The sequence below is a fragment of the Roseovarius tolerans genome (genome assembly GCF_028885395.1).
Lineage (GTDB): Bacteria > Pseudomonadota > Alphaproteobacteria > Rhodobacterales > Rhodobacteraceae > Roseovarius > Roseovarius tolerans.
In genome coordinates this window covers 1,684,712-1,797,864 of sequence record NZ_CP118494.1, presented here as the reverse complement: position 1 = coordinate 1,797,864, position 113,153 = coordinate 1,684,712, and the positions used below count along the sequence as shown (strand labels likewise).

The following is a 113,153-nucleotide window of genomic DNA, read 5'->3' as shown; positions in this document are numbered from 1 at the left end:
TCGTCACCATCAGCCTCAAGGCGCATGGGGCGACACCGGGCGACGCGTCTGCCGCGCAGATGCGCCTCGTGGCCGATCTGGCGGAACGCTACGGTCACAATGACATCCGCGCCAGTCACGCGCAGAACCTCGTGCTGCCGCACGTGGCGCTCGCCGATATTCCCGCCGTCCATGCCGCGCTGCGCGAGGCGGGGCTGGCCACCGGCAATATCGGGCTCGCCTCGGATATCATCGCCTGCCCCGGCATGGATTACTGCGCGCTCGCGACCGCCCGTTCGATCCCCGTGGCCCAAGGCATCGCCACCCGGCTGGACGAGCTCAAGATCGAGCATGACGTGGGCCATCTCCAGATCAAGATCTCGGGCTGCATCAATGCCTGCGGGCATCACCATGTGGGCCATATCGGCATTCTCGGCCTCGACCGCGCGGGGGTGGAAAACTACCAGATCACCCTCGGCGGCGATGCGTCGGAAAGCACGGCCATCGGCACCCGCACCGGGCCCGGTTTCGCCTATGACGAGATCGTGCCCGCCATCGAGCGTCTGATCTTCGCCTATCTCGACCTGCGCGAGGGGCCCGAGGAGACATTCCTTGAGGCGTACAACCGTCTCGGCCTCGCCCCGTTCAAATCCGCGCTCTACGATCACGAGGCCCGGGCCCATGCCGCAGAGTGATCTGTACGCCCGGGTGCGCGCGCTCAACGACCGCTATCGCCATCACTCGGCGATCTCGGTGCTGGAGCACGCGCTGCGCGACCCCCAGGCGGGCAAGCTGGCGCTGGTCTCCAGCTTCGGGGCCGAATCGGTTGTGCTCTTGCACATGGTCTCCGTCACGCAGGCCGCGACGCCGGTGATCTTCATCGACACCGAGATGCTCTTTGCCGAGACGCTGGTCTATCAGCAGGAACTGGCAGAGCGGCTCAACCTGCGCGATCTGCGCATCATTCGGCCCGACGCGCAGGAGCTTGCACGCACCGACGCAAAACAGACGTTACACCGACGCGATACCGACGCGTGCTGCGCCCTGCGCAAGACCCGGCCCCTGCAACGCGCTCTCAGCGGTTTTGACGGCTGGATCACCGGGCGCAAACGCTATCAAACAGGCACCCGCGCCACCCTTGACTTCTTCGAGATCGAGGACGGCACGGGTCGGATCAAGGTCAACCCGCTGGCCCATTGGGCCCGCGACGACATCCGGACCTACATGGAGGAAAACCGCCTGCCCCGGCATCCGCTGGTCAGCCGCGGTTATCCTTCGATCGGCTGCATGCCCTGCACAACGCCCGTGAAACCGGGCGAAGACCCAAGATCGGGCCGCTGGCGCGATCAGGACAAAACCGAATGTGGCATCCATTTTGTGAACGGCAAACTGGTGCGAAAAGGAGTTTCCGCATGACTGTCATCGTCACCGACACGGGCTTTGGCCCCGAGACCTGGACCACCCCCATCGTGCCTCTGGAAGAGGCCCGCAAGGGCGTGGGCATCACCCTGCCCTCCAGCGCCGACCCGCTAGAACTGGCCGGTCGCCTGCCAGACGTGCAGATGATCAAGGTCCATTTCCCCAACTTCGCCGATGGGCGCGGCTTTAGCATCGCCCGGAAGTTGCGCCTGATGGGCTACACCGGTCGGCTGCGCGCCTATGGCCACGTGATCGCCGATCAATACGCGATGGCGCGGCGCGCGGGCTTTGACGAGGTCGAGATTTCCGATGATCTGGCCGCCCGGCAGCCCGAGGATCAGTGGCTCTCCCGCGCCAACTGGCAGGCGCATGACTACCAATCACGGCTGCGCCACGTCGCTGCGGAATAACCCTTTCACCTGACCTGAATCAAAGATTAGAAGAGGATGTCGGTTTAAATGACCGGCAGTTGACACCATGAACGAGATGACCGCCGTGACCCAAGCGACCGCGAAAGCGCCCAAAACCCTCGCGATTCCCGATGCTCAGACCGTGACAGAGGTGAAACACTGGACCGACCGGCTGTTCTCGTTCCGCGTGACCCGGCCCGCCTCGCTGCGGTTTCGGTCGGGCGAATTCGTGATGATCGGCCTCATGCAGACGGACGAGAAAACCGGCCGCGAAAAGCCGCTCCTGCGCGCCTATTCCATCGCCTCGCCGTCCTGGGATGACGAATTGGAATTCTACTCGATCAAGGTCCAGGACGGCCCGCTGACCTCGCGGTTGCAGCATATCGAGGTGGGCGACGAGATCATCCTGCGCCCCAAGCCCGTTGGCACGCTGGTGCATGACGCGCTCCTGCCCGGCAAGCGGCTGTGGCTCTTTGCCACCGGCACCGGCTTTGCCCCCTTCGCGTCGCTGCTGCGCGACCCGCAGACCTATGAGGATTACGACGAGGTGATCGTGACCCATACCTGCCGTGAGGTGGGCGAATTGCAATACGGGGCCGAGTTGATCGACAGCATCCGCAAGGACGAGATGCTGGCGGAGTTGATCGGCGAAGACTTTGCTGACAAGCTGCGCTATTACCCGACGACCACCCGCGAGGAGAGCCCCAAGATGGGCCGTATCACCGACCTGATGCGCTCGGGCGAGGTGTTTTCGGACCTTGGCGTTGCCCCCCTCGCACCCGAAACCGACCGCGCCATGGTCTGCGGCAACCTTGCCTTCAATCTCGAGATCAAGGAGATGCTGGAGGATTACGGGCTGCGCGAAGGGGCCAATTCCGACCCCAAGGAATACGTGGTCGAAAAGGCGTTTCTCGACTGACGCCTACCACACATGCCCGTCACCCTCGGGCTCGACCCGAGGGTCTCCCGTAACCAGAGACATGCCGAAACAGCCACAAAAAAAGCCCGCGCAAGGTGTTCCTTGCGCGGGCTTTTCAATGATATTTGGACTGGCTCAGTAGCCAAGCGCCTGACGTGCCGCCTGAAGCGCGGATTGCAGAAGCTCCGGATTGTCCTGCGCCGCCCGGATGCCCTCGATCAGCAGGTTTTCCTGCATCGAGCCCAGATCGGACCCCTCGATCAGGCTGCGCACGCGCTCCATGTCGAAGCCGTCCACGGTCAGCGCCTCGGGGGCCTGCTCGGCACCGCCAGCAGCCGCATCGCCCGTCGTGGTCTCACCTGCGCCGGTAGCGGCCTCTTCGGTGGCCTCGGTTGCACCATCCGCAGCCCCCTCGACGGCAGATTCGGCTTCGTTCGCCGTCTCGGACGCCGCGTCCACCGCCTCTTGCGAAGCGGCTTCGGTTTCAGCAGCAGCGTCAGATGCGGCCTCTGTGGTGGCATCGACGGCCTCTTCGGCGCTGTCGGTCGCCGCCTCGGTCGCGTCGCCCGCGGCATCGGTTGCCTCATCAGCGGTCCCGGTGGTCGCGTCCACTGCCTCTTGTGCGGCCTCCTGAGCCGCTTCGCTCGCCTCGTTGGCCGTCTCTTCGGCAGCCTCGACAGCGCCCTCGACAGCATCGGATGCCTCGCTTGTCGCCTCGCTCGCGGCCTCTTCAACTGCCTCTGCCGCCTCTGTGGCGGTGTCCTGAGCCGCGTCGACCGCGTCACCCGCCGCATCCGCTGCCGCGTCGGCGGTCTCGCCCGCAGCCTCAGCCGCATCTTCCAGCGCTTCAGGCGCCTCGACGTCCTGCTGCGTGGCTCCGCTCACGTCGTTCACGACCTCATCGACAGACTTGCCGGTAAACAGCATGTAGCCGCCGCCCAGCACGATGACCGCAAGAACGATCCAAATCAGGTTTTTCATACCCATCTCCCAGAATAACAGACAGGCCCTCGCGTTAATCGCCACGGCCTTTTGTGACACTCCTTCCCAGATGCCGCGTGCAAAGAAAAGCCGCAAGGGGGAAATGGTGCTCGTTCGGCTCATATCAGCCGATTTTGCGGCTTGAAAGCCGCCGCACCGGCGTTTACCTTGCACCGTCAAATTCACCCGACAACGTTCAACAATCGAAGGATTGAAGCCATAGCCCGCAGACCCCATAACGCGCCGCCCACTCGTGACACCGGTCCCCGGATCAACGACCGCATCCGCGCCGACGAAATCCGCCTGATCGGAGCAGAAGGCGAGAACGTAGGCGTCGTCACCCCACGCAGGGCGCTAGAGATGGCAGAGGAGGTCGGGCTCGATCTGGTCGAAATCTCGCCAAGCGCCAATCCGCCGGTCTGCAAGATCATGGATTACGGCAAGTACAAGTACGAACAGCAAAAGCGCGAATCCGAAGCGCGCAAAAAGCAGAAGATCATCGAGGTGAAAGAGGTCAAATTTCGCCCCGGCACCGATACGCACGACTACGACGTCAAGATGCGTAACGTGCTGAAATTCCTCGAAGGCGGCGACAAGGTGAAGATCACCCTGCGCTTCCGTGGCCGCGAGATGGCGCACCAGGATCTGGGCCGCAATCTGCTCGAACGGATCGCCGAGGACGTCAAGGAGGTTGGCCGGGTCGAAAACATGCCCAAGATGGAAGGCCGCCAGATGATCATGATCATCGGACCGGGCGCGAAATAATCCGCCCCGGCACCGCAGCCCAACGCGACCCCCGGCCATCGGTCCGGGGGTTTCATTTTGCCCGCTTGCACCGCCCGGCTGATCGCGTAGGATCAGCGACCGTGAACTGATCGGAGCCGTCCATGTCGCAATTCGAATACAAGGTCCTGCCGGCCCCGACCCGTGGCCGCAAGGCTGCCGGGGTCAAGACCCCCGAAGCCCGCTTTGCCCTAGGGCTCGAAGACACGCTGAACGAGATGGCCCGCGATGGCTGGACCTATCTGCGCAGCGATATCCTGCCAAGCGAGGAACGTCAGGGCCTGACCTCGACGCACACCGTTTACCGCTCGGTGCTGGTCTTTCAGCGCGAGGTCAGCGTGCGCCGCGCCCCTGAACCGCCGGTGTCACAAGAGGCCGTGACCGCAGAGCCGCTCGCACAGAGCCTGTCCCCATTACCAGATCGCGATTGATCAAGGCAGGGCGCCGGCAGGTCCCGGGCACACATGGCATCCGTGACCGGCCCACACCGGTCGCCCGCGAAAAAGCGCCGCGCTCTCGGAAAATTTTGCGCTGCCCCCTTCAATTCGACGCGTTTTGGCATACACTCTGCGTCCTGACTCTCAAAGGTGTGCTCGATGTCCAAATCAGATCCTTTCGGTTTCGATATGTCGGTCTCTTCGGCCAAGAAGAAGAACCCGCGTGGTCGGCGTGGCATGTCGGGTGCATCCGAAACCTCGACCCGCGTCTGCGACCATGACGGCTGCAACGAACCCGGCAAGTATCGCGCACCCAAGGCGCCGGACGTGCTTGACGACTATTTCTGGTTCTGCCAGCAGCACGTGCGCGAATATAACCTCAAGTGGAACTTCTTCGACGGCACCACCGAGGCGGAACTGAATGCGCAGATGTCCAAGGACAAAGTTTGGGAGCGCGAAACCAAGCGCTTCAACGACCCCGAGGCGCGGGCTTGGGCACGGCTGGGCATCGAGGACCCGCATCAGGTGCTGGGCGGCAACGCCACGCAAAACCCCGGCAAGAGGAAGGGCGGCGGGCGCAAGCTGCCTCCCACAGAGCGGCGCGCCATCGAGATACTCGAGGCCGAGGACACCTGGACCAAGGCCGAACTGCGCAAGGCCTACAAGTCTCTGATCAAGGTGCTGCACCCCGACATCAACGGCGGCGACCGCAGCCAGGAAGAGCAGTTGCAACAGGTCGTCTGGGCCTGGGACCAGATCAAGGAAAGCCGCAATTTCAAGTAGCGGCACCGCCTGTGTGACCAGATCACAGACACCAGAGACACCAACGCGCATGATCAACAGGTCGCTGCGGGAATGACCCGTAGCCCTCATTCAAAAGGTGCTCTCATGCTCAAGAAAAACGTCGGCACGCTCGATCGCGCGCTGCGCATCATCCTCGGGCTTGGCCTGCTGGCCGGGTTCTTTCTCAACCGCGACGGGGCCTATAGCTGGCTCTACCTGATCGGCATCATTCCGCTGGTTACAGGCCTGATGTCGTCCTGCCCGCTCTATTCGATCTTCGGGCTCTCGACCTGCCCCCTAAAGAAACAGTAAACAATAGAGACGGAGTGCGCCATCACTGGTCAAACTCCAAAGTCGCGTCCCGGCGGGCCATCATTACTCACGGATTCATCCGGGGCTGGCCGGGGCGCGCGCATCATCTCATTCGACAAGATCGTGGCATTGTCCCGTCATCCTCGGGCTTGACCCGAGGATCTCCACGTTCGGCGGAGTCATCCGGTCACGCCGGACGATCACGGCAAGCGCCCCTCTATTCCGCCGCCACCTTGCGGGCGTTCAGCATGTCCTTGAGGTAACGCCCGGTATGGCTGCGCGGCTCATCCGCCACCGCCTCGGGTGTGCCCACGGCAACGATCTCGCCACCGCCGTCGCCGCCCTCGGGGCCGATGTCGATGATATGATCGGCGGTCTTGATGACGTCGAGATTATGCTCGATCACCACCACGGTATTCCCGGCCTCCACCAACTCGTGCAAGACTTCCAACAGCTTCTTCACATCCTCGAAATGCAGGCCCGTCGTCGGCTCGTCGAGGATGTAGAGCGTGCGCCCGGTCGAGCGTTTGGCGAGTTCCTTTGACAGCTTCACCCGCTGCGCCTCACCACCCGAAAGCGTCGTCGCCTGCTGGCCCACCTTGATATAGCCAAGGCCCACGCGCATCAGCGCATCCATCTTCTCGCGGATCGAGGGCACCGCCTTGAAGAACTCCTGCGCCTCTTCCACCGTCATATCCAGAACGTCCGCTATGCTCTTGCCCTTGAAGCGAATTTCAAGCGTCTCTCGGTTGTAACGCGCGCCCTTGCAGGTCTCGCATTCGACATAAACGTCGGGCAGGAAATGCATCTCGATCTTGATCACCCCATCGCCCTGGCACGCCTCGCAGCGCCCGCCCTTGACGTTGAAGCTGAATCGCCCCGGCTTGTAGCCGCGCGCCTTGGCCTCGGGCAGCCCGGCAAACCAGTCTCGGATAGGCGTGAAGGCCCCAGTATAGGTCGCCGGGTTACTGCGCGGCGTGCGCCCGATGGGGCGTTGGTCGATGTCGATCACCTTGTCGAGGTGTTCCAGCCCCTTGATCGTCTCGCAGGGCGCAGGCACCTGCCGCGCGCCGTTCAAACGCATCGAGGCGGTCTTGAACAGCGTCTCGATGGTGAGCGTCGACTTGCCCCCGCCCGACACGCCCGTCACGCAGACGAATTTGCCTAGCGGAAACTCGGCGGTGACGTCTTGCAAGTTGTTGCCCGTCGCCTTGACCACGGTCAGTTTCTTCTTGTTGCCCTTGCGCCGCTTGGGGGGCACGGCAATCTCGCGCGTGCCCGACAGGTACTGCCCGGTGATCGACGCGGGGTCGGCGGCGACATGATCGGGCGTGCCGTGGCTGACCACCTGACCGCCATGCACACCGGCCCCCGGGCCGATGTCAAAGACGTAATCGGCGGTGCGGATCGCCTCTTCGTCATGTTCGACCACGATCACCGTGTTGCCCTGATCGCGCAGGTTGCGCAGCGTCTGCAAGAGCCGCCCGTTATCACGCTGATGTAGCCCGATGGAGGGCTCGTCGAGCACGTAGAGCACACCCGTCAGGCCCGACCCGATCTGGCTTGCCAGCCGGATTCGCTGGCTCTCACCGCCAGACAGCGTGCCGGCGTTTCGGCTGAGCGTCAGGTAATCGAGGCCCACATTGTTGAGAAAGCCAAGCCGCTCGCGAATTTCCTTGAGGATGGCGCGGGCGATCTCGTTCTTCTGCTTGCCAAGATGCTCCGGCACCGTCTCGCACCAGTCATAGGCCTCGCGGATCGACATCTGCACCACCTGACCGACATGCACACCGGCAATGCGCACCGCCAAAGCTTCCTCGCGCAGCCGGTACCCACCGCAGGCGCCGCAGGGGCGGTTGTTCTGATAGCGTTCGAATTCCTCGCGAATCCAGTTCGAATCGGTCTCGCGATAGCGCCGCTCCATGTTCGGGATCACCCCCTCGAACACGCGGCTGACCTGATAGACGCGGCCCCCCTCGTCATAGCGAAACGGGATTTCCTCCTCGCCAGAGCCATAGAGAAACACCTGTTTCACATGGGCGGGCAGATCCTTCCAAGGGGTCGCCTTGTCGAACTCGTAATGCTTGGCGATGGCGTTGATGGTCTGGGTGAAATAGGGGCTCTTGCCCTTGCGCCAGGGTGCGATGGCCCCGTCGCCGATGCGCAACGCCTCGTCCGGCACGACCAGTTTTTCATCGAAGAACAACTCCATCCCCAGCCCGCCGCACTCCGGGCAGGCCCCGAAGGGCGCGTTGAACGAAAACAGCCGCGGCTCGATCTCGGGGATGGTGAAGCCACTGACCGGGCAGGCGAATTTCTCGGAAAACGTCATCCGCTCCGGCTCACCCTCACGCGGGGCGGTCTCCAGCACGGCGATACCATCGGCCAGATCGAGCGCGGTGCGCAGGCTGTCGGCCAATCGCGTCTCCAGCCCCTCTTTCACCACCAGCCGGTCGACCACAACATCGACATCGTGGCGGAATTTCTTGTCGAGCGTGGGCGGCTCGTCCAACTCGTAGAACTCGCCATCCACCTTGACCCGTTGAAAGCCGGATTTGCGCAGTTCCAGGAATTCCTTGCGATACTCTCCCTTGCGGTCGCGCACGATCGGGGCGAGCAGATAGGCGCGCATGCCCTCCTCCATCGCCATGACGCGATCCACCATGTCCTGAACCTGCTGCGCCTCGATGGGCAGGCCGGTCGCAGGCGAATAGGGCGTGCCAACGCGAGCAAACAGCAGCCGCATGTAATCGTAGATCTCGGTCACGGTGCCGACGGTCGAGCGCGGGTTCTTCGACGTCGTCTTCTGCTCAATGGAAATCGCAGGTGACAGCCCGCTGATGTGATCCACATCCGGCTTTTCCATCATGTCGAGGAACTGCCGCGCATAGGCGCTGAGCGATTCGACATAGCGCCGCTGCCCCTCGGCATAGATCGTATCAAACGCCAGCGACGACTTGCCCGAGCCGGAAAGCCCGGTGATCACAACCAGTTGGTCGCGCGGAATGTCCACGTCGATATTCTTGAGGTTATGCTCGCGCGCGCCGCGCACCTCGATATACTTCAGATCGGCCATTCTGACCCCCGGGATTTACACTTGCCACACATAGAAGAGACGCGGCCCGGGTCCAAGTCAATTTTGCGAACATTACAGGAACGCAGCCCGTGGCCGCCTATTTCTGCGCCAGGGCCCAGGTACAGATCGGGAATTGCGGATCGTTGGTCAGATCGTCGGTGTCGGGATCATGCGCCGGGGGCCAGTCGGCTTCGAGGTTGCGCGCGGCGGCGGCGCGGTTGCCCCATTGCCGCGCGGTGATCCGGTCCTCGTGAAACCCGGCCTCGATCAGCAGGTTCTTCAGCCCCCGCGCACTCCACCGTGAACAATCGACCGGGTCGCCGTGATATGGAATGTAGAACGGCACTGCCAGCCAGAACCAGCCATCGGGCCGCAGCATCTCGCGCACGTGGCGGATGGCGGCATAGGGCCGATCCAGATGTTCCCAGACCTGATTGGCAAGGATGATGTCGAATTGCAGCACCGCGCCGCCCTCGCCGGTATAGGGCCCGTTGCAGATGTCGTATTTCGGATAGCGAAAGCGCGTGTAACTGCGAAAACGGTAGCGATGGCCGTATTTACCGGAGATTTCCGCCGCGTCCATCTCTTCGACATCAAGCGCCCGCAGCCAACGGCGCGAGACCTGCTGCATCACGATCCGGTTGAGACTGGCCACGCGGGTTCCCCTGTTTACGCTTTTACTCTGCCCCGCAAAGACAAAGGGCGCAAGCCTCGGCCCGCGCCCCTGCCCTCATCGGAAACCCTGCTCCGCTCAGATATGGATCACGCGGTCATAGGCATCGAGCACGCTTTCATGCATCATCTCGCTCAGCGTCGGATGCGGGAAGACCGCCTGCATCAGGTCTTCTTCAGTGGTCTCCAACTGACGTCCCACCACGTAGCCCTGAATAAGCTCGGTCACCTCGGCCCCGATCATATGCGCGCCCAACAGCTCGCCGGTTTTTTCGTCAAACACCGTCTTGATCATGCCCTCGGCCTCGCCCATTGCGATGGCCTTGCCATTGCCGATAAAGGGGAAGCGACCGACCTTGACCTTGTGCCCCTTCTCCTTGGCCTGCGCCTCGGTCAGACCGACACTGGCGACCTGTGGCTGACAATAGGTGCAGCCCGCGATGCTGTCGGGATCGACCGCATGCGGATGCCCACCCGCGATCAGCTCCGCCACCATCACGCCTTCATGGCTGGCTTTGTGCGCCAGCCACGGCCCGTTGGTGGCATCCCCGATCACAAAAAGCCCCTCGACCCCGCTGCGGCAGAATTCATCTGTCACGACGAAAGATTTCTCGATCTTCGCGCCCAGCTTTTCCAGCCCCAGACCTTCGGTATTGGCGACGATGCCGACGGCGGAGATCACCGTGTCGAACTCGTGCTTCTCGACCTTGCCATCCACCTCGATATGCGCGGTCACCTTGTCCTTGGCGCGGTCCAGCTTCTTGACCATGGCCTTGACCTTGATCTTCATCTTCTGCTTCTCAAAGGATTTCTTGGCGAAGGCGGAAATCTCGGCATCCTCGACCGGCAGAATGCGGTCCATCACCTCGACCACGGTCGTATCGGCGCCAAGCGTGTTGTAGAAGCTGGCGAATTCGATGCCGATGGCACCCGAGCCGATGACAAGCAATTTCTTGGGCATATGCGGCGGCACCAGCGCGTGCTTGTAGGTCCAGACCCGTTCACCATCAGCCTCCAGCCCCGGCAATTCGCGTGCCCGCGCGCCAGTGGCAAGCACGATGTTTTTCGAGGTCAGCTCCTCGGTGCCCTTGTCGGTCTTGACGCTCACCTTGCCCTTGGCGGGCAGCGTCGCCTCGCCCATCACCACGGTGATCTTGTTTTTCTTCATCAGATGCGCCACGCCGCCGCTGAGTTGCTTGGCCACCCCGCGCGAGCGTTTGACGACCGCGTCAAGATCATAACCGATCCCCTCGGCGCTCAGCCCGAATTCCTTGGCGCGGTGCATCAGGTGAAACACCTCCGACGACCGCAGCATCGCCTTGGTGGGGATACAGCCCCAGTTGAGGCAGATGCCGCCCATATGCTCGCGCTCGACGATGGCCACCTTGAGGCCCAGTTGCGCGCCCCGGATCGCGGCGACATAGCCGCCCGGCCCTGCCCCGATCACGATCATGTCATAGCTGTTCGACGCCATATGGCCCTCCACTTGCAAATTTAGTTTGGTATTAAACTATTTTTGGAATGACCACAACGCGCCAAAGCCCGCCGGTTGCGCAAACACCCGGCAGACACCTGTTTTGTCTGGCTTAAAGATCGGCTTCAGGCTGCCGCCATGACCTGACGCAGCGTGGCCCCATATCCGCCTTCGGCCTCGAAGGCACGCTCCAGCGCGGTGGAGGGACGCGACAAAGCCTCGTTGCGATAGGGAAAGCGTCCGAATTGGCGGATCACTTCGCGATGCGCGCGCGCATGCGTCATGTTCTCGGGGCCGTGCTCCGGCATCCGCTCGCAGATCAGCCGCACGCAGCGTTCCTGATCACACAGGTTCTCGGAATGCATCAGAGGCAGGTAGAAGAACTGTCGCGCCGGTTCATCGATCTTGAGATCCCAGCCCCGGTTGATCGCCACCTTCGCCGCCGCAAGCGCCACCTTGTCGGTGGCAAAGGCCCGTGCCTCATTGCGGAACATGTTGCGCGGAAACTGATCGGTCAGGATGACATAGGCCAGCGTGCCGGTAGGATAGGTCAGCCAGAGGCTGTAAGCCCCCGCGCGGGCGTTTTCCCAACCACTTTGGAATCGCTTTCGCACGGTGTCGTCCAATGTATCGGACACCTTGTACCACCCTTGCGGACCCACCTCGTCCAACCAGAACCCAAGAACATCTTCGGGCGAAACCATAGGACTCTCCTCATTCCCCTATGACAATAAGATGACGTTAACGCGAGTTAACGGTATTTTCACAGTAAAATAATACTTCAAGAGGGACATAAACACCGGATTACCCCTGATTTTCGTCCTGCGCGCTCTCGATGGCGACTTCTTGCGCATATTCGACGGCCATTGGTGACGACTCCGGGGAAACCGGCTGGTAGCTATCGGTCTGCTGCATTGACGGTGCGGCGCGCTGCGTCATCCGGTAGATCGCATAGCCCACCAGCGCGAACATCAGGACCGCGATATAGAGAAAATAGCCCCCCGGCCCAATCACACCCATCATCCAGCCGACGATCAGCGGCCCGGCAATCGCGCCAAGCCCGTTGATAAAGACCATGCCGCCTGCCGCAGCCGCCATGTCGTCATGCTCCAGAAAATCGTTGGTATAGGCGATCAGCAGCGAATAGATCGGATTCGAGGTGCCCCCCACCAGCACTGCGGCCAAGATCAGAAACCAGTAGTTGTCGCCAAACATCATGCCGACAAGCGCGCCGCCCCCGGTGATCAGCGACACGCCCGCAATCAGCTTGCGGCGGTCCATCCGGTCCGACATCCAGCCAATCGGATACTGCGCCACCACCGCCGCCACGTAGAACGCAGCGACAAATGCCGAGATCTGCGGCACGCTCAGCCCCGCCTCGGCCCCGTAGACCGCCGCCATGCCGAATTGCGCCGCGAACACTCCCCCGGTGAGCAGCATGCCGACGCAGCCCAGTGGCGAAATTTTCATGATCTGCCGCAGCGACAGCGGCTTGGTCGTGCCAAAGGCGGGCGTCGGGCTGACCGACAGCAGGATCGGCGCGAAGGCAAGCGAGACGAGAACCGACGGGATCACGAAAAGCACATAGCCCGACGGGTCCGCCAGAACCATGATCGCCTGCGCCGAAACGATGCCGACCATCTGCACCATCATGTAGAGCGACAGCGCCTTGCCGCGCGTCGCATTGGTCGCCGAATTGTTGAGCCAGCTTTCCGCCGTGACATAGACGCCCGAGAAACAAAATCCGATCAGCACCCGGCCAATCGACCAGGCCCAGGGCTCCGTCACGGTCGGATAAAGGATCAGCACCGCCGAGATCATCGAGCCGAGCGCCGCGAAGACCCGCACATGTCCGACCCGGCGGATCATCTCGGGGGCCATGCGCGATCCGAACAGGAAGCCGACGAAATACGACGACATGACGACCGACATCTCGAAGGTCGAGAACCCTTCAAGCGCGCCGCGAATACCCAGAAGCGTGCCCTGCATGCCATTGCCGACTTGCAGCAGCATCATGCCCAAAAGCAGCGCCCAAGCCCCCGACAATACCTGAAACATCACGTCTCTCCGTCAACCCACCCCAGCCTCGCAAAGCCCGGACGCGCGCGTCTGCGTCAATCGCGACTCAATCTGTCGCGCTCGTATCTCGCCTGTCAGGGTTTGGTGCCGGTATCAACAGCGAAGCATCACCATAGGAAAAGAAGCGATAGCCCTGCGCCACGGCATGCGCGTAGATACGCCGGATTTCATCCGGCCCCATAAGCGCCGAAACCAGCATCATCAGCGTCGACTTGGGCAGGTGGAAATTGGTCATCAACGCATCGGTGACGCGGAACTCGAACCCCGGATAGATGAAGATATCGGTGTCGCCCTGCCACGGTACGATATCGCCAGTGGCGCGCGCCGCCGTCTCGATCAGGCGCAGGGCGGTTGTGCCGACCGGGATGATCCGCCCGCCCGCTGCCCGCGTTTCGGCGATCTCGGCAGCGGCCTGCGCGCTCACCTCGCCCCACTCGGCATGCATCTTGTGGCTGGTGACGTCCTCGACCTTCACCGGCAAAAAGGTGCCCGCCCCCACATGCAGCGTCACATGGGTGAAGGTCACCCCCCGGGCGCGCAGATCGTCCAGCACGACCTCGTCGAAATGCAGCGACGCCGTTGGCGCGGCCACTGCCCCCGCGTTGCGCGCCCAGACCGTCTGATAATCCTCGCGATCCTGTGCATCCGCCGGCCTCTTGGCGGCGATATAGGGCGGCAGCGGCATGGCGCCTGCGGCATCGAGCGCCGCGTCGAAATCATCGCCCGTTAGGTTGAAGCGCAGCCGCCCCTGCCCCTCGTCCTTGGCCACGAGCACCGCCGAGAGCGCATCGGAAAACACGATGTCCTCGCCCTCGCGCACCTTCCTGAGCGGCTTGATCAATGCAGACCATGTGCCGTCCGCGCCCGGCTCCAGCAGTGTCACCTCGATCTTCGCGGCACCTTCGCCCGGTGCGCCGTGGCGATGCCGCCTGCCGCTCAGCCGAGCCGGGATCACCTTGGTATCGTTAAGCACCAGCCGGTCCCCCGGCCGCAACCAGTGACCCAGATCGGTCACGCGGGCATCATGGATGACCTCCCCCTGCGCCACCAATAGCCGCGCCGACCGGCGCGGGCGCGCGGGCCGTGTAGCGATCAGCGTCTGCGGCAGGTCAAAGTCGAAATCTGTCAGTTTCATCGGTCATTTCTATCGTAGATCGGTGCTCGATTCTCGGACTCACCCTGTCCCGATTGCCGCGACGTGGCAGGAGGACCGCCGCCGTCGACCGTCGGCGCAGGCCTGCGGAACATCTCGCGCAGGAAACCCGGCGTCAGGGCAGAAAGAGGATTGACCCCGACATCCGGGTTCGCGGCGGGCCCTTTGAGCGTATAATTGAACCCGATAAGCCCCTCGCCGGGGCGGGTAAAGACCTCGCCGATGGCATTCAGCACATATACCGGCGAGATCACGCCCTGCATGTCCATCCGCTTGCTCGCAAGATTGTAGAACCCGTCCATCGAAATACCCACCGACGCCCCGACAGCGCTCCCCTCAAGCAGGGTCAGCCGCGTAGGCGTCAGGCGGAACCGCGCATCGACGCTCCCGAAATGCAGGCCCTGACCGGAGAACTGTTCCAACAGGCCAACGACGCTGATCGTGTTCAAGAGCGCCGCGAGCGCGGGGGCCTCTCTGACGCGCAATTGCTGGATCGCCAGAACGCCATCATAACTGCCAGGCTCGGGCGCGGGGGTCAGGATCAGTTCCATCGTACCCTCGCGTGCCTGCTTGAGCAGCCCCGCCGCCGCCAGCACCCGCCCGGCATCGTCGCTGCGAATGCGAAACGCGCTGCGCCCCTGCATCGGCACCACGTCGCCGGTGATCGGCGTTATTCCGTTGAGCTGCCCGGTAAAACTGCCCTTGGTGCCGCCTGCCGTGTTCAGATCCCCGCGAAACTGCGTCAGGGCCAGCGTGTCCGACACCTGCAACCGGTCGAGCCGGAGGGTGACCGGACCGCCGCCGCCCGCGCCACCACCTTCACCCATGAGCGAGGTCTGCCGCAGATCGACCTGACCGCCGGCCACCTCGATCCGCGGCACAGCCCCCGGCCCGCGCCCGATCAGCGACACCGGCGCATTCAGCCAATCGCCGATCTCGACGCTGGTGAAATTGGCCCGCTCCAACCCGCCTTGCGGATTGATCGTGACCGACCCCGTCGCGCGCAACCCTGCCGCAGAGACGCTCACCCCGTCGATCCCGGGCGGCTGACCGGGGCGGCCCAATTGCCCGGTCACATCCAGCCGCCCGGTGCCGCCCTGACTGAGCGACCAGCCAAGCTGCGGGATGCGCAGGCCAATTCCCGCAAGGTCCGAGGTCAGTGCGAATTGCCCCGGGTTGTCCTTGCCAAAGCCAATCTCGATCTCAGCCCACCCGGCCCCTGACAGGCTGCCGGGCGGCAATCCGATCTCGAACTCATCGACAAACCGTTCCGACAGTTCGATCTGCCCGCGCACCCGGCTCTCGCCGCCCGTGTTCGGGCCGAGCGCCATGCTCCAGTCCCCCGAAAGCGGCACGGCACCGATCCGCGCTTCCCCGCCGATCTGAATACGCTCGTTGCTGGCCTCGACCTCCAGCACACTCGCCGTCAGCACGCGCCCCTCGACCAGCGTCTCCGAGCGCACGTCGCGCAACACACCCTGCGCCTCGAAGGCGACTTCCTCGGGCGTCAGCTGATCCTTGAGCAGAAAGTTGAGATCGCCGTCCAATCGCGCGCGCCCATCGGCCAGCGAGACCGGCTGCCCCGCCTTCGTCAAAAAGCGGAACGGCGGCGCATCGAGCAGCGACAGCGCAGCGGTGATCGTGCTGTCGGTCTTCATATGCGCCTGTGCGGGACTTTGCTTGATGCGCAGGTCCGGGATCGAAAAGGTCGTGCCCGAGATGTCGATGCGCCCGCCCTGCGCCGCCGTGACATGGCCGCGCTCGGCATGCACCACAAAGCGGTTGTCATGGATCGAGGCATGGCCCTTGGCCCCCTCGATCGGCGGCACGTCGCGCACATATACCGCACTCAGATCCTCGAAATCGAAGCCAAGGAAAACCTCCGGCAGCGCCCCCGCCTCGGCGCGCAGCGCCAGTTGAATATCGCTCAGCGTGGCCTTGAGGATGTTCTCGACCATCCAGTCACGGGTCTTGGGCTTGACCGCCTCCGGCCACAGCGCCAGCAAACGCTCGGGCGTGATGGCGTCCATCGCCCCCTCCAGCGACAACGCCCAACCGTCGCTCTGGCCTCGCACCTCACCGCTCAGGCGCAAGGTTTTGCCCTGATCATTCAGGCGAAACGCCCCGAGGGACAGCACGAAAGGCTCCAGTTGCAGACGCAGATCCAGCGACGCGCCCTCGAAGGACACCGGCTCGGGATAGACCTCTGCCGGATCGGCCACGATCTCCCCGAACGCGATCTGCGCCTGCAATTCACGGGGCCAGCCATCCTCCATCCCCACCAGTCGCGCCGTGCCTTCGGCACGCGCGCGGCCCCAGCTGCTATCGACCGACAATTCGGTAAAGCGGATTTCCTGCGTCGCAGGATCATAGGTGAAATAGCTGCGCACGGCCTCGAACGGGATCGGCAAGGTTGCCGGATTTGGCTGAAGCACACCAGCCTCGATCTGCAACGTTGCATTGAGCGGGCCAAGCCGCCCGTCGCCATCGACCGCCGCCCGCAGCGCCCCCGAGATCGGCGCATCGAGTGCGGCAAGCCAGGCAAGCGCCGGCGACTGCCCGGCGATCTCGCCGGCCGGCATGTCCTCGAAGCGCACGCCGAAATCCGCCGCCGTGGCCCCGATCGCGGTGGTGTAGTTCACCTCGATCGAGGTGGCATATTCGCGCGCGCCCAGCACCGTCACGTTGCCGCGCAGCGTGACCTGATCGCCCTCGCGGCTCAGCCGCAATTCGCCGCCATCGGCGGACCACGCCCGGCCCGCGCGCGCATCCTCGTAGCGCAGGCTCAGGTTTTCCGCCAGGACCTCGCGCAGCGAGGCCAGCTGCGGCTGCGCCAGAACCGCGCCGATCTGTTCGGTGACAGACCCCTCCAGGGCATCACCTGTCCCCTCGACCGCGACCGACAACTCGCCCGAGGCGCGGCGGCGCAGCACCAGCCGCCCGCCATCCGCCCGCACGGTCGACGGACGCACCTGACCCTGCAACAGCGCGCCACGCGACAGCGACACCTCCAGCGCCGCCAGATCGGCCAGCCGCCGCCCGCTCTCGTCGTCAAAGGACACCTCTCGCAAGGCGATGCGCGGCACCATGTCCGGCCCAAGGCTCAGCCCAAGTTCCTCGAAAGTCAGCACATAACCGGTCAGGCCACGATTGATCCGGTCGCTCAGGTCGGCCCTGATCCAGCCCGGGGCCGTGACCCCCGCCGCCAGAACCGCAAGCAGCGCCAGCACCAGAACGAGGACCAGCACCGAACAGCCGAAACAGAACTGGCCAAGATGATGCAACAGCCCACGCCGCCCCTCGCGCCCGCGCACGGGGGTCTCCGCCGTGCCCGGCGTGTTGTCCTCTGGCCGTTCTGTTTCGCTCATAGTGTTCGGTCGGGCACCTTATCTGCGTCCCGTCTCTGCCTCATGTCTTTATTCTCGTCTGTTGCGGTCTAATATGGAACTCACAATTTTTCATCAAAGGGAAAGCTCATGTCCGACACCTCCGCCCCCGATTTCACCCTGCCGCGCGATGGCGGCGACAGCGTGACCCTCTCCGGCCTGCGCCCGCGCGCCGTGGTGCTGTTCTTCTATCCGCGCGATGATACCTCGGGCTGTACCAAGGAGGCGGTCGGCTTTTCCGGCCTTCAGGCCGAGTTCGAGGCCGCAGGTGCCGTCGTCATGGGTATTTCCAAGGACAGCGTTGCCAGCCACGACAAATTCCGCGACAAGCACGGGCTGACGGTGCCGCTCTTGTCGGATGCCGAAAGCGAGGTCTGCGAGGCGTTCGGCGTCTGGAAGGAAAAGAGCATGTATGGCAAGAAATTCATGGGCATCGATCGCTCGACCTTCCTGATCGACGGCGAGGGTCGCATCGCGCGCGAATGGCGCAAGGTGAAGGTGCCCGGTCATGCCGAAGAGGTGCTCCACGCGGTGCGCACATTGTGAGCGCCAAGACCCTTGCAGAGATGGCTGTCGAGGTGCTCAGCACCAAGGACGGCCGCACCAAGACCGCCCTGTCGCGCACGCACGCTGCCTCTTGGGCCGCGGCGCGCGGCGCGGCGGGCCGCGACATTCCCCTCGGCCATGCCGCCCCGCCACAGCGACCGGCGCGCCCCGACCGGCCGGAATTGCTTGATCCGAGCGACGTGCCGCGACGCCGCCCCGGCTCGGACAAGGGGCGCATCGCCATGTTGCACGCGGTGGCGCATATCGAGCTCAACGCCGTCGACCTGCACTGGGACATCATCGCGCGGTACACCGACACGCCGATGCCCATCGGATTCTATGATGACTGGGTCAAGTCGGCGGATGAGGAATCCAAGCACTTCAACCTGATCTGCGATTGCCTCGAAGAGATGGGCAGCCATTACGGTGCCCTGCCCGCCCATGCGGGCATGTGGCGCGCCGCCGAGGATACCGCCGGTGATCTGATGGGCCGCCTCGCCGTGGTGCCGATGGTGCTCGAGGCGCGCGGTCTCGACGTCACCCCCGGCATGATCGCCATCTTCGAGCGCGCGGGCGCCACCCGTGCGGTCGAGGCGATGCAGGTGATCTATGCCGAAGAAGTCCATCACGTCGCCTATGGCTCCAAGTGGTTCCATTTCCTCTGCGGTCGCCACGATCTCGATCCCAAGCCGGTGTTTCACGATCTCGTCCGGCGCTATTTCCACGGTGCGCTGAAGCCTCCCTTCAACGAGGAAAAGCGCGCCGAGGCCGGGATACCGCCCGACTTCTACTGGCCTTTGACCGAGAGCGCCACAACGCCTGGTTGAGACAAGCCGCCGAATATAGGCGATTTTCCGCCAACTTGGCAGGAAACGGCCCAGATGCCCCCCTGATTTGGTCAAATTTCTTGCCCAAGGTTTGCCCACTGGCTAAGCAGTGGCCCAAGGCGTCGCTTTCGAGCAACAAGAACGTCGCGAACCGGAAGGGCAATTAGGGACAGAGACCGCGTGAGAACACGACTGGGCATAAGACTTCATTCACTCCTGGAGCGCTACTTTCCCGAGAGACGGGTCTTTCTGCGTTCCGATACCGACACACGCTTCATCCGGCTTGGTCCCGCGACACAGCTGATTGCCTGCGGCGGCGCGGCGGCGATCGTCGCATGGGCGATCATCGCGACCTCGGTGCTGGTGATGGATTCGATCGGGGCGGGCAATTTCCGCGAGCAGGCCAAGCGCGAGTTGCAGACCTATGAAATGCGGCTCAACGCGCTTGCCGACGAACGGGACAAGCGCGCGCAAGAGGCGCTTGCCGCGCAGGAACGGTTCAGCTTCGCCCTCGAACAGATTTCCATCATGCAGTCCGAACTTCTCGCCTCCGAAACCCGGCGGCAGGAACTGGAAACCGGCATCGAGGTTATTCAGGCCACGCTGCGCCGCACCATGACCGAGCGCGAAGACGCACAGCAAGAAGCAGAGCGCCTGGCCAACGCGCTCGACGCTGGCGGGGCCGAAACCCCGGGCGAGAACGGCAACTCGGCTGGTGACAGCACGGTGAACTTCCTGTCCGCCGCCCTCGCCGACGCCGCCGAGGCGCGCGACCAGACCATCGCCGATGCGCAAGAGGCGCTCATCCGGGCCGACGAGATGGCCTATGAACTGCGGCTTTTGCAGGACCAGAACGACCAGATTTTCAGCCAGCTTGAAGACGCGATGGCGATCTCGGTCGAACCGCTCGACAAGATGTTCCGCGCCGCAGGGCTCAATACCGACCGGCTGCTCGACACGGTGCGCCGGGGCTATTCCGGCCAGGGCGGCCCGCTCATGCCCGCCTCGTTCTCGACGCGCGGCGAGACGCTGTCACCCGACGCCGAACGCGCCAACCGCATCCTGGGCCGCCTCGACCAGTTAAACCTCTACCGGCTCGCTGCCGAAAAGGCCCCCTTCGCCCTGCCCGTCAAGAGCGGTTTCCGCTTCACATCGGGCTACGGAATGCGGTGGGGACGCCTGCATGCCGGGACAGACTTCGCGGCACCGCACGGCACACCCATCTACGCCACGGCTGACGGTGTCGTCGGTCACGCGGGCTGGCAGTCGGGCTATGGTCGCCTCGTGAAGATCGACCACGCCTTCGGCATCGAGACCCGCTACGCCCATATGTCCCGAATCCGCGTGAAGCCCGGTCAAAGGGTCTCGCGCGGAGATAGAATTGGTGATATGGGCAACACAGGACGGTCCACCGGCACCCATCTGCACTACGAAGTCCGCGTGGACGGCAAGGCCGTCAACCCCATGACCTACATCAAGGCAGCGAAAAATGTTTTCTAAGAGCAAGATCAACGAACCCGCGCAAAAACCGGCCGAGAGCAAACCGGCCAGTTCCGAGAACCGTCTCGACAGCGCGCGCCCCGACAGCAACACCGGCGAGTTCAAGGCGCAGGCCCCCAAGGCCAAGCCGCCCGCTTCGGTTCTCTCGACCGACCTGCACATCACCGGCAATCTCAAGACCACCGGCGATATCCAGGTCGAAGGCACGATCGAGGGCGATATCCGCGCGCATTTGCTGACCATCGGCGAAGGCGCCACGATCAAGGGCGAGGTGATCGCCGATGACGTGGTGATCAATGGCCGCATCGTTGGCCGGGTGCGTGGTCTCAAGGTGCGACTCACCTCCACCGCCCGGGTCGAGGGTGACATCATCCACAAGACCATCGCGATCGAGAGCGGCGCACATTTCGAAGGTTCGGTGCAACGGCAGGACGATCCGCTGTCGGGCAACAAATCCGCCGCCAAACCGGCGCAGACCCAGGCACAGACCGCGGCGCCCGCCCAACAACCCGCCGCAAAACCTGCGGATGCCAAGCAGGGCTGACCCCGGTCACATCGTTTGCAAAAAGGCACCCTGCGGGGTGCCTTTTTTATTGTCTCACGCCTCCAGCTCGGCATCCCAGTAAAGGAAATCGAGCCAGCTTTCATGCAGGTGGTTGGGCGGAAACTTGCGCCCCATGTTGCGCAATTGCTCGGCCCCGGGCGGACGCGGCGGCTTGCGCAGGCTCATGTTGACCTGCCGCAGGCTGCGCGAGCCCTTGCGCAGGTTGCACGGGCTGCAGGCGGCCACGACATTCTCCCAGCTTGTCACACCACCACGGGCGCGCGGCACCACGTGATCAAAGGTCAGATCGCCCTTGGCCCCGCAATACTGACAGCGGAATTCATCCCTCAGAAATAAATTAAAGCGCGTGAAGGCCACGCGCTTTTGAGGTTTCACAAAGTCTCTGAGGACGATGACAGAGGGTATCCGTATCTCTGTACTCGGACTGCGCACCCAGTGGTCATATTCGGCCACGATGTCCACCCGGTCCGACCACGCCGCCTTGACCGCCTCCTGCCACGTCCAGAGCGATAGCGGATAGTAGGACAGCGGCCGGTAATCGGCGTTGAGCACCAGAGCCGGGAAATGCCGCAGCGCGGCAGGCTCTCTTACAAATTCGGTTCTGAAATCCCCGTCCATCGTCTGAACTGCCCTTCTTGCGGCCCACGCTCCCAAGCGGCAAGGCGGAATTCCCCTCACCTCTATGCCACTATATATCGTGTTCGGCGGCTGGCAAGCCTGCTATATCGCAGCATATCTAGATAGCGATATAGAAGGCAAACGTAACTTTGCCATGACAGGTTTCAAGCTGCCGCCTCGTCCTGCCCCGACGCCTGCCGCTGCCAGAGCGCGGCATAGCGGCCCTGCCGCGCCAGCAGGTCCGCATGCGTGCCCTCTTCGACGACAACCCCCTGATCCAGAACGACAATCCTGTCGGCCCCGGCGACCGTGGACAGGCGGTGCGCGATCATGATCACGGTGCGCCCCTCTGCTGCACGTGCGAGCGCCTCCTGAATCTCGCCTTCGGTCTGCGTATCGAGCGCGCTGGTCGCCTCATCAAGCAGAAGGATCGGCGGGTTTTTCAGCAGGGTGCGCGCGATGCCGACGCGCTGTTTCTCGCCCCCCGACAGCTTCAGCCCGCGCTCGCCCACCTGCGTCGCATAGCCTTCGGGCAGGCTCGCTATGAAGTCATGAATCTGCGCCGCACGCGCGGCCTCTTCGATCTCGTCCTGACTGACCCCGTCGCGCCCATAGGCGATATTATAGCCAATCGTGTCATTGAACAGAACGGTATCCTGCGGCACCACGCCAATGGTGGCGTGCAGGCTGTCCTGGGTCACGTCGCGCACATCCTGCCCGTCGATGCGCACCGCCCCCGCCTGCACATCGTAGAACCGAAAGAGCAGACGCCCGATGGTCGACTTTCCCGACCCGGAGGGACCGACCACCGCCAGTGTCTGCCCGGGCCCGACATCAAGCGACACACCCCTGAGGATCGGGCGCGCCGGATCATACCCGAACTCCACCGCATCGAATGTGATGGCCGCGCCTTTCACTTTCAGCGCATGGGCATCCGGTTTTTCGGCAACGTCGGGATTTTTCTCAAGCATCTCGAACATTTCGCCCATATCGACCAGGGCTTGCCTGATCTCGCGATAGACCGTGCCCAGAAAGTTCAGCGGCATGGTGATCTGGATCATGTAGGCGTTGACCATGACGAAATCGCCCACCGTCATGCTGCCGTCCTGAACGCCCATGGCCGCCATCACCATGACGATGATCAGCCCGCCGGTGATCAGCAAGGATTGCCCGAAGTTCAGAAAGGCCAGTGACTGCGCCGTCTGCAGCGCGGCGCGCTCATAGCCCGCCATCGCCGCGTCATAGCGATCCGCCTCGCGCGCCTCGGCTCCGAAATACTTGACCGTCTCGTAATTCAGCAGACTGTCGATCGCCTTTTGATTGGCGTCGGTGTCCTGATCGTTCATCTCGCGCCGCAGCCGCACACGCCACTCGGTCACCTTGAAGGTAAACGCCGTGTAGGCGGCGATGACAGCGGCCACCACGACCAGATACCAGATGTCGAACAGCGTCCAGAGGATGATCCCGACCAGCAACAGTTCCAGCACCAGCGGCGCGATCGAAAAGAGCAGAAATCGCAGCAGAAAGTCGACGCCCTTGACCCCGCGCTCGATGATCCGGCTCAGCCCGCCGGTCTTGCGCGTGATGTGGTACCGCATCGACATCGCATGGATATGCTGGAACGTCTGCAGGGCGAGCTCCCGCAACGCACGCTGCGCCACCCGTGCAAAGACCGCGTCGCGCAATTGCTGAAAACCCACATTCATCAGCCGCGCCAAGCCATATGCGACGGTCAGCCCGATAGCCCCCGCGCCCAGCATCCACGCCGCCTCCTGACCCTCGCCCGCGAGTGCGTCAACGGCCGCCTTGTAAAAGAAAGGCGTGCCGACCGAGACCAGCTTGGCCGCGACCAGCAGGATGAGCGCGATCACCACCCGCCGTTTGACCCAGGGCTGCCCCTCGGGCCACAGGTAGGGCGCGACGCGCCGGATGGTGATCCAGCCGCTGCTCGACGCCTCGGAGGATGTCACGCGGGATGTGCGCATGGGGATTGGGGCCTTTCATCGGATCGAGGGGCACAGATAGGTCTCTGGCCCTCCAATGACCAGCCCGCACTCATTCGGGCAGTTCGAACACCTGCCCCGGATAAATCAGATCGGGGTCACGAATACGGTCACGATTGGCCTCGAACACCCGCACATAGAGAATGCCCTCGCCATATGTCTCGCGCGAAATCGCCCACAGGGTCGAGCCGGGCTGCACCGTGACGACATCGAGACGCGGCGCATCGGGGGTGACGTCACGGGTGGCGAGAATGGCCTCATCTTCGCGTTTGAACGGGGTTTCGACGCGCGACGTGACCTCGCCCGCCGTGCTGACCTCGTCCACGCGCAGCGTGTAGACGCCCGTATCCACATCCGGCAGCGCGCTTTGCCACCCGCCATCCTCCTCGATTCGCGAGGTCGTAATCGGCTGGTTATCCAGGTAAATCCTGACAAACCCCTCACCACGGCCGCGCCCTGACAGCTGCACCTCTCCCGCCTCGGAATAGGTGATCGCATCAAGCGCGACCGACGACATGACCTCCGGCGTGCGCTCCTGCGGGGATTGCAGGACCCGCACACCGCTTTCATTGGACAGCAACACCGTGGGTTGCTGCGGCTCAGGCGGTGTCGTGATATCCGGCGCGGCTGCCCTTTGCTCCTCCGCGGCTACAACAGGCGCGTCTGCGGGTGCGGCATCGGGCGCGGCTATCGTCTCGACTTCCTCAACCGTGGCGGGCGGGGCGCCCTCAGACGCTGCGGCATCTGTCACGTCAGATACGGCGGCGTCGGTCACTTCGGACGCAGATATCTTGGGCTCAGGTCTCGGCGCGATCAGGATCTCGCCGGTCGATCGGACCTCCGTGCCATCCGTCGCAGAGCGCATGCGCAACGTCAGGACCCGAGGTTGCGAACTCCTCGGAACATCAAGAAACTGAACGAATTTTCCGGCCCCGTCCGGCGCCGCGATGCCGATGTCCTCGTCGTCGATCAGGATCGAGACATCCCAGCCGGGGGCGGCACGACCGGCGACCACCATCTGCCCGTCCGGCTCCAGCCGAAACGTGTCGATGGCCGGCGGTGCGGGCATGTCGGGCATATCGGGCGTGTCGGGCTCCGCCTGCGCCTCTTGGGTGGGTGGCGCGTTGATGGGTTCTGATGCTGGCTCCGCTTCGGCTGCGGGGTCGGTCGACTGTGTCACCTCCGCGCCCGGCGTATCGCCGCGATAGAGATAGATCCCCGCAGCGACCAGGGCCGCCACCGCCAGAGCAACGGCACCCGCAGCAGGCCCAGCCCCTAAACCGGCGAATTTCCTCATCTTTTTTCAACATCCCCTGCCGTGGCACCGCGCCCGGTTGTCGGAGCATAGCAACAAGGCTATCACGGGTCAAAGCAACCCGTTTCAGCCCGGAGTGATCCCATGTCAGAACGATCCGTCTGTGTCTTTTGCGGCGCACGTCCGGGCAAGCGCCCCACATATATGCAGGCCGCGACCGACACCGGCAAGATGCTGGCCGAGAACGGCTGGCGGTTGGTTTACGGCGCGGGGGATGTCGGCCTCATGGGCGCCACGGCGCGGGCCGCACAGCAGGCAGGCGGCAAGACCTTCGGCGTGATCCCCGCGCATCTCGTGCGTCTGGAGGTCGGCAAGCGCGACCTGACGCAATATGTCGTGACCGAAACCATGCATGAACGCAAAAAGGTGATGTTCATGAATTCCGACGCGATCATTGTCCTGCCCGGCGGCGCGGGATCGCTGGACGAGTTTTTCGAGGTCCTGACATGGCGTCAGCTCGGCCTGCATGAAAAGCCGATTTATTTATTGAATACAGAATCGTACTGGACGCCTCTCATGCAAATTCTGGATCACGTCATCGCCGAGGATTTCGCCGCAGACAGCCTCAGAGGCTTTGTGCAGCCTGTTGAATCCGTTCAGGATTTGAGGATCGCCCTGCGCGCCGCCCTGTCCTGACGCAGGCTTGCGGTCGTATAGATCGCGAGCGCGGTCCAGATCATCGCGAAGGCCACGGCGTGCCAGAAGCTGAACGCCTCCTGGAAAATCAGCGTTGCGACAAGGAATTGCAGCGTCGGGTTCAGATATTGCACCAGCCCGACGGTGGCCAGCGTGACGCGCTTGGTGGCATAGCTGAACATGATCAGCGGCGTGCCGGTGAGGATGCCGGAAAACATCAGGAGCAGGCTGTCACGCCAATTGACACCGAATGCCCCATGCCCATCGGAATGAAAATACCACAGCACCGTCAGCGCAATCGGTGAAAGCAGCAGCACCTCGGCCGTGACCGACACCACGGGACCGACCGAAAGCCCCTTTTTCACAAGACCATAGAGGCCGAAGCTCGTAGCGAGGATCAGCGCGATCCAGGGCGGAACGCCAAGGCCCCACGTCAGGGTCACAACCGCACAGAGCGCAAGCGCCACGGCGAAAAGCTGCGCCTTTCCAAGACGTTCACGAAAGGCAATCGCCCCCAGAAGCACCGCCACCAAGGGGAAGATGTAGTAGCCCAGTGAGGCCTCCATCGCGCGCCCGATCTGAATCGAGGTGATGAAAACGAACCAGTTGGTTGAGATCATCAACGCCGCGAAACCGATCAGAAGAATCGACTTTCGCCCCGCAAGCGCCTGACCCAGAACCGAAATTCGCCCCTGCATCAGCAGAACGAAGGCGAAGAACACGCAAGACCACAGCGTGCGATGCGCGAGGATTTCGATGGGCGGGATGTGATCCAGCAGCTTGTAGTAAATGCCCGACAGGCCCCAGACCGTGCAGGTTGCGACCATCGCGATAATCCCTTTGGTCGCCTCGCGCATGATACTGCCGCCCCGTGTTTCGCCCTGCCTCCGTGCTGCCGCAAGCAGACGGCAGGGGCAAGGCGAAAGCGCCGACCCGATGCAGTTTCCACGCACGTGTCATGCAACGGAACGGCGCGCCAAAGCCTCAGAGCTTGGGGTCAAGTTCCGCCTTCAGCATGGTCTCGACCTTGTCGAGTGGGTGGTGGGTGAGGTCCTTGGGAATCTCTGCCACCACCTTGGCCTGAACCTCCTTGTGCAGCGCCTGCCGCAGGTCACCCAAGACAGGCGGGGTGGCGACCAGAACGATCCGCTCAAACGCGCCGCGATGCGCGTACTTGTACAGAATGTCACCCAACTCATGCGCAAAGCGTTCTTTGGCCAGTTCATGCCAATCGGTGTCATCCATGGCCGAACTCTGCCCAACCCCGGTATCGCGCTTGCGCCCCGGACGATTGGCGGATTGATCGTAATCCGACGGGTTTTCCTGCTCGTCCTTGCGCACGACGTCAAGCGCGGGCGAGATCGCATCGACAGAATTGCGCAGGAACAGCGCCTTTTCCCCGTCCGCGATCAACACCCATGTACCATTGGTCAGAACCGCCATTACATCTTCTCCTTGTCACCGCTCTCGTCCTGATCCTGCGCCGTGCCACGCGTCGTCCCGGCTGATGTCTCGTCGTGGCGCTTCTTCTCATCGCGGGTGCCGACCTTGCGGGCAATCTCGCCCCCTGCGCGGCCCGCGACAGAGGGTGCCTTTCGCAAGTTCTCAGGTTTTTCGCCGAGGATTTCTTCGGTCTCCCGGCTGCCATCCTTTGATTTCACACGCTCAGCCATGGGGGCTCCTCCTTTATCATTGCTTCATCATAAAAACGTATGAAAAGCCCGCAGGTTCCGTCAGAAAATCACATCTGATCAAAGCCCTATCACGTCGCACCAAACAAAAAAAGGCCCGCCAGATGGCGGGCCTTCTGCGATCGGGTCAGGCCCAGGATCACATGCGCGATGCGACGTTTTCCCAGTTCACCAGATTGTCGAGGAAGTTCTGGAGATAGGCCGGACGCTTGTTGCGGAAGTCAATGTAGTAGGAATGCTCCCAAACGTCACAGCCCAGAAGCGCTGTCTGACCAAAGCAGAGCGGGTTCACGCCGTTCTCGGTCTTGGTCACTTTCAGCGCGCCATCGGTGTCCTTGACGAGCCACGCCCAGCCAGAGCCGAACTGACCGGCCCCTGCGGCGGCGAAATCTTCCTTGAACTTGTCGAGCGAGCCAAAGCTCTCGGTGATCGCCTTTTCAAGCTCGCCGGGCATGCCGGTGCCGCCGGGGGCCATCATCTCCCAGAACTGGTTGTGGTTCCAGTATTGCGAGGCGTTGTTGAAGATGCCCGACTGCGCGACGGCCTTGGGATCATAAGTGCCCTTGATGATCTCTTCGACCGATTTGCCGTCCCACTCGGTGCCGGCGACGGCCTTGTTGCCGTTATCGACATAGGCCTTGTGGTGGATGTCGTGGTGGTATTCCAGCGTCTCGCGGCTCATGCCGTGATCGGCGAGCGCATCATGCGAATACGGAAGGTCGGGAAGTTCGAAAGCCATGGGTATGCCCCCTGTTCGTTGGTGTTGAAATCCGATGCCCTTACATGGTGGGCGGATCAGGCAAAGGTCAACCCTGTTGGGGCAGAGTTTTTCCGTCGGGATTGGCGGCGCTCAGCCGTAAACCCCCACATCCCCCCCAGGAAGTGCTGCGGTTTTCAACAGGTTGAAGGCATAATCCGCCACCGAGCGGAAGCAGATCAGGTGGAACGTGCCCGCCTCATCCAGCCAGAACGCGGCGGGCACCTGCGCCATGCGGGTGCGTCGGAACATGCCGGGGGTAAAGGCGGCCTCCGACAGGTCCACCGGGCAGAGCTTGGCGAGGGTTTCGCGCGCGCCCGCGCCTGAGACGTGCAGGTAGGTGCGCGCGTCTGAGACGTTGACGGCGAGGAAATGCTGACCCTTGACCGCCTCTTCCAGAGTGGCAATCGTCTCGGCCACCCCGTCATAGGCGCAGATCAGCAAAAGCTCGTCCGGCGACATCCAGAGCACGGCAGTCCCCTGCCCGCTCAGCGCCTGACGCTGCGCGGGAATGTCGAGGCCGACGGCGTTTTGAACCGCCGCCTTCACCTCTTTCGACGACAGATCGCCACGCAGGGTGATCATGCCCGTCAGGCCCGCGTCCTCAATCGTGGCGAGCCCCTCGAAGCGGGCCCCGTTCAGGGGGGTAACGGCCTCAGACATTCTGCTTCTCCCCGTCCTTGTCGTAGAAAATGGGATCGACGATCTTCGCCTTGACGATGCCGCCGTCGACCTTGGGAAATTCCAGCACCTCGCCCATGCGGTCCAGCCCGTGATGCACAAGCCCCATGGCGATGCCACGCCCGAGCGTGGGCGAGTGGTAGGTGGAGGTCACGCGGCCCTGCGTATTGCGCTGACCGTTGGCGTTCGTGCCCGGGGCCGTCGCATAGGCCCCATCAGGCAGCACCTCACCCTCAAGCGTCTCCAGCCCCACCAGCTTCCAGCGGTTGGGATCGGCCATATGCTCACGCTCCTGCGCGCGTTTGCCAAGATAGTCGTCTTTCTTCTTGGAAATCGCCCAGTCCATGTTCAGGTCCTGCGGGATGACCGTGCCATCCGTCTCGTCCCCAATCATGATGAAACCCTTTTCGGCACGCATCACGTGCATCGCCTCGGTCCCGTAGGGCATGACGCCGTATTCCTCGCCCGCCTCCAGCAGCGCGTCCCAAAGGGCGCGACCATGGCTTGCGGGCACCGACAGCTCGAAGCTCAGCTCACCGGCAAAGGAGATGCGGAAGACGCGCGCGGGGATGCCCGCGACGGTGATCTCGGTCCAACCCATGAAGGTCAGCGCGTCGGCGCTGATATCGTCCCCGGTCAGCTTTTCGATCACCTTGCGAGAGTTCGGCCCCGCAACGCCCACCTGCGCATATTGCTCGGTGACGTTGGCGGTATAGACCTTCCAGTCCCACCATTCGCATTGCAGCCAGTCTTCCATATGGCCATGGATCGACTCGGCCCCGCCGGTGGTGGTGTGGACAAGGAACGTGTCCTCATCAAGCCGCGCGACCACACCGTCATCCATCAGAAAGCCGTTCTCGTTGCACATCAGGCCGTAGCGGCAGCGCCCCGGCTTCAGCGTGGACATCATGTTGGTATAGAGCATGTCCATGAAGCGGCCCGCATCCGCGCCCTTGACGATGATCTTGCCAAGGGTCGAGGCGTCGAGCAGCGCAAGGCTGGCCCGCGTCTGCTTGATTTCGCGATTGACGGCCTCGTGGCGACCCTCTTCGCCCTTCGGAAAGCAATAGGGGCGACGCCATTGGCCGACCGGCTCGAAATCCGCGCCATTGGCCTCGTGCCATGCATGCATCGGGGTCTTGCGGATCGGCTGAAAGATCTCGCCCTTGGCCTCGCCCGCGATCGACGACAGAGAAATCGGCGTATAGGGCGGGCGGAAGGTGGTGGTGCCGGTCTGCGGGATGGGCTGGTTGAGCGCATCCGACAGAATAGCCAACCCGTTGATATTGCTTAGCTTGCCCTGATCCGTGGCCATCCCGAGCGTGGTGTAACGCTTGGCATGCTCGACGCTCTCATAGCCTTCGCGCGCGGCGAGTTGCACGTCCGACACCTTCACGTCGTTCTGGTAATCGAGCCAGGATTTCATCCGCAGCTTTATCCCTGCCCCCTGCGGCATGAGCCAGACGGGCTGCATCGGAGCTTCCTCCGAAGTGCTGGCCTTGGGGGCCTTGCCCTTGGGTTTGCCTCCCATGGCCTTGGCCGCCACCTGCCCTGCCGCATGCGCATCGGACACGACACTGGCCAGATCGCCCGCGCCATTGGCGACCCCGGCGGGGATCACGAAACCCTCGCCCTTGGCGCCTTTCGGCGGTTGATCCGGATCGGGGCGGAAATGCGCGCTCGCCTCGTCCCAAATGAGCTTGCCACCGCAATGCGACCAGAGGTGCACAACCGGCGACCAGCCGCCCGACATGGCGACCGCATCGCATGCGATCTCTTCCAGCACCGCGCCTTCGCCCGCCTGCGCGCAGATGGCGACGCCGGTCACGCGCTTGCCGCCCTTGACCTTTGCGATGCCCTTGCCGTTTTCCACGCGGATGCCCAAGCGCCGCGCCTCTTCGGCCAAGGCACCGCCCCCCCGTTGGCGAGCGTCGAGGATGACGGGGATTTCCAGACCCAGTTTCTTGAGCGTGATGGCGGTGCGATACGCGTCGTCATTGTTGGTGACAACCACGGTGCGATCACCGATAGAGACACCGAAATCGACCGCATAATCGCGCACCGCCGAGGCGAGCATAACGCCGGGAATATCGTTGCCCGCAAAGCTCAAGGGGCGTTCGATGGCGCCAGTGGCGGTCACGATCTGCCCCGCGCGAATGCGCCAGAGACGGTGCCGGGGGGCGTCGCTGCCGGGCGTGTGATCGGCGACACGCTCATAGCCAAGCGCATAGCCGTGATCGTAGACCCCTGCCCCCATGCAGCGATTGCGCAGGGTGACGTTGGGCATGCCTTGCAGTTTAGCAATCGTGGCATCGACCCACTCCGCGACCGGCTGGCCGTCCACCTCTCCACCATCCACAGGCGACCGCCCGCCCCAATGGGCGGTCTGCTCGATCAGCATCACCTTTGATCCGGCCTCGGCGGCCGTCACAGCGGCTTGCAGACCAGCGACACCGCCGCCCACCACGAGCACATCGCAGAAGTAATAGAAATGCTCATACCGGTCCGGATCGCCGGGATTGGACGCCTTGCCCAGACCCGCCGACTGACGGATGAACGGCTCGTAGACATGTTTCCAGAACGGGCGCGGGTGGATGAACATCTTGTAGTAAAAGCCCGCAGGCAGGAAGCGCGACAGATGCGTGTTGACCGCGCCGATGTCGAAATCGAGGCTCGGCCAGTGGTTCTGGCTGATGCAGGTCAGCCCGTCGAAGAGTTCGGTCGTGGTGACGCGCTGGTTGGGCTCGAACCGGGTGCCTTCGCCCAAACCGACGAGCGCATTCGGCTCTTCCGCGCCCGAGGCCACGATGCCGCGCGGGCGGTGGTATTTGAACGACCGGCCCACCAGCATCTGATCATTCGCCAGCAGCGCCGAGGCGAGCGTATCGCCGGGATGGCCCTTCAGGCGCTTGCCGTTGAAGGTGAACTCGATGGCGCGGCTGTGATCGACGAGGCGACCGGTCTTGGCCAGACGTGTGCTCATGTCTTGAACCCTCGGGCCCGGCGGGCGGGCGTTGTGAAGTGAGTATTTTTGGCAAGATGAAGGGTCATGCGAAGTCCCGCCATGTCCAGCCGGGGCGCTTGGCGGTGATCGCGTCGCGGATGTTCTGCGGCGGCTCCAGCGTTTGCGCGGGGTACGTGCCGTAGACCTCCAGCGTCACGGTATCGCGGGCGGCGTGGAACCACTTGCCGCAGCCATTGTTGTGCCGCCAACGCTCGAAATGCACGCCCTTGGGGTTTTCCTTGGCGAACATATAGGTGTGAAAGTCATCATCCGACGCGCCGGGGCCGAACCGCTTGAGATGCGCCTCGCCGCCCTGATGAAATTCGGTCTCTTCGCCCGTAACGCCGCAGCAGGGGCAGGTGAGGATCAGCATGAGTCAAGTCCTCCTTAGTGCGCGACGCCAGCGGCGACGGATTCGTCAATGAACCGGCCCTGATAGAACCGGTCGAGGCCGAACTCGTCGCAGAGCGGCGAGTGGCCCTTGGCCATCAGTTCGGCAAAGCCCCAACCCGAACCGGGAATGGCCTTGAAGCCCCCCGTGCCCCAGCCGCAGTTGATGAAGATGCCGTCGACGGGCGTTTTGCTGAGGATCGGCGAGCGGTCGCCGGTCACGTCCACGATCCCGCCCCATTGGCGCAGCATCTTGAGCCGCGCGACCATCGGGAAGGTCTCGACCAGCGCGCGCACGGTTTCCTCGGCATGGTGGAACGAGCCGCGCTGCGTGTAGTTGTTATAGCCGTCGGTGCCGCCGCCAATGACCATTTCGCCCTTGTCGGACTGGCTCATATAGCCGTGCACGGTGTTGGCCATGACGACGCAATCCATGCAGGGCTTGATCGGCTCGGAGACGAGGGCCTGAAGCGCGACGGATTCGATCGGCAGGCGGAACCCGGCCATATCGGCGAGGTGGCCCGAATGACCGGCCACGACCAGCCCCAGCTTGTCACAGGCGATGTCGCCGCGATTGGTGGTCACACCGGTGACCTTGGCCCCGTCGCGGGAAATACCGGTCACTTCGCATTTCTGGATGATGTGCATGCCCATGGCCGAACAGGCCCGCGCATAGCCCCAGGCCACGGCATCATGCCGCGCGGTGCCCGCACGCGCCTGCCACAGACCGCCCAGCACCGGATAACGCGGCCCGTCGAGATTGATGATCGGCACGATTTCCTTGACGCGGGCGGGCGAGATGAATTCGGTGGTCACGCCTTGCAGGGCGTTGGCATGCGCCGTGCGCTGATAGCCGCGCACCTCGTGCTCGGTCTGCGCCAGCATGATCACGCCACGCGGTGAATACATGATGTTATAGTTGAAATCCTGGCTCAGCGTCTCGTAGAGCGAGCGGGATTTCTCATAGATCGCCGCCGAGGGGTCTTGCAGGTAGTTGGAGCGGATGATCGTGGTGTTGCGGCCCGTGTTGCCGCCGCCGAGCCAGCCCTTCTCCAGAATCGCGACATTGGTGATGCCGAAATTCTTGCCGAGGTAATAGGCCGTGGCCAGACCATGCCCACCCGCGCCCACGATGATGACATCGTATTTCTTCTTCGGCTCGGGCGAGGCCCAGGCGCGCTCCCACCCCATGTGGTAACGCAGGGCTTCGCGGGCGACGGCAAAGGCGGAATAGTGTTTCATGCGCGCTCTCGGGGTTGGTGGATTCGCAACGGGCTTGCGGCTGGCACCGTAATGCGATGGACGGGCTTAGGAAAGGATACCCGGCGCGGCGATTTCAGCATCAATAGCGACATTGCGACATCGGAGCGCGGGCCGCCCACGGCCAAGTGACCATATGCCTCTTTTTTCCGCGCGCGCGGGTCGTTACATGGGGTCAATCACCCAAGGAGAGATCATGGCATTCTGGATCATCGTGGCGGCCCTTGCGATCGGGGTCGGGGCCATTCTGGGGCTGACCCTCATGCGTGGTCGTGTGGGCGAGGCACCGCCCGCAGCCTATGACCTCGACGTCTACCGCGATCAGCTGCGCGAGATCGACCGCGACCTCAAGCGCGGCGTGCTGGAGGCCGAGGATGCCGAACGGCTGCGCGCCGAGATTTCGCGCAAGATCCTCGCCGCCGACGCACAACTGCGTGCGGGCGGCGAGAGCGGCGGGCAGCCCAAGGCGCTCGGGATCGTCATGGCCGGCGTGGTGGTGGCATTGGTGACCGGCGGCGGCGTGCTGCTTTATTCGCAGATCGGCGCGCCGGGTTACGGCGATCTGCCCATGGCCACCCGGATCGCCAATTCCGAGGCCGCGCGCGCCGAGCGCCTGGATCAGGAAGCGGCTGAAGCCCGCTTTGCCCCGCAGGACACCGGCCTGCCCGACGGCACCAGCGACGACTATATGGCGCTGGTCGAGCGGCTGCGCGAGACGGTGGCGGAGCGGCCCAATGACCAGCAGGGCCTGCGCTTTCTGGTGCGCAGCGAGGCAGCGCTCGGCAACATGGAGGCGGCGCGCACCGCGCAGGCACAGCTCATCGAGGTAAAGGGCGAGGCCGCCACCGCCGAGGATTACGCCACGCTGGCCGAATTGATGATCAACGCCACCAGCGGCTATGTCTCGCGCGATGCCGAGGCAGCACTGCGCGATGCCCTCGACCGCGACCCGCGCGCCCCGACGGCCCGCTTCTATCTTGGCCTTTACATGACGCAGATCGACCGCCCCGACACCGCGTTCCGCCTGTGGCGCGACCTGCTGGAGGAGAGCACGCCCGACGCGCCCTGGGTGCCGCCCATTCGCGCCGGTATCGAGGAACTGGCGGCCCGCGCGGGCGAACGCTATGAACTGCCGTCGCAGGCTGGCGCGCCCGGCCCCTCGGCGGGCGATATCGAGGCTGCAGGAGAGATGGACCCCGAGGCCCGGCAGGAGATGATCCGCGGCATGGTGGCCGGGCTGGCGAGCCGTCTGGCCGACGAGGGCGGCACCGCCGAAGACTGGGCGCGGCTGATCAACGCCTACGGCGTGCTGGGCGAGACCGACCGCGCCCGCCGCATCTGGACCGAGGCGCAGGCGGTCTTTGCCGATTTCCCGCGTCGCCTTGCCACCGTGCGGGCGGCGGCAGAGAACGCGGGCGTGGCAGAGTGATCGTCGAGGATATCGCCGAGTTCGCCGCCGCGCTGCCGCGCGCGCGGGCCGTGATGGGCCTCGATCTGGGGACCAAGACCATCGGCGTCGCGCTCTCGGACAGGCTCTGGTCGGTGGCCAGCCCGCACGAGACGGTAAAGCGTCAGAAATTCACCCTCGATGCCGCGCATCTGCTAAAGGTCATCGCGGCGCGCGAGGTGGGCGGGATCATCCTCGGCCTGCCGCGCAACATGGATGGCAGCGAGGGGCCAAGGTGCCAATCCACCCGCGCCTTTGCCCGCAATCTGGAACGGCTCACCGATCTGCCGATCAGCTTCTGGGACGAACGCCTGTCCACCGTGGCCGCCGAACGCGCCCTGCTGGAGGCGGATGCGACACGAAAGCGTCGTTCCGAGGTGATCGACAGCGTCGCCGCATCCTATATCCTGCAAGGGGTGCTGGACCGGATGGGACATATGAGGGCAGAGCATGACGGATGAAACACCATGGCAGCGCGACGAGGTCGAAAGCCCCTGCGTGCGGGTCTGCGTGGTGCACCCCGAGGCACGGATCTGCACCGGCTGCCTGCGCTCGATCGAAGAGATCACCCGCTGGTCGAAGATGAGCGGCACCGAGCGGCGCGAGGTAATGGCCGCCCTGCCCGACCGCGCCGGATTGCTGAAAAAGCGCCGGGGCGGGCGGGCGGCGCGGCTGTCGCGGGGATAGCAGCGCAGGTCTTGACCTCACGCTTCCGTTCAAGCTCTGCCCCGCGCGGCTCATCTCGTTAACGGCAAAGGTCCACCCCAGCCCAATCCCCCGCGCTTACGCCGCGTTCGACCGGGCCCGGCCGCCACCGCCGCCACCGCGACGCCGCCCGCCGCCGGGTTTGCCCTGCCCGGCACCGCCGCCAAAGCCACCACCGCCGCCACCGCGACGACGCGGCCCGCCACGGCCCTGCGGTTTCTTCTCCTTGGGATCGGGCAGCACTTCCCACGGACGGCCCGAGGCCACCGGGATCGTGGTGCCCAGAACCTTCTGGATATCCTTCAATTCGCCCATCTCGTCGGGTGCGCAAAACGCGATCGCCGCCCCGTCACGGCCCGCCCGCGCAGTGCGCCCGATGCGGTGGACATAGTTGTCTGGCACGTTCGGCAACTCGAAATTGTAGACGTGTTTCACATCCGGAATATCAAGGCCGCGCGCCGCCACGTCGGTGGCCACGAGTACCTTGACCTGACCGTCCCGGAACGCCTTGAGCGCCCGTTCGCGCTGGCCCTGGCTCTTGTTGCCATGGATCGCGGCGACCGAGAATCCGGCCTGCTCCAGCTTGCGCGCCAGCTTGTCAGAGCCGTGCTTGGTGCGACCGAAAACCAGCGCCAACTCGCCCTTGTGCTTGCCCAGAAGCTCGATCAGCAGATCGGGCTTGGCGGCCTTGGCGATGAAATGCACCTCTTGCGTGACCTTGTCGGCGGCCTTGCCCGGGGGGCTGACCTGCACCCGCTTGGGGTGGGTCAGATAGCTGCTCGCGATCTCTTCCATCTGCTTGGGCATGGTCGCCGAAAAGAGCATGGTCTGACGCTCGGCGGCCAGCAGCCCGGCGATCCGGCGCAGCGCGTGGATAAAGCCCAGATCGAGCATCTGGTCGGCCTCGTCGAGCACGAGGAACCGCGCGGCGTCGAGCCGCACGGCACGGCGGTCGATAAGGTCGAGCAACCGGCCCGGTGTCGCCACCAGGATATCGGTGCCCTGATCCAGCCGCTTGATCTGCGGATTGATCGACGCGCCGCCCACCACGAGGTTGATCTTGATCGGGCTATCCTTGACCAGCGGCAAAAGCGCGTCGCGGATCTGCCCGGCCAACTCGCGCGTCGGCGCAAGGATCAGGCTGCGGATCGTCTTGGGCGCGGGTTTGCCCGGCGCCTCCATCAGCGCGGTAATCAGCGGCAGGCCAAAGGCCATGGTCTTGCCGGTGCCGGTCTGCGCAAGGCCCAGCACATCCTCGCCGTTCAGGGCATGCGGAATGGCATGGGTCTGGATCGGAGTGGGTTCGGTGATGCCGGACGCGGCCAGCTTGCGGGTGAGCGATTGGGGCAGGCCCATTTCGTCAAAGAGGTTCAAATCGTATCCTTTCGGGGGCCAGGACATCTGCCCAAAGCCCGGTACAGGCGGCAAAGATCACCGCCCGGTCGTCGTGGTTGCACCTGACGGGCCAAGACAAAGGGCCGATTGCCCCCGCCTTCCGACAGGTGTTTGGCCCCACGCGTGATTTTGGGAACAGGTCCGCGACATTTCATATGGGTCGCCCCGTTTCAGGGGCCGTGCTGCTCACGCGGCAGGAAATGTCGGTTGGGGTGCATATGGCGGCCTGCCGCGCGAAAGTCAAGCGCTGCGGCACGCCTACCGTATCCGCCGCGCGCGCGCCTCAACGCCCCTTGAAGAGCCCGCCCAGAATACCGCGCACGATGCGCCGCCCCGTGGTGCCCTTCAGCTCCTTGACCAGCGCCGAGGCCAGCGCCCCGCCGATCCCGTCCGAGCCCGACACCCGGCGCGCACGCCCCGGGCTCGCCCCGCCGGAATAGCGACGCGCGGCCTTGAACTCGCGGGCCTTCTCCTCTTCGGCCTCGGCCTCCACCTCGGCGGCCTCCGCAGCTTTCGCCGCCGCCTCGGCCCGTTCGGCCAGCATCTCATGTGCCGAATGCCGGTCGATCGCGGTGTCGTATTTGCCCGCCACCGGCGAGGCGGCGATCAACGCATGCCGGGTCTCGGGGTCACAGGGGCCAAGCTGCGTCGCGGGCGGGCGAATGAGCGTGCGCTCGACCACCCCCGGCACCCCCTTGCCCTCCAGCATCGAGGTCACCGCCTCACCCACGCCGACGTCACGGATCGCGTCGCCGGTATCGAACCTCGGATTGGGGCGATAGGTCTCGGCGGCCCGACGCAACGCTTTTTGATCGCGCGCGGTGAAGGCCCGCAACGCATGCTGAAATCGGTTGCCCAATTGCCCCAGCACATCCTCGGGCACGTCATCGGGATTCTGGGTGATGAAATACACCCCCACCCCCTTGGAGCGAATGAGCCGCGCCACCTGCTCGACCTTGTCCACCAGCACCTTGGGCGCGTCATCGAACAGAAGATGCGCCTCGTCGAAGAAAAAGACCAGCTTCGGCTTGTCGGGGTTGCCCACCTCGGGCAACGTCTCAAAGAGTTCCGACAAGAGCCACAGCAGGAAGGTGGCATAAAGCTGCGGCGACTGCACCAGACGGTCAGCGGCAAGGATGTTGACATGGCCGCGCCCCTCGGGCGTGACCTGCATCAGATCGGCCAGATCAAGCGCCGGTTCGCCAAAGAAATGCGCCGCCCCCTGGTTTTCCAGCACCAGCAGCGACCGCTGGATCGCCCCCACCGAGGCCGCCGCCACATTGCCATAACGCAGCGACAATTCATCCGCATTCTCACCCACCCAGAGCAGCAGCGCCCGGATGTCATCGAGATCGAGCAGCGGCAGGCCCTCTTCATCGGCCACGCGAAACGCGATGTTGAGCACGCCCTCCTGCGCATCCGACAAACCCAGCAGACGCGACAGCAAGAGCGGCCCCATCTCGGCAATCGTGGTGCGAACCGGGTGGCCCTGCTCGCCGAACAGATCCCAGAACACCACCGGAAAACTGTCATAGCGGAATGCCTCGAACCCGATCTTTTCCGCGCGTTCGGTGAACGGACCATGCAGCTTGTGGTCGGGGCTGCCCGCCACCGCCATGCCCGACACGTCACCCTTGATATCCGACAGGATCACCGGCACGCCCGCATCCGAAAACCCTTCGGCGAGGATCTGCAGCGTCACCGTCTTGCCCGTGCCCGTCGCCCCGGCCACAAGCCCGTGCCGGTTGGCGTATTTGAGCAAAAGGCCCTGCGGCTCGGAATAGTCCGGCCCGCCGCCGCCTATGAAAATGGAATTGGTCACGGCTCACTACCCTCGTCCAGAAATCGTCACGGCTTGACCATACAAAGTTAACCTTTCTGTGCCAGTCTGAATTCATGCCCGGGGCCGAATGTCCTCTGGTTCCGGGCATTTCCTCCCTGTCAGACTGGCCGCGCCCTCCGGGTGCGGCCTTTTTTCCGGCGCTTGCGACATAGCCTGTTGACGCATGCGGGTTTCTGTCCTAGCGTTCGCTTCAATAACTAAGTCGGCCAGTCCGACGGGGAGAAACAGGAAGGAGGCCGCAAGGCCTCTTTCTTTTTGTTCCGACCATGGCGGGCCGGGCCGTCACAGGATTGACGCAACCGGCGATCCGCGCGAAAACCCGCCATGGGCCTGACAGCGTCCCATGTTTTGCGCCTGACAGCGCGCGCATGACATGTTAAATCGCACCAAATCAACCGACCATGTAATGGGGAACCAATGTCCAAGTTCATTTCACGCCTGTCCATCGCCGCCCTGCTCGCGCTTGGCACCACTGTCGGCGCGCAAGAGGCAGAGGCCCCTGCCGAAACGGCACCAAGCACAGAACAGACCGAACAGGAAACCGGCAACGCACTGGCACAAGGGCTCGATACCGGGCGCGAGGTGCAGGAGGACGGCTCTTACATCAAGGAGAGCTTTGACGACTGGCAGCTCAAGTGTTTCCGCAACCAGACCGAAGACACCCCCGAGCTGTGCCAGATGTACCAGCTTCTGACCGAGTCCGAAGGCAACCCAGTGGCAGAGTTCAGCCTCTACAAGCTGGGCAATGCAGGCAATGTCGTCGCCGGGGCCACCATCGCCGTGCCACTTGGCACGCTGCTCTCGGAAGAGGTCAAGCTGTCGGTCGATGGCGGCAAGGCCAAGAGCTATGCCTATTCGTTCTGCACCATGGGCGGCTGTTTCGCCCGCATCGGCCTGACCCAGCCGGAAGTCGACGCGCTCAAGCGTGGCGTGAAGGCGACCATCCAGATCGTCCCGGCCCAGGCCCCCGACCAGACCGTGCGCATCGACGCCTCGCTCGCCGGCTTTACCGCCGCCTATGACGCGGCATCCGAACTGTCGAACTGAGCCGGGCACAGGCCCGATCCAGACCAGGCAAGACATGGCTCCTCCGGCTTTCGCCGGGGGAGTTTTGCGTTGGGGGCAGGTTTTGCCGGGATAGGCCTGAACCCGACATACGCACCACCCGCGCGATACGCACCGAAGGTGCCGCGCGATCGCCTGGCCGTCCCGCGGCCTGGCGATTTGATACGGCGCGCAACGTGTCGAAGTTACGATGACTTGGCTGGCATAAAGTGCTGCCAACAACGGTTGCATCGCCAGTCCCCGGCCCTGCGATCACGCGACACCTTCTGCGAGTCAGCAAGGTCCCCTCAAAGCCAAAATTCCCCCTACCCGAACCGCCTGAGCGCCAGCACCGCATTCAGCCCGCCAAAGGCAAAAGCATTGCTCAGCGCCACATCGACATGCGCCTCGCGCGCCACGTTGGGCACCACGTCGAGCGCGCATTCCGGGTCCGGTTCCTCATAGCCGATGGTGGGCGCGATGACCCCGTCGCGCAGCGCCATGATACAGGCCAGCAATTCCACCGCCCCGGTGCCGCCAATCAGATGCGCATGCATCGACTTGGTGGACGAAATCATCAGCGTGTCGGCATGCGCCCCAAACACATCCGCCACAGCAGCACTTTCGGTCTTGTCATTGGCGGCGGTACCGGTGCCGTGGGCGTTGATATAGCCCACATCCTCGCGGTTGACCCGGGCATCGCGCAGCGCCCCCTGAATGGCCCGCGCCGCCCCCTGTTTCGACGGCATCACGATGTCGGACGCATCCGAGGTCATCGCGAACCCCGCTACCTCGGCCAATATCTCGGCACCGCGCTTGCGGGCATGCTCCAACTCCTCGAAAACGAAGATCGCCGCCCCCTCGCCCTGCACCATACCGTTGCGATTGGCCGAGAAGGGGCGACAGGCATCGCGGCTCATCACGCGCAGGCCCTCCCACGCCTTGACGCCACCAAAGCACAGCATCGACTCGGATCCCCCCGTCACCATCACCGGGGTGATCCCGCCATGCACCATCTGAAAGGCCTGCGCCATAGCATGGTTGGACGACGCGCAGGCGGTCGAGACCGTAAAGGACGGGCCCTTGAGGTTGTATTCCATCGACAGGTGCGACGCCGCGGCATTGTTCATCAGCTTGGGCACCACGAAGGGATGCACCCGGTTCTTGCCCTCCTCGTAGACCGAGCGGTAATTCTCATCGAGCGTGGTCATGCCGCCGCCTGAATTGCCAAGGATCACCCCCGCCCGCGCCGCCAGCTCACCGGTGAATTCCAGCCCCGCCTGCGCCATCGCCTGCCGCGCGGCGATCAGCGTGAACTGCGTGAACCGGTCGAAGAGCGCCAGTTGCTGACGGTTGAACTGTGCCTCGGGATCATAGTCCCGGACCTGCGCGCCGATCCGGATCGACAGCCGCTCCACGTCGCGAAACTCCAGCTCACCGATACCGCAGCGGCCCTCGCGCATCGCCTCCATCGTGGCAGGCACATCATGGCCGAGCGCATTGATCGTGCCTGCCCCGGTAATGACGACGCGCTTCACGATTGCTCCGCGATCAGCCGCTCGATCCCCGCCACAATGGTCCGCACCGAGGAAATGTCGAAATCGCTCTCCGACGGCTCGTTCGCGTTGAACGGCACCGAGATGTCGAACGCCTCCTCGATGGCAAAGATGCTCTCCACCAGCCCGAGGCTGTCGATGCCCAGATCTTCCAGCGTGCTGTCGAGAGTGACGTCTGAAGGTTCCAGCACCGCCTGCTCGGCGATGATGCGGATGACACGGTCCTGAATGCTGCTCATGGGTAGGGTCTTTCCAATACGGCCCGGGCTGGGCGGGTTTCAGGTCTTTTGCGTCGGTTCTGTAACAGTTTTCTTAAACTTGGCCACATCGTCAAACAATCTCATGAGACGTCGCAATCCCTTGACCGCCCGCAGCCCCTGCGAACCGCCGATCCGGCCCCGCGCGCCGCTGATTGAATATCGGTAGACCGGGCGCGACATGGATTGACCCGCAGCCGCCAGCGCCCGACCCGGCGCTACGCCGCGCGACCACGGCCTCCGTGCCCCGCGCGCGGGCCACTTGATCCATGCCGAAGCCCATGCATCACCTCTCTCGTCGAAGAGGTGTTTAGCTCTGAACCGTCGCCAGTGAAACCCCCGCCTTGCGCAAGGCCTCCCAGATCGCCGCGTCCCGCTGGTAAACGTCATCGCGGTATTGCACCCGGCCCTGCGCCTGCGTGAAGGCGGTGCGATAGATGATATGCACCGGCACATGCTGCTCGAGTTGCACATAGGTCTCGCGCCCGGTGCCCAGCACCGAATGGAAATACGCCCTGGGGTCGGCCTCCTGCGGCGACAGGATCTCATAGGCGAAATCAAAGGGCTGTTGCAGACGGATGCAGCCATGGCTGAAATCCCGCTTTTCGCGCTCGAACAGCGCCTTTTGCGGCGTGTCATGCAGGTAGATGTTGTACTTGTTGGGGAACATGAACTTCACCAGCCCAAGCGCATTGCGCGACGACGGCGGCTGCTTGATCGCGAACGGGAAGTTGCGCGCATTATAGGCCCCGAAATTGACTGCACCACGCGGCACCTCGCGCCCGTTCCGGTTATAGAGCTTGAGATGCCCGGCGGCATTGGGATTGCGCTTCATCTGCGGCAGGTATTCCTTGACGGCGATCGAGCGCGGCACATGCCATGTCGGATTGATGACCAGATGCTCCATCTCGTCGGAAAATTCCGGGCTGCGCCGGTCGCCGACATTCTTGCCGATCACCGCGCGGGTCTGAAACGTCAGGCTGTCATTGTCGAGAATACGCGCGCTGAAATCGGTGAGATTCACCAGCACATGCCGCGTCCCGCGATCCCGCGCCAGCCAGCGTTCGCGCTCCATCGCGACGATCACCGATTGCAACCGCTCGGCGGCGCTTTGGTTGAGCGCGGCAAGCGTCGAGGGCCCGGCAATGCCATCCGTCTGCAGCCCGTGATCGCGCTGAAATTCCTGCACGGCACTCTGGATCGCGCCATCATAAAGCGTGCTGGCACTGCGCCGCAGATAGCCCATCGCCACCAGCCGGTTGCGCAGCGCGATCACCGCCTGCCCGCCCTGCCCCGGCTCCAGTTTCTGCGACGGCACTGCAGGCCCCCAGCCGCCTTCGCGGATCAGATGCTCAAGACGCATCTTCTCCTTCATCAGGCGCGCATATTCATTGGTGCGCGGCGGCAGCGCGCGCAGCGCCTGTCGCGGCGCATCGGCCCGGACGAGATCCCCCAGCAACACCGTCGCCGGGCTGTCATTCACCTCGCGCTTGATCTCGTAGACCACCCGGCTCGGCTCCAGCACCCCCGATTGCACATCCCGCGCATAAGCCAGATAGGCCCGGCTCAGCGCCACCTCGATCAGGCCCAGATCGCGCAGCGAGCGCGCCGCCCCCATCCGCGCCATCAAGCCATCGAGATCATAGCGCGCCTCCGGCAGACCGTGCATCCCGGCCTGCGACAGCGCCTGAACCAGCGCCTGACGCCGCGCCTGCGCCGTGCTCCCCTCGTCGGTCCAGACCGGGCGATACTCGGTCTCGCGGTAGAATTCCGCCAGCTCGCGATCAGACGCCGCCGCCTCCGCCACCGCCTGGCGAAAGGCCGTGCTTTGCACATCGGCCCGCGCCGACCCGGAGCAGACCAGCCCCGCCGCCAAAAGCGAAACCAACGTCCGAACGCCAAAGGCGCGGCGAAACACTGCCAACATCATGTAAATCCCCGAAATCGCGTTTCCTGTTCTCCTCATATAAGCAACAAACCGCACCGCTCTCAATTTTTTCCTAATCTTTTCCTGTCACATCTGGGAAGAATCGCGTGTGCGTGACGGGATCACGGCAGGGTTCGCGCAATCTGGCCACAAACCGGAAATTATGCGCGAAATTCTGCCGAAATTGCTTGCTACTCACGCAATGCGTCAAATCGGGGCTTGGTTGATGATTCTCGTTATGTCATACAACTCGGGCATCTGGGGATGAAATCAAAGGTCGCGGGACAGCGGCCGCAGGTAGGCGACGGGACAGGCGCTTGAAACTATGACAGAATTCAGCTCGACTGGCATCTCTCGCCGTGGGATACTCACCGCATTCGCGGCCACGGCACTCACCGCAGCACCGACATTCAGCCAGGCCGCAGGCTTCCTGCGCGGCGCCGGCGACATCCGACGATTGCGCATGGTCTCGCCCCGCACCGGTGAACGGCTCGACACGATCTACTGGATCGAGGGCAATTATATCCGCGAGGCGCTCAATGAAATTTCGCTTTTCATGCGCGACTGGCGCACGAATGACGTGAAAACCATCGACACCCGCACGATCGACATCATGGCCGCCAGCCATAACCTTCTGGACGCGAGCGAGCCTTACACCCTGCTCAGCGGCTATCGCAGCGCCAAGACCAACGCCATGCTGCGCTCGCGCTCGCGCGGTGTCGCCAAAAATTCCCGCCACCTCATCGGCGAGGCCGCCGATCTGCGTCTCGGCAGTCGCTCGGTCAGCCAGATCTACCGCGCGGGCGTGGCCTGCGGCGGCGGCGGTGTCGGCAGGTATTCCGGCTCAAACTTCGTCCACATGGATTGCGGCCCGGTCCGCACCTGGGGCCGCTGAACCCAGACAATGCGACACCAAAAGGGCCGGTCACCACCACCGGCCCTTTTTGCATCCGCTTCATCTTGCCAGAAATACTCCGGGGGAGTCGCCGTCAGACGACGGGGGCAGCGCCCCCTCCTGCCCCGGCCCCGCTTACGCCAGCTTGGCGTTGCGCGCCGCCTGCAACCGCGCGAAATCATCGCCCGCGTGATAGCTTGACCGCGTCAGCGGCGTGGCCGACACCATCAGGAACCCCTTGCCATAAGCCGCCTTTTCATAGGCCGCAAACTCGTCCGGATGCACGAACCGGTCCAGCGCGTGATGCTTGGGCGTCGGCTGCAGATATTGCCCGATGGTCAGGAAATCCACATCCGCCGCGCGCATGTCATCCATCACCTGATGCACCGATTGGCGATCCTCGCCCAGCCCGACCATGATCCCCGACTTGGTGAACATCGTCGGATCCAGCTCCTTCACCCGCTGCAACAGCCGCAAGCTGTGGAAATAGCGCGCGCCGGGGCGCACCGATGGATAAAGCCCCGGCACGGTCTCGAGGTTGTGGTTGAACACATCCGGTTTCGCCGCCACCACCGTCTCCAGCACGCTGTCCTCGCAATGCAGGAAATCCGGCGTCAGGATCTCGATTGTGGTGCCCGGCGTGCGATGCCGGATCGCGCGGATGGTCTGGGCGAAATGCTCCGCGCCGCCATCGTCGAGATCATCGCGGTCGACACTGGTGATCACCACGTGGTTCAGCCCCAGCTTTTGCACCCCGTCCGCCACACGCCCCGGCTCGAACACATCGAGCGCCTGCGGCTTGCCGGTCGCCACGTTGCAGAACGTGCAGCCCCGGGTGCAGATTTCGCCCATGATCATCATCGTGGCGTGGCCCTGCGCCCAGCATTCGCCCGCATTGGGACAGCCCGCCTCTTCGCAGACCGTCACCAGCTTGTGCTCGCGCATGATCTTGTGGGTTTCGAAATAGCCCTTGCTGGTCGGCGCCTTGACGCGAATCCAGTCGGGCTTTTTCGGTTGGGCATTGTCGGGCCGATGCGCCTTTTCGGGGTGGCGCCCGGCGGGCAGTTTGAGATCGCGCACGAATTTTTCCCCGCGAATGATTTGGTAAGGTCTCCCTAGTATAAGTCATGGCGATGGTGAGTGCCAGTGATGCAAGGCCGCATCCCGGTGCATGCAATACGGGTAACGAGTACCATCGCCTGTGAGTGAGTGTCCCAACGGTCAAAGGCCCGCGTCACCCGTGGCGCGGGCCGCCGCGCCCGCATCGCGCGCCTGCGTGATCAGCCCACCGCCGACCGTGCCCAGAAGATCGGCCAGTTCCGCGAACCAGCTGGCGTCCTCCGTGCTCGCCCGCCGCACCAGCGCGACCTCACGGTAAGGCTCCGGTGGCGCAAAGCGGCGCAATTGCATCCCCGGTGCCGCGCGCGATTCGGTCGCAGCCGCCAGTTCCGGCATCAGCGTCAGGCCGAACCCCGCCGCCACCAGCCGCGACAGCGTACCCAGCGATGACGCCCCCATGTCGATCTGCGCATGGCCCCGGCCCCGCCCGCACACTTCCAGCGCCTGATCGGTCAGGCAATGGCCATCCTCCAGCAACAAGAGCGGGCTATGGGTCAGCGACATCGGCCGCAGCGCCTCCGCCCCCTGCCCCAGTGCATCGAGCCGCGCCGCACTCCCCGCCAGCAGGAACCGGTCCTTGAAGAGCGCCCGCGCCTGCAATCCCTCGCCCGGCACCGGCAGCGCCATGATCGCGGCATCGAGTTGGCCGCTCTGCACCTCGGCGATCAGCTGCTCGGTGCGCGCCTCGCGCACCTGCACATCGAGCGAGATGTCACCGCTGCGCAGCGCCTCCAGCACGCCGGGCAGGATATAGGGCGCAATCGTCGGAATGATCCCCAGCGACAGCCGCCCCGCCAGCCCGCCTTGCCAGCGCGCGGCATCGCCAAGCGCCTGCATCTCGCCCAGTACCCGCTCGGCATGGTCCAGAATGCGCCGCCCGAACGGCGTCAGAACCACGTCGCGCGCCCGCCGCTCGACCAGCTTCGCGCCAAGTGCGGCCTCCATCTCGCGGATTTGCACCGAGAGCGCGGGCTGCGAAATGTTCACCGCCTCCGCCGCCCGGCCAAAATTGCGCTGCTCGCTCAGCGCCTTGAAATAGGTGAGTTGCCGCAGGGTGATATTCATACGCGAAAGTTATGCCTTCCCAGCCTCGACGCAAGTGGAAACTATCATTCTTTTCCTTGCAGGCCCCCCGCACCCGCCTATGCTGGCCGCACCCACGTGTCAGACCGCAGAGGCATCCCATGGCGAGGCAGGCCCCCGCGCCCACTCCTCCGCGCTTCGGGCGCGTTCAGGAATATCTCAAGCAGATCGTCTATGGCGGCACCGACGGGATCGTCACCACCTTCGCCATCGTCGCCGGATTCGCTGGCGCGCAGGCCGAAGGCGTGGCCGAGGTGGGAGCCATCGCCGTGCTGCTCTTCGGCCTCGCCAATCTCTTCGCCGACGGCGTGAGCATGGGCCTCGGCGAATTCCTCTCGCTGCGCGCCCAGCACGACCTCTACCGCGCCCGCCGCGCCGAGGAGCGTCGCCGCAGCTTTGAGACCCCCGACCACCAGCGCGCGCGGCTGGCCGAAATCCTGCGCACCAAGGGGCTCTCGCCGCAGGACGCGGCGGATGCGGCGCAGATCTTCACCCGCCATCCGCAGGTGATGGCCGAGATGATCCTCGCCGAGGAAACCGGCCTGCGCGATCCCGACGGCGAAAGCCCGGCGCGCAACGGCTCCTTCACCTTCGCCGCCTTCATCACCTTCGGCGCGGTCCCCCTCATTCCCTACCTTCTGTTCGAGGCGACAGCGGCCACCACGCAACTGTCGATCATCGCCACCGGCGTCGCTCTGGTTCTGCTCGGGCTCCTGCGCTGGCATGCCAGCGGCGAACGGCTCTGGCGCAGCGTCGGCGAGACCGTGCTGGTCGGCACGGTCTGCGCCGTGGTGGCCTTCGGCGTGGGCTGGATCGTGGGCGGCTGACTCAGCCGATCAGGCCACCCGCCTCGCCCAGGCTCTCGTAATGCCGCTTGAGGCGTTGCAGCGCGATGCGCAGCACGATCTTGCCCGACCGCGCCGACCAGCCCATCTTTTTCTCGGCCCGTTCCAGCCCTTGCAGATAGCAGCAGCAGCGCAGCGCCACATCCCCCAGACCCGGGCCCAGATCGCGCAGCGCCCCGATGACCCGGGCACGCGCGGCCTCGGCATTATAGCCGCGCGGCCCCGGCGCGGTTCCGCCGTCGTCGACATGGCTCAGAAAGCGGTCCCAGTTCTGCGTGACCCGCGCGCCGACCTGCGCCAGTTCGAAATCCTCGCGCAGCCGTTCACCCGCGCGCACCAGATCATCCGACAGAAAGCGGCTGCCATCCCGGTCGCGGCGTCGGGCCAGCGCGCTCAGCGGGCTTTCGGCCAGACCATAGCGCGGGCGGCGCGGCAGGGCCGTGTCGTCCTCGCCGCGCAGCATGACGGGCGGCTTGCGCAGGCCGCTGGCCAGGTTTTCGGCCTCGGCCAGCATCCGCCCGAGCGCCGCACGTCCCTTGCCGGTGATATGATAGCGCGCGATCCGGCCCGGATCGTCGCAGGCGATCCAGCCCTTGAGGGCCAGCGCCTCGGCCACCTCGCGATCCACCACCGCCGTGCGCGACGGCTGCCCCGAACCGCCATCGCGCACCACCACCGCCTTGTCCATGTCCACCGACACCGCCAGCAGCGCGCCGGTTTCGCACAGCCGCCGCAGGACGCGCTGCGCCTCGGCCTTCAGGCGCGCATTGCTCAGCGTGCCGCTCTCTTCGGTCGTCTCCGGATTGCTCTGAACTGTCATCTTATTGGCCTCCGTGGCAGGAGAACCGGCACTCTTTGCATGACTTACACGTTGCCCCAGACGGCGCAGCGCCTCATCGACCAATAGATCGTCGCGGCGTGTCTCAAAGGCCCGGATCTGACGCAGAACGGTCGAGGCGTGCCGCCCCGATCGCCGGGCCAGCGCCCGGATCGGCATGCCGCTTTCGATATGGGCAAGATAGTGCAACGCCGCCTCTGGCACCCATGATGGCTCCGTCTGCATCATTGATTTGCTCATCACCTGATCACGCATAACCATCCCCCAATCCTGACCAATCTGCGGTGCCCGTCCCATCGAAACACCTTATCCACAGAGTTATCCACAACTTAGGCGTGCAAAGATTACCGGTTCGTTAACTGTTTCCAGAAAATCAACCTTCGTTGACAAAGGGTAAACAATTTCAATGCCCTGCGTGCGCAGAACCGGGCGCAGAGGCAACGGCGCTCAAAACCGTGCAAGGACTGGCCTCACACAACCGAAAGGAGTTTCGTGATGCAGGATGTTCTGAGCGCTCTCAATGGCTTGCGCCGTCCGCCCCTGCTGATCCGCGCGGCGCGGATCGGGGTTTGCGATTATAACCGCGCGGTGCATCTGCCGCGTCATCTCGGTCCTGCAGCGCTTCCGCGCGCGGCCGAGGCGCTTGTCCGGCTGATGGAGATCGAGGCCGCGCAAGAGCGCGACCGCACCGCGCGCGCCGCCGGATACCGCGCGGCGCGCCATGTCGATGTGCTGATCGCGATGATGGGCGAGGCGCGGCACCTGCGCGCGCCACAGACCGCGCCCGCCTAAGCGGACGCGGCGCGGGTCAGCTCAACTGAACGCGTCTGGCATTTCCGATTTGCGCTTGGCCACATAGGCGGTAAGCGCCTCGTGAATGCCCGGATCGAGCGCGGGCTGCTGATAGTCGTTCAGCAGCTTCTTGTACCGCGCATTTGCAAGGGTCATGGTGTCGCGCGCGCCCTCTTCCGACCAGGTCTCGTAAGGCTTGTAGTCAAGCAGATCCGAGCGCCAGAACGCCGTCTTGAAATTCGCCTGGGTATGCGCGCAGCCCAGGTAATGCCCGCCGGGGCCCACTTCGCGGATCGCGTCCATCGCCTGGCCGTTCTCGTCCATGTAGACGCCTTTTGCCAGGTGATGCAGCGTGCCCAGCTGATCGGCATCCATCACGAATTTCTCGAACGAGGCGACCAGACCGCCCTCCATCCAGCCGCAGGAATGCAGCATGAAGTTCACGCCAGCCAGAAGTCCCACGTTGAGGCTGTTGGCGGTCTCGTAGGCCGCCTGCGCATCGGGCAGCTTGGAGCCATTGAACGACCCCGCCGAACGGTAGGGCAGCCCCAGACGCCGCGCCAGTTGCCCCGCGCCATAGGTGATATGCGCAGCCTCGGGCGTGCCGAAGGTGGGCGCACCGGAGTTCATGTCGATCGAGGTCACGAACGCGCCAAAGATCATCGGCGCGCCGGGGCGGATCAGCTGCGAATAGGCGATCCCCGCCATCACCTCGACCAGAACCTGAGTCAGCGTCCCCGCCACCGTCGTCGGGGCCATCGCACCGCCCACGATGAAGGGCGACAGGATGCAGGCCTGGTTGTTCTTCGCATAGACTTCGAGCGACCCCATCATCACATCGTCGAAGGTCATCGGCGAGTTGACGTTGATCAGCGAGGTCATGACCGTGTTCTGCTGCACGAACTCCTCGCCAAAGAGGATGCCGCACATGTCGACACTGTCCTGTGCGCGGCTTGGTTCCGTCACCGAGCCCATGAACGGCTTGTCCGACAGCGTCATATGCGCCAGCAGCATGTCCAGATGGCGCTTGTTCACCGGCACGTCGGTCGGCTCGCACACGGTGCCGCCCGAATGGTGCAGCCACTTGGACATATAGCCCAGCTTCACGAAATTCCGGAAATCCTCGATCGTCGCATAGCGGCGCCCGTTCTCCATGTCATGCACGAAGGGCGGGCCGTAAACCGGGGCCAGAACGAGGGATTTGCCGCCGATCTCGACCGTGCGTTCGGGGTTGCGGGCGTGCTGCGTGATCCGCGACGGCGCGGTCGCCATCAGCTTGCGTGCCAGACCCCGCGGCAGGCGCACCCGCTCGCCCGTCACCTCTGCCCCGGCCTCGCGCCAGCGCTCCAGCGCGGCGGGGTTTTCCACGAAATTCACGCCGATCTCTTCGAGAATCGTCTCGGCATTGGCCTCGATGATATCGAGCGCCTCTTCGGTCAGGATCTCGAAATTCGGAATGTTGCGCTCGATATAGCGCGCGGTCTCGACGCTGACGGCGGTGCGTTCCGCGCGGCGTGCGGCCCCGCCGCCGCCCCGGGACCGTCTGCTGCGCTCTGCTGCTTCTGCCATGGATGCACCCTTTGATTGCGTGGTTTCTGAGTCGCCTTTTCGCCCGCAGTCGGGCAGGCATTTGCGTCGTTTTAACGTCTCAGGCCGCAGGGACAGGCGCGGATTCCGTCGCATGGGGGGTAAAAGCGACATGACCCACCCCCACACCCCACGACACCCGCGCCGGGGCCACACGCAAAAGTGAACGCACTTTTACATTCCAAAAACCTAATGTGTGAGTCTCAAGGCCCGGGTTGCACCGCAAAACGCCACCGACTCTGGCGCGGGCCATGTAAATCTGACAGAGGCGGGTGCACCGCTCGAAACGTAAAGGGACAAGGGTATGATCACGGCTTTCACGCGCGGCATCGCGAGTTGCGCACTCCTCGGGGCCAGCCTGCTGGCCGCTCCGGCGCAGGCCACCAACGGCTATTTCGCCAACGGCTATGGCGGCCAGTCCAAGGGCATGGCAGGTGCCGGTGTCGCGGTGCCGACGGGCGTTCTGGGCATGGCGCAAAACCCCGCCACCGGCGTCAGGGTCGGCAACAGCGCCGGGCTCTGCCTGACCACCTTCGCCCCCAATCGCGACGTGCGCATTCAGCCCGGCGGCCCCCTGACCCCCGGCACCCATTCGAGCCACAACGACGTCTTCGTCATCCCCTGTGGCGGGGCCAACTGGGCGCTGGATGACCGCTCGTCCCTGGGGCTGTTCGTCTTCGCCAATGGCGGCATGAACACCGAGTTCGACACCAATTTCTTCGCCGGTCTCGGGGCCGGGTCCTCGCCCGTCGGCGTCAACCTCGAACAGGCCTTCATCACCGTGAACTATGCCCGCCAGGTCAGCGACCGCCTGACCCTCGGCATCTCGCCGATCCTCGCCGTGCAGCGCTTCCAGGCACAAGGGCTACAGGCCTTTTCCGGCCTCTCGGTCTCCCCCAATGATGTCACCAATCGCGGCCATGACTGGTCCACCGGCTTCGGCCTCAACCTCGGCCTGCTCTTCGAGGCCAGCCCCGAATGGACGCTCGGCGCAGCCTATCGCAACAAGATCCAGATGTCCGAATTCAGCCGCTACAAGGGCCTCTTTGCCGATGGCGGCGAATTCGACATCCCCGCCATGCTCACCCTCGGCGCGGCCTACACCCCCCGCGCCGCCCCCGACTGGACCATCACCGCCGAGTATCAGCGGATTTATTTCGGTTCCGTCGATGCCATCGCCAATTCCAGCGCCCCGCCGGGTGGCCCGCTGGGTGGCGCGAACGGCGTCGGCTTCGGCTGGCAGGATGTCGATGTCTGGCGGCTCGCCGCGATCTGGCGCAAATCCGATCAACTGACCTTGCGCAGCGGCGTCAGCTACTCGACCGAGTTCATCGGCAATTCCGGTGACGTGGTGATCAACACCATCGCCCCCGCGACCCCGCAATGGCACCTCTCGGCGGGCGGCACCTACCGGATCAACGACCGCTGGGCCTTCACCTTTTCCTACACGCACGCCTTCTCGAACAGCTTTTGGGGCAACAACCCGGCGCTGACCGGGGCCCCGCAAGACGTGCGCATCCGCATGAAGCAGCATGAGATCGCGACCGGGCTCAGCTATCGCTGGTAACACCGCCCCGCGCGCCGCTTTCTCTTGCGCAGATGCGGCGCGCGTTCTACTAGGCAGCGCATGAGCCAGATATCCCATGACCGCCTCCTGATCATCGACTTCGGCAGCCAGGTGACGCAGCTGATCGCCCGCCGCCTGCGCGAGTTGAACGTCTATTGCGAAATCCACCCCTATCAGAACGTGACCGACGCGCTCCTGAAAGAGATAGCCCCCCGCGCGATCATCTTTTCCGGCGGCCCCGACAGCGTCACCCGCGACGGCAGCCCGCGCCCACCGCAGGCCGCCTATGACCTCGGCGTGCCGATCTTGGGCATCTGCTACGGCCAGCAGGTCATGATGCAGGATCTGGGCGGCAAGGTCGAGGCGGGCGAACACGCCACAGCCGAGTTTGGCCGCGCCTATGTCACCCCCTCGGGGCTGCAAAGCGAGTTGATCGAAGGCTGGTTCGCGGATGACGCGGGCCGCGCGCAGGTCTGGATGAGCCACGGCGATCATGTCTCTGAAATCGCACCAGGATTCGAGGTTCTGGGCACCTCTCCGGGCGCGCCCTTCGCAATGACTGCCGACCGCGCGCGCCGCTTTTACGCGGTGCAGTTCCACCCCGAGGTGCATCACACCCCTGACGGCAAACGGCTCTACGAGAATTTCGTGAAACTCGCGGGGTTCAAGGGCGACTGGACCATGGGTGCCTATCGCGAAGAGGCGATTGCCAAGATCCGCGCGCAGGTCGGCGACAGCCCGGTCATTTGCGGCCTCTCCGGCGGCGTCGATTCCTCGGTCGCGGCGGTGCTGCTGCACGAGGCGATCGGCGATCAACTCACCTGCGTGTTCGTCGATCACGGCCTCCTGCGCCAGAACGAGGCGGTGGAAGTCGTCTCGATGTTCCGCGACCACTACAATATCCCGCTGATCCATGCCGATGAATCAGAGCTGTTTCTGGGTGAGCTTGACGGCGTAAGTGACCCGGAAACCAAGAGAAAGATCATCGGGCGCCTGTTCATTGACGTGTTCCAGAAACACGCCAACGAGATCGAGGGCGCGGAATTTCTCGCGCAGGGCACGCTCTACCCCGACGTGATCGAAAGCGTCAGCTTCTCGGGCGGCCCCTCGGTCACGATCAAGTCGCACCACAATGTCGGCGGCCTGCCCGAAAAGATGGGCCTGAAACTGGTCGAACCGCTGCGCGAACTTTTCAAGGACGAGGTCCGCGCGCTTGGCCGCGAGTTGGGCCTGCCCACCAGCTTCATCGGCCGCCACCCCTTCCCCGGCCCCGGCCTCGCCATCCGCTGCCCCGGCGAGATCACCCGCGAAAAGCTGGAGATCCTGCGCAAGGCCGACGCGGTCTATATCGACCAGATTCGCAAGCACGGGCTCTATGACGAGATCTGGCAGGCCTTCGTCGCCATCCTGCCGGTACGCACCGTCGGCGTGATGGGCGACGGGCGCACCTATGATTTCGCCTGCGCCCTGCGCGCGGTGACCTCCGTCGATGGCATGACCGCGGATTACTACCCGTTCAACCACGATTTCCTCGGAGAGACTGCGACCCGCATCATCAACGAGGTCAAGGGCATCAACCGCGTCACCTACGACATCACCTCGAAACCGCCGGGCACCATCGAATGGGAGTGATCCGGCTCACCGGCACGCTCACCTGCGCGCCCGAGGAGGTGTCAGCGGTGCGCGCCGCCCTGCCCGAGCATATCCGCCTCAGCCGTGCCGAGCCGGGCTGCATCGCGTTTGACGTGACCGAGACCGCACCGGGCGTCTTCACCATCGCCGAGCGGTTCGCCGACCGCGCCGCCTTTGACGCCCATCAGACCCGCACCCGCGCAAGCGCGTGGTGGCAGGCCACCGGCCATATGCCACGCGAGTTCACAACGGCCGAGGAATGACCCTCACCGTCACCCCGCCAAGCACAGATCCGCGCGCCGTGCTGCGCGCCGGGCTCTGGATGCTGGGCGCGGTGGTCTCGTTCTCCTCGATGGCCGTCGCGGGCCGCGCGGTCAGTTTCGAGCTCGATACGTTCGAGATCATGATGTATCGCAGCATCGTCGGCTTTGTCCTCGTGCTCAGCGTGGCCCGCCTCACCGGCCATGCCCGCAGCATCACCACCCGCTCGCCCAGCCTGCACCTCATCCGCAATCTCAGCCATTTCACCGGCCAGAACCTGTGGTTCTACGCCATCACCATGATCCCGCTGGCGCAGGTCTTCGCGCTCGAATTCACCTCACCGCTCTGGGTGCTCGTGCTCTCACCGCTGATCCTGGGCGAGCGGATGACCCGCGTGCGCGCGCTCGCCGCGGTGATCGGCTTCACCGGCATCCTGATCGTCGCGCGCCCCTCGCCCGACACGATCAACGCGGGCACCCTGGCCGCCGCTGCCGCCGCCATCGGCTTTGCCGGCTCGATCCTCGCCACCAAGCGCCTCACCCGCACCGAGACGCTGACCTGCATCCTCTTCTGGATGACGCTCACGCAGATCGTCTTCGGCCTGATATGCGCCGGGGTCGACGGCGATATCGCCCTGCCCTCGCCCGCCTCGGCCCCGTGGCTGATCGTGATCGGCTGCGCCGGGCTGATGGCGCATGTGTGCCTGACCACCGCGCTCTCCATCGCGCCCGCCACCGTGATCACGCCGGTCGACTTCCTGCGCCTGCCGCTGATCGCGGTGATCGGCCTCATGGTCTACGGCGAGGCGATAGATGCCTTCACTCTGATCGGCGCCGCCGTCATTTTCGGGGCGAATTACCTCAATCTCTGGCATGAGACACGAAAACGTTACTGATTTTACACGGATTCTTGTAAATACTGTGTCCATCTCGCCACCGCCCAAATGCTGAGCATCCGTGACGCCGCGTCAAAGATTGACCGGCAAACTCGTAACGGTAATGTGACGTCAATAACTCTGGAGGAGAGGGACACCATGAAATATCACGCATTGGCAGCGACAGGACTCACCCTGCTCGCAGGCGCCGCACAGGCAGGCGGGATCGAGCGGCGCGGAGACCCGTCGCAGCTCCTGTTCGAAGAGGGCAAGAACTACGTCGAGTTTTCCGTCACCTCGGTCAACCCGGATGTCAGCGGGTCCGCGCGCCCCGGCGCGCCCGGCGCGCCGACCGGCGACATCCAGGAGCGCTACCAGAACTTCGGCCTTGGCTACAAACACCAGCTGAACGACAAGCTGTCCCTCGCCTTCGTGATCGACGAGCCCGTGGGCGCAGACGTCACCTATGACGGTTCAACGACCTTTGGCGGCGGATCGTTCTTCGGCACCTCGACCGCCTCGGTCGAGTCGGTGCGCTACACCGGCATGGCGAAATACAAGGCCACCGACCGCTTCAGCGTCTATGGCGGCCTCAGCTATGTCGGCCTGAGCGGCAGCCTGCTGGTGGTGTCCCCCGGCACGGGCGGGACCACCGCAACCAACCCGCCCCCCGGCCCCGGCACAACTGGCAGCTACTCCCTCGCCGTGGATAAGGATTTCCAGGTCGGCTACATGTTCGGTGCCGCCTATGAAATTCCCGATATCGCCCTGCGCGTCGCCCTGACCTACGAATCCGAGACCGAGCACACGTTCAGCGACAACACCGGCGCGCCGTTCGACGTCAAGCTGCCCGAATCCTGGACGCTGCACGCCCAATCCGGCATCGCCAAGGACACGCTGCTCTTCGGCTCCGTGCGCTGGCGCGAATGGTCCGAGTTCCAGGTCGCACCGCAAGACTTCTTCAGCTTTTCCACCGGCGCACCCGTGAACACCCCCATCGCCTTCGGCACCGAGGACGTCTACACTTACCGCCTCGGCATCGGTCGCCGCTTCAACGAAAACTGGAGCGGGGCGTTCGTGCTCGGCTACGAAGAGCAGACCGGCAACCAGGTCGGCAACCTCGAAGGCACCGACGGTTTCATCAGCTACACCGTGGCCGTCACCCACGAGACCGAAAACTGGGAAGTGACCGGCGGGTTGTCCTATATCGACATCGGCAATGCCACCACCTCGGTCGCCTCGTTCAGAGACAATGACGGCATCGCCTTCGGCCTCAAGTTCGGCGTGCGCTTCTAACGCTCTCGCCAGCCGACGCCATTCGCCCCGCCGCTCACCCGGCGGGGCTTTTTCATGTTTGCATTTGACGCCCCCGCGCGGTCTTTGTAGCACCATGACCAAAGGGGACAGGCGATGATCTATGAGACCGCGCAGGACTGGCGTGACGCGACGCATAAACGGGTGCTGTTCTACGGCATGTCGGGCTTGGGCAAGACCCATGTCTCCAACCTGCTGCGCGATCAGGGCGGCTGGTTCCACTACTCCATCGACTACCGCATCGGCACCCGCTACATGGGCGAGCTCATTGTCGACAACGCCAAGGCACATGCCATGCAGGTGCCGTTCCTGCGCGACCTGCTCTTGTCGGATTCGATCTATATCGGCTCCAACATCACCTTCCACAACCTCGCCCCGGTCTCGACCTACCTCGGCAAACCCGGCGACCCGACAAAGGGCGGCATGCCCATCGACGACTACCGCCGCCGACAGGAACAGTTCCGTCAGGCCGAGATCAACGCGCTGATGGATACCGGCTATTTCATCGAGCGCGCCGAGCGGCTCTATGGCTATCCGAATTTCATCTGCGACACCGGCGGGTCGATCTGCGAATGGGTGGATGGCGACGATCCGGATGATCCGCTGCTCTCGGAGCTCGCCCGCCACTGCCTGCTGATCTATATCGAAGGCACCGAGGCGCATACCGCCGAACTGATCCGCCGCTTTGACCGCGCGCCCAAACCGATGGCCTACCAGCCCGACTTCCTCGATGCTGCATGGAACGAATACTTGCGCGAAAACAAGTGCCAGGCAGACGAAGTTGATCCAGATGGTTTCATCCGCTGGACCTATGCCCGCGCCCTCGCACACCGCCTGCCGCGCTACGAGGCCATGGTCAAATGGGGCATTTCAGTCAGCGCCGACGAGGTGGCGCAAGTCCGCAACGGTGCCGATTTCGATCACCTGATCGCGACCGCCCTTGAGCGCCGCACAGATACGCCTATCTGACGCCAGTCAAGCAAGGACGCCCGCCCATGCCCATCAAGATGCCCGCCAATCTGCCCGCCTATGCCGTGCTCACGCGCGAGGGTGTGATGGTGATGGACCCGGATCAGGCGGCCCGGCAGGATATCCGCCCCCTGCGTATCGGTCTCCTGAACCTGATGCCCAAGAAGATCCAGACCGAGAACCAGTTCGCCCGGCTGATTGGGGCCACGCCCCTGCAGATTGAGCTTGATCTCATTCGCATGTCCGAGCACCAGACCAGGAACACCGCCGCCGAGCATATGGAGAGCTTCTATCGCCCCTTCGAGGAGGTCGCAGCCTCGGGCGACAAGTATGACGGGCTGATCATCACCGGCGCGCCGATCGAACATCTCGACTTCGACGCCGTCACCTATTGGGACGAGTTGGCCCGCGTGTTCGACTGGACCCAGACCCATGTGCATTCCACCTTCGGCGTCTGCTGGGGCGGGATGGCGATGATCAACCATTTCCACGGCGTCAAAAAGCATATGCTGGATCACAAGGCCTTCGGCTGCTTCCGGCACCGCAACATGGACCCGGCCTCGCCGTATCTGCGCGGCTTCTCGGATGATTGCGTCATTCCTGTCAGCCGCTGGACCGAGATGAAGCGCGCCGAGATCGAAGCCGCGCCCGGCCTCTCGATCCTTCTCGACAGCGACGAGGTCGGCCCCTGTCTGGTCGAGGATACCGGCCGCCGCGCGCTCTATATCTTCAACCATTTCGAGTATGACAGCGACACGCTGAAACAGGAATATGACCGTGACGTCGCGAGCGGCACGCCGATCAACGTGCCGTGCAACTACTATCCGGGCGACGATCCCACGCGCCCGCCCTCGAACCGCTGGCGCAGCCACGCGCATCTTCTCTATGGCAACTGGATCAACCAAATCTACCAGACCACCCCGTTCGAGCAGATGAACATTGGCCATTAAATCACTGATAATAATTGCGATTGCCATGTTTGCCCTCTGGGGCTGCACGCAACATCGCGCGCGCCTCCACGAGGCAGGGGCCGAGGCCGCCTTCCCACCCGAGGGCCAGATCATCGAGGTGGACGGCCACCGCGTACACGCCGTGGTGATGGGCCCCGATGACGGCTCGGTGCCCGATCTGGTGCTCCTTCACGGGGCCTCCGGCAACACCCGCGACATGACCTTTGATCTCGCCCCACGCCTCGCAGGCGATTACCGCGTCATCGTGCTCGACCGGCCGGGCCTCGGCTACACCGAGCGGATCAACCGCACCGGGGCCACGATCACCCAACAGGCCGCGCTGCTGCAAAAGGCCGCCGCACAGTTCGGTGCCGATAACCCCATCGTGCTCGGCCACAGCTATGGCGGCGCGGTGGCCCTCGCCTGGGCGGTCACGCAACCTGACCATATCGCCGCCCTCGTCGATGTGGCGGGTGCCGCCAAGCCGTGGGATACCGGGCTTTCCACCTATTACCGCGTGCTCTCGCACCCGCTGCTCGGCCCGCTGGTGATCCCGTTCATCACGGCTTACGTCGATGACGCCCGCGTCGAACAGGCGGTGTCAGAGATTTTCACCCCGCAAGCGCCCCCCGAGGGTTATCTCGCCCATATCGGCCCAGGCCTGACCCTGCGGCGGCACAGCATGCGCGCCAACGCCCTGCAACGCGCCAACCTTCTGGGCGAAATCGAGGCACTGCACCCCCGCTACGACGAGATCAAAATCCCGGTCGAGATCGTCCACGGCACCGCCGACACCACCGTCGGCCTCTCGATCCATTCCCGCCCCCTCGCCGATCAGGTCGAGGGCGCAAATCTCACCGCTCTCGACGGTATCGGCCACATGCCCCACCACGCCGCCCCCGATGCGGTCATCGCCGCCATCCACCGCGCCGCCACCCGCGCCGGATTGCGCCCGCCCGAGTGAGCCGCCATACTGAGGCACCACAAGCATGAGGCCCGGCATGGAGCTCCCCTTTGACGGCGCGATCAGCGCCTTTTTCGAAAACGACGCCCCCCGCGAGGTGCGCGACGCCATCCGCCGTGCCGACAAGGGCGACGTGCTCGACCCCGGCTTCCCCTATTCCGAACGCATGGCAAAGAAGGTCTACGAGAAAGAGCTCGAGCAGCTTCAGATCGAACTGGTCAAACTCCAGCACTGGGCGCGCGAGACCGGCGCGCGCGTGGCCATCGTCTTCGAGGGGCGCGACGCGGCTGGCAAGGGCGGCACCATCAAGCGGTTCCGCGAGAACCTCAATCCGCGCGGCGCGCGCGTCGTGGCCCTGCCCAAACCCTCCGATACCGAGGCCACGCAATGGTATTTTCAGCGTTATATCGACCATCTCCCCGCCGGGGGGCAGATCGTGTTCTATGACCGCAGCTGGTACAATCGCGGCGTGATCGAACATGTCTTCGGCTTCTGCACCGCGACCGAACGCGAATATTTCTTCCGCCAAGTGCCCGATTTCGAGCGCATGCTGGTCGATGAGGGCATCCACCTCTTCAAATTCTGGCTTAACGTCGGCCGCGCCGAGCAGTTGCGCCGCTTTCTGGTGCGCGAACAAAGCCCCCTCAAACAGTGGAAACTCAGCCGGATCGACGTCGAAGGCCTGCCCCGATGGGAGCAGTACAGCAACGCCATCGACGAAACCCTGACCCGCAGCCACAGCCTGCACGCCCCCTGGACCGTGATCCGCAGCGATGACAAGCGCCGCGCCCGGCTGGCCGCGATCCGGCACGTGCTCGGCAGCCTCGAATATACCCGCAAGGATCCCCGCGCCGTGGGCACCCACGACGCCGGGATCGCGGGCGGGCCCGAGATCTGGAATGGCTAAGCAGGGCTATCACCACGGCAACCTGCGGCAGGCACTGGTCGAGGCGACGCTCGATCTCATCGCCGAGCGCGGGCCACAGGGCTTTTCCATGGCCGAGGCCGCCAAGCTGGCCGGTGTCTCGCCCGCCGCCCCCTACCGGCATTTTCCGGGCCGCGAGGCGCTGATCGCCGAGGCCGCCCGCCAGGGCTACGAGATTTTCGTCACGCGGATGGAGGCGGCCTTTGACGGCGGTCAGCCCAATCCGCTGGCGGCCTTCATGGCGACGGGCCGCGCCTATCTGGAGTTCGCCCACAGCAATGCCGGGCATTACGTGGCGATGTTCGAATCCGGCCTCTCGGTCAATTGCAGCCCCGAACTCGCCGATGCCGCCGGGCGGGCGCAGGCCATCCTGATCCGCTCCGCCGAGGCGCTCTCGGCCCATCTGCCGCCCGACCGCCGCCCGCCGGCGGCGATGTTTGCCGCACATGTCTGGGCCATGAGCCACGGCGTGGTCGAGCTGTTCGCGCGCGGCAATCCCGGCGCGCGCGCTCCCTTTCCGCCCGAAGAGCTTCTGGAATCGGGCATCGCGGTCTACCTGCGCGGCCTCGGCCTCATCCCCCCCGACAGCTGAAAAATTCCCACGCGGCCCCCTTGCACGAGCGCATGGCATACCCATCTATGTAAATGTAAGTAACATTCACACCGTAAGAGGAACGCCATATGTCCACCATCGCCGCATGGCCCGCACGGGCCGAAACCTGGCTCGACCGGCAGGGCAAACCCGCCTGGATCATCGCCATGGTTCTGGGCTTCATCGTCTTCTGGCCGATCGGCCTCGCCCTCCTGGGCTACATGATCTGGAGCAATCGTATGTCCTGCAGCCGCACATCCACCCGCCTGACCCGCCACGCCCCTTCCGGCAACAGCGCCTTTGACGCCTACAAGGCAGACACGCTGCGCCGTCTCGAGGAGGAACAGGAACAGTTCGACAGCTTCCTGCAACGCCTGCGCGACGCGCGCGACAAGGCGGAATTCGATCAGTTCATGGCAGAGCGCCGCGAAACCAACGCCTGACCAGATCGGGGCCTGTCCTGCACAGGCCCCGCTCCTGATGCGACATCGGGTCGGAAACGGAACAGACATACCCCCCCGAATCAGGTTCGCTGAACCTCTGAGGGAGGACAACGCGCATGCATCCACGCAGCAAGATCGCGCTGGTGATCCGCACGATTGGGGCGGTGCGTGGCCTCGCCGCGCGCGGACGACCGGGACAGGGCTGAGCCGACAGCGTTTTCCCTGATCTCCGAAAAGGTTCCCCAAATCATGACCCAGACCAAGACGCGTCGCGCCGGTGGCCGCGAGGCCCGTCGCACGGCCCGTGCCAACCCGCTCTCCGACGCCCTGCGCCCGATCCGCCCCGGACTTGAGGGCGGCACCTACCGCCCGCTCTCCGAGGCGCAGATGCAGCGCATTCACGCAGCCGTGCTCGATGCGCTCGAACAGATCGGCCTGGCCGACGCGCCGCCCTCGGGCGTGGCCTACCTGACCGGTGCCGGTGCCATTCAGGGCGAAGACGGACGCCTCCGGTTTCCCCGCGCCTTGATCGAGGACACCATCGCCCGCGCCAACCGCAGCCTCACCCTGCATGGCCGCGAGGCGCGCCATGATCTCGACCTCTCGGGCCACCGCGTGCATTATGGCACGGCAGGTGCCGCGGTCAGCGTGGTCGAGGTTCATAGCCGCACCTACCGCGACAGCACCCTGCAAGACCTGCACGACGCCGCCCGCATCGTCGACCAGCTTGACAACATCCACTTCCTGCAACGCCCGATGGTCTGCCGCGACATCACCGACAACCGCGAGATGGACCTCAACACGCTCTATGGCTGCTGCGCGGGCACCACGAAACATGTCGGCGTGTCCTTCACCGAACCGGGCTTCGTGCGCGATGCGATTGAGATGCTGCATCTGATCGCGGGCGGCGAAGACAAATGGCGCGACCGCCCCTTCGTCAGCAACTCCAACTGTTTCGTCGTGCCGCCAATGAAATTCGCCACCGAATCCTGCCTCGTGATGGAGGAATGCATTCGCGGCGGCATGCCGGTGCTGCTCCTGTCGGCCGGACAAGCCGGGGCCACCGCCCCCGCCCCCATCGCCGGGGCCATCGTGCAGGCCATGGCCGAATGCCTCGCGGGTCTGGTCTATGTGAACGCGGTCAAGCCCGGGCATCCGGCAATCTTCGGCACATGGCCCTTTGTCAGCGACCTGCGCACCGGCGCGATGTCGGGCGGCTCAGGCGAACAGGCGCTGCTCTCTGCAGGCTGCGCGCAGATGCATAAATTCTACGGCCTGCCCGGTGGCGCGGCGGCAGGCATCGCCGATGCCAAGCTGCCCGACATGCAAGCCGGGTGGGAACAGGCGATGTCGAATGTCATGGCCGGGCTCTCGGGCCTCAACATGGTCTACGAGGCGGCGGGCATGCATGCCTCGCTTCTCGGTTTCTGCCTCGAGTCGCTCATCCTCGGCGATGACCTGATCGGTCAGGCCCTGCGCTGCACCCGTGGCATCGAGGTGGACGAGGACACGCTCAGCGTTGATGTGATCCGGGCTGCCTGCATCGGCGGGCCGGGGCATTATCTGGGCTCCGCGCAAACCCTCGGCCGGATGCAGACCGATTACGTCTATCCCAGCCTCGCCAACCGCTTCTCGCCCAAGGAATGGGACGAGTTGGGCAAGCCCGACCTGATCGAGAAGGCGACCGAGAAGAAGATGAAGATCCTCTCGGAGCGCGCGGCGGCCCGGTTCGACCCGATCACCGACCGTGCTATTCGCGAGCGGTTCCGGATACATCTTCCGGCGTGAGGGATGGCACCCCGCGCGAAACGCACCGAAGGTGCCGCGCGATCGCCTGGCCGTCCCGCGGCCTGGCGATTTGGAATGGCGCACAACGTGTTGAGTTCAGGATGACTTGGCCGGGATAAAGTGCGGACATCCGCCGTTGCATCGCCAGCCCCGGCTCTGCGATCACGCGGCACCTTCTGTGGGTCGTCGCATATTCGCTACGGACCCATTCACCCCACCGACGCGATACCGACAGAATACCGACGTGATACAGACCGTCGAAATCGCCCCGCTCAGGTGTTGAACAGGAAGTGCAGAACGTCGCCATCCTTGACGACATAGCCCTTGCCCTCGGCCCGCATCTTGCCCGCATCCTTGGCCTTCTGCTCGCCACCAAGCGTGACAAAATCCTCGTAAGCAATTGTTTCTGCGCGGATAAATCCTTTCTCGAAATCGCCATGAATGACCCCCGCCGCCTTGGGCGCAGGCGTTCCGCTCGGAATGGTCCAGGCCCGCGCTTCCTTGGGGCCGACGGTGAAGTAGGTCTCCAGGTGCAGCAGCTCGTACCCGGCCTTGATCAGCCGGTCCAGCCCGGCCTCCTCCAGCCCCATTTCTTCAAGGAAAACAAATGCTTCCTCGGGATCAAGCTGGCTGATCTCTTCCTCGATCTGCGCCGAAATCACCACGCTGCCCGCCCCCTCAGCGGCAGCCATCTCAGCCACCGCAGCGGAATGGGCATTGCCCTCAGCGGCGTTGCTTTCCTCGACATTGCAGACATAGAGCACCGGCTTGGAGGTCAGCAATTGCAGCATCTTCCACGCCTTGAGATCGTCGTCGTCAATCTCGACAGTGCGCGCGGGCTTACCCTCTTCCAGCACCGCCTGCGCGAGAGCGAGCAGCCGGTCCGCCTGCACCGCTTCCTTGTCGCCGCCCTTCAGCTTGCGCACAAGTCCAGCCCGTCTTTTCTCAATGGAATCAAGGTCCGCCAGCATCAACTCGGTCTCGATCACCTCGGCATCCGCCACCGGATCGACGCGCCCCTCGACATGGGTCACGTCACCATCCTCAAAGCACCGCAGCACATGGGCGATGGCATCGACCTCGCGGATATTGGCCAGAAACTGATTGCCCAGCCCCTCGCCCTTTGAGGCACCTTTCACCAGCCCCGCGATATCGACAAAGGTCATCCGCGTCGGGATGATCTGCTTGGACCCCGCAATCGCCGCCAGCTTGTCAAGCCGCGCATCCGGCACCGCCACCTCGCCGACATTGGGCTCGATGGTGCAGAACGGAAAGTTCGCCGCCTGCGCGGCAGCGGTACGGGTGAGCGCGTTGAAGAGCGTGGATTTGCCGACATTGGGCAGGCCCACGATTCCCATTTTAAAGCCCATGACAGCCCCTTTCCTGCGGTGAATTGCGCGCATCTACGGGTTTGCACGGGGCAAGGTCAAGCCGGGCATTGATTTCCCCCGCGCTTTGCGCCAAACCCGCACGGACCCATTCGAAGGACAGGCCCGCATGACACGTATCGACGCGAAATTCGCAGAGCTGAAAGCCGCAAGTAAAAAGGCGTTCGTCTCTTACATCATGGCAGGCGATCCGGATTACCAGCGCTCGCTCGAGATCATGAAGGGCCTGCCGGAAGCGGGTGTCGATATCATCGAATTGGGCGTGCCCTTCACCGATCCGATGGCCGACGGGCCGACCATTCAACTGGCCGGTCAGCGCGCGCTCGCAGGCGGCATGACGCTGGAGAAAACCCTGCAGATGGCGCGTGAATTCCGCGAAGACGACGACACCACGCCAATCGTGCTGATGGGCTATTACAATCCGATCTACAATCGCGGCGTGGAGCGGTTTCTGACCGATGCCAAGGATGCCGGAATCGACGGCCTGATCGTGGTCGACCTGCCCCCCGAAGAGGATGACGAGCTGTGCATTCCGGCGTCCGAGGCCGGGCTCAACTTCATCCGCCTCGCCACACCCACCACCGATGACAAGCGCCTGCCCAAGGTGCTCGAGAACACCTCCGGTTTTGTCTACTACGTCTCGATCACCGGCATCACCGGGGCTGCGGCGGCTGAGGCGGCGGATGTGGCCCCCGAGGTGGCGCGGATCAAAGCGCAGACCGATCTGCCGGTGATCGTGGGCTTTGGCATCCGCACGCCCGAAACAGCCCAGACCATCGCCAGTGTCGCCGATGGCTGCGTCGTGGGCTCGGCCATCGTGGGCGAGATCGCCAAGGGCGCGCCGGTCTCAGGCGTTCTAGATTTCGTGCGCGGTCTGGCCGAGGGTGCCCACAGGGCATGACGGGGCCGTCTAGTCACACCTGTCAAAGCAACAGGTGCCGGTCAAACAGACCACCTCAGAGATAATCCGATCGTTGCAGCGCGTATTTCGCCATCTTCTCGTTGAGGGTGCGGCGCGGCAGGCATAGCTCCTCCATCACCGCCGCGATGGAGCCCTTGTGGCGGCGCATGGTATTGTCGATCAGCATTCGTTCAAACGCCTCGACATATTCCTTGAGCGGCTTGCCTTCTGTGGTCATCACAGGCTGCATCTCGTCGTGATCGGACATCAGCAAGGAGGTCAGCGTGCCCGAGCCGCGCCGCGATTGCAGCACCGCGCGTTCGGCCACGTTGAACAGTTGGCGCACATTCCCGGGCCATGGCGCCTGCAAAAGCTGCGTCGCCTCCTGCGCCGAGATTTGCGGCGCGTCGCAGCCGTAGTCCTCGGCGAACTGATCCGAGAACGAGGTGAACAGCGTGAGGATATCCTCTCCGCGCTGGCGCAGCGGCGGCACGGTGATGCGCAGGCTGGCCAGCCGGTAAAACAGATCCGGGCGCAGCGCATCCTCGCAGGTGCGACCCTCATCCTGCATGTTGGATATCGCGATAATCCGGGTTTCTGGCGGGGTGCCTTCGTCATTGACGAAGGTCAGCAGCCGCGCCTGCGCCGCCTCCGACAGCGCCTCGACATCCTCAAGCACAAGCGTGCCGCCACGCGCCTCCTCGACCGCTGGCAGGCGCGGGTCCTCGGGCTGCGCCGGGCCGAAAAGCCGCGCCACAAGCGCCTCTTGCCCAAGCGCCGCACAGGAGACCGAGACGAACTTGCGCCCGGCCCGCGCCCCCACGGCATGCAGCGCATGCGCCACCAGCGTCTTGCCGGTGCCGGTCTCGCCCTCGATCAGCACATGGCCATCCGCCTGGCCGAGATCGAGAATATCCTCGCGCAACCGCTCCATCGCGCCGGAGGTGCCGATGAGTTTCTTCATCAACTGTCCGCCATCCGACAGATCACGCCGCAGTGCGCGCGCATCCAGAACCATGCGGCGGGCATTGGTCGCCTTCTTGGCAAGTTGCGTCATCCGGTCGGGGTTGAACGGCTTTTCCAGGAAATCGAACGCCCCGATGCGCATCGCCTCGACGGCCATAGGCACGTCGCCATGCCCGGTGATCATGATGACGGGCAATGAGCTGTCCGAGCCCATCAGCTTTTTCAGGAACTGCATGCCGTCCATACCCGGCATCTTGATATCCGTCACCACGATGCCCGGATAGTCCGGCCCGAGCGCCTTGAGCGCCTCCTCGGCAGAGGGGAACGCCTCGGTATCGTATCCTGAGAGCGCCAGCCACTGGCTGATCGACTGGCGCATATCCTTTTCGTCGTCGACGATGGCGATTTTCATGGCTGCAGGCATGTCACTCACTCCGCTGCTCGGGTCTCTTCTGGCAATATGGGAAGCTGGACCTCGAATACAGCCCCCCCATCCGGTGCATTGCGCGCCACCAGACGCCCGCCTAGGTCGTTCACGATCCCCGAGGAAATGGCAAGCCCCAGCCCGACCCCGTCACCGGGCTGCTTGGTCGTGTAGAAGGGCTCGAACAGGTTCTTGAAATCGCCGATCCCGTGGCCGTTGTCGCGCACAGTCAGTACCGCCGTCTCACCCGCCGCGAGCAGGATATCGATGCCGGCATCGGGCACCGTCTCGGTGGCGTCGATGGCGTTGCGCAGAAGATTGATGATCACCTGCTCCACGCGCACGCGGTCGCCCATGATCATCACCGGCTGATCCGGAAGGGTGCGGGTGATGGTGATCTTGCGCTGGCGCAGTTGCGGCTCCATCATGGCAAGCGCCGAGGCCACCGCATCGCCCATGTTTACAGGGGAAAACGTGTCGCCCGACTGACGCGCATAGGATTTGAGCTGCTTGGTGATCGCGCCCATCCGCTCGATCAGGTCGTCGATCCGCTGGAACGAGGTCAACGCCTCGTCGGGCCGGTTGCGCGTCAGCAGCATGCGCGCGCCCGCGAGATAGGTTTTCATCGCCGCCAGCGGCTGATTGAGTTCGTGGCTCACGGCCGCCGACATCTCACCCAGCACGGCGAGCTTGGAGCTCTGCTGTAGCGTCTGTTCGGCTTGGGCGAGGTTTTCCTGCACCCTCTGGCGTTCGGCGATTTCCCGCTGCAGACGTGCGTTCAATGCGCGAAGCTCCGCCGACTCGCGCTGAAAGAGCGCCACGCGCAGCGCCGCCTTACGGTTCAGGAAATAAAACGCGAGTGCCAGAAGAATCGCGAATCCCATGATTTCGAGCGCGAGATACCCGTTCACCTTGTCGCGCACGGCGGCATAGGTTGTGAAACTGGCGATACGCCAGCCGCGAAACGCCACGCGCCCCTCGACCCGCATCACCGCCTCACCGCGCACATAGGCATCCGCTGGCAGCGCGGTCCAGTCGGAGGTCGCCTGAATCGCGCGCTGGATGGCGCTGCTGGCCGGCTCCCGCGCGAGCGCCTCACCTTCCGTCAGCCCGCGCCAGCGGGGTTCGGTCGCAAGGATGATCCGGCCCTCGGAATCGGTGACCATCACCGCATCTGAGATACCTGCCCAAGCCCGTTCGTATTTGCGCAGATCGACCGCAACAACGATCACGCCAAGCACGCCATTCTGGGTGTCGATCCGGCGCGAATAGGTGAAGTTGTATTGCCCCGCCTCGTCCTGCAAGACCTTGAACACCGTATCGCGCGAGCGCAGCGCATCGACGTAATAGGCGGCCTGCTTGTGGTTTTCGCCCAGCCGGTTGCGTTCAGTCGTGGCAACCGCGCGCCCGTCCTTGTCCAGAAGCATGAGCGAGGCGGCGCCGATCTCCTCGAGAAAGGACAGCAGGCGCTGCGTGGACTGTGCATAATCCTGCGTGTTCAGCGCCGAAATCAGGGCGGGATCCCGCGCCAGCAGTTGCGGCACGATGGCGTTCTGCCGCAACTCCGATAGAAGGTTGCCGGAATACAGCACAAGGCGCAACTCGGCGCGGTTGCGCGTGTTCTCGGTAAAACGGTCGGTGAGCAGGCGGTTGGTGGTGAACACCACCGCAACCGCGATCAGAAAAAGCCCAAACAGCACGATCCGCGCGCGCCACGAGATGGCACGCGTGCGGGGTGTATTGTGTTTGGGCGGCGAAGTTCTCATTATCGCAGATTACGGCCAGAGGCCCCGGCCCTCAAGCGCCGTGGTTCAGGCGTCGGCAAGCTGTTGCACAAGCCCGGCAAACATCGCCGCCCCGTCGCTGCCGCCATGCAGCGGTTCGGCCATGCGTTCGGGATGCGGCATCATGCCGAGGACGCGGCGATTGCCCGACAGGATCCCCGCGATATCGCGGGCCGAACCGTTGGGGTTTCGCGCATAGGTAAAGGCAACCCGATCTTCGGCCTGAAGCCGGTCAAGCGTCGCCTCGTCGGCGAAATAATTGCCATCATGGTGGGCAATGGGCACGGTGATGGTGCTGCCCGCCGTATAGCTCTGTGTAAAGGCGCTCTGGTCGGTGGTGACATGAAGATCCACCGGCTTGCAGACATATTTCAGCCCCGCATTGCGCAGCAGCGCACCGGGCAGGATGCCGGTTTCGGTCAGGATCTGAAAGCCGTTGCAGACCCCGAGAACATAGCCGCCCCTGTCGGCATGCCCCACGACCGCGCGGCAAATCGGCGAATTCGCGGCAATCGCGCCGCAGCGCAGGTAATCACCGTAGGAAAAGCCGCCCGGCACGCCGATTATGTCGACGCCCTCGGGCATTGACGTGTCCTTGTGCCAGACCATCGACACGCGCGCTCCCGCACGCTCGAACGCCACGGCAAGGTCGCGGTCACAGTTGGAGCCGGGAAAGACGATGACGGCAGCGTGCATCAGCCCAACTCCACCGAATAGCTCTCGATCACGGTGTTCGCGAGCAGCTTCTCGCACATCTCGGTCACGACGGCCTCGGCCTTGGCGGTATCGGTCTCGGCCAGGTCGATCTCGATCACCTTGCCCTGCCGCACCCCTTGGACGCCCTCGAAACCGAGCGATCCGAGCGCATGGCGCACCGCCTCGCCCTGCGGGTCGAGAACGCCTGATTTGAGCATGACATGCACGCGTGCCTTCATGGGTCTGGTCCCTTTCAGTTGATCAGCGTCGGGCGGGTGATGGGAGCGTTCGATTTGGGCATCACGCCCAGACGGGTCGCGACCTCGGTATAGGCATCGGTGAGCGAGCCCAGATCACGACGGAACACGTCCTTGTCGAGCTTCTGCCCAGTCTCGATATCCCACAAACGACAGCTGTCGGGGCTGATCTCATCGGCCACGATCAGGCGCTGGAAATCGCCGTCATAGACGCGGCCCACCTCGATCTTGAAGTCGACGAGCTTGATACCCACACCGAACATCACACCGGCCATGAAATCATTGACCCGCAGCGCAAGGCTGAGGATATCGTCCATGTCCTGCTGGCTGGCCCAGCCGAAGGCGGCGATATGTTCCTCGGTCACCAGCGGGTCACCGAGCTTGTCATCCTTGAGGCAGTATTCGACGATCGGGCGCGGCAATTGCGTGCCTTCCTCGATGCCGAGGCGCTTGGCCATGGACCCGGCGGCATAGTTGCGCACGATCACCTCGAGCGGAATGATCTCCACCGCGCGCACCAGCTGTTCGCGCATGTTGATGCGCTTGATGAAATGCGTCGGCACGCCGATATTGTTCAGCCCGGTCATGAAATATTCCGAGAGCATGTTGTTGAGCACGCCCTTGCCCTCGATGGTGGCCTTCTTCTCGGCGTTAAAGGCGGTGGCGTCATCCTTGAAATACTGGATGATGGTGCCCGGTTCGGGCCCTTCATAGAGCGTCTTGGCCTTGCCTTCGTAGATTTTCTTGCGCCGCGCCATGGGACCTCCGTCGCTAGCGGTAAAGCGGGGCGGAAACTGCCCCTTGCCGATGCGCTCTCATAGTGCATGACCCGAGGCGTCGCAAGGTGTCGCAGCGGCATGGCAGGACGCGGACAGATCAAAGCCCGCGAAAGTGATCAAGCCAGCCGAGCGACGCCTCGGTCCCCTCGGGTGCGGGACGGTATTCGGCGCCTATCGGGCGATCCCAGCCCAAATCGGCCATGCGCGCAAGCAACCAGCGATAATCCACCTCACCCCGGTCCGGCGCACCGCGATCCGGAACGCCCGCGATCTGCACATGACCAATAAGTGGTAACAGCGCCTCGAACCGACTGGCCAGATCGCCCTCCATGATCTGCAGGTGGTAGCAATCGAACATCAGCGCCAGGTTGGGGCGATCGAGCGCGGCAATCACCTCGGTGGCATGGGCGGAGTGCGACAGGTGATAGCCAGGCACGTCGCGCTGATTGATCGGCTCGATCAGGATTTCGATGCCATGCGGCGCGGCCAGGTCGCAGGCATGGGCGAGATTGGCGCGAAACGCGGCCTCGGCCGCCGTCCCCCCGTCGCTGCGCCCGGCCATGACATGCACAGCCCCCGCGCCGATGGCCTGCGCATACTCCACCGCCTGCGCGATCACGCTACGCGCCTCTGCCTCGCGCCTAGGCACAGCGGCCAGCCCGAAATCACCCGCGTCGCGGTCGCCCGGCCAAGTGTTGAGACCCAGCATCGGAAGCCCGGTGACATCGAGCGCCGCGCGCACCGCGCCCGGATCGCTGTCATAGGGGAAGTGGCATTCCACCGCGTCGAACCCCGCCGCATGGGCGGCATGGATCGCATCGGGCAAGGGTCGGTCGGTAAACAGAAATCCGAGATTGGCGGAAAAGCGCATCAGTCCCAATCCACCTCGAACTTGCGCACCACCTGCCCGATCTGATCCGCATCGAGCGGTTGCGCGCCGGTCCCGCGCAGGAGAAGCGCCAGTTTCGCCGTCTCTTCCAGCTCTTCCATCGCAAAGACCGCCGCCTCCAGATCCTTCGAGGCCACGACCGGGCCGTGATTGGCAAGCAGCACTGCCGCGCGCCGCCCGGCGAGGCCCCGGATCGCCTCGGCCATGCCCGCATCGCCGGGCACGAAGAACGGCAGGAGCGCCACCTTGCCCACCCGCATCACCGCATAGGCGGTGAGCGGCGGCACGGCGTTCTCGGGGTCGGTCTCGGGCAGGATCGAGAGGGCGACGGAATGGGTGGAATGCAGATGCACCACCGCGCCCGCGCTGCGCCGGGTCTCGTAAAACGCGGAATGCAGAGGCATTTCCTTGGTCGGGGCATCGCCCGAGACATGCCGCCCCTGCGCGTCGAAGCGGCTTAGCCGGGCCGGGTCGAGCCGCCCCATGCTGACGCCGGTGGGGGTGACCAGAAGCCCGCCATCACCGGTGCGCACCGAGATATTGCCCGAGGCACCGCCGGTCAGGCCACGGTCAAAGAGGGACTGCGCCCAGAAGCAGATATCCTCGCGCAGCTTGCTGTCGCTCATTGCGGGGCCTCCATCATGCGGGCGGCGTCGGTGAAAAACTCTGGCCCGCCGAAATTGCCGGATTTGAGCGCGACGACAAGCGCGTCGCCCGCGCGCATCATCGGCACGCCGGGGGCGATCTCGGGGCCGATCTCGAGTTGGGCGAGGCGCAAACCCTCGACCACCGCGCCCGAGGTCTCACCGCCCGCGCTGATGAGCCGGGTCACGCCGCGCGCGACGAGGGTGCGTGCGAGCGTGGCGAAGAGCGCCTCGATCCGGGTGGCGATCTGCGCCGTGCCAAAGCGGTTCTGTGCGCGCCGAACGGCATCGGGATCGGCAGACGAGTAGAGCAGCGGAATGCCGTCCTGCGCCATCGCCCAATCGGCCAGCGCCTCGGCGTCGATCTCTCCGGCCATGAGCGCGCCTGCCTTGATCTCGTGCGCCGGGTGGCGGGCGGCGTGGCGGGCGACCTGATCGCGCGTGGCGGCAGAGCAGGAGCCCGACAGCGCCACCACCGGCCCCGCCTGCCCGCGCCATGCGGCGGCACTGCCCGACAGCAGACCGCGCGCCCGGAAATTTTCGGGCAGGCCCATGGCGATGCCCGAGCCGCCGGTAATCAGCGGCAGATCCGCCGCCCCCTGCCCGAGGGTGACGAGATCGGCGTCGGTGATGGCGTCAGCGACAATGAGGCGATGGCCCTTGGCGTGCTCTGCATCGAGGGCCGTGCGTACGGCCTCTGCCCCTTGCCCCACGACCGCCGCCGCGACATGGCCGACGCTGCCGCGCACCTGATGGCCCAGCCAGCGGCGAATGTCAGGGTCGGTCATCGGGGTGAGCGGGTGATGCTGCATCCCGCTCTCATTGAGCAGGCGGTCCTGGACGAAAAGATGCCCCAGATAGACCGAGCGGCCGGTGGCCGGGAAGGCGGGGCAGACGATCACGCGGGTGGCATCGAGGGCGTCGGCCAGCGCCTCGGCCACAGGGCCGATATTGCCCTCGCGGGTGGAATCGAAGGTGGAGCAGTATTTGAAGAGGTACTGCGTGCAGCCCTGCGCGCGCAGCCAGTCGAGTGCCGCACGCGATTGCGCCACCGCCTCGGCCACCGGGAGGGAGCGGGATTTGAGCGCGACGATCCCGGCCTCGACATGGGGAGCGGCGGGGCCGTCTGGCACGCCCACATATTGCACCGCGCGCATGCCTGCCTTGGCCAGCGTGTTGCCGAGATCGCCGGAGCCGGTGAAATCGTCGCCGATACAGCCCAGGAGCATCACCCGTCCCCCGGCAGCTTCACGCCCGCGCGGGCGGCGGTGTGTTTGGTGATGGCGGCGTCATCCTCGGCCCCGAGACCGGCGGCGGCGGCCTCGCGGTATTGGGTCAGCGCCGCCTCGGTCACCGGCAGGGGCAGGTTTGCTGCCCCGGCAATGGCGGTTACGATGCCCAGATCCTTGGGCCAGATCGTGATCGCCGAGCGCGGGGTGTAATCGGCCTCGATCACATGCGGCGCGCGGTTCTCGAACATCCATGAGGTGCCTGCGGAAACGCGAATGATGTCGAGCACGCGCGCGAGATCGAGCCCCTGCGAGGCGGCAAAGCTGAGCGCCTCGCCCATGGCGGCGATATGCACGCCCGCGAGAAGTTGATTGACCGCCTTCATCGCCGAGCCAGCACCTGCGCTGTCGCCCAGGCGGTGGACGGTTTCGGCCATGGCGTCGAGCACGGGGGCGGCGCGCTCAAAGGCCTTGGCACTGCCCGAGGCCATGATCGACAGGCGGCCTTCGGTGGCCTTGGCGGCGCCGCCGGAAATCGGTGCATCGAGATAGTGGAAACCGGCGCGGGTGGCCTCGCCCTCCATCTCACGGGCGAAGTCGGGCGGCACGGTGGCGCAGCCGAGGATCGTGCCGCCGGGGGCCAGATGACGCGCCCATCCCTCGGGGCCAAAGAGCGCCGCGCGCATCTGATCGGCGTTGAGCACGACGCAGACGAGGATCTCCGCCGGGGGGCTGTCGGGCGTGAGCGGCTGCCCCCCTACCGCCGTCAATTCGGCGACGCGCGACGGGTCGGGGTCGAATCCGTATACCTCAAGGCCTGCGCGAAGTGCCGAATGCGCCATGCCCAGCCCCATCGAGCCGAGCCCCGCGAAATGGACCGTCCGCATCATCGTGTGCCTCCGAATACCAGTTCGACCGGCCAGAGCGTGATCGCCGGGACATAGGTGATGATCATCAGCGCGCCGAAGACCGTCAGCACGAACCACGCCAGTTGCGGGATGATCCGCTCGACCGGTAGGTCGGCCACAGAACAGGCGGCAAAGAGATTGACGCCGAGCGGCGGGGTGATCATGCCGAGCGCGAGATTGACCACGATCACCAGCCCGAAATGCACCGGATCGACGCCGTAGCTGATGGCGATGGGCGTGAGGATCGGGGCCAGAACGAGGATCGCCGCCGAGGTCTCGATAAACATGCCGATCACCAGCAGCATCAGGTTCACCACCAGAAGAAAGGCGATGCGGCTCTCGAACACGTCCTTGAACCAGGCGGCGATTTCGTTGGGCAGGCCCGAGCGGGTGATGAGGAAGGAAAACAGCGCCGCCGCCGAGATGATCAGCATGATCGCCGAGGTGGCGAGCACGGTTTTCTTGAGGATCGCGGGCAAGTCGGCGAAACGCAATTCGCGGTAAAAGGCCATGCCGACGATCACCGCTGCCGCGACCGCCGCAGCACTCGCCTCGGTCGGGGTGAAGATGCCGGAATAGATTCCACCAAGGATCACTAAGGGCACGATCAGCGCGGGCAGCGCGGATTTGAGCGCGGGGCCGAGACGGGGCCGGTTGCGCCCGTCCTCGAGCCCGATGCCGCGCACCCGGCACAGGATCAGCACCAGCGCCATAAGCGCGCCCGCCACCAGCACCCCAGGCCCGATACCCGCGATGAAGAGCTGGCCGATGGAGGTGTCGGTGGACACGCCATAAAGGATGAGCGGGATCGAGGGCGGGATGAGCACGCCCAACTCAGCAGAGCTGGCCTGCACCGAGGCGGCGAGCGGTTTGGGATAGCCATGCTTGACCATCGCCGGAATGAGGATCGCGCCGATGGCGAAGGTGGTGGCGACCGAGGAGCCCGAAACGGAGGCGAACATCATGCAGGTCAGCACGCAAGACGCCGCAAGCCCGCCCTGAATGCCGCCGACGATGGATTTTGCCAGTTCCACCAGCCGGTGCGAGATGCCGCCCGCCGACATCAGGTTGCCCGCAAGAATGAAGAGCGGGATCGCCATCAGCGGAAAGCTGTCGATGCCGGTGAACATGCGCTGCGCCACCAAGAGCAGCGGCAGGCGGCCATGCGCCTCGATGCCGAGGACCGAGGCGAGGCCGATGGCGACCGCAATCGGCACGCCCGCCAGAAAGAATATCGCGAGCGACAGGGCAAGGGCGAGGTTCATGCGTCACTCTCCGCCGGTTGCAGCCCGCCGAACCGGATCGCACGCAGCGCGCAGCCCAGGACGGCGATGAATATGAAGACCGACCCCACGGGCAGCGCCGCGTAGACCCAGGCGATGGAAATCTCAAGGGCCGCGAGTTTCTGGCCCATGACCCGCTCGGTCATCGACCAGCCCTGCCAGAACAGGATTGCGAAGAAGGTGAGGGTCAGGCCGCAGGCGACGAGGTAGAGCAGGAAACCGAGGCGCGGCGGCAGGATGCGTTGCACGATCTCGACCGCGATCATCGTGCCCTCGCGAAACGCCGGGGCGACGCCGAGGAAGACCGACCAGATCATCGCCGACCGGGTGATCACCTCGGACCATGTGGAGGGGTGGCCGAAGACGAAGCGCGTGGTCACCTGATAGAGCGCGAGCGCGGTCGCGATCAGCAGAAAGCCAATGGCGAGTCGCAGGGCGATGCCGGTGGTGATCGCCTCGAACCGGAGAAAGAGTGTCATCGCCGCCCCCTCGAAAGAAAACGGGCCGGCGCGCAGGACCCGCGCCGACCCTTACCGTGACAGGGAAGTTATTCGACTGCCTTAATGCGGTCCACCATCTCACTGCCATACTGGTCGGTGTAGACCGAGTAGGAGCTTTCGGCAGCAAGCTTGGCGAAGGGGGCCTTGTCGATATCGGTGATCACCTCCATGCCGTTCTCGCGCAGCATTTCGACGCCGGCCTGTTCCAGCCGGTTGACCTCGGCGCGGGTGGCGGCGGCGGAGGCCTTGGCGGCCTCCATGAACCAGCCCTGCTGTTCCTCGGTCAGCCCGTCAAACAGGATCGGCGAGGCCAGCACCACGGCGGGCGAATAGACATGTCCGGTGAGCGAGACGTATTTCTGCACCTCCCAGAATTTCGACGCGGTGATCACGGTCACTGGGTTCTCCTGCCCATCGACCACGCCCTGTTGAAGCGCGCCGAAGAGTTCCGGAAAGGCCATCGGCGTGGGGGCGGCACCCATGCCCTCGAAGGCAGCCATGTGGACACGGTTCTCCATCGTCCGCAGCTTCAGCCCGTCGAGATCGTCAGGCGTGCGCACCGGGCGCTGCGAGTTGGTCACGTGGCGAAAGCCGTTCTCGGACCAGGCGAGGCCGACAAGGTTGTTCTTGCCGATCTCGTCGAGCAATTCCTGCCCGATCTCGCCGTCGAGCGTGGTGCGCGCATGATCGTAGTCGCGGAAGAGGAACGGCAGGTCGAGCGCATAGACCTGCGGCACGAAGTTGCCCAAGGGTCCGGTGGAAGTGATGACCACGTCCATCGAGCCGATCTGCAGCCCCTCGATCATGTCACGTTCGCCGCCCAACTGGCCCGCGGGAGCCTGTTCGCCGGTGAAGCTGCCGCCCGAAAGCTCGGTCAGCGTGTCGATAAAGGCCTGCGCGCCGACGCCGTAATGCGATTGCGGTGACAGCGAATGGCCGATGACGATGTTTTCCTGCGCCTGACCTACAGTGGCGAGCGAAAGCGCGGCAAGCGCGCCGAATGCGTAATGTTTCATGAAACTCCTCCTGTTATCGGCCCTGCGGGTCGATGCCCCGGGCCCATGTCCTCGCCCTCTCCCTTGACGCAAGCGGCGGGCGAACGCCAAGTCTATCGCGTCTGGGAAAAGGGATACAGGTTATGACAGCGCTGTCAATAAGGTCACGGAATGCCTGAAATTGTAACGCAGGAATCAGATTTGGAATGACAGCGATAACATAATGCCGCATTTTCCCGGGATGGACGACGACCGGCCAGACACGCAGACCCGCCGCCCCACCCTGTCGCAGGTGGCGCGCGCCGCCGGGGTGAGCGAAATCACCGCAAGCCGCGCGCTGCGCCGCGACGGCCCGGTTGCGCGTGACACGCGCGAGCGGGTGGAGCGCGCCGCCATCGCGCTCAACTACGTGCCCAACCGGCTCGCGGGGACGCTGGCGGGGGCGGCATCCCGGCAGGTGGGGGTGATACTGCCGTCGCTGTCGAACATCGTCTTTGCCGATGTGCTCAACGGGCTGGAAGACCGGCTGGAGGGCGACGGCTATCACCCGATCCTGGGCATTTCCAACTATGATCCGCTGCGCGAAGAGCGGCTCTTGCGCGACCTCATGTCGTGGCGGCCCGCCGGGCTGGTGATCGCCCCCGCGCGCAAGACCGATGTCACGCGCGGCCTGCTGGCGGCCGCCGATCTGCCAGTGGTCGAGATCATGGATGTCGATGCCGAAAGCGCCGACATGGCGGTGGGGATTTCGCATCGCGGGGCGGGGCGTGCGATGGCGCATTATCTGGCCGGGCGCGGCTATCGGCGCTTTGCCTATCTCGGCCACGGGATCGAGACGGATTTTCGCGCCACGCAGCGGCTCAACGGGTTTCGCGACGGGCTGCGCGAGGTTGGCCTCACGCTTGGCGATGTGCTGTGCCTGCCCGGCCCCTCGACGGTGCCCTTGGGGCGCGAGGGGCTGGCGCGGCTGCTGGCCGAGGCCAAGACGCCGCCCGAGGCGGTGTTCTTTTCCAATGACGACATGGCCGTGGGCGGCGCGTTTCACTGTCAGGCGGCCGGCATTGCGGTGCCCGAGGATCTGGCGCTTGCCGGGTTCAACGGGCTGAGCATCGGGCAGGCGCTTCCCAAGCCGCTGACCACCATCGCCTCGCAGCGCGAGCATATCGGCTTTATCGCTGCGACCCATCTGCTCGACCGGTTGGCGGGGGGCAGCCCGCCGCGCGTGACCAATGTCGATTTCCGGCTGATCCCCGGGGCGACCGCCTGAGGGCTCAGATGCAGCGCCCGTCATCGACCTCCATGCAGACGCCGGTGACCATGGCGGCCTCGTCCGAGCAGAGGTAGAGCGCGGCATTGGCCAGATCCTGCGGCGTGGAGAACCGACCCAGGGGAATCGTTGAGAGAAACTTCTCGCGCATCTCGGGCGTGTCCTCGCCCAGAAAGCTCTTGAGCAGCGGCGTGTCGCCCGCCACCGGGTTGAGCGCGTTGACGCGGATGCCCATGGGAGCGAGTTCGACGGCCATGGTACGGGTCGCGGTGATCATCCAGCCCTTGGAGGCGTTGTACCAGTTGAGACGCGGACGCGGCGAGACCCCGGCGGTCGAGGCGACGTTGAGGATCGCCCCCTGCCCGCGTGCCTTCATCTGCGGCACGAGCGCGCGCGCGATGAGATAAACCGATTTGCAGTTGATCGCAAAGACCCGGTCGAAATCCGCCTCGGTCACATCCTCCAGAAGGCTGGGCATGTGGGTCACACCGGCGTTGTTGACCAGGATGTCCACATGGCCCATGCGCGCCTGCGCCTCTGCGATCATCGCATCCACCTGCGCGCCGTCCGAGACGTCGCAGGTATGGGCGATGCCGCCATGCTCCGCCGCCACACGCTCGGCGGCCTCGGCGTTGATATCGACGACAAACACCTGCGCACCTTCCTCCAGAAACCGCCGGGCAATGCCTTCGCCAAAGCCCGAGCCCGCGCCCGTCACGATCGCCGTCTTACCAGTGAGCCGCATGTGATGTCCTTTCCGCCTTGATCAGTCTGGGGCCAAGTGACACGAGAGCGCGGGATTTGGGAAGTGGTTTTTCGGGCAGAAATGGCCTGATGCTATCATTGCCGTGAGGCGCGCATCGACGGGCTGCGGTGCGGCGATCCGGCGCTTGTTTGGCAGACATTTATCTCTGCCACGTAAGCAAACACCCAAGCAGTGCGCAGATTGTCGCCAAATCGCCGTGACGTCGGGGCGGCGTCATGCAGAAGGCATGCCTCTGGCGTACCGCTGCGCGGCAGCCTCCGGCCGTCTACCTCGCGGGTGCTTCAATCCGAAGCCCGATTCAGGCCGTCACTCCCTCATCCTCACGGACACTTCCTCATCCGTGATGCGCCGCGACAGTCTTGAGCGTCGAAAATCCATAGAGCGCCTCAAACCCCTTTTCGCGGCCATGGCCGGATTTTCCGGTCCCTCCAAAGGGCAACTCAACACCGCCGCCGGCCCCGTAATTGTTGAGAAAGACCTGTCCCGCGCGCACCTTGCGTGCGAGCCGCATCTGGCGCGCGCCGTCACGTGTCCAGACGCTGGCGACAAGGCCGTACTCGGTGCCATTTGCGATGGCTATCGCCTCGACCTCGGTGTCGAACGGGATCATCACCTGCACCGGGCCAAAGATTTCCTCTTGCGCGAGCGGATGGTCGGGCGCGACCGGACCAAAGAGCATGGCGGGTACGTAATGCCCACCTTCGGGCAGATCGGCCCCCGGCTCGGCCTGCGCGATCACCGGCAAATCACCCGCACGGTCGAGATAGGCTAGAACACGGGCCTTTTGCGTGGCGTTGATCACCGGGCCGATACCCGGATCCTCCATCGCCGGACCGATCCGCTTGGCCCCGTAGGCGGCGGCCATGCGCTCCGCAACCTCGTCGAACACGGCGCGTTGCACGAGGATACGCGAGGACGCCGAACAGGTCTGGCCCGCGTTCTGCAGCCCGGCATTGACCAGAAACGGCAGAGCCGCGTCAAGATCGGCGTCGGCAAAGACGATTTGCGGGGATTTGCCGCCCAGTTCCAGCGTCACCGGCACCACATTGGCCCCCGCCGCAATCTGCATCGCGGAGCCCGTGGCGACCGAGCCGGTGAAGCTCAGATGCTGGATGCCGGGATGCGCCGAGAGCGCCGCCCCCGCCTCGCTCCCCAATCCCGTTACGAGGTTGAGCGCGCCCGCCGGAAACCCCGCCTGCTGCGCAAGATGCGCAAAGAGCAGCGCCGTGAGACTGGCATCCTCGGCCGGTTTCAGAACGCAGGCATTGCCCATGGCCAGCGCCGCCCCGACCGAACGCCCGATGATCTGCATCGGGTAATTCCAGGGCACGATATGTCCGGTCACACCATGCGGCTCGCGCAGGGTGTAGACGGTATAGCCATCGAGATAGGGAATGGTGGTGCCATGCACCTTGTCCGCCGCCCCGCCGTAGAATTCACAATATCGCGCAAGAGCGCGGGCATCGGCGCGCGCCTGCGCCAGCGGCTTGCCAACGTCCCGCGCCTCGACCTCGGCCAACAGGTCTTCGTGCTCTTCTACCAGATGCCCCAGCCGGGCGAGACACCGGCCCCGTTCCGCTGCCGTAAACCGGCCCCAGTCGCCCCAAAGTGCATCCTGTGCGGCTATGACGGCGGCGTCGATATCAGCCGCCTGCCCGCGCGCGATACGAGCGATCTCTTCGCCCGTGGAAGGGTCCTCGACCAGCAGGGTCTCAGGCGTGGCGCGCCATGTGCCCCCGATCAGGATTTGCGCAGGGTCAAGCGGTAGGGAAAACGACATCGGTCTCTCCTTGTCTGCAACGTCAGCACAGGCTCCGGGCTCAGCCCGCCTTGATCAACCGGTCGACTTGCACCAGACGCTCCAGCAGTGCAGGCATCGCGTCAAGCGGCACCATGTTGGGCCCGTCCGAGGGGGCGTTGTCGGGGTCGTCATGGGTCTCGATGAAAAGCCCGGCACACCCCACGGCAAGCGCCGCACGCGCCAGCGGCGCCACGAATTGGCGCTGCCCATCCGACGAGCCACCCTTGCCCCCCGGCAATTGCACCGAGTGGGTGGCGTCAAAGATCACCGGGTAGCCCGTATCAGCCATGATCGGCAGCGCGCGCATGTCTGACACCAGCATGTTGTAGCCAAAGCTGGCACCGCGCTCGCAGAGCATGATGTTCTCATTCCCGGTCGAAGCGACCTTGGCCGCGACATTGGCCATGTCCCAAGGGGCGAGGAACTGCCCCTTCTTGACGTTGATCACGCGTCCGGTCGCCCCGGCGGCAAGCAGCAAATCCGTCTGACGGCTCAGAAAGGCAGGAATTTGCAGCACGTCGCAGACCTCGGCGGCGGGGGCGCAATGACCGGCCTCATGCACATCCGTAAGCACCGGGCAGCCAAACTCGTCCCGGATCGCGGCGAGGTAGTCGAGGCCCTTTTCCATGCCGAGCCCCCGCTGACCGCCAAGCGACGAGCGATTGGCCTTGTCATAGCTGGCTTTGAACACGAATGGAATATCAAGCCGCGCGCAGGTCTCGGCAAGGCTCCCCGCGATCTTGCGGGCATGCTCCAGGCTCTCCATCTGGCAGGGACCCGAGATGAGGGCGAAAGGGCGGTCGTTGGCGATATCGAGCGCCCCGATTGAAACAGTCTTGGTCATGGTCTTGGCGATCCTCTTTTGGTCGGCGGGGACTCAGACAACCCCGGCACGCAGACAGTCGTGAATGTGAACCAGCCCACAGAGCCGCCCGCCCTCGTCGACGACAAACAGTGCGCCGATTTTATGGCGATTCATCAGGCCGAGTGTCTCGGACAAGAGCATGTCGGGCGTGGCAAATCGAGGGCTGGATGTGGCCACCTGTCCTGCGGTGCAACCCATCAAACCGTCGAGATTGCGGCGCAGGTCACCATCGGTGATCGCCCCGCGCAGGGCACCACCCTCGACCACGGCGGCGATGCCGAAGCCCTTGGCACTCATCTCGATCAGCGTTTCACCCATTGAAGTATCAGGGGCGACCACCGGCAGCGCATCGCCGCTATGCATGACATCGCTCACCCGCAGGAACTGCGCGCCCAGCTTGCCGCCGGGATGAAAGACGTGAAACGCATCCGCCGCGAACCCCCGCTCCTCCATCAGCGCCACGGCAAGCGCATCGCCCAATGCCAATGCGCAGGTGGTCGAGGTGGTGGGGGCCATGCCGATGGCACAGGCCTCGGGCATGTCGGGCAGGATCAGCGCGACATCGGCCTGCCGCGCCAGCGTGCTGTCACTGACGCGCGTGATCGCGATCATCGGAATGTCGAACCGCCGGGTATACTGGATCAGGTCCGACAACTCGCGGGTCTCACCGGAATTGGACAAAAGCAGACAGACGTCACCCCCCGTGACCATTCCCAGATCACCGTGGCTTGCCTCGCCGGGATGCAGGAAAAGCGCGGGCGCGCCGGTCGAGGCCAGCGTAGCGGCGATCTTGCGCGCGATGTGCCCCGATTTCCCCATACCCGAAACGATGACCCGGCCTTGCGCACCCAACATCAGTGTAACGGCGCGAGCAAAGCCTTCGGGCGGGCAATCGGCCATGGCGGCGAGCGCTTCAGCCTCGGCGCGAAGAACCCGGCTTGCGGTGCCGCGAATGGCGCCTTTGTCCGTGAGAGGGGATGCTGTCATGGTCTGTCCTTGCGCCAAGCCTGTTGCGCAGGGGCTTACCCCTCCAAGCCGCGCGCGTCCAGAGGGCGCGGTGGTCAGATTGCGCGGGCAATACGGGCTGGATCTATCGCGACGCGCGCCTTACTGCCCAGAAGGTCGAGTAACACATGCACGCGACTTTCTGCATCGACATGCTCGATGGTGGTGACAAAATCCGTAAAGGGGCCGCTGGTAATGCGAATGCGCTCCCCACGGGCGAAATCCTGATCGGGCTGCAACAAACCTTCAGCGTCGCACCGCTCCATCAACCCTGCGACAACGCTGGCGGGCACCTGTGCCGGCACCCCGCCGGCAAAGCCGATGAGCTGCGCCACGCCCGGGGTGGAGCGCAACTTGTGCCACTGACCTGCGCCCTGCCCCGCGCTGACGAACACATAGCCCTTGAAGACAGGCATAGGTTCCTGTTGCAGTCGTCCTCGCCGCCTCCGGTCGCTCATATGCAACGGCATGAACACATCAAAGCCCATACCCCGAAGATTTCGGCAGGCGATATGGTTCTGACCCGGCTTGCATAGCACCAGATGCCAAGTGGCAGCGATGAACTGAGCGGAGCGGAGCGAGAGCATGATCAATCAAAATCCTGTTTTGTTCAGAAATGAACGAGAATCATCGACCATGCAACCGCTTGTTGCAAACTTATGTGACGCAACGACTACAATACACGCTCCGTCGGCTGACATTTGCTACCCTGCCTCGCGCCAAGCCCCTGTTCTTGCCGACCGGCTGGTAGCGTGACGCGGTGCTGAGCCCTCTGAGGGCTGCCCATCTTTCACATCGCCGAGAACTGCGGTATGCGTGTCGTAGTAATGGCGCTCGCTATTGAAAAATTGAACTGTTTCAACACCTTCACGCACTCGTCCGATTCGAGTAGCGGTGCGGATGCCGTGCCTCCGAGGCGAATTGCATGATCATCGGGCAACGGACTGAGTGGGCAGCCGCATGAGCAAACCGGCCGAAGAAGATGTCCATTTCCGGGTGCTCCGCATTCTCGAACAGAACCCGGATATCAGCCAACGAGAGCTCGCCGCGCAGCTTGGTATCGCCTTGGGGCGAACCAACTACGTGTTGAAGGCGCTGATGGAAAAAGGGCTGGTGAAAATCGGCAATTTCTCTGCCGCGCAAGACAAGCGACGATACGCTTACATTTTGACGCCGAAGGGCGTTTCCCGCAAAGCGGCGATCACCAAGCGGTTTTTGGCCCGGAAGCTCTCCGAATACGAGGCGCTCAAGACCGAGATCGAAAGCCTGCGGGATGAACTTCACGAAACATCAAATGTCGAGGGGCCGCGCCATGAGTGATTCTGTCCGCGCCAGGAAGATCGTCGTAACAGGCAGCGCCGGATTTGTCGGATTTCACCTTGCAAAGGCGCTTTTGGACGAAGGGTTCACGGTGCACGGGTATGATGGGATGACCCCCTATTACGACCCGCAACTCAAAATCGCGCGCCATGCCATCCTGCGAGCGTATCCCCAGTTCTCCGCAACCGAAGCGATGCTAGAAGATGCCGACAGTCTGACCGCTGCGATTGCGAATTTTGATCCCGATGTCATCGTCCATCTCGCAGCACAGGCCGGGGTACGCTACAGCCTTGAAGAACCGCGCGCCTATGTCGAGACGAACATCGTCGGGACGTTCAATGTCTTGGAATGCGCGCGCGCCAACAAGGTCGATCATCTTCTGATGGCATCGACCTCCTCGGTCTATGGCGCGAACACCCAGATGCCGTTTACGGAAACGGACAAGGCCGACACCCCCCTGACGATCTATGCCGCGACCAAGAAAGCGACCGAGGCGATGGGCCATGCCTATGCGCATCTGCACAGCCTGCCGACAACGATGTTCCGCTTTTTCACGGTCTACGGCCCCTGGGGACGACCTGACATGGCGTATTTCAAGTTCACCCGCGCGATCCTCGCCGGAGAGCCGATCGACATCTACAACAATGGCGACATGTGGCGCGATTTCACTTATGTGGGCGATCTGGTGCGCGGTATCCGGCTGCTGATGGACGCGGTGCCGGGAGGGCCGGAAACGGCCGTCGATGGCGACAGCCTGAGCTCTGCGGCCCCGTTTCGCGTGGTCAATATCGGCAATTCCGACAAGGTAAGGCTGCTGGATTTCATCGCCGCGCTCGAAGCGGCCCTGGACCGCAAAGCCGTGCGCAACATGATGCCCATGCAGACCGGCGACATGCAGGCGACATGGGCCGACGCCTCACTTCTCCGCGCTCTTACAGGGTACCAGCCAGCCACCGAACTGCAAGATGGCGTGGCCAGATTTGTCGAGTGGTACCGCGCATACCATGCGTCCTAGATCCTCAACGCTCAGCCTTATGAAGCCAGCCACTCACAGGAACTGCTCAAGATGATCAAGGTGATTTCCGTATTCGGGACGCGCCCCGAGGCCATCAAGATGGCCCCGGTGGTGACGGCCCTGGCAGCCAGCCCGGATATCGAGGCGCGGGTAGTCGTTACCGCGCAGCATAGAGAAATGCTGGACCAAGTGCTGCACCTGTTCGAGATAGAGCCCGATCACGATCTGGGCATCATGAAACCGGGACAGGGGCTCACAGAAATCACGGCGGGAGTTCTTGCCGGGCTGAAGCCGATTTTCGAAACCGAAAAGCCAGACCTCGTATTGATCCACGGCGACACCACGACGACGCTTGCCACGGCACTTGCGGCTTATTACCAACGCATTCCGGTCGGGCATGTGGAGGCCGGTTTGCGCACGGGCAACATCTATTCGCCGTGGCCCGAGGAAATCAATCGCAAGGTGGCCGGCGCCATCACGCGCCTGCATTTCGCACCGACCGGACGCTCCCGCGAGAACCTTCTGGCCGAAAACGTTCCTTCATCACAGATCCATGTCACCGGCAACACCGTGGTTGACGCGCTTCTGGAGGCTGTTGAGACCATGAGCGAAAAAAGTGCACGCCGGATGTCAAAGCGTGGTCATTTCGCACCCACTGACATATATCCAGCGCGGTAGATACGTCACAAGAAAGACCAGATGAAGTTTCTGAAATCCCTGTTCTCACCTCCGCGCGAGGTGCATTGCGAGTTTGGCCGACCGGCTCCCTTGAGTCCGCTTGCGGCGATCGGCGATATTCACGGCCGCGCCGACCTGCTGGAACAGCTGCTGGCGCGGCTCGAGCCCGACCTGCAGGTGATCTGCGTCGGCGACTACGTCGATCGCGGCGACCATTCGGCCGACGTTTTGCGCATTCTGCATGCCAATCCCGACATCATCTGCCTCAAGGGCAACCACGAGGAAATGCTGCTGAACTTCATCCAACAGCCGGAAACATATGGCCGACGCTGGTTCCGCAATGGCGGACTTCAGACCATGGCCAGTTTCGGCATCGCCGGACTGACCCAAACCAGCTCTGAGGGCCGGCTTCGCACCGTGCGCGATGCCCTCGTCAAGGCGATGGGCGATCCGCTCGTAGACTGGCTCGATGGGCTGCAATCGGGCTGGCGCGTGGGCAATCTCGCGGTGGTGCATGCCGGGGCCGACCCGGCCCTGCCGCTTGAGGCTCAGCCCGGCCATGTGCTGCGTTGGGGGCATCCCGATTTCATGACCACACCACGCAGCGACGGGGTCTGGATCATTCATGGCCACACCATCGTCTCGACCCCCGTCATGGATCAGGGCCGCGTCGCCATAGATACCGGGGCCTACGCTTCCGGACGGCTGACCGCCGCCGTCGTCACCGATGGCGATATCCACTTCGAAACCACCTGAACCCTTTCTAGTGACAAGTCGGGCGGGCCTTGCTAAGTCAAAGCCGGAACGTGAAAAGGAGAGCGCTGCGTGCAGGTTCTGACAACCGAATTACCCGGTGTCCTGATCATCGAACCGGACCGGTTCGGCGATGCGAGGGGCTTCTTTTCCGAAAGCTGGAATCGACGTCGCATGGCCGGACATGGCGTTGAGATCGACTTCGTGCAGGACAACCATTCCCTGTCTGTGGAACCTGGCACACTGCGCGGGCTGCATTTTCAGACCCCGCCACACGCACAGGCCAAGCTGGTGCGCTGCGGACGCGGCGCGTTCATGGACGTGGTGGCCGATATTCGCCACGGCAGCCCCACCTACGGGCGCTGGCTCGGCGTCGATCTGAGCTTTGAGAACGGCCGTCAACTACTTGTTCCAGAGGGTTTTCTGCATGGCTTCGTCACGCGGCAGCCCGAGACCGAGATCATCTACAAATGCTCTGATTACTACGCGCCCGATTGCGATGCAGCGGTGCGCTTTGACGATCCGGATCTGGCGATCGACTGGGGCCTCGATGGCCCGCCCATCCTGTCGGACAAGGACGCCGCCGCCCCGCGCCTGCGCGGTCTGCCCGCCTATTTTACCTGGAAGGGCTAGGGTATGCGGCTTCTGGTGACCGGTGGCTGCGGCTTTATCGGATCGGCGGTGGTGCGCCTTGCAGTGACGCGGGGACACCACGTGACCAATCTCGACGCGTTGACCTATGCGGGCCGCCCCGAAAACGTGGCCGACGTGGCTGGAAACCCACTTTACCGCTTTGTCCGCGCCGATATCTGCGACCGCGCAGCGCTCGACCGGATCATCGAGGAGACAGTGCCCGACGCGATCATGCACCTTGCCGCCGAGAGCCATGTCGACCGCTCCATCGACGGGCCGGGCGATTTCATCGACACCAACATCACCGGCACTTACAACCTGCTCGAGGCAGCGCGCGCTCATTGGCAACGTACCGGCCGTCCCAAGAGTTTCCGCTTTCACCATATTTCCACTGATGAGGTCTATGGCAGCCTCGGCTCCACCGGCCTTTTCACCGAGGACACCCCCTACGATCCACGCAGCCCCTATTCGGCCTCCAAGGCGGCCTCGGATCATCTCGTGCGCGCCTGGCACCACACCTACGGCCTGCCGGTGGTGCTGACCAACTGCTCCAACAATTACGGCCCCTATCACTTCCCTGAAAAGCTGATCCCGAAGGTGATCCTCAACGCCATGCACGATCAGCCGATCCCGGTCTACGGGCGTGGCGAGAACGTCCGCGACTGGCTCTATGTCGAGGATCACGCCGACGCGCTGCTTCTCGCGGTAGCCAAGGGAGAGCCCGGCCGCAGCTACAATGTCGGCGGCCATAACGAGCGGCGCAATATCGACCTTGTCCATACGATCTGCGATCTCATGGACGAGATGCAGCCCCGCGCCGCAGGTCCCTACCGCGACCTAGTCGACTTCGTCACCGACCGGCCCGGCCATGATGCCCGCTACGCCATCGACCCCGACCGGATCACCCGCGAACTGGGCTGGCAGCCTTCGGTCACGGTCGAGGCCGGTCTGCGCCGCACGGTTCGGTGGTATCTCGACAACCGGGACTGGTGGCAGCCGCTCTTGAGCCTCGACGGAGTCGGCAGCCGGGTGGGTACTCGCGCATGAGCCTTCTGGTCTTTGGTCAAACCGGGCAGGTCGCCACCGAGATCGCCCGCCGCGCACCACATGCACTCTGCCTCGGGCGCGACAAGGCTGATCTTGCCGACCCTGACGCCTGTGCCTTCGCCATTGAACGTCACGCGCCCCGCGCGGTGATCAACGCCGCTGCCTACACCGCCGTGGACCGCGCCGAGGACGAAGAACCGCAGGCCACCCGCATCAACGCGGACGCCCCCGCCGCCATGGCCCGCGCCTGCGCCACGCTTGGCATCCCGCTGATCCATATCTCGACAGATTACGTGTTTGACGGCAGTGGCAATGCCCCGCGCGCCGTAAAGGCCCCCACCGCACCGCTCAACGCCTATGGTCGCAGCAAACTCGCGGGCGAAGCGGCCATTCGCGCCACCGGCGCCGCGCATGCCATCCTGCGCACCTCGTGGGTGTTTTCCGCGCATGGCAGCAATTTCCTCAAGACCATGCTGCGCGTCTCCGATACACGCGACGCGCTTTCCATCGTCAATGACCAGATCGGCGGGCCGACCCCGGCAGGCGATATAGCCGAGGCTTGCCTGACCGTTGCCAACCGCCTCACCGCTGAGCCGACCCTCACCGGCACTTACCATTTCTCGGGGGCACCCGATGTGTCCTGGCAGGGTTTCGCCGAAGCGATCTTTGCCGCCGCAGGGCGCCATGTGACCGTCACCGGCATTCCGACAGCGGACTATCCCACCCCCGCCGCGCGCCCGCTGAACTCCCGGCTCGATTGTCGCACGACCGAGACTGCATTCGGTCTCACCCGTCCTGACTGGCGCGCCGCCCTTCCCGATATTCTCAACGAGATTGGAGTGACCCCGACATGAGCGACCGCAAAGGCATCATCCTAGCAGGCGGCTCCGGCACGCGGCTCTACCCGATCACCATGGGCCTGTCGAAACAGCTTTTGCCGATTTACGACAAGCCGATGGTCTATTACCCGCTGTCGGTGCTGATGCTGGCGGGGATCCGCGAGATCGCGCTGATCACCACACCGCAGGATCAGGCGCAGTTCCGCGCCGCGCTCGGTGACGGCAGCCAGTGGGGTATTTCACTCACCTATGTCACCCAACCCAGCCCTGACGGGCTGGCGCAGGCCTACACGCTGGCCGAAGACTTCCTCGACGGCGCACCCTCGGCGATGGTGCTGGGCGACAATATCTTCTTCGGCCACGGGCTGCCGCAGCTTCTGGCCGGTGCCGATGCCCGGCGCGACGGCGGCACGGTCTTCGGCTATCACGTCTCCGACCCCGAACGCTACGGCGTGGTCGGTTTCGACGCCGATGGCCGCGCCCGAGAGATCATCGAGAAACCGGTCAATCCACCGTCGCGCTACGCCGTGACCGGGCTCTATTTCCTCGACCGCGACGCGCCCCGCCTCGCGCGCGAGGTGCGCCCCTCCCCGCGCGGCGAGTTGGAGATCACATCGCTTCTGGAAATCTATCTCAAGGCCAACAAGCTACAGGTCGAGACCATGGGGCGCGGCTATGCATGGCTCGACACAGGCACCCATGGCAGCCTGCTCGACGCGGGCAATTTCGTGCGCACCCTGCAGGCCCGCCAGGGCCTGCAAACCGGCTGCCTCGACGAGATCGCCTTTGAAAACGGCTGGATCGATGCCGAGACCATCGCCGAACGCGCCGATCAGTTCGGCAAGAACGACTATGGCCAGTATCTGCGCACATTGCTCGACTGACCCGCCCCAACGAAAAAGGGCCACCCGCCAGGGTGGCCCTTTGATATCGGTATGAAACCGGATCAGCGCTTGGAGAACTGGAAGCTCTTGCGCGCCTTGGCACGGCCGTATTTCTTGCGCTCCACCACGCGGCTGTCGCGGGTCAGGAAACCGGCGGCCTTGAGAGCACCGCGCAGGGACGGATCATAAAGCTGCAGTGCCTTGGACACGCCGTGCTTGACCGCACCCGCCTGCCCCGAGAGACCACCGCCCTTGACGGTCGCCATCACGTCGAACTGGTCCTCGGTGCCCGATACTGTGAACGGCTGCTTGAGGATCATCTGAAGCACGGGGCGCGCGAAATACTCGTTGATCGGCTTGCCATTGACGACAACCTTGCCCGAGCCGGGCTTGATCCAGACACGGGCAACCGCATCCTTGCGCTTACCGGTAGCATAGGAGCGGCCAAGCGAGTCGCGGACGGGCTCGCGCGGGTCTTCCATCGCCTCGGGGGTGACGCTCACGTCACCTGCGACAGCTTCCAGCCCTTCGAGGGATTTGATTTCTTCAGCCATCAGTAAGCCACCCGCGTATTCTTGGAGTTCATGGATTTGACGTCCAGCACCTCGGGGCTCTGGGCCTCGTGGGGATGCTCGCCGCCAGCATAGACGCGCAGATTGGTCATCAGCGTGCGGCTCAGGCGGTTGCCCGGCAGCATGCGCTTGACGGCCTGCATCACGACGCGCTCGGGGTATTTGCCCTCGAGGATCTCGCCGGTGGTGCGGCTCTTGATGCCGCCCGGGTGGCCGGTGTGCCAGTAGTTCGGCTTGTTGCGCTTGTTGCCGGTAAGCTGCACCTTGTCGGCATTGATGACGATCACGTTGTCACCAGTGTCCATATGGGGCGTAAAGCTCGCCTTGTGCTTACCGCGCAGGCGCATTGCGATGATCGAGGCGAGACGGCCCAGAACAACGCCCTCGGCGTCGATCAGGATCCATTTCTTGTCGATATCTGCAGGCGTTGCAGAGAATGTTTTCATGTCAGGCAAAACCTTGTGCTTGATCTTTGGTCTTGATGCCGACGGGCCGGTTGTGGCACCGCCGATGCGATGGACGGGTTATAGTCAGTGGCGCGCCCGGGTCAACACATCCAAGCCCAAATAAATTACCCAATTTCAATGTCTTATAAATTAGGTATTATTTTACCCCACATAACGTGGAGCCATCCGTGACATTTCCGCCGAAAATCCCTGCCGCGCCGCAGAAACACCTTGCACGACTCAAGCCACACCCCTACTTGCCAAGTCACTTGATCGGAACCGATCCCAACTTCGGATGTCTTTCTGGGGGGGCGCTAAGGGACCGACTGGATTCAATCTACTGGAACGAAGGGGAGCGCCATGAAAGACGCCAACCTCTTCCAACTGGGGATCGGTCTGGAGACAGGCGCCCAAGAGGAAGACACCGCACGCGGCTTCACCGCCGCGAATACCGATACCGTTTTGCCCTGTGACATGCTGGCCAGAGACGTTCTGGATGAGGATCGCGAAGATCACTTCATCCGGCGCGATGGCGCTGTGTTCGCGGGCACCCATCTGATCATCGAGGTGGTCAACGGCCACGGGCTTGATGACGAAGCCCGCATTCAGCAGGCATTCCGCGATTGTGTGGAGACCTGTGGTGCCACGCTCCTGCACATCCACACGCACAAGTTCTCGCCCCAAGGCGTGTCCGGTGTGGCTGTTCTGGCCGAAAGCCATATCTCGGTGCACACGTGGCCCGAGATCGGCTATGGCGCGTTCGATGTGTTCATGTGCGGCGATGCCCGTCCATGGCTGGCCGTGGACGTGCTGAAATCCGCCTTTGGCACCGCCGATGTCCGCGTCAAGGAGCTTCTGCGCGGCGAGGATGTCGTGACCGAGGCCGGGATCGCGGCATGAGCGACTGGATCCGCGAGAGCCTGCATCCCGACTACGCGCAATCGCTGCGCGTGGACGAGATGCTCTATGACAGCAAGACCGATCATCAGCGGCTGAAGGTATTCCAGAACGGCACGTTCGGCCGGGTGCTGACGCTTGATGATGTGGTACAGACCACCGAGGGCGACAATTTCATCTATCACGAGATGCTGACCCATGTGCCGATCCTGGCGCATGGGGCAGCAAAACGCGTGCTGATCATCGGCGGCGGCGATGGCGGCATGGCCCGCGAAGTTCTGCGCCACGATACGGTCGAGCATGTGACGATGGTGGAAATCGACGCCGGCGTGGTGGACTTCTCGAAAGAGTATCTGCCGATGCTCAGCGCGGGTGCCTTTGACGATCCGCGCCTTGATCTGGTCATCGCCGACGGGGCCGAGTTCATCCGCCACACGGAAGGCGGCTATGACGTCATAACCGTCGATTCGACCGATCCCATCGGCCCCGGCGAGGTGCTCTTTTCCGACACGTTCTACGGCCATGCCAAGCGCGCCCTGACCGAGGACGGCGTCCTGGTCACGCAAAACGGCGTGCCCTTCCTGCAAGGCCAGGAGCTGCACAATACCATGCGCGCCTTCACCGCGCTCTTTGTCGATGCCACCTGCTATTTGGCCACCATTCCCACTTATGCGGGCGGCCCGATGGCCTTTGGCTGGGGCACCGACGGCTTGGCGCGCAGCACGCCGCTCGAGGTGCTTCAAGGCCGGTTCGATGCCACCGGCATCACACCGGGATACTACACCCCGCAGGTACATCAGGCAGCCTTCGCCCTGCCCGGCTACGTCACCAAACTCCTGCCCTGAGTTTCATCTTGCCGCAAATACTCTCGGGGGTCCGGGGGGCAGACGGCCCCCCGGCGCTCAGGCAGGCGGGATCGAATAGGTCAGGCTCGCCCGCGCCACCGGCTGTTTCATGCCCTCGGAAAACACCAGCACCTCGCCGACTGCTAGCACGCGCCCCAGCTTCAACAACCGGCATTCCGCGATTAGGTCGGTCCGCGCCGCCGGTTTGCGCATGAAATCAATGCTGCAATTGGTGGTCACCGCCAGCCCCTGCGGCCCGATCATCGCCAGCACGGCAAGGTAGACCGACACATCCGCCAACGAGAATATCGACGGGCCCGACACCGTGCCGCCAGGCCGCAAATGCCGCTCTCCGACCAATAGCCGCGTGCGGATGCGCATCTCGCCCAGCTCCTCGATGGCGAACTCGCCCATGACCTGCGGAAATTCCCGTTCGAGAAACTCCATCAATTCATCGGCACTCATCTTAAGGCTCATGCTTCCCTCCCTGCCCTCTTCCGTGCCAGAATGGCCATAACGCAAAAGGGGTTACAAGATGGCAATTCTCGACCGCACAGACGACGGCGCGATCGCGCGCCTCACACTGAACTCGCCCGGCAATCTCAACGCGCTGTCAGACGCGATGCTGGCCGCGCTCAAATCCGAATTCGTGCGCCTTAGCGAAGATCGCGGTATTCGCGTGGTCACGCTGTCGGGCACCGGCAAGGCATTCTGCGCAGGCCATGACCTCAAGGAAATGCAGGCCGCGCGGCAATCCGAGGATAATGGCCGTGCCTATTTCGCCGATCTCTTTTCGCGCTGCACAGAGGTGATGACCGCGATCCGCGACCTGCCGCAGCCGGTGATCGCCGCCCCGCACGGCATCGCCACCGCCGCCGGATGCCAGCTTGTGGCGTCCTGTGACATGGCCGTCGCCGCCCACGGCACCCGCTTTGGCGTCAACGGCGTCAATATAGGCCTCTTCTGCTCCACCCCCATGGTGGCGCTCAGCCGCAATATCCCCCGCAAGCAGGCCTTCGAGATGCTGACCACCGGGCAATTCATCGAGACCGACCGCGCGCAGGAGCTGGGCCTGATCAACCGCGCCGTGCCGATGGAGGATCTAGAGGCCGAGACCATGGCCCTCGCCGAAACCGTCGCGGCCAAGCTCGGCTCCGCCGTGCGCATCGGCAAACGCGCCTTCTACGAACAGCTTGAACTGGGCATTAATGCCGCCTATGCCCATACCGGCGCGGTGATGGTCGAGAACATGCTCGACCGCGACACCGACGAGGGCATCAACGCCTTTCTCGCCAAGCGTCCGCCGGACTGGCAACAGTGACGCCCCTTTCCAAACCCCGCGCAATCGCCTAGATCGCAGCCCATGACAAAGACTTTGCATATCATCGGCGGCGGCATGGCCGGGTCCGAAGCCGCCTGGCAGGCCGCCAATCTCGGGATCGACGTGGTCATCCACGAAATGCGCCCAAAGGTGAAAACATTTGCGCATCGCACCGGCGATCTGGGCGAAATGGTCTGCTCCAATTCGTTCCGCTCGGATGATGACGAACAGAACGCCGTTGGCCTACTACACTGGGAAATGCGCGCAGCAGATGGCCTGATCATGGCAATGGCCGACCGCCACCGCCTGCCTGCCGGTGGCGCGCTTGCCGTGGATCGCGACCCTTTCGCGCAATCGGTCACGCAGAACCTCATGGATCATCCGAAGATCACCGTTCAACATGATGAAATCACGGAACTTCCCGCAGGTGGCCACTGGATCATCGCAACCGGCCCGCTGACCTCCGAGGGGCTGGGCCAGGCCATTGCGCAAGAGACCGGCCGCGACGCGCTCGCCTTTTTCGACGCCATCGCCCCCATTGTCTATTACGACAGCATCGACATGTCGAAGGCGTGGATGCAATCGCGCTACGACAAGGGCGAGACCGAGGCGGAACGCACCGCCTATCTCAACTGCCCGATGGATCGCGACCAATACGAGGCCTTCATCGACGCGCTGCTCGCCGCCGACAAGACCGAGTTTCACGAGGGCGAAACCGCCAATTACTTCGACGGATGCCTGCCCATCGAGGTGATGGCCGAGCGTGGCCGCGAGACCCTGCGCCACGGCCCGATGAAGCCGGTGGGCCTCACCAACCCGCACCAACCCGACATCAAGGCGCATGCGGTGGTGCAACTGCGCCGCGACAACGCACTTGGCACGCTCTACAATATCGTGGGCTTTCAAACCAAGATGAAATACGGGGCACAATCATCTGTTTTCAAGATGATTCCCGGTCTTGAGAATGCCAGCTTTGCCCGCCTCGGCGGCATCCACCGCAACACGTTCCTCAACTCACCCACGCTGCTCGACGATCAGATGCGCCTGCGCTCGCGCCCGCACATCCGCTTCGCCGGGCAGATTACGGGCGTCGAAGGCTATGTCGAATCGGCGGCCATGGGTCTGCTCGCAGGCCGTCTCGCCGCCGCCGAAATCATGGGCCAACCGCTGCCGCCCGTCCCGCAAGACAGCGCAATGGGCGCGCTCATTCATCACATCACCGGCGGGGCCGAGGCCAAGACATTCCAGCCCATGAACGTCAATTTCGGCCTCTTCCGCCCGGTAGAAGGGCTCAAGGGCGGACGGCGCGGACGCGTGCATCGCTACAAGGCCTATACCGACCGCGCCAAGGCGGCATGGACCGACTGGCTCGCCACGCAGAACATGAGCTGCGCCTCTTAACACTTTATAACCATGCTCATAACGCGCTTCGCCCCTTCGCCGACCGGCCCGCTTCATCTGGGTCATGCTTTCTCGGCGATGCTGGCGCATGACATGGCACGGGCCGCAAACGGCTCTTTCCTTCTGCGCATCGACGACCTCGACCAAAGCCGAAGTCGCCTCGAGTGGGAGGCGCAGATCTATCACGATCTGACCTGGCTCGGCCTGTCCTGGCCGGTTCCGGTCCTGCACCAATCAACCCGCCTGCCGCGTTACCGGGAAACGCTTGAAATCCTTTGGACTCAGGGCCTTCTCTACCCATGTTCATGCAGCCGCAGCGACATTCGCGCCGCCGCCTCCGCACCGCAGGAGGGCGCGCCGCTGCATGGCCCCGACGGGGTGATCTACCCCGGTACCTGCCGTCCCGCGTCGCCGCCCAAGGGCCCGCTGCCCCAGGAAGCCGCCCTGCGCCTCGACATGGTTCGCGCTTGTGAAATGCTCGACAAGCCTCTGGAATACCGGGAAAAGGGTGAAACCATCGCTCCTCAAAACCTGCCCGCCACAGTCGGTGACGTGGTCCTTGCCCGCCGCGACATGGGGGCCTCCTATCACCTCTCGGTGGTGCTCGATGATGCCGATCAGCAGATCACCCATGTGATCCGCGGGCAGGATCTGCAAGATGCCACGCAGATCCATGTCCTGCTGCAACGCCTGCTCGGCCTGCCAACGCCAGCTTATCACCACCACCGCCTGATCCGTGACGAACACGGTAAGCGCCTTGCCAAACGCGACGACGCCCGCGCCATCGCCACCTACCGCGCCGAGGGGGCCAGCCCGCAGGACATCCGCAAATTGGTCGGACTATAGCAACTTCATCTTTCCAGAAATACTCACTCCGACGCCGCCATCGGTGCCATGATCTCGATCTCCACACCCTCGCGCACCGCCCGATAGAAACATGACCGCCTATTCGTATGACAGGCAGGCCCGGTCTGGCGGATCAGCAGCAGCAGGCAATCGCTGTCGCAATCGATCCGCATCTCGACCAGATCCTGCACATGGCCCGAGGTTTCGCCCTTGATCCAGAACGCCTGCCGCGAGCGGCTCCAATAGGTCACGCGACCGGTCTCTAGCGTGCGCGAGACGGCCTCGGCGTTCATCCAGGCCATCATCAGCACCTCGCCGGCCTCCGCCTCCTGCGCGATCGCCGGGATCAGCCCGTTGGCATCATACTTTAGTCGGCTTGGGTCGAATTCCATGACGGATTTCCTTTTGCATCTGGCGCTTGCGGGCCTATTTATGTGGAACGATACGAAAGGGAAAGCCATGTCCGGCGAAACCGACCTGATCAAGCTCTACTCTGCGCGCATCCTCGAACTCGCCGCCGACATTCCGCATCATGGGCGGCTCGACGCGCCGCAGGCCAGCGTCAAGCGCCGCGCGCCGCTTTGCGGCTCGACCGTGACGGTCGACATCCTATGCGACGAGGGACGGATTTCCGACTATGCCGCCGAGGTTAAGGCCTGCGCGCTCGGTCAGGCGTCGGCCAGCGTCGTGGGTGCGAATATCATCGGCTGCGACGTCGAAGAGGTCACGGCGGCGCGCGACGCGCTGAAAGAGATGCTCAAATCCGACGGCCCGACACCGCCCACGCCCTTCGACGGGCTCGAGGTGTTGCGCCCGGCGCGCGACTACAAGAACCGTCACGCGTCGATCCTGCTCACGCTCGAAGCGGCGGTCGAGGCCATGGAAGAGGTTCAGGCCCAGACCTCTTGCGCCTAAATTTGACAGCCCCGTCGCAGCAAATCGAACACGCGCGAGCGCCCTGCCCCTATCCATCGCGACAAAACGCCCTATTTCAGGTGGGTAGATTGCGGGGACAGCGCGCATGGCACGCCAAAAACTCGACCAGAACAGCCCCCTGATCGGACGTTTCGATCAGTCCTTTCTTATCCACATGATCCGGGATTTCTTCGTGATCCTCGTCGCGGTCACGGTGCTGGAATTCACCCTCAAGGCGGCGCTGGTCTATTACAAGTTCCGCGTCTCGGGGCCGGAGCGAACGCAGGAGGTTGCCGAGGGCATCGCCGATAATGTCCGCTCGATCATGCGCAACGAGGGCGGACCGGTGGCGGCGCGCACCGTCTATCCTATCCTGAGGCGCAACTGGGACAATCTGGGGTACCGCATCGCAATCACCCCCGCCCCCGTCACCATCCGCTCGATCGAGGAGGGGTTCGACTTTACCCCCGAGGGCATCCCGCAGGGTGACTGGCCCGACGCCACCCACAATCTCGGCCATGTGGCCATCACCGCGGAGCCGTTTTGCCTTGCCTGCCATACAGAAGCCGATGTCGGCGACGTGCTTGGCGAGGTCATGGTGCGCCGCGATCTGAGCACCGATTTCACCCAATGGGCCGAGGACATGCGCCTGACCGGCCTGCTGTCGCTTGGCAAGATCGTGCTACACTCCTTCCTGCTGTTTCTGATCCTGCGCGCCCGGCTGGAGCCGCTTCTGGGTCTGCGCGCCGTGGTCAGCAACCTCGCGCGCGCCTATGGCGGGCTCACCCACCGCGCCGAAATCCGCACCGCAGACGAATTCGGCGTGCTGGCGCGCGATCTCAACCTCTTTCTCGACCGGGTCTGTCGGTTGATGGAAGAACTCGATGAGGTGCTGGCGCGCGTCGTCGCGGTCAATGCCGATATCGTCAAGATCCAGAGCGATCTGCGCGACCGGATCGACAGCCTGACCGGGCGCATAAGGCGGCTGGAACGCTCGGCCATGCTGAGCGCGAAGGCCGAACCGCGCCTGTCGCAGGCCTGGTTCGACGCGGCCCGCCGGGCCGTTTCTGATCTTGATACCAGCCGCAAGGGGCCTGGTGAAACGGATATCGGCAGCGTCGTCGAAGACCTGCGCGCCGTCGTGACCAATGCCGAGGCGCAGATCGAAACCAGCGAGAGGGTGTTCGCCGACCTGGGTGAGTTGGGCGACGAAAGCGAAAAACTCAAGCGCGCCATGGCCGAGATGATCCGGCTGGAGGAACGCATGGAAGGCATCGTCGAGACCGGAAGCGTACTGGTGCAGCGTATTCGCCCGGCGGACAGCGCGGAGTAACGCGCGGCTTGCGCCTTGAAACACGGCCGAGGACCGCCGAAGCGGCGATATCGCACACACCGACAACAGGCCATGCCACCCTCGTCGCTCCCAGATAAAAAAATCGCCGCTCACCCGGCAGGGGTGGCGGCGACAAGGTGTGGCGGGTCCTCATCCTCTGGCGACATTCGGGGGGAATGAGGCAAACCCCGAAAACCGGTTGGGACAGGCAATGCGCAACACCTCCCCTATTTGGGACAGTGGGGAGGCACGCGAAGGGCCAGAGGTGGACCCGCCAGGCAGAAACCTGAAAACTCCGTCAGAACATCCCGGGCAGGTAGAGCGCGCCAACCAGCGTCACCATCAGTGCGGCGGCGCCGATGGCATCGCCGACAATCGTATCCTGCGCGCGGATCGCGGCGGTCTTGATCTGGTGCAACATGGTGCGGCTCCTTCTGAATTCCGTTATGTTGCTTATTTGTTCTCATTTTTTGAGGGCCATGTAAAGAACTTTATGAGAACATTTGTGAACTCTCTGGAACTTTTCGTCTAACCGACTGAAATCAAACGGATCGCCTGATCCTGTTCCATCAACCACAAGAGGCCCCGCGCCGCCTGCCCGCGCGCGCCCTCCAGGTCCGGGTCGTCATGCAAGAGCTTGCGCGCATCCGATTGTGCCACCGCCATCAACGCCGCCTGCGCCTCAAGATCTGCCACGCGAAATTTCGGCAGGCCCGATTGTGCCGTGCCGATCAGGTCGCCCGCCCCGCGCATCTCCAGATCTACCTCGGCAATGCGAAACCCGTCCTCGGTGTCGCGCATCGTCTCCAGCCGCTTTGCACCGCTCTCGCTCAGGGGGGCCTGATACATCAAGAGGCAGGTCGAGGCCGCCTCGCCCCGTCCAACGCGACCCCGCAACTGATGCAGCTGCGCAAGACCGAAACTCTCGGCGCGCTCGATCACCATGATCGAGGCATTGGGCACATCAACCCCAACCTCGATCACCGTGGTCGACACCAGCACGCTGGTCTCGCCGCGCTGAAACGCGGCCATCGCGGCGTCCTTGTCCTCGGGCGGCATCTGGCCATGCACCAGCCCGACCACCCCCTCGTCAAACCCCGCGCGCAATCGGCGAAACCGCTCCTCGGCGCTGCTCAGATCCACGACCTCGCTCTCGTCAACCAGCGGGCAGACCCAATAGGCCTGCCGCCCCTCGGCAATGGCGCGGCGCAGGTGATCGACCACTTCGTCGATCCGCCCCATATTGACCAGCGCGGTCTTGATCGGCTTGCGCCCGGGCGGCTTTTCATCCAGCACGCTGACATCCATGTCACCATATTGCGCGAGGGCGAGGCTGCGCGGGATCGGCGTCGCCGTCATCACCAGCACATCTGCCTGCGCGCCCTTCTTGCCCAGTTCCAGCCGCTGCCGCACGCCAAAGCGGTGTTGCTCATCGACGATGGCCAGCCGCAGATCGGCAAATTCCACGTCTTTTTGAAAGACCGCATGGGTGCCCACCAAAATCTGGATATCGCCCCGCTGCAGCGCCGCCAGCTTGGCGCGCCGCTCTGCCCCCTTGTCGCGGCCCGTCAGGATCTCCAGCACCACACCGGCACTCTCGGCCAGCGGTCGCAGACCCTGCAAGTGCTGCCGCGCGAGAATCTCTGTGGGGGCCATCATCACCCCCTGCCCGCCCGCCTCGACCGCGATCAGCAGCGCCTTGAATGCCACCAGCGTCTTGCCCGCGCCGACATCGCCCTGAAGCAATCGATTCATTCGCATGTCACGCGCCATATCGCCCGCGATCTCGGCAATCGCGCGGGTCTGCGCGCCCGTGAGCGCATAGGGCAACGCCTCCAGAACCCTGGCCTGCAACGCGCCCGTGCCCACCGTCGCGCGCCCCTTGGCCCGGCGCAGCTTGGCGCGCGCCAGCGCCAGCGTCAGCTGATGCGCCATCAGCTCGTCATAGGCCAGCCGCTCGCGCGCCGGGTGTGCAGGCGACAGATCCTGCACCCGCTCCGGCGCATGCGCGGCGCGCACCGCCGCCGCCCAATCGGGCCAGCCCGCCTGTGCCTTCTGCACCGGGTCGATCCATTCCCCGAGGTCCGGCACACGGGTCAGCGCCGACTGCGCCGCCTTGGCCATCACCCGCTGTGTCACCCCGGCGGTCAGCGGATAGACCGGCTCGAAATCGGGAATCTCGCCCGCCTCATCGAGCGGCAATACGTGATCCGGGTGCACCATCTGCGCCACACCGTCGAACAGCTCCACCTTGCCCGACACCACGCGCCGCGCGCCGGTGGGCAACAGCCGTTGCAGGTAATCGCCGCGCGCGTGGAAGAACACCAGTTGAAAGCTGGTGGCATCATCCTCGACCACGACACGATAGGGACCACCCTTGCGCGTGTTGGCCCGGTGCTGGCCCACCGTCACCTCGACCGTCACGACGCCGGGGATCTCGGCGCCCTGCACGGTGGCGCGCCGCGCCCGGTCGACGCCCGAATGCGGCAGGGTAAAGATCAGGTCGCGTGGGCGGGTGATCTCCAGCGCGGCCAGGGTCTGCGCGGTCTTCGGCCCCACCCCCTCCAGCGTATCGAGCCCTGCGAAGAGCGGAAACAGGATCTCGGGCCGTCCGCTCATGCGTCCCCGATGAGGGCGAGCCACTCGTCCTCGTCCATCGTCTCGATGCCCAACTCAGTGGCCTTCTTGGCTTTCGATCCCGCCCCCGGCCCCGCCACCAGAAGATCGGTGCGCGCGCTGACGCTGCCCGAGACCTTGGCCCCCAATGCCTCGGCCCGCGCCTTGGCTTCGGCGCGTGTCATCTTCTCGAGGCTGCCGGTGAACACCACCGTCTTGCCGGCGACCGGGCTGCCGGATGTGTCGGGGGCGGCGGCGGCCTCGACCTTCAGACGCGCCTCCAGCCGGTCGATGCTCGCACGCTCGTTCGGCTCGGCGAAGGCCCCGACAAGGCTGCGCGCCAGCACCTCGCCCACGCCGTCGATACCCAGCAGACGCTCCCATTCGGGCCCGTCAAAACCCGCTGCGCCATCCATCGCCGCCGTGAACTCCTCCCACCGGCCATAATTGCGCGCGATGAGGTTGCTGGCCTGCTCGCCCACATGGCGTATACCAAGCGCAAAGAGCAGCCTCCCGAAAGGAATTTTACGTTTCTCTTCTATTGCATCAAAGAGGTTATTCGCGCTCTTCTCGCCCCAGCCTTCGCGGTTCTTTAACTGCTGCAGGCCGCTGCCATAGCGCTCTTGCAGCGTGAAGATATCGCCGGGCTCCGCAATCCAGCCATCGCGGTAGAATTGCTCGACCTGTTTCGCGCCCAGCCCCTCGATGTCGAAGGCCGCGCGGCTGACGAAATGCTTGAGCTTTTCCACCGCCTGCGCGGGGCAGACAAGACCGCCCATGCAACGACGGACCGCGTCGCCCTCCTCGCGCACCGCATCCGATCCGCATTCGGGGCAGGTGGTGGGAAAGACATAAGGTTCGGCATCCCCGGGCCGTTTCGACAGGTCTACATCTGCCACTTTCGGGATCACGTCGCCCGCGCGGTAAACCTGTACCCAGTCGCCCACGCGAATATCCTTGCCGTCCCGAATGACCTCGCCCTTGCTGTCACGCCCGGCGATGTAATCCTCGTTATGCAGCGTGGCGTTGCTGACCACCACGCCCCCGACCGTCACCGGGGCAAGCCGGGCTACGGGCGACAGCGCGCCGGTGCGCCCGACCTGAATGTCGATCGCCTCCAGCCGTGTCCAGGCCAGTTCGGCGGGGAATTTATGCGCAATCGCCCAGCGCGGCGTGGTCGACCGAAACCCGAGCCGCGCCTGAAGCGCCAGATCATCGACTTTATAGACCACCCCGTCGATGTCATAGCCAAGCGTGGCGCGTGCCTGCTCGATCTCGGCATAATGGGCGAGCAGCGCGGCGGGGCCGTCGCAGAGCGTGGTCAGCGGATTGGTGGAAAACCCCAGACCTGCCAGCCGATCAATCGCACCCATCTGCGTGTCGGAGAGCGGGGCCGACACCTCGCCCCAGCCATAGGCGAAAAACCGCAGCGGGCGCGCAGCGGTGATGCTGGAATCGAGCTGCCGCAGCGACCCGGCGGCGGCATTACGCGGATTGGCGAAGGTCTTGGCCCCCCGCTCGGCCTGGCGCGTGTTCAGCGATTCAAAGTCGGCATGGCTCATATAGACCTCGCCGCGCACCTCAAGCACCTCGGGGGCGCCCTCCAGCCGATCGGGAATATCCGCGATGGTGCGGGCATTGGCGGTGACGTTCTCGCCCACCTCGCCATCGCCGCGCGTCGCGGCCTGCACCAGTTGGCCGTTTTCATAGCGCAGGCTCAGGCTCAGCCCGTCAATCTTGGGCTCCGAAGTATAGCCAAGGGGCGCATCCTCAGCCAACCCCAGATACCGCCGGATGCGGCTATCGAACTCGGTGATATCGGCGTCCTCGAACGCATTGCCTAGGCTGAGCATCCGGATGCTGTGCCGGACCTTGGCAAAGCCATCCGCCGGGGCCGCGCCCACCTGATCCGAGGCACTGTCGGCGCGCTTGAGGCCGGGGAACCGCGCTTCGATGGCGGCATTTCGCGCCTTGAGCGCGTCATACTCCGCATCATTGATCTCGGGCGCGTCATGCGTGTGATAGGCGGTGTTGGCCTTCTCCAGGACCCGCGCCAGCCGCGCCAGTTCGGCGCGCGCCTGCGCCTCGGTCAGATCACTGACGCCAAGATCCGCGCCCTCTGTCATCTTGGTCATCGGCCCCTCATCGCGCTGACGGTTGCGGGGCCGCATGCCCCGCCCTGTCAGAGTGATAGGGCCAGCGGGATCGGAGGTCCAGAGATCAGGCGCCGCTCAGGCGCCGATGGCCAGCGGCGTGCCCTCCATCTCGTCCGGTTCCGGATCACGCAGCACATAGCCCCGCCCCCAGACCGTCTCGATGTAATTTTCGCCGCCGGTCGCCTCGGTCAGCTTCTTTCGCAACTTGCAGATGAACACGTCGATGATCTTTAATTCCGGCTCGTCCATGCCGCCGTAGAGGTGGTTGAGAAACATCTCCTTGGTCAGCGTGGTGCCCTTGCGTAGGCTCAGCAGTTCCAGCATCTGGTATTCCTTGCCGGTCAGGTGCACCGCTTGCGCCGCAACATCCACGGTCTTGGCATCGAGATTAACGTTGATCTTGCCGGTGCGGATCACCGATTGCGAGTGACCCTTGGATCGGCGAATGATCGCGTGGATGCGCGCCACCAGTTCCTCGCGGTGAAACGGCTTGGTCAGATAATCATCTGCCCCAAACCCGAAACCCCTGATCTTGCTCTCGGCGTCATCGGCCCCCGACAGGATCAGGATCGGTGTCTCGATCCGCGACAGGCGCAGCTGGCGCAGCACCTCATGCCCGTTCATGTCCGGCAACCCCAGATCGAGCAGAATCAAATCGTAGTCATAGAGCTTCGCCAGATCGATCCCCTCCTCCCCCAGGTCCGTCGTGTAGACGTTGAGGTCGGCATGGGTCAGCATCATCTCGATGCTTTTCGAGGTGGTGGGGTCGTCCTCGACCAGTAGTACACGCATAAGGCTTCTCCATTCATCACGCAGGCTCCCCCACAAGATTGAGCAAAAATGGTTAACCTAGCGTTACCGTCACCAGAACATTTTTAACCCACACCTCAAAGTTGTCTATATCCCTTGAGTAACGTTACCTTGAGCGCTTCCTCTCCATGGCTTTCAACCGCAGACAACCAACCGAGGAATTCTTCTTCGCTCAACCCGTAGATGCGCAACGCTTCAGACTGCGAAATCAACCCATAGGCGACCCCTCGCACCACAGCGAGCTTGCGCGACGCGACCCATCGCTGCGTGTCTTGCGGCGGCAAGTCAGCGCGACTGAACACCGTGCCATCCGGCAGCGTCACTGCCCTTGGCCCTCCGACTTTCTTGAGATACATCGCATTCACCCCTTCTTTCCACTGACGGCAAAACTGCCGCCATCTCCCTTAACGACCGATGAAACCGGGGCTTGAGAGTGATTAGGATTTACCTATATTCTGCGAGACCCGGACGGAGACCCCGATGGCACTGGACAGCGACACCCCCCTGAACTCTCTGGGCTTTGCCAAAAGCCCGGCCGAGACGCGCGTTGTCGTGGCGATGTCAGGCGGCGTCGACAGTTCCGTCGTGGCCGCGCACCTGGCCGCCGAGGGCTATGACGTGGTGGGCGTGACGCTACAGCTTTATGACCACGGCGCGGCACTGGCCAAGAAGGGCGCCTGCTGCGCTGGTGTCGATATCCACGACGCCCGCCGCGTGGCCGAGGATCTGGGCTTTCCGCATTACGTGCTCGACTACGAGAACATCTTTCGCGACGCGGTGATCGACGAGTTCGCCGACAGCTACCTTGCCGGGGCCACCCCGGTGCCCTGCATCCGCTGCAACGAGCGGGTGAAGTTCAAGGACCTTCTGGAAACCGCCCGTGATCTCGACGCCGATTGTATGGCGACTGGGCATTACATCCAGCGCAAGATGGGCGCTCAGGGCCCCGAACTTCACAGCGCCACCGACGCCGCGCGCGACCAGTCCTATTTCCTGTTCTCCACCACGCCGGAGCAGCTTGACTACCTGCGCTTTCCGCTCGGCCACCTGCCATCGAAGCAGGCCACCCGTGACCTCGCGGCGCAATACGGCCTGCAAGTGGCCGACAAGCCCGACAGTCAGGACATCTGCTTTGTCCCCGATGGCAACTATGCCAGCGTGATCGAGAAACTGCGCCCCGGCGCAGCAGAGCCGGGCGAGATCGTGCATGCCGACGGGCGTGTCCTCGGACGCCATGAGGGTGTCATCCACTACACGATCGGCCAGCGCCGCGGCCTCGGCATCGGCGGGCTGGAAGAGCCGCTCTACGTGGTTCGCCTGGATGTCGACAATCACCGCGTGATCGTCGGCCCCAAAGAGATGCTGGCCACCCGCCGTGTCCCGCTGCGCGAGATCAACTGGCTTGGCGATGAGCCGCTCACCTCGCGCGCCGAATGGGCGGTGTCGGTCAAGGTTCGATCCACCCGGCCGCCGCGCGACGCGGTGCTCCGTCCGATCTCGGAGACCGAGGCCGAGGTCGAATTGCTCACCGCCGAGGAAGGCGTCTCGCCCGGTCAGGCCTGCGTGTTCTACGCACGCGAGGGCAGCCGGGTTCTGGGCGGCGGCTGGATCTGGCGCGGATACTGACGCGCCTTCACGTTTTGCGGAGCACCGTGGCGCGGCCCGCCCGGCTATGGCAGGCTCAGAGCATGCCATGAAAGGACGCCGCCATGCTCCGTCGCCTGCTTCTCGCCTGCCTGGTTCTCCTGCCGCTCGATCTTGCGGCACAGGAACCCGCCCCGACCCCGCAAGACACCCCCGAGGCCGAGGCGCCAGAGCCGCCGATGACCGTTGACCGGCTCGATACGATCCTGCGCGCTCTCGATCCCGATCTGCAATCCAACGGCACGATGTGGCAGCTGACCATCAACGAGGTGCAGGTGCTCATCGTCACCGACGAGACCGCTGACCGAATGCGCGCCATTACCCCCGTGGTCAAGAGCGACGAGGTCTCGAGCGAGGAGATGCAGCGCATCCTGCAGGCCAATTTCGATACCGCCCTCGATGCGCGCTACGCCCTCGCCAAGGATATCCTGTGGTCGGCCTTCATTCACCCGCTGACACCGCTCGAAAAGGATCAGCTGATTTCCGGCCTTGGGCAGGTCGTGAACCTCGCTCAGAGCTACGGCACACTCTACTCCGGCGGCGCGCTGCAATACGGCGGCGGCGACAGCGGCGCGCTGCAACGTGCGCTCATCGACGATCTGCTGAAGAAAGGCGAAGAAATTTAACCCCCAGGGCCACCCCCTGCGGTCCTTACGCTCCCTTGCGCTCGGGCCTGTCGCGCTCTAGATCAAGGGCAGACCGTGACAAGGAGATGCCCATGGCCATGCTCGCCTCCGACCTCGAAGCGTTGATCCGCAACGCCCTGCCCAATGCCCGAATTCGGGTCGAGGGCGATGATGGCGTTCACTTCTCCGCCGAAGTCATCGACGAGAGCTTTCGCGGGATGAACCGCGTGCAGCAACAACGCGCAGTCTATGCCGCGCTGAAGGGTAAGATGGACGGGCCAAACGGCGCGGTCCACGCGCTCGCCCTGACCACAAAGGCCCCGGAGTAACCCGTTTTGGATGCACGCCTGCTTGTCGTTGCCCTGCTGTTGCCCTTCGTGGCGGTGTTCGTCTACGCCACATGGTCTGAATACAGCCGCTTCAAACGCGAGGGGCGTGCCGAATACGGGCTCACCTATGACCCTGAAACCAACACCACCCATGTAGGTGCCATCGCCGAGGATGAGGAAAGCTACGACCCCGACGACTACACCCCCGGCGAAGGCGACGAAGATGGCGAAGACACGGCCGACACCCAACCAGATACCGCAGACCCCAACGAACAGGATAACCGCACATGACCGACGCAAAATCCCGCATTGAAGACACAGTGAAATCCTCCGACGTCGTGCTCTACATGAAGGGCACCAAGGACATGCCGCAATGTGGTTTTTCCAGCCGCGTGGCGGGCGTGCTCAACTACATGGGCGTGGAATTCGCAGATGTGAACGTGCTGGCCGATGAAGACATCCGGCAGGGCATCAAGGATTACTCCGATTGGCCGACAATTCCCCAGCTTTACGTCAAGGGCGAATTCGTCGGCGGCTGCGATATCATCACCGAGATGACCCTCTCGGGCGAACTTGATCAGCTCTTCGAGCAGAACGGCGTCACCTACGACAAGGCCGCCGCCGAGAAAATCCGCGAAGCCAACGCCTGAGCAAATGCATCGTCCTTCTGGGGTAGCTACCAGTCATCCTCGGGCTTGACCCGAGGATCTCCCGGCCGCGGGATCGTCCTGTCAATCCGGGCGATTACGCAGGACGGGCGGCCCACCTCACCGGCGTGTCCAACCCCATAGGCATAGCATTTCCATCGCCACATGCGCCCCGGCAATCGCCGTGGCACCGGTTGTATCAAAGGGCGGCGACACTTCCACAACGTCGCCGCCCAACATATTGATCCCGGCCAGATCGCGCAGCATGATCGCCGCCTGCGCCGAGGTCAGCCCGCCCCAGACCGGCGTGCCCGTGCCGGGGGCAAAGGCCGGGTCCAGCGCATCGATATCAAAGCTCATATAAGCCGGAGCATCACCGACGATCTCTTTGATTTTAATTGCCGTTTTAACCGGCCCCTCCAGATGCACCTCACGCGCGTCGATGGTCGTGATACCCAACGTGTCGGGATTCTCCGTCCGGATACCCACCTGCACCGAGTGTTCCACGTCGATCAGCCCCAGCTTCACCGCCTTGTAAAACATCGTTCCATGATCGATCCGGCTCATGTCGTCATCCATCCAGGTATCGGAATGAGCATCGAACTGCACCAATGCCACCGGCCCGAACTTCTCGGCGTAAGCCTTTAAAATGGGTAGAGAAATGTAGTGATCGCCACCAAGGGTTATGGTCGCCGCCCCACTCTCGAGAATCCCCCGGATATGCGCCGTCAGCGCCTCGGGAAACTCCGCGACCTTTGCATAATCAAAAGCCAGATCACCATAGTCAACGATGCTGAGGCTCGTGAGCGGATCATACCCGTCCCACCCATAAGGCGGATCGAACACCTGCAGCGCACTCGCTTCGCGAATGGCGCGCGGTCCCAACCGTGTGCCGGGCCTGTTGGTGACCGACTGATCGAACGGCACCCCGGTGATCGCCACATCGACGCCCGCGAGATCCTTGGTATAGCGCCTGCGAGCAAAGGACAGCGCGCCGCCAAAGGTGTTCTCATAGCTCAAACCACGCGAGGTTTCTCGCGTAAAGGATTGATCAACTTGTGTTTTTGCATCTTCTAGCGCCATCTTAATTTGCTCCGCTCATCGGCTGTGCCCGCTCCACGAGGCGCGCGAAAAACGACGCGCCCACCGGGGCCACCGCATCGTTGAAATTGAAACCCGGATGATGCAACCCCGGCCCTTCGCCTTGACCCAGGAACAGGTAACAGCCCGGACGCTCCTGCAGCATGTAGGAAAAATCCTCTGCACCCATCTCGCGGGTGCGATCCGCAATCACCGCGTCTGCCCCAACAACCTCACGCGCCACATCCGCAGCAAAGCTGGTTTTCTCCCCATCATTCAGCGTCGCCGGATAACCCAGGTCGATCCGTACCTCCGCCCGCACGCCATGCGCTGCGGCCGTGCCGTCGGCCACCTCGCGCAACCGCCGATGCACCATCGCCTGCACCTCGGGGCTGAACGTCCGGATTGTCGCGTTGATATAGGCGCTCTCGGGGATGATGTTATCGGCGCTGCCGGTATGAATTTGCGTCACAGAAATAACCAGATCGTCCAGAGGGTTACGGTTCCTTGTGACAATCGTCTGGATGGCCTGCACGATCGCTACGGCGGCGATCACCGGATCGCGCGTCTCATGCGGAAAGGCACCGTGCCCGCCTTGCCCGATCACGTCCACATGCAAGCTGTCCACCGCCGCCATGATCGGCCCCGGCGTGGTCTCGAACGTGCCTTCCGGCGCGCCCGGCAAGGTGTGCAACGCATAGACCTGATCCACGGCATGCCGGCTCAGCACGCCTTCCTCGACCATCACACGCCCGCCGCCCGGCCCCTCTTCGGCCGGCTGAAAAATCAGCACCACCTTGCCCGCGAAATTCCGCGTCTCCGCAAGATACTTGGCCGCGGCCAAGAGCATCGTCGTATGCCCGTCATGGCCGCAGGCATGCATCTTTCCAGGCATTTTGCTGGCATAGTCCAGCCCAGTGACCTCCTCCATCGGTAGCGCATCCATATCGGCACGCAAACCGATGCAGGGGCCATCTCCCTGCCCCTCGATCACCGCCACGACGCCGCTCTCGGCTATACCCGTCTCGATCTTCTCGATCCCGAACTCCTGCAATCGCTCCACCACGAAGGCAGCCGTCTCATGACAGTCGAACCCGATCTCGGGATGGGCGTGCAGATGCCTGCGCCATGCGGTCATCTCGTCGGCAAAACCCGCTATGCGGTTGATCACGGCCATCTCTGGACATCCTTTCCATCTCACGTCAGGGTCCACTCAACCCCAAAGCAGAGGCCGCCGCAATGCCTGACGACACGCTCATTCACGATCCCAAAGGCGGCTTGCTCCGGCTGATCGCCATCATGGCGCGGCTGCGCGACCCGGATACGGGATGCCCTTGGGATATCGAGCAAGATTTTGCGAGCATCGCCCCCTATACCATTGAAGAGGCTTACGAAGTCGCCGATGCAATCGAGCAGGAAAACTGGCCCGAATTGCGCGGTGAACTGGGCGATCTGCTGTTGCAGGTGATCTTTCATTCACAGATCGCCCAGGATCGCGGGCTGTTCGATGTCGAGGACGTGGCCAATGCGATTTCCGACAAGATGGTCGCGCGCCATCCACATGTCTTTGGTGCCGAGAGCCGCGACAAGAGCGCCGAACAACAGACCCGCGACTGGGAGGCGCTCAAGGCCGCAGAGCGCGCGGCAGACGCCAAATCCGGCACACTTGACGGTGTGGCGTTAGGTCTACCCGCGCTCCTGCGCGCGGTGAAGTTGCAAAAACGCGCCGCACGTGTCGGCTTTGACTGGCCCGAGACCTCACATGTTCTCGACAAGATACAGGAAGAAGTCGAAGAGCTTCACGAGGCCTCAGAGCACCTGACCCAAGACAAGGTCGAGGAAGAGTTCGGCGATCTCCTGTTCGTCATGGCCAATCTCGCTCGGCACATGAAGCTCTGCCCGGAAACCGCCCTGCGCCGCGCCAACGCCAAATTCACCCGCCGGTTCGAGCGCATCGAGGCATTGTTATCCGAGGCGGGCAAGACGCCCGACCAATCTGATCTCGCGGAAATGGACGCGCTCTGGAATCGCGCCAAAGCCGAAGAACGCGGCGAGGCCTGAGCCCCGCCCACGTCTTCTTTTTGGCAAAAATACTCACAATTCCTACAGTTAGGCTTGGATCTTCATCTCGGACAATGCGGCATCGCAGCGTTTGCAGGTGCCGACATGAGCATGGTTTCCTACATCCGGAAGGATCTTCCAGCAGCGCTGACATTTCTGCCCCTCAGCCTTGGCAAAGACCACGCCGACCGTCTCCACCTCGGGCAGGCGGAACGCCTCATCGGGGCGTGGCGTATCGGTGAGCGTGACATCCGAAGTGATGCAGATATCTTCGAAATTCACTGATTTAAGCGCAGCCAACATCTCGGCATCGCGCACATGCACGACGGGCGCGGCCTCCAGCGATGCCCCGATCACCTTGTCGGTGCGCTGCACCTCCAGCGCCGCCGTCACCACGCGCCGCGCCTGGCGCACCTGCCCCCATTTCGCCGCCAGCGGCTCATCCAGCCAATCGGCAGGGGTCGCGGGGATATCGGTCAGGTGCACGGAGGTCTCCGCGCCAGGGAATCGCTCCAGCCAGACCTCTTCCATGGTAAAGACCAGCACCGGCGCGAGCCATGTGGTCAGCCGGTGGAACAGCAGATCAAGCACGGTGCGCGCCGCGCGGCGGCGCGCCGTGTCACCGTCGCAATAGAGCGCGTCCTTACGGATATCGAAATAAAAGGCCGACAGCTCGATCGTGGCGAAGTTGAAGATCTGCTGAAAAACGCCTTGAAAATCATAGGCTTCATAGCCTTTCTTGACCTTGTGATCGAGTTCGGCCAGCCGATGCAGCACCCACCGTTCCAACTCCGGCATTGCCGAAGGCTCGACCCGGTCCGCCTCGCTGAAATGGCTCAACCCGCCCAGCATGAAACGCATCGTATTGCGCAACCGGCGATAGCTGTCGGCCACACCCTTGAGGATCTCCGGCCCGATCCGCAGATCGGCTGTGTAATCCGCCTGTGCCACCCATAGGCGCAGAATGTCGGCCCCGTATTGCTTTACCACCTCCTCGGGGGCCACGGTATTGCCGAGCGATTTGGACATCTTGTTGCCCTTCTCGTCCAGCGTAAAACCATGCGTCAGCACCCCGCGATAGGGCGCGTGTCCGATAGTGCCACAGGCCTGCAGCATCGAGGAATGGAACCAGCCGCGATGCTGATCGGTGCCTTCGAGATAGAGATCGGCCATGCCGTCCGCTGACCCGTCCTCGCGGTCACGCAGCACGAAGGCATGGGTGGAGCCGGAATCGAACCACACATCGAGAATGTCGTCGACCTTCTCCCACGCCTGCGGATCGACGATGCCCGTCAAGAACCGCTCTTTCGCGCCGTCCTTGTACCAGGCATCCGCGCCCTCGGTCTCGAACGCCTCAAGGATGCGGGCATTCACCTCCTCGTTGCGCAAAAGGTAATCGGGATCAGTCGGTTGCGCGCCTTTCTTCACAAAGCACGTGAGCGGCACGCCCCAGGCGCGCTGACGCGACAGCACCCAGTCGGGCCGCGCCTCGATCATCGAATAGAGACGATTTCGACCGGTCTTGGGTGTCCATGCCACCAGCTCGTCGATAGAGCGCAACGCGCGCTCGCGGATGGTGGTGCCAAATTGGTCCTGCCCGTCGCCCACCGCGCGGTCGATGGCGGCGAACCATTGCGGCGTGTTGCGGTAGATCACCGGTGCCTTGGAGCGCCAGCTATGCGGATAGCTGTGCTTGATCTTGCCCCGCGCGAGCAGCCCGCCCACCTCGACCAGCTTGTCGATGACGGATTTATTGGCATTGCCCTCCTTGCCCTTGCGGTCAAGGATGAACGTGCCGCCAAAGAACGGCAGATCGGGGCGGAAGGAGCCATCGTCGAGCACGTTATAGGTGATCACCTGATCCAGCATCCCGAGACCGCGATAGAGCTCGTATTCCTCCATCCCGTGTGACGGCGCGCAGTGGACGAAACCGGTGCCTTCTTCGTCGGTCACGAAATCGGCGGCACGGAAATCGCGCAGGTCGTCCCATTCACCGTTGGCACCTTCTGCCCCGGCGAGCGGGTGTTGCAGCGAGAGGCCCGCCAATTCATCGGCACTCACGTCACGGACGCGGGTATACATCCCCTCCTCCAGCCGCGCACGGGTCATTACGTCCCCCGCCAGCTTGTCGGCGAGGATGAACTTATCGCCCACATCCGCCCAGCACTGCTCGGGCGTGCCGGTCACCTCGTAGAGGCCATAGGAAATGTCCGCGCCATACACCACGGCCTTGTTGGACGGGATCGTCCAAGGCGTGGTGGTCCAGATGACGACTGACGCATCCATCAAGTCAGCGGGCATCGGACCGATAGGCTCATCTCCCTGACTTCCCGCCTGCGGAGACGAAATCCCACAAACCCGAAACTTCACCCAGACCGTAAAGCTCTCCTTGTCGTGATATTCCACCTCCGCCTCGGCGAGCGCGGTCTTCTCGATGGGTGACCACATCACCGGCTTGGAGCCCTGGTAGAGCACGCCGGACATCAGGAATTTCTGGAATTCCTCCGCGATGATCCGCTCGGCGCGGAAATCCATCGTCAGATACGGCTTGTCCCACTTGCCGGTGATCCCGAGCCGCTTGAACTCGTCGCGCTGGATGTCGATCCAGCCTTCGGCGAACTTGCGGCATTCCTGACGGAAATCAACGACATCGACCTTGTCCTTGTCGAGACCCTTGGCGCGATACTGTTCCTCGATCTTCCACTCGATGGGCAGGCCGTGGCAATCCCAGCCGGGGATATAGCGCGCGTCGCGCCCCATCATCTGCTGCGAGCGCACCACCATATCCTTGAGGATCTTGTTGAGCGCGTGGCCGATATGCAGG

113 protein-coding genes (2 of these 113 running past the window's edge) are annotated in these 113,153 nt (G+C 63.9%); 55 read left to right on the top strand and 58 right to left on the bottom strand.

Annotation, left to right across the window (positions count from 1 at the left end):
• From PVU19_RS08895 to PVU19_RS08880, 4 genes are all read left to right on the top strand, one after another.
• Positions 1–674, top strand: partial view of a nitrite/sulfite reductase gene (locus tag PVU19_RS08895; protein ID WP_050662421.1) — the 3' portion only. It extends 997 nt beyond the left edge of the window; 674 of the gene's 1,671 nt are visible here — the last part of the coding sequence; its start codon lies beyond the left edge, outside the window; the stop codon is at positions 672–674.
• Positions 661–1,395, top strand: coding sequence for a phosphoadenylyl-sulfate reductase (locus tag PVU19_RS08890; protein ID WP_050662422.1), 735 nt, complete (start codon positions 661–663; stop codon positions 1,393–1,395). Before PVU19_RS08895 ends, PVU19_RS08890 begins: the two co-directional genes overlap by 14 nt.
• Positions 1,392–1,808, top strand: coding sequence for a DUF934 domain-containing protein (locus PVU19_RS08885; RefSeq protein ID WP_050662423.1), 417 nt, complete (start codon positions 1,392–1,394; stop codon positions 1,806–1,808). Before PVU19_RS08890 ends, PVU19_RS08885 begins: the two co-directional genes overlap by 4 nt.
• 67 nt (positions 1,809–1,875) lie before the next feature.
• Positions 1,876–2,727: a ferredoxin--NADP reductase gene (locus PVU19_RS08880; protein ID WP_050662424.1), complete on the top strand. Its 852-nt coding sequence runs from the start codon at positions 1,876–1,878 to the stop codon at positions 2,725–2,727.
• Between the two features lie 135 nt (positions 2,728–2,862).
• Here the strand turns inward: PVU19_RS08880 and PVU19_RS08875 are convergent, their stop codons facing one another.
• The gene (locus PVU19_RS08875) at positions 2,863–3,708 is read right to left on the bottom strand and encodes a translation initiation factor 3 (RefSeq protein ID WP_082237524.1); all 846 of its coding nucleotides are present in this window, start codon (positions 3,706–3,708) and stop codon (positions 2,863–2,865) included.
• A 141-nt stretch (positions 3,709–3,849) separates the two neighbouring features.
• Here PVU19_RS08875 and infC point away from each other — a divergent pair, with 141 nt between their 5' ends.
• From infC to PVU19_RS08855, 4 genes are all read left to right on the top strand, one after another.
• Positions 3,850–4,473, top strand: a complete 624-nt coding sequence (infC, locus tag PVU19_RS08870; protein ID WP_074784583.1) for a translation initiation factor IF-3 — start codon at positions 3,850–3,852, stop codon at positions 4,471–4,473.
• A 122-nt stretch (positions 4,474–4,595) separates the two neighbouring features.
• Complete coding sequence (locus PVU19_RS08865) at positions 4,596–4,922, top strand: DUF4177 domain-containing protein (protein ID WP_050662426.1); 327 nt, start codon at positions 4,596–4,598, stop codon at positions 4,920–4,922.
• Between the two features lie 165 nt (positions 4,923–5,087).
• Positions 5,088–5,711 (top strand): J domain-containing protein, encoded by a 624-nt coding sequence (locus PVU19_RS08860; RefSeq protein WP_050662427.1) that lies wholly within the window; start codon positions 5,088–5,090, stop codon positions 5,709–5,711.
• A 105-nt stretch (positions 5,712–5,816) separates the two neighbouring features.
• Positions 5,817–6,023, top strand: a complete 207-nt coding sequence (locus tag PVU19_RS08855) for a YgaP family membrane protein (protein ID WP_050662428.1) — start codon at positions 5,817–5,819, stop codon at positions 6,021–6,023.
• A gap of 217 nt (positions 6,024–6,240) precedes the next feature.
• On the opposite strand, the gene uvrA is transcribed toward PVU19_RS08855, so the two are convergent.
• The 7 genes from uvrA to PVU19_RS08820 form a co-directional block, all read right to left on the bottom strand.
• A complete protein-coding gene (gene uvrA / locus PVU19_RS08850) occupies positions 6,241–9,099 on the bottom strand; it encodes an excinuclease ABC subunit UvrA (protein WP_050662429.1) in 2,859 nt (952 codons plus the stop codon).
• 97 nt (positions 9,100–9,196) lie between these two features.
• Entirely contained in the window at positions 9,197–9,754 is a 558-nt protein-coding gene (locus PVU19_RS08845; RefSeq protein ID WP_050662430.1) for a class I SAM-dependent methyltransferase, read from the bottom strand.
• A 96-nt stretch (positions 9,755–9,850) separates the two neighbouring features.
• Positions 9,851–11,245: a dihydrolipoyl dehydrogenase gene (lpdA, locus tag PVU19_RS08840; protein ID WP_050662454.1), complete on the bottom strand. Its 1,395-nt coding sequence runs from the start codon at positions 11,243–11,245 to the stop codon at positions 9,851–9,853.
• 125 nt (positions 11,246–11,370) lie between these two features.
• The gene (locus PVU19_RS08835; protein WP_050662431.1) at positions 11,371–11,949 is read right to left on the bottom strand and encodes a DUF924 family protein; all 579 of its coding nucleotides are present in this window, start codon (positions 11,947–11,949) and stop codon (positions 11,371–11,373) included.
• Positions 11,950–12,049: 100 nt separating this feature from the next.
• Complete coding sequence (locus tag PVU19_RS08830) at positions 12,050–13,303, bottom strand: MFS transporter (protein WP_050662432.1); 1,254 nt, start codon at positions 13,301–13,303, stop codon at positions 12,050–12,052.
• Between the two features lie 67 nt (positions 13,304–13,370).
• Complete coding sequence (queA, locus tag PVU19_RS08825; protein ID WP_050662433.1) at positions 13,371–14,459, bottom strand: tRNA preQ1(34) S-adenosylmethionine ribosyltransferase-isomerase QueA; 1,089 nt, start codon at positions 14,457–14,459, stop codon at positions 13,371–13,373.
• The gene (locus tag PVU19_RS08820; protein ID WP_050662434.1) at positions 14,456–17,845 is read right to left on the bottom strand and encodes a YhdP family protein; all 3,390 of its coding nucleotides are present in this window, start codon (positions 17,843–17,845) and stop codon (positions 14,456–14,458) included. Before PVU19_RS08820 ends, queA begins: the two co-directional genes overlap by 4 nt.
• A gap of 108 nt (positions 17,846–17,953) precedes the next feature.
• On the opposite strand from PVU19_RS08820, the gene PVU19_RS08815 reads away from it, so the two are divergent.
• The 4 genes from PVU19_RS08815 (at position 17,954) to PVU19_RS08800 (ending at position 21,280) form a co-directional block, all read left to right on the top strand.
• Positions 17,954–18,409 carry a peroxiredoxin gene (locus tag PVU19_RS08815; RefSeq protein ID WP_050662435.1) on the top strand — a complete coding sequence of 152 codons (456 nt, stop codon included), beginning with the start codon at positions 17,954–17,956 and terminating at the stop codon, positions 18,407–18,409.
• Positions 18,410–18,429: 20 nt separating this feature from the next.
• Positions 18,430–19,236, top strand: a complete 807-nt coding sequence (locus PVU19_RS08810; protein WP_050662455.1) for a ferritin-like domain-containing protein — start codon at positions 18,430–18,432, stop codon at positions 19,234–19,236.
• Positions 19,237–19,416: 180 nt separating this feature from the next.
• Positions 19,417–20,736: a M23 family metallopeptidase gene (locus tag PVU19_RS08805; RefSeq protein WP_200901851.1), complete on the top strand. Its 1,320-nt coding sequence runs from the start codon at positions 19,417–19,419 to the stop codon at positions 20,734–20,736.
• On the top strand, positions 20,726–21,280 hold the full coding sequence (locus tag PVU19_RS08800; RefSeq protein ID WP_050662436.1) for a bactofilin family protein: 555 nt from the start codon (positions 20,726–20,728) through the stop codon (positions 21,278–21,280). Before PVU19_RS08805 ends, PVU19_RS08800 begins: the two co-directional genes overlap by 11 nt.
• 54 nt (positions 21,281–21,334) lie before the next feature.
• On the opposite strand, the gene PVU19_RS08795 is transcribed toward PVU19_RS08800, so the two are convergent.
• The 3 genes from PVU19_RS08795 to PVU19_RS08785 form a co-directional block, all read right to left on the bottom strand.
• Positions 21,335–21,919, bottom strand: coding sequence for an HNH endonuclease (locus tag PVU19_RS08795; RefSeq protein WP_050662437.1), 585 nt, complete (start codon positions 21,917–21,919; stop codon positions 21,335–21,337).
• Between the two features lie 164 nt (positions 21,920–22,083).
• A complete protein-coding gene (locus PVU19_RS08790) occupies positions 22,084–23,904 on the bottom strand; it encodes an ABCB family ABC transporter ATP-binding protein/permease (RefSeq protein ID WP_050662438.1) in 1,821 nt (606 codons plus the stop codon).
• Positions 23,905–23,974: 70 nt separating this feature from the next.
• The gene (locus tag PVU19_RS08785) at positions 23,975–25,219 is read right to left on the bottom strand and encodes a LysM peptidoglycan-binding domain-containing protein (RefSeq protein WP_082237527.1); all 1,245 of its coding nucleotides are present in this window, start codon (positions 25,217–25,219) and stop codon (positions 23,975–23,977) included.
• Between the two features lie 102 nt (positions 25,220–25,321).
• Between PVU19_RS08785 and PVU19_RS08780 the strand changes: the two genes are divergently transcribed.
• Positions 25,322–25,873: an LOG family protein gene (locus PVU19_RS08780; RefSeq protein WP_050662439.1), complete on the top strand. Its 552-nt coding sequence runs from the start codon at positions 25,322–25,324 to the stop codon at positions 25,871–25,873.
• Here the strand turns inward: PVU19_RS08780 and rarD are convergent.
• The 8 genes from rarD to PVU19_RS08740 all read right to left on the bottom strand — a co-directional run bounded on the left by rarD (position 25,834) and on the right by PVU19_RS08740 (position 33,638).
• Complete coding sequence (rarD, locus tag PVU19_RS08775; protein ID WP_050662440.1) at positions 25,834–26,730, bottom strand: EamA family transporter RarD; 897 nt, start codon at positions 26,728–26,730, stop codon at positions 25,834–25,836. The genes PVU19_RS08780 and rarD overlap by 40 nt on opposite strands.
• Before the next feature lie 127 nt (positions 26,731–26,857).
• Positions 26,858–27,316, bottom strand: a complete 459-nt coding sequence (locus PVU19_RS08770) for a baeRF12 domain-containing protein (RefSeq protein WP_050662441.1) — start codon at positions 27,314–27,316, stop codon at positions 26,858–26,860.
• The gene (locus PVU19_RS08765) at positions 27,316–27,546 is read right to left on the bottom strand and encodes a hypothetical protein (protein WP_050662442.1); all 231 of its coding nucleotides are present in this window, start codon (positions 27,544–27,546) and stop codon (positions 27,316–27,318) included. The genes PVU19_RS08770 and PVU19_RS08765 overlap by 1 nt, the downstream gene beginning before the upstream one ends.
• 157 nt (positions 27,547–27,703) lie before the next feature.
• Positions 27,704–28,303, bottom strand: a complete 600-nt coding sequence (locus PVU19_RS08760; RefSeq protein ID WP_050662443.1) for a superoxide dismutase — start codon at positions 28,301–28,303, stop codon at positions 27,704–27,706.
• A gap of 111 nt (positions 28,304–28,414) precedes the next feature.
• A complete protein-coding gene (locus tag PVU19_RS08755; protein WP_050662444.1) occupies positions 28,415–28,984 on the bottom strand; it encodes a sarcosine oxidase subunit gamma in 570 nt (189 codons plus the stop codon).
• Complete coding sequence (locus PVU19_RS08750; protein WP_050662445.1) at positions 28,977–31,985, bottom strand: sarcosine oxidase subunit alpha family protein; 3,009 nt, start codon at positions 31,983–31,985, stop codon at positions 28,977–28,979. The genes PVU19_RS08755 and PVU19_RS08750 overlap by 8 nt, the downstream gene beginning before the upstream one ends.
• Before the next feature lie 64 nt (positions 31,986–32,049).
• Positions 32,050–32,379: a sarcosine oxidase subunit delta gene (locus PVU19_RS08745; protein WP_050662446.1), complete on the bottom strand. Its 330-nt coding sequence runs from the start codon at positions 32,377–32,379 to the stop codon at positions 32,050–32,052.
• Positions 32,380–32,393: 14 nt separating this feature from the next.
• Positions 32,394–33,638, bottom strand: coding sequence for a sarcosine oxidase subunit beta family protein (locus PVU19_RS08740; protein ID WP_050662447.1), 1,245 nt, complete (start codon positions 33,636–33,638; stop codon positions 32,394–32,396).
• A 214-nt stretch (positions 33,639–33,852) separates the two neighbouring features.
• Between PVU19_RS08740 and ccmI the strand changes: the two genes are divergently transcribed.
• From ccmI to PVU19_RS08725, 3 genes are read left to right on the top strand one after another with little or no spacing between them, the layout of a single operon-like run.
• Positions 33,853–35,085 (top strand): c-type cytochrome biogenesis protein CcmI, encoded by a 1,233-nt coding sequence (gene ccmI, locus PVU19_RS08735; RefSeq protein WP_050662458.1) that lies wholly within the window; start codon positions 33,853–33,855, stop codon positions 35,083–35,085.
• Positions 35,082–35,564: a Holliday junction resolvase RuvX gene (ruvX, locus tag PVU19_RS08730; RefSeq protein ID WP_200901852.1), complete on the top strand. Its 483-nt coding sequence runs from the start codon at positions 35,082–35,084 to the stop codon at positions 35,562–35,564. Before ccmI ends, ruvX begins: the two co-directional genes overlap by 4 nt.
• Positions 35,554–35,790, top strand: coding sequence for a DUF1289 domain-containing protein (locus PVU19_RS08725; RefSeq protein ID WP_050662448.1), 237 nt, complete (start codon positions 35,554–35,556; stop codon positions 35,788–35,790). The genes ruvX and PVU19_RS08725 overlap by 11 nt, the downstream gene beginning before the upstream one ends.
• Positions 35,791–35,886: 96 nt before the next feature.
• Here the strand turns inward: PVU19_RS08725 and PVU19_RS08720 are convergent, their stop codons facing one another.
• On the bottom strand, positions 35,887–37,182 hold the full coding sequence (locus PVU19_RS08720; RefSeq protein WP_420833265.1) for a DEAD/DEAH box helicase: 1,296 nt from the start codon (positions 37,180–37,182) through the stop codon (positions 35,887–35,889).
• Positions 37,183–37,486: 304 nt separating this feature from the next.
• On the bottom strand, positions 37,487–39,025 hold the full coding sequence (locus PVU19_RS08715) for a helicase HerA-like domain-containing protein (protein WP_050662449.1): 1,539 nt from the start codon (positions 39,023–39,025) through the stop codon (positions 37,487–37,489).
• A 438-nt stretch (positions 39,026–39,463) separates the two neighbouring features.
• On the opposite strand from PVU19_RS08715, the gene PVU19_RS08710 reads away from it, so the two are divergent.
• Positions 39,464–40,093, top strand: coding sequence for an invasion associated locus B family protein (locus PVU19_RS08710; protein WP_050662450.1), 630 nt, complete (start codon positions 39,464–39,466; stop codon positions 40,091–40,093).
• A 323-nt stretch (positions 40,094–40,416) separates the two neighbouring features.
• Here the strand turns inward: PVU19_RS08710 and PVU19_RS08705 are convergent, their stop codons facing one another.
• The 3 genes from PVU19_RS08705 to PVU19_RS08695 all read right to left on the bottom strand — a co-directional run bounded on the left by PVU19_RS08705 (position 40,417) and on the right by PVU19_RS08695 (position 43,830).
• The gene (locus PVU19_RS08705) at positions 40,417–41,628 is read right to left on the bottom strand and encodes a beta-ketoacyl-[acyl-carrier-protein] synthase family protein (protein ID WP_074784531.1); all 1,212 of its coding nucleotides are present in this window, start codon (positions 41,626–41,628) and stop codon (positions 40,417–40,419) included.
• Positions 41,625–41,885 (bottom strand): acyl carrier protein, encoded by a 261-nt coding sequence (locus PVU19_RS08700; RefSeq protein WP_050661752.1) that lies wholly within the window; start codon positions 41,883–41,885, stop codon positions 41,625–41,627. The genes PVU19_RS08705 and PVU19_RS08700 overlap by 4 nt, the downstream gene beginning before the upstream one ends.
• A 328-nt stretch (positions 41,886–42,213) precedes the next feature.
• Positions 42,214–43,830 (bottom strand): L,D-transpeptidase family protein, encoded by a 1,617-nt coding sequence (locus PVU19_RS08695; protein ID WP_152911594.1) that lies wholly within the window; start codon positions 43,828–43,830, stop codon positions 42,214–42,216.
• Positions 43,831–44,155: 325 nt separating this feature from the next.
• On the opposite strand from PVU19_RS08695, the gene mepK reads away from it, so the two are divergent.
• A complete protein-coding gene (mepK, locus tag PVU19_RS08690) occupies positions 44,156–44,725 on the top strand; it encodes a peptidoglycan L,D-endopeptidase MepK (protein WP_050661754.1) in 570 nt (189 codons plus the stop codon).
• Positions 44,726–44,860: 135 nt separating this feature from the next.
• Here mepK and lipA read toward each other — a convergent pair whose 3' ends face one another.
• Together lipA and PVU19_RS08680 are read right to left on the bottom strand one after the other, a co-directional pair.
• Entirely contained in the window at positions 44,861–45,805 is a 945-nt protein-coding gene (gene lipA, locus PVU19_RS08685) for a lipoyl synthase (protein ID WP_050661755.1), read from the bottom strand.
• Positions 45,806–45,946: 141 nt separating this feature from the next.
• Entirely contained in the window at positions 45,947–46,909 is a 963-nt protein-coding gene (locus PVU19_RS08680; RefSeq protein ID WP_050661756.1) for a hydrogen peroxide-inducible genes activator, read from the bottom strand.
• 119 nt (positions 46,910–47,028) lie between these two features.
• Between PVU19_RS08680 and PVU19_RS08675 the strand changes: the two genes are divergently transcribed.
• On the top strand, positions 47,029–47,754 hold the full coding sequence (locus tag PVU19_RS08675) for a VIT1/CCC1 transporter family protein (protein ID WP_050661757.1): 726 nt from the start codon (positions 47,029–47,031) through the stop codon (positions 47,752–47,754).
• Between the two features lies 1 nt (position 47,755).
• On the opposite strand, the gene PVU19_RS08670 is transcribed toward PVU19_RS08675, so the two are convergent.
• The gene (locus PVU19_RS08670) at positions 47,756–48,850 is read right to left on the bottom strand and encodes a DUF6456 domain-containing protein (RefSeq protein WP_152911592.1); all 1,095 of its coding nucleotides are present in this window, start codon (positions 48,848–48,850) and stop codon (positions 47,756–47,758) included.
• A 255-nt stretch (positions 48,851–49,105) separates the two neighbouring features.
• Between PVU19_RS08670 and PVU19_RS08665 the strand changes: the two genes are divergently transcribed.
• On the top strand, positions 49,106–49,402 hold the full coding sequence (locus tag PVU19_RS08665; protein WP_050661759.1) for a DUF6477 family protein: 297 nt from the start codon (positions 49,106–49,108) through the stop codon (positions 49,400–49,402).
• 21 nt (positions 49,403–49,423) lie between these two features.
• Here PVU19_RS08665 and PVU19_RS08660 read toward each other — a convergent pair whose 3' ends face one another.
• Complete coding sequence (locus PVU19_RS08660) at positions 49,424–50,971, bottom strand: trimethylamine methyltransferase family protein (protein WP_050661760.1); 1,548 nt, start codon at positions 50,969–50,971, stop codon at positions 49,424–49,426.
• Between the two features lie 322 nt (positions 50,972–51,293).
• On the opposite strand from PVU19_RS08660, the gene PVU19_RS08655 reads away from it, so the two are divergent.
• The 12 genes from PVU19_RS08655 (at position 51,294) to PVU19_RS08600 (ending at position 63,268) form a co-directional block, all read left to right on the top strand.
• A complete protein-coding gene (locus PVU19_RS08655) occupies positions 51,294–52,556 on the top strand; it encodes an OmpP1/FadL family transporter (protein ID WP_050661761.1) in 1,263 nt (420 codons plus the stop codon).
• A gap of 60 nt (positions 52,557–52,616) precedes the next feature.
• Positions 52,617–54,188 carry a glutamine-hydrolyzing GMP synthase gene (guaA, locus tag PVU19_RS08650; RefSeq protein WP_050661762.1) on the top strand — a complete coding sequence of 524 codons (1,572 nt, stop codon included), beginning with the start codon at positions 52,617–52,619 and terminating at the stop codon, positions 54,186–54,188.
• Positions 54,179–54,451: a putative quinol monooxygenase gene (locus PVU19_RS08645; protein WP_050661763.1), complete on the top strand. Its 273-nt coding sequence runs from the start codon at positions 54,179–54,181 to the stop codon at positions 54,449–54,451. Before guaA ends, PVU19_RS08645 begins: the two co-directional genes overlap by 10 nt.
• Positions 54,448–55,344 carry a DMT family transporter gene (locus tag PVU19_RS08640; protein WP_050661764.1) on the top strand — a complete coding sequence of 299 codons (897 nt, stop codon included), beginning with the start codon at positions 54,448–54,450 and terminating at the stop codon, positions 55,342–55,344. Before PVU19_RS08645 ends, PVU19_RS08640 begins: the two co-directional genes overlap by 4 nt.
• Positions 55,345–55,482: 138 nt before the next feature.
• Complete coding sequence (locus tag PVU19_RS08635) at positions 55,483–56,619, top strand: OmpP1/FadL family transporter (protein WP_050661765.1); 1,137 nt, start codon at positions 55,483–55,485, stop codon at positions 56,617–56,619.
• Positions 56,620–56,733: 114 nt separating this feature from the next.
• On the top strand, positions 56,734–57,606 hold the full coding sequence (locus PVU19_RS08630) for a hypothetical protein (RefSeq protein ID WP_050661766.1): 873 nt from the start codon (positions 56,734–56,736) through the stop codon (positions 57,604–57,606).
• A gap of 26 nt (positions 57,607–57,632) precedes the next feature.
• The gene (gene metA, locus PVU19_RS08625) at positions 57,633–58,556 is read left to right on the top strand and encodes a homoserine O-acetyltransferase MetA (RefSeq protein ID WP_050661767.1); all 924 of its coding nucleotides are present in this window, start codon (positions 57,633–57,635) and stop codon (positions 58,554–58,556) included.
• 25 nt (positions 58,557–58,581) lie between these two features.
• Complete coding sequence (locus PVU19_RS08620; protein ID WP_050661768.1) at positions 58,582–59,520, top strand: alpha/beta fold hydrolase; 939 nt, start codon at positions 58,582–58,584, stop codon at positions 59,518–59,520.
• 37 nt (positions 59,521–59,557) lie between these two features.
• Positions 59,558–60,427 carry a polyphosphate kinase 2 gene (gene ppk2 / locus PVU19_RS08615; RefSeq protein WP_050661769.1) on the top strand — a complete coding sequence of 290 codons (870 nt, stop codon included), beginning with the start codon at positions 59,558–59,560 and terminating at the stop codon, positions 60,425–60,427.
• A complete protein-coding gene (locus tag PVU19_RS08610; protein ID WP_050661770.1) occupies positions 60,420–61,037 on the top strand; it encodes a TetR/AcrR family transcriptional regulator in 618 nt (205 codons plus the stop codon). The genes ppk2 and PVU19_RS08610 overlap by 8 nt, the downstream gene beginning before the upstream one ends.
• 89 nt (positions 61,038–61,126) lie before the next feature.
• The gene (locus PVU19_RS08605; protein WP_050661771.1) at positions 61,127–61,480 is read left to right on the top strand and encodes a DUF2852 domain-containing protein; all 354 of its coding nucleotides are present in this window, start codon (positions 61,127–61,129) and stop codon (positions 61,478–61,480) included.
• Positions 61,481–61,729: 249 nt separating this feature from the next.
• Complete coding sequence (locus PVU19_RS08600; RefSeq protein ID WP_050661772.1) at positions 61,730–63,268, top strand: trimethylamine methyltransferase family protein; 1,539 nt, start codon at positions 61,730–61,732, stop codon at positions 63,266–63,268.
• 272 nt (positions 63,269–63,540) lie between these two features.
• Here PVU19_RS08600 and ychF read toward each other — a convergent pair whose 3' ends face one another.
• The gene (gene ychF, locus PVU19_RS08595) at positions 63,541–64,638 is read right to left on the bottom strand and encodes a redox-regulated ATPase YchF (RefSeq protein WP_050661773.1); all 1,098 of its coding nucleotides are present in this window, start codon (positions 64,636–64,638) and stop codon (positions 63,541–63,543) included.
• Between the two features lie 127 nt (positions 64,639–64,765).
• On the opposite strand from ychF, the gene trpA reads away from it, so the two are divergent.
• Positions 64,766–65,557 carry a tryptophan synthase subunit alpha gene (gene trpA, locus PVU19_RS08590; RefSeq protein ID WP_050661774.1) on the top strand — a complete coding sequence of 264 codons (792 nt, stop codon included), beginning with the start codon at positions 64,766–64,768 and terminating at the stop codon, positions 65,555–65,557.
• Between the two features lie 55 nt (positions 65,558–65,612).
• Here trpA and PVU19_RS08585 read toward each other — a convergent pair whose 3' ends face one another.
• The 12 genes from PVU19_RS08585 to PVU19_RS08530 all read right to left on the bottom strand — a co-directional run bounded on the left by PVU19_RS08585 (position 65,613) and on the right by PVU19_RS08530 (position 76,932).
• The gene (locus tag PVU19_RS08585) at positions 65,613–66,947 is read right to left on the bottom strand and encodes a sigma-54-dependent transcriptional regulator (protein WP_050661775.1); all 1,335 of its coding nucleotides are present in this window, start codon (positions 66,945–66,947) and stop codon (positions 65,613–65,615) included.
• A 5-nt stretch (positions 66,948–66,952) separates the two neighbouring features.
• Positions 66,953–68,713 carry a sensor histidine kinase gene (locus tag PVU19_RS08580; RefSeq protein ID WP_050661776.1) on the bottom strand — a complete coding sequence of 587 codons (1,761 nt, stop codon included), beginning with the start codon at positions 68,711–68,713 and terminating at the stop codon, positions 66,953–66,955.
• A 45-nt stretch (positions 68,714–68,758) separates the two neighbouring features.
• A complete protein-coding gene (gene purQ, locus PVU19_RS08575; protein WP_050661777.1) occupies positions 68,759–69,427 on the bottom strand; it encodes a phosphoribosylformylglycinamidine synthase subunit PurQ in 669 nt (222 codons plus the stop codon).
• Positions 69,427–69,666 carry a phosphoribosylformylglycinamidine synthase subunit PurS gene (gene purS, locus PVU19_RS08570; RefSeq protein ID WP_050661778.1) on the bottom strand — a complete coding sequence of 80 codons (240 nt, stop codon included), beginning with the start codon at positions 69,664–69,666 and terminating at the stop codon, positions 69,427–69,429. Before purS ends, purQ begins: the two co-directional genes overlap by 1 nt.
• Positions 69,667–69,680: 14 nt before the next feature.
• A complete protein-coding gene (gene purC / locus PVU19_RS08565) occupies positions 69,681–70,442 on the bottom strand; it encodes a phosphoribosylaminoimidazolesuccinocarboxamide synthase (protein WP_050661779.1) in 762 nt (253 codons plus the stop codon).
• Between the two features lie 118 nt (positions 70,443–70,560).
• A complete protein-coding gene (locus tag PVU19_RS08560; RefSeq protein WP_050661780.1) occupies positions 70,561–71,334 on the bottom strand; it encodes a hydroxypyruvate isomerase family protein in 774 nt (257 codons plus the stop codon).
• Positions 71,334–71,978, bottom strand: coding sequence for a 3-oxo-tetronate 4-phosphate decarboxylase (otnC, locus tag PVU19_RS08555; RefSeq protein ID WP_050661781.1), 645 nt, complete (start codon positions 71,976–71,978; stop codon positions 71,334–71,336). Before otnC ends, PVU19_RS08560 begins: the two co-directional genes overlap by 1 nt.
• Entirely contained in the window at positions 71,975–73,225 is a 1,251-nt protein-coding gene (gene otnK, locus PVU19_RS08550; protein WP_050661782.1) for a 3-oxo-tetronate kinase, read from the bottom strand. Before otnK ends, otnC begins: the two co-directional genes overlap by 4 nt.
• Positions 73,225–74,115, bottom strand: a complete 891-nt coding sequence (gene ltnD / locus PVU19_RS08545; protein ID WP_050661783.1) for an L-threonate dehydrogenase — start codon at positions 74,113–74,115, stop codon at positions 73,225–73,227. The genes otnK and ltnD overlap by 1 nt, the downstream gene beginning before the upstream one ends.
• On the bottom strand, positions 74,112–75,398 hold the full coding sequence (locus PVU19_RS08540) for a TRAP transporter large permease (protein ID WP_050661784.1): 1,287 nt from the start codon (positions 75,396–75,398) through the stop codon (positions 74,112–74,114). The genes ltnD and PVU19_RS08540 overlap by 4 nt, the downstream gene beginning before the upstream one ends.
• On the bottom strand, positions 75,395–75,895 hold the full coding sequence (locus PVU19_RS08535; protein ID WP_050661785.1) for a TRAP transporter small permease: 501 nt from the start codon (positions 75,893–75,895) through the stop codon (positions 75,395–75,397). Before PVU19_RS08535 ends, PVU19_RS08540 begins: the two co-directional genes overlap by 4 nt.
• 68 nt (positions 75,896–75,963) lie before the next feature.
• Positions 75,964–76,932, bottom strand: a complete 969-nt coding sequence (locus tag PVU19_RS08530; protein ID WP_050661786.1) for a TRAP transporter substrate-binding protein — start codon at positions 76,930–76,932, stop codon at positions 75,964–75,966.
• Between the two features lie 202 nt (positions 76,933–77,134).
• On the opposite strand from PVU19_RS08530, the gene PVU19_RS08525 reads away from it, so the two are divergent.
• Entirely contained in the window at positions 77,135–78,178 is a 1,044-nt protein-coding gene (locus PVU19_RS08525) for a LacI family DNA-binding transcriptional regulator (RefSeq protein ID WP_235575693.1), read from the top strand.
• A gap of 4 nt (positions 78,179–78,182) precedes the next feature.
• Here the strand turns inward: PVU19_RS08525 and PVU19_RS08520 are convergent, their stop codons facing one another.
• From PVU19_RS08520 to nusG, 5 genes are all read right to left on the bottom strand, one after another.
• Positions 78,183–78,923, bottom strand: a complete 741-nt coding sequence (locus tag PVU19_RS08520; RefSeq protein WP_050661787.1) for an SDR family oxidoreductase — start codon at positions 78,921–78,923, stop codon at positions 78,183–78,185.
• A 355-nt stretch (positions 78,924–79,278) separates the two neighbouring features.
• Positions 79,279–80,724, bottom strand: coding sequence for an aldehyde dehydrogenase family protein (locus tag PVU19_RS08515; protein ID WP_050661788.1), 1,446 nt, complete (start codon positions 80,722–80,724; stop codon positions 79,279–79,281).
• A gap of 40 nt (positions 80,725–80,764) precedes the next feature.
• The gene (kdsA, locus tag PVU19_RS08510; RefSeq protein ID WP_050661789.1) at positions 80,765–81,589 is read right to left on the bottom strand and encodes a 3-deoxy-8-phosphooctulonate synthase; all 825 of its coding nucleotides are present in this window, start codon (positions 81,587–81,589) and stop codon (positions 80,765–80,767) included.
• Positions 81,590–81,622: 33 nt separating this feature from the next.
• Complete coding sequence (locus tag PVU19_RS08505) at positions 81,623–82,597, bottom strand: KpsF/GutQ family sugar-phosphate isomerase (protein ID WP_050661790.1); 975 nt, start codon at positions 82,595–82,597, stop codon at positions 81,623–81,625.
• 74 nt (positions 82,598–82,671) lie between these two features.
• Positions 82,672–83,202 (bottom strand): transcription termination/antitermination protein NusG, encoded by a 531-nt coding sequence (gene nusG / locus PVU19_RS08500; RefSeq protein ID WP_050661791.1) that lies wholly within the window; start codon positions 83,200–83,202, stop codon positions 82,672–82,674.
• Between the two features lie 373 nt (positions 83,203–83,575).
• Between nusG and PVU19_RS08495 the strand changes: the two genes are divergently transcribed.
• From PVU19_RS08495 to rfbA, 8 genes are all read left to right on the top strand, one after another.
• Positions 83,576–83,935, top strand: coding sequence for a MarR family EPS-associated transcriptional regulator (locus PVU19_RS08495; RefSeq protein ID WP_050661792.1), 360 nt, complete (start codon positions 83,576–83,578; stop codon positions 83,933–83,935).
• Entirely contained in the window at positions 83,928–84,950 is a 1,023-nt protein-coding gene (locus PVU19_RS08490; protein WP_050661793.1) for an NAD-dependent epimerase/dehydratase family protein, read from the top strand. The genes PVU19_RS08495 and PVU19_RS08490 overlap by 8 nt, the downstream gene beginning before the upstream one ends.
• A 51-nt stretch (positions 84,951–85,001) precedes the next feature.
• Positions 85,002–85,628: a non-hydrolyzing UDP-N-acetylglucosamine 2-epimerase gene (gene wecB, locus PVU19_RS08485; RefSeq protein ID WP_200901842.1), complete on the top strand. Its 627-nt coding sequence runs from the start codon at positions 85,002–85,004 to the stop codon at positions 85,626–85,628.
• A gap of 21 nt (positions 85,629–85,649) precedes the next feature.
• A complete protein-coding gene (locus tag PVU19_RS08480; protein WP_082237413.1) occupies positions 85,650–86,384 on the top strand; it encodes a metallophosphoesterase in 735 nt (244 codons plus the stop codon).
• A 69-nt stretch (positions 86,385–86,453) separates the two neighbouring features.
• The gene (gene rfbC, locus PVU19_RS08475) at positions 86,454–87,014 is read left to right on the top strand and encodes a dTDP-4-dehydrorhamnose 3,5-epimerase (RefSeq protein ID WP_050661794.1); all 561 of its coding nucleotides are present in this window, start codon (positions 86,454–86,456) and stop codon (positions 87,012–87,014) included.
• Between the two features lie 3 nt (positions 87,015–87,017).
• A complete protein-coding gene (gene rfbB, locus PVU19_RS08470) occupies positions 87,018–88,061 on the top strand; it encodes a dTDP-glucose 4,6-dehydratase (RefSeq protein WP_050661795.1) in 1,044 nt (347 codons plus the stop codon).
• The gene (rfbD, locus tag PVU19_RS08465; RefSeq protein ID WP_050661796.1) at positions 88,058–88,915 is read left to right on the top strand and encodes a dTDP-4-dehydrorhamnose reductase; all 858 of its coding nucleotides are present in this window, start codon (positions 88,058–88,060) and stop codon (positions 88,913–88,915) included. The genes rfbB and rfbD overlap by 4 nt, the downstream gene beginning before the upstream one ends.
• Positions 88,912–89,784: a glucose-1-phosphate thymidylyltransferase RfbA gene (gene rfbA / locus PVU19_RS08460; protein ID WP_050661797.1), complete on the top strand. Its 873-nt coding sequence runs from the start codon at positions 88,912–88,914 to the stop codon at positions 89,782–89,784. Before rfbD ends, rfbA begins: the two co-directional genes overlap by 4 nt.
• A gap of 62 nt (positions 89,785–89,846) precedes the next feature.
• On the opposite strand, the gene rpsI is transcribed toward rfbA, so the two are convergent.
• Positions 89,847–90,338, bottom strand: coding sequence for a 30S ribosomal protein S9 (gene rpsI, locus PVU19_RS08455; protein ID WP_050661798.1), 492 nt, complete (start codon positions 90,336–90,338; stop codon positions 89,847–89,849).
• The gene (gene rplM, locus PVU19_RS08450; protein ID WP_050661799.1) at positions 90,338–90,802 is read right to left on the bottom strand and encodes a 50S ribosomal protein L13; all 465 of its coding nucleotides are present in this window, start codon (positions 90,800–90,802) and stop codon (positions 90,338–90,340) included. Before rplM ends, rpsI begins: the two co-directional genes overlap by 1 nt.
• Positions 90,803–91,162: 360 nt before the next feature.
• Between rplM and speD the strand changes: the two genes are divergently transcribed.
• A complete protein-coding gene (speD, locus tag PVU19_RS08445; RefSeq protein ID WP_050661800.1) occupies positions 91,163–91,702 on the top strand; it encodes an adenosylmethionine decarboxylase in 540 nt (179 codons plus the stop codon).
• Positions 91,699–92,544 carry a polyamine aminopropyltransferase gene (gene speE, locus PVU19_RS08440; protein WP_050661801.1) on the top strand — a complete coding sequence of 282 codons (846 nt, stop codon included), beginning with the start codon at positions 91,699–91,701 and terminating at the stop codon, positions 92,542–92,544. Before speD ends, speE begins: the two co-directional genes overlap by 4 nt.
• Positions 92,545–92,601: 57 nt before the next feature.
• On the opposite strand, the gene PVU19_RS08435 is transcribed toward speE, so the two are convergent.
• Positions 92,602–93,021: a PaaI family thioesterase gene (locus tag PVU19_RS08435; RefSeq protein ID WP_050661802.1), complete on the bottom strand. Its 420-nt coding sequence runs from the start codon at positions 93,019–93,021 to the stop codon at positions 92,602–92,604.
• Between the two features lie 58 nt (positions 93,022–93,079).
• On the opposite strand from PVU19_RS08435, the gene PVU19_RS08430 reads away from it, so the two are divergent.
• The 3 genes from PVU19_RS08430 to gluQRS are packed head-to-tail and all read left to right on the top strand — an operon-like array spanning position 93,080 to position 96,112.
• The gene (locus PVU19_RS08430; protein WP_050661803.1) at positions 93,080–93,865 is read left to right on the top strand and encodes an enoyl-CoA hydratase; all 786 of its coding nucleotides are present in this window, start codon (positions 93,080–93,082) and stop codon (positions 93,863–93,865) included.
• A 42-nt stretch (positions 93,866–93,907) separates the two neighbouring features.
• Positions 93,908–95,266 carry a methylenetetrahydrofolate--tRNA-(uracil(54)-C(5))-methyltransferase (FADH(2)-oxidizing) TrmFO gene (trmFO, locus tag PVU19_RS08425; protein ID WP_050661804.1) on the top strand — a complete coding sequence of 453 codons (1,359 nt, stop codon included), beginning with the start codon at positions 93,908–93,910 and terminating at the stop codon, positions 95,264–95,266.
• A 12-nt stretch (positions 95,267–95,278) separates the two neighbouring features.
• Positions 95,279–96,112 (top strand): tRNA glutamyl-Q(34) synthetase GluQRS, encoded by an 834-nt coding sequence (gluQRS, locus tag PVU19_RS08420; RefSeq protein WP_050661805.1) that lies wholly within the window; start codon positions 95,279–95,281, stop codon positions 96,110–96,112.
• A 23-nt stretch (positions 96,113–96,135) separates the two neighbouring features.
• Here gluQRS and hisI read toward each other — a convergent pair whose 3' ends face one another.
• Positions 96,136–96,504, bottom strand: a complete 369-nt coding sequence (gene hisI / locus PVU19_RS08415) for a phosphoribosyl-AMP cyclohydrolase (protein WP_050661806.1) — start codon at positions 96,502–96,504, stop codon at positions 96,136–96,138.
• A gap of 67 nt (positions 96,505–96,571) precedes the next feature.
• Between hisI and PVU19_RS08410 the strand changes: the two genes are divergently transcribed.
• A complete protein-coding gene (locus PVU19_RS08410; RefSeq protein WP_050661851.1) occupies positions 96,572–97,027 on the top strand; it encodes an iron-sulfur cluster assembly scaffold protein in 456 nt (151 codons plus the stop codon).
• 106 nt (positions 97,028–97,133) lie between these two features.
• Positions 97,134–98,360, top strand: a complete 1,227-nt coding sequence (locus tag PVU19_RS08405) for a HAMP domain-containing protein (RefSeq protein ID WP_050661807.1) — start codon at positions 97,134–97,136, stop codon at positions 98,358–98,360.
• 298 nt (positions 98,361–98,658) lie between these two features.
• On the opposite strand, the gene PVU19_RS08400 is transcribed toward PVU19_RS08405, so the two are convergent.
• From PVU19_RS08400 to sciP, 5 genes are all read right to left on the bottom strand, one after another.
• A complete protein-coding gene (locus tag PVU19_RS08400; protein WP_268784689.1) occupies positions 98,659–98,781 on the bottom strand; it encodes a hypothetical protein in 123 nt (40 codons plus the stop codon).
• Positions 98,782–98,888: 107 nt separating this feature from the next.
• A complete protein-coding gene (gene recG, locus PVU19_RS08395) occupies positions 98,889–100,979 on the bottom strand; it encodes an ATP-dependent DNA helicase RecG (RefSeq protein ID WP_050661808.1) in 2,091 nt (696 codons plus the stop codon).
• Positions 100,976–103,102 carry an NAD-dependent DNA ligase LigA gene (gene ligA, locus PVU19_RS08390; protein WP_050661852.1) on the bottom strand — a complete coding sequence of 709 codons (2,127 nt, stop codon included), beginning with the start codon at positions 103,100–103,102 and terminating at the stop codon, positions 100,976–100,978. The genes recG and ligA overlap by 4 nt, the downstream gene beginning before the upstream one ends.
• 105 nt (positions 103,103–103,207) lie before the next feature.
• Positions 103,208–103,924, bottom strand: a complete 717-nt coding sequence (gene ctrA, locus PVU19_RS08385; protein ID WP_050661809.1) for a response regulator transcription factor CtrA — start codon at positions 103,922–103,924, stop codon at positions 103,208–103,210.
• A 95-nt stretch (positions 103,925–104,019) separates the two neighbouring features.
• Positions 104,020–104,298 carry a CtrA inhibitor SciP gene (gene sciP / locus PVU19_RS08380; RefSeq protein ID WP_050661810.1) on the bottom strand — a complete coding sequence of 93 codons (279 nt, stop codon included), beginning with the start codon at positions 104,296–104,298 and terminating at the stop codon, positions 104,020–104,022.
• 124 nt (positions 104,299–104,422) lie between these two features.
• Here sciP and mnmA point away from each other — a divergent pair, with 124 nt between their 5' ends.
• The 5 genes from mnmA (at position 104,423) to grxD (ending at position 107,191) form a co-directional block, all read left to right on the top strand.
• Entirely contained in the window at positions 104,423–105,568 is a 1,146-nt protein-coding gene (gene mnmA, locus PVU19_RS08375) for a tRNA 2-thiouridine(34) synthase MnmA (RefSeq protein ID WP_050661811.1), read from the top strand.
• A gap of 83 nt (positions 105,569–105,651) precedes the next feature.
• Entirely contained in the window at positions 105,652–106,212 is a 561-nt protein-coding gene (locus PVU19_RS08370) for a hypothetical protein (protein ID WP_050661812.1), read from the top strand.
• Between the two features lie 92 nt (positions 106,213–106,304).
• Positions 106,305–106,541 carry a BolA family protein gene (locus PVU19_RS08365; protein WP_050661813.1) on the top strand — a complete coding sequence of 79 codons (237 nt, stop codon included), beginning with the start codon at positions 106,305–106,307 and terminating at the stop codon, positions 106,539–106,541.
• 6 nt (positions 106,542–106,547) lie between these two features.
• Positions 106,548–106,832, top strand: a complete 285-nt coding sequence (locus tag PVU19_RS08360; protein WP_200901843.1) for a hypothetical protein — start codon at positions 106,548–106,550, stop codon at positions 106,830–106,832.
• Positions 106,829–107,191, top strand: coding sequence for a Grx4 family monothiol glutaredoxin (gene grxD / locus PVU19_RS08355; RefSeq protein WP_050661814.1), 363 nt, complete (start codon positions 106,829–106,831; stop codon positions 107,189–107,191). Before PVU19_RS08360 ends, grxD begins: the two co-directional genes overlap by 4 nt.
• A 117-nt stretch (positions 107,192–107,308) precedes the next feature.
• Here the strand turns inward: grxD and speB are convergent, their stop codons facing one another.
• Positions 107,309–108,271, bottom strand: coding sequence for an agmatinase (speB, locus tag PVU19_RS08350; RefSeq protein WP_050661815.1), 963 nt, complete (start codon positions 108,269–108,271; stop codon positions 107,309–107,311).
• Position 108,272: 1 nt separating this feature from the next.
• Positions 108,273–109,445 (bottom strand): M20 aminoacylase family protein, encoded by a 1,173-nt coding sequence (locus PVU19_RS08345; protein WP_050661816.1) that lies wholly within the window; start codon positions 109,443–109,445, stop codon positions 108,273–108,275.
• A 62-nt stretch (positions 109,446–109,507) separates the two neighbouring features.
• Here PVU19_RS08345 and mazG point away from each other — a divergent pair, with 62 nt between their 5' ends.
• Positions 109,508–110,329: a nucleoside triphosphate pyrophosphohydrolase gene (gene mazG, locus PVU19_RS08340; RefSeq protein WP_050661817.1), complete on the top strand. Its 822-nt coding sequence runs from the start codon at positions 109,508–109,510 to the stop codon at positions 110,327–110,329.
• A 48-nt stretch (positions 110,330–110,377) separates the two neighbouring features.
• Here the strand turns inward: mazG and ileS are convergent, their stop codons facing one another.
• A protein-coding gene (ileS, locus tag PVU19_RS08335) for an isoleucine--tRNA ligase (RefSeq protein ID WP_050661818.1) crosses the window boundary here: on the bottom strand, positions 110,378–113,153 show its 3' portion. It continues 200 nt past the right edge of the window; the window shows 2,776 of its 2,976 coding nt (coding positions 201–2,976); the start codon falls outside the window, past its right edge; the stop codon is at positions 110,378–110,380.

Bases quoted from the DNA above. Each gene is read 5' to 3' on its own strand.
- PVU19_RS08890 (WP_050662422.1), top strand. From the start codon at position 661: ATGCCGCAGAGTGATCTGTACGCCCGGGTGCGCGCGCTCAACGACCGC.
- PVU19_RS08885 (WP_050662423.1), top strand. From the start codon at position 1,392: ATGACTGTCATCGTCACCGACACGGGCTTTGGCCCCGAGACCTGGACC.
- PVU19_RS08880 (WP_050662424.1), top strand. From the start codon at position 1,876: ATGAACGAGATGACCGCCGTGACCCAAGCGACCGCGAAAGCGCCCAAA.
- PVU19_RS08875 (WP_082237524.1), bottom strand. From the start codon at position 3,708: ATGAAAAACCTGATTTGGATCGTTCTTGCGGTCATCGTGCTGGGCGGC.
- PVU19_RS08865 (WP_050662426.1), top strand. From the start codon at position 4,596: ATGTCGCAATTCGAATACAAGGTCCTGCCGGCCCCGACCCGTGGCCGC.
- PVU19_RS08860 (WP_050662427.1), top strand. From the start codon at position 5,088: ATGTCCAAATCAGATCCTTTCGGTTTCGATATGTCGGTCTCTTCGGCC.
- PVU19_RS08855 (WP_050662428.1), top strand. From the start codon at position 5,817: ATGCTCAAGAAAAACGTCGGCACGCTCGATCGCGCGCTGCGCATCATC.
- uvrA (WP_050662429.1), bottom strand. From the start codon at position 9,099: ATGGCCGATCTGAAGTATATCGAGGTGCGCGGCGCGCGCGAGCATAAC.
- lpdA (WP_050662454.1), bottom strand. From the start codon at position 11,245: ATGGCGTCGAACAGCTATGACATGATCGTGATCGGGGCAGGGCCGGGC.
- PVU19_RS08835 (WP_050662431.1), bottom strand. From the start codon at position 11,949: ATGGTTTCGCCCGAAGATGTTCTTGGGTTCTGGTTGGACGAGGTGGGT.
- PVU19_RS08830 (WP_050662432.1), bottom strand. From the start codon at position 13,303: ATGTTTCAGGTATTGTCGGGGGCTTGGGCGCTGCTTTTGGGCATGATG.
- queA (WP_050662433.1), bottom strand. From the start codon at position 14,459: ATGAAACTGACAGATTTCGACTTTGACCTGCCGCAGACGCTGATCGCT.
- PVU19_RS08820 (WP_050662434.1), bottom strand. From the start codon at position 17,845: ATGAGCGAAACAGAACGGCCAGAGGACAACACGCCGGGCACGGCGGAG.
- PVU19_RS08815 (WP_050662435.1), top strand. From the start codon at position 17,954: ATGTCCGACACCTCCGCCCCCGATTTCACCCTGCCGCGCGATGGCGGC.
- PVU19_RS08810 (WP_050662455.1), top strand. From the start codon at position 18,430: ATGGCTGTCGAGGTGCTCAGCACCAAGGACGGCCGCACCAAGACCGCC.
- PVU19_RS08800 (WP_050662436.1), top strand. From the start codon at position 20,726: ATGTTTTCTAAGAGCAAGATCAACGAACCCGCGCAAAAACCGGCCGAG.
- PVU19_RS08795 (WP_050662437.1), bottom strand. From the start codon at position 21,919: ATGGACGGGGATTTCAGAACCGAATTTGTAAGAGAGCCTGCCGCGCTG.
- PVU19_RS08790 (WP_050662438.1), bottom strand. From the start codon at position 23,904: ATGCGCACATCCCGCGTGACATCCTCCGAGGCGTCGAGCAGCGGCTGG.
- PVU19_RS08785 (WP_082237527.1), bottom strand. From the start codon at position 25,219: ATGAGGAAATTCGCCGGTTTAGGGGCTGGGCCTGCTGCGGGTGCCGTT.
- PVU19_RS08780 (WP_050662439.1), top strand. From the start codon at position 25,322: ATGTCAGAACGATCCGTCTGTGTCTTTTGCGGCGCACGTCCGGGCAAG.
- rarD (WP_050662440.1), bottom strand. From the start codon at position 26,730: ATGCGCGAGGCGACCAAAGGGATTATCGCGATGGTCGCAACCTGCACG.
- PVU19_RS08770 (WP_050662441.1), bottom strand. From the start codon at position 27,316: ATGGCGGTTCTGACCAATGGTACATGGGTGTTGATCGCGGACGGGGAA.
- PVU19_RS08765 (WP_050662442.1), bottom strand. From the start codon at position 27,546: ATGGCTGAGCGTGTGAAATCAAAGGATGGCAGCCGGGAGACCGAAGAA.
- PVU19_RS08760 (WP_050662443.1), bottom strand. From the start codon at position 28,303: ATGGCTTTCGAACTTCCCGACCTTCCGTATTCGCATGATGCGCTCGCC.
- PVU19_RS08755 (WP_050662444.1), bottom strand. From the start codon at position 28,984: ATGTCTGAGGCCGTTACCCCCCTGAACGGGGCCCGCTTCGAGGGGCTC.
- PVU19_RS08750 (WP_050662445.1), bottom strand. From the start codon at position 31,985: ATGAGCACACGTCTGGCCAAGACCGGTCGCCTCGTCGATCACAGCCGC.
- PVU19_RS08745 (WP_050662446.1), bottom strand. From the start codon at position 32,379: ATGCTGATCCTCACCTGCCCCTGCTGCGGCGTTACGGGCGAAGAGACC.
- PVU19_RS08740 (WP_050662447.1), bottom strand. From the start codon at position 33,638: ATGAAACACTATTCCGCCTTTGCCGTCGCCCGCGAAGCCCTGCGTTAC.
- ccmI (WP_050662458.1), top strand. From the start codon at position 33,853: ATGGCATTCTGGATCATCGTGGCGGCCCTTGCGATCGGGGTCGGGGCC.
- PVU19_RS08725 (WP_050662448.1), top strand. From the start codon at position 35,554: ATGACGGATGAAACACCATGGCAGCGCGACGAGGTCGAAAGCCCCTGC.
- PVU19_RS08710 (WP_050662450.1), top strand. From the start codon at position 39,464: ATGTCCAAGTTCATTTCACGCCTGTCCATCGCCGCCCTGCTCGCGCTT.
- PVU19_RS08700 (WP_050661752.1), bottom strand. From the start codon at position 41,885: ATGAGCAGCATTCAGGACCGTGTCATCCGCATCATCGCCGAGCAGGCG.
- PVU19_RS08695 (WP_152911594.1), bottom strand. From the start codon at position 43,830: ATGTTGGCAGTGTTTCGCCGCGCCTTTGGCGTTCGGACGTTGGTTTCG.
- mepK (WP_050661754.1), top strand. From the start codon at position 44,156: ATGACAGAATTCAGCTCGACTGGCATCTCTCGCCGTGGGATACTCACC.
- PVU19_RS08680 (WP_050661756.1), bottom strand. From the start codon at position 46,909: ATGAATATCACCCTGCGGCAACTCACCTATTTCAAGGCGCTGAGCGAG.
- PVU19_RS08675 (WP_050661757.1), top strand. From the start codon at position 47,029: ATGGCGAGGCAGGCCCCCGCGCCCACTCCTCCGCGCTTCGGGCGCGTT.
- PVU19_RS08670 (WP_152911592.1), bottom strand. From the start codon at position 48,850: ATGAGCAAATCAATGATGCAGACGGAGCCATCATGGGTGCCAGAGGCG.
- PVU19_RS08665 (WP_050661759.1), top strand. From the start codon at position 49,106: ATGCAGGATGTTCTGAGCGCTCTCAATGGCTTGCGCCGTCCGCCCCTG.
- PVU19_RS08660 (WP_050661760.1), bottom strand. From the start codon at position 50,971: ATGGCAGAAGCAGCAGAGCGCAGCAGACGGTCCCGGGGCGGCGGCGGG.
- PVU19_RS08655 (WP_050661761.1), top strand. From the start codon at position 51,294: ATGATCACGGCTTTCACGCGCGGCATCGCGAGTTGCGCACTCCTCGGG.
- guaA (WP_050661762.1), top strand. From the start codon at position 52,617: ATGAGCCAGATATCCCATGACCGCCTCCTGATCATCGACTTCGGCAGC.
- PVU19_RS08645 (WP_050661763.1), top strand. From the start codon at position 54,179: ATGGGAGTGATCCGGCTCACCGGCACGCTCACCTGCGCGCCCGAGGAG.
- PVU19_RS08640 (WP_050661764.1), top strand. From the start codon at position 54,448: ATGACCCTCACCGTCACCCCGCCAAGCACAGATCCGCGCGCCGTGCTG.
- PVU19_RS08635 (WP_050661765.1), top strand. From the start codon at position 55,483: ATGAAATATCACGCATTGGCAGCGACAGGACTCACCCTGCTCGCAGGC.
- PVU19_RS08630 (WP_050661766.1), top strand. From the start codon at position 56,734: ATGATCTATGAGACCGCGCAGGACTGGCGTGACGCGACGCATAAACGG.
- metA (WP_050661767.1), top strand. From the start codon at position 57,633: ATGCCCATCAAGATGCCCGCCAATCTGCCCGCCTATGCCGTGCTCACG.
- PVU19_RS08620 (WP_050661768.1), top strand. From the start codon at position 58,582: ATGTTTGCCCTCTGGGGCTGCACGCAACATCGCGCGCGCCTCCACGAG.
- ppk2 (WP_050661769.1), top strand. From the start codon at position 59,558: ATGGAGCTCCCCTTTGACGGCGCGATCAGCGCCTTTTTCGAAAACGAC.
- PVU19_RS08610 (WP_050661770.1), top strand. From the start codon at position 60,420: ATGGCTAAGCAGGGCTATCACCACGGCAACCTGCGGCAGGCACTGGTC.
- PVU19_RS08605 (WP_050661771.1), top strand. From the start codon at position 61,127: ATGTCCACCATCGCCGCATGGCCCGCACGGGCCGAAACCTGGCTCGAC.
- PVU19_RS08600 (WP_050661772.1), top strand. From the start codon at position 61,730: ATGACCCAGACCAAGACGCGTCGCGCCGGTGGCCGCGAGGCCCGTCGC.
- ychF (WP_050661773.1), bottom strand. From the start codon at position 64,638: ATGGGCTTTAAAATGGGAATCGTGGGCCTGCCCAATGTCGGCAAATCC.
- trpA (WP_050661774.1), top strand. From the start codon at position 64,766: ATGACACGTATCGACGCGAAATTCGCAGAGCTGAAAGCCGCAAGTAAA.
- PVU19_RS08585 (WP_050661775.1), bottom strand. From the start codon at position 66,947: ATGCCTGCAGCCATGAAAATCGCCATCGTCGACGACGAAAAGGATATG.
- PVU19_RS08580 (WP_050661776.1), bottom strand. From the start codon at position 68,713: ATGAGAACTTCGCCGCCCAAACACAATACACCCCGCACGCGTGCCATC.
- purQ (WP_050661777.1), bottom strand. From the start codon at position 69,427: ATGCACGCTGCCGTCATCGTCTTTCCCGGCTCCAACTGTGACCGCGAC.
- purS (WP_050661778.1), bottom strand. From the start codon at position 69,666: ATGAAGGCACGCGTGCATGTCATGCTCAAATCAGGCGTTCTCGACCCG.
- purC (WP_050661779.1), bottom strand. From the start codon at position 70,442: ATGGCGCGGCGCAAGAAAATCTACGAAGGCAAGGCCAAGACGCTCTAT.
- PVU19_RS08560 (WP_050661780.1), bottom strand. From the start codon at position 71,334: ATGCGCTTTTCCGCCAATCTCGGATTTCTGTTTACCGACCGACCCTTG.
- otnC (WP_050661781.1), bottom strand. From the start codon at position 71,978: ATGAGCGACAGCAAGCTGCGCGAGGATATCTGCTTCTGGGCGCAGTCC.
- otnK (WP_050661782.1), bottom strand. From the start codon at position 73,225: ATGCTCCTGGGCTGTATCGGCGACGATTTCACCGGCTCCGGCGATCTC.
- ltnD (WP_050661783.1), bottom strand. From the start codon at position 74,115: ATGATGCGGACGGTCCATTTCGCGGGGCTCGGCTCGATGGGGCTGGGC.
- PVU19_RS08540 (WP_050661784.1), bottom strand. From the start codon at position 75,398: ATGAACCTCGCCCTTGCCCTGTCGCTCGCGATATTCTTTCTGGCGGGC.
- PVU19_RS08535 (WP_050661785.1), bottom strand. From the start codon at position 75,895: ATGACACTCTTTCTCCGGTTCGAGGCGATCACCACCGGCATCGCCCTG.
- PVU19_RS08530 (WP_050661786.1), bottom strand. From the start codon at position 76,932: ATGAAACATTACGCATTCGGCGCGCTTGCCGCGCTTTCGCTCGCCACT.
- PVU19_RS08525 (WP_235575693.1), top strand. From the start codon at position 77,135: ATGCCGCATTTTCCCGGGATGGACGACGACCGGCCAGACACGCAGACC.
- PVU19_RS08520 (WP_050661787.1), bottom strand. From the start codon at position 78,923: ATGCGGCTCACTGGTAAGACGGCGATCGTGACGGGCGCGGGCTCGGGC.
- PVU19_RS08515 (WP_050661788.1), bottom strand. From the start codon at position 80,724: ATGTCGTTTTCCCTACCGCTTGACCCTGCGCAAATCCTGATCGGGGGC.
- kdsA (WP_050661789.1), bottom strand. From the start codon at position 81,589: ATGACCAAGACTGTTTCAATCGGGGCGCTCGATATCGCCAACGACCGC.
- PVU19_RS08505 (WP_050661790.1), bottom strand. From the start codon at position 82,597: ATGACAGCATCCCCTCTCACGGACAAAGGCGCCATTCGCGGCACCGCA.
- nusG (WP_050661791.1), bottom strand. From the start codon at position 83,202: ATGCTCTCGCTCCGCTCCGCTCAGTTCATCGCTGCCACTTGGCATCTG.
- PVU19_RS08495 (WP_050661792.1), top strand. From the start codon at position 83,576: ATGAGCAAACCGGCCGAAGAAGATGTCCATTTCCGGGTGCTCCGCATT.
- PVU19_RS08490 (WP_050661793.1), top strand. From the start codon at position 83,928: ATGAGTGATTCTGTCCGCGCCAGGAAGATCGTCGTAACAGGCAGCGCC.
- wecB (WP_200901842.1), top strand. From the start codon at position 85,002: ATGATCAAGGTGATTTCCGTATTCGGGACGCGCCCCGAGGCCATCAAG.
- PVU19_RS08480 (WP_082237413.1), top strand. From the start codon at position 85,650: ATGAAGTTTCTGAAATCCCTGTTCTCACCTCCGCGCGAGGTGCATTGC.
- rfbB (WP_050661795.1), top strand. From the start codon at position 87,018: ATGCGGCTTCTGGTGACCGGTGGCTGCGGCTTTATCGGATCGGCGGTG.
- rfbD (WP_050661796.1), top strand. From the start codon at position 88,058: ATGAGCCTTCTGGTCTTTGGTCAAACCGGGCAGGTCGCCACCGAGATC.
- rfbA (WP_050661797.1), top strand. From the start codon at position 88,912: ATGAGCGACCGCAAAGGCATCATCCTAGCAGGCGGCTCCGGCACGCGG.
- rpsI (WP_050661798.1), bottom strand. From the start codon at position 90,338: ATGGCTGAAGAAATCAAATCCCTCGAAGGGCTGGAAGCTGTCGCAGGT.
- rplM (WP_050661799.1), bottom strand. From the start codon at position 90,802: ATGAAAACATTCTCTGCAACGCCTGCAGATATCGACAAGAAATGGATC.
- speD (WP_050661800.1), top strand. From the start codon at position 91,163: ATGAAAGACGCCAACCTCTTCCAACTGGGGATCGGTCTGGAGACAGGC.
- speE (WP_050661801.1), top strand. From the start codon at position 91,699: ATGAGCGACTGGATCCGCGAGAGCCTGCATCCCGACTACGCGCAATCG.
- PVU19_RS08435 (WP_050661802.1), bottom strand. From the start codon at position 93,021: ATGAGCCTTAAGATGAGTGCCGATGAATTGATGGAGTTTCTCGAACGG.
- PVU19_RS08430 (WP_050661803.1), top strand. From the start codon at position 93,080: ATGGCAATTCTCGACCGCACAGACGACGGCGCGATCGCGCGCCTCACA.
- trmFO (WP_050661804.1), top strand. From the start codon at position 93,908: ATGACAAAGACTTTGCATATCATCGGCGGCGGCATGGCCGGGTCCGAA.
- gluQRS (WP_050661805.1), top strand. From the start codon at position 95,279: ATGCTCATAACGCGCTTCGCCCCTTCGCCGACCGGCCCGCTTCATCTG.
- hisI (WP_050661806.1), bottom strand. From the start codon at position 96,504: ATGGAATTCGACCCAAGCCGACTAAAGTATGATGCCAACGGGCTGATC.
- PVU19_RS08410 (WP_050661851.1), top strand. From the start codon at position 96,572: ATGTCCGGCGAAACCGACCTGATCAAGCTCTACTCTGCGCGCATCCTC.
- PVU19_RS08405 (WP_050661807.1), top strand. From the start codon at position 97,134: ATGGCACGCCAAAAACTCGACCAGAACAGCCCCCTGATCGGACGTTTC.
- PVU19_RS08400 (WP_268784689.1), bottom strand. From the start codon at position 98,781: ATGTTGCACCAGATCAAGACCGCCGCGATCCGCGCGCAGGATACGATT.
- recG (WP_050661808.1), bottom strand. From the start codon at position 100,979: ATGAGCGGACGGCCCGAGATCCTGTTTCCGCTCTTCGCAGGGCTCGAT.
- ligA (WP_050661852.1), bottom strand. From the start codon at position 103,102: ATGACAGAGGGCGCGGATCTTGGCGTCAGTGATCTGACCGAGGCGCAG.
- ctrA (WP_050661809.1), bottom strand. From the start codon at position 103,924: ATGCGTGTACTACTGGTCGAGGACGACCCCACCACCTCGAAAAGCATC.
- sciP (WP_050661810.1), bottom strand. From the start codon at position 104,298: ATGTATCTCAAGAAAGTCGGAGGGCCAAGGGCAGTGACGCTGCCGGAT.
- mnmA (WP_050661811.1), top strand. From the start codon at position 104,423: ATGGCACTGGACAGCGACACCCCCCTGAACTCTCTGGGCTTTGCCAAA.
- PVU19_RS08370 (WP_050661812.1), top strand. From the start codon at position 105,652: ATGCTCCGTCGCCTGCTTCTCGCCTGCCTGGTTCTCCTGCCGCTCGAT.
- PVU19_RS08365 (WP_050661813.1), top strand. From the start codon at position 106,305: ATGGCCATGCTCGCCTCCGACCTCGAAGCGTTGATCCGCAACGCCCTG.
- grxD (WP_050661814.1), top strand. From the start codon at position 106,829: ATGACCGACGCAAAATCCCGCATTGAAGACACAGTGAAATCCTCCGAC.
- speB (WP_050661815.1), bottom strand. From the start codon at position 108,271: ATGGCGCTAGAAGATGCAAAAACACAAGTTGATCAATCCTTTACGCGA.
- PVU19_RS08345 (WP_050661816.1), bottom strand. From the start codon at position 109,445: ATGGCCGTGATCAACCGCATAGCGGGTTTTGCCGACGAGATGACCGCA.
- mazG (WP_050661817.1), top strand. From the start codon at position 109,508: ATGCCTGACGACACGCTCATTCACGATCCCAAAGGCGGCTTGCTCCGG.